The sequence below is a fragment of the Saonia flava genome, from assembly GCF_011927795.1.
Classification (GTDB): domain Bacteria; phylum Bacteroidota; class Bacteroidia; order Flavobacteriales; family Flavobacteriaceae; genus Saonia; species Saonia flava.
In genome coordinates, this window is sequence record NZ_JAATJJ010000001.1 from 173,015 (window position 1) to 288,357 (window position 115,343).

The 115,343-nt window shown below is 36.3% G+C and carries 116 protein-coding genes (2 of these 116 running past the window's edge); 49 read left to right on the forward strand and 67 right to left on the reverse strand.

Going from position 1 to position 115,343, the window contains the following annotated elements; all coding sequences use genetic code 11:
- Positions 1 to 778, reverse strand: the 5' portion of a protein-coding gene (locus tag GGR42_RS00810) for a TonB-dependent receptor (protein ID WP_167959888.1). The gene continues 674 nt to the left of window position 1, outside the view; 778 of the gene's 1,452 nt are visible here — the first part of the coding sequence; its start codon is at positions 776 to 778; its stop codon lies off the left edge, out of view.
- A gap of 89 nt (positions 779 to 867) precedes the next feature.
- On the opposite strand from GGR42_RS00810, the gene GGR42_RS00815 reads away from it, so the two are divergent.
- Together GGR42_RS00815 and GGR42_RS00820 are read left to right on the forward strand one after the other, a co-directional pair.
- Positions 868 to 1,632, forward strand: coding sequence for an MBL fold metallo-hydrolase (locus GGR42_RS00815; protein ID WP_167964273.1), 765 nt, complete (start codon positions 868 to 870; stop codon positions 1,630 to 1,632).
- A gap of 4 nt (positions 1,633 to 1,636) precedes the next feature.
- The gene (locus GGR42_RS00820; protein ID WP_167959890.1) at positions 1,637 to 2,131 is read left to right on the forward strand and encodes a hydrolase; all 495 of its coding nucleotides are present in this window, start codon (positions 1,637 to 1,639) and stop codon (positions 2,129 to 2,131) included.
- Here the strand turns inward: GGR42_RS00820 and GGR42_RS00825 are convergent.
- The 16 genes from GGR42_RS00825 to GGR42_RS00900 form a co-directional block, all read right to left on the reverse strand.
- Positions 2,128 to 3,594 (reverse strand): PQQ-dependent sugar dehydrogenase, encoded by a 1,467-nt coding sequence (locus tag GGR42_RS00825; RefSeq protein ID WP_245201366.1) that lies wholly within the window; start codon positions 3,592 to 3,594, stop codon positions 2,128 to 2,130. The genes GGR42_RS00820 and GGR42_RS00825 overlap by 4 nt on opposite strands.
- The gene (locus GGR42_RS00830) at positions 3,581 to 4,240 is read right to left on the reverse strand and encodes an alpha/beta hydrolase (RefSeq protein WP_167959892.1); all 660 of its coding nucleotides are present in this window, start codon (positions 4,238 to 4,240) and stop codon (positions 3,581 to 3,583) included. The genes GGR42_RS00825 and GGR42_RS00830 overlap by 14 nt, the downstream gene beginning before the upstream one ends.
- A gap of 6 nt (positions 4,241 to 4,246) precedes the next feature.
- Positions 4,247 to 4,570 (reverse strand): hypothetical protein, encoded by a 324-nt coding sequence (locus GGR42_RS00835; RefSeq protein ID WP_167959894.1) that lies wholly within the window; start codon positions 4,568 to 4,570, stop codon positions 4,247 to 4,249.
- A 9-nt stretch (positions 4,571 to 4,579) separates the two neighbouring features.
- Positions 4,580 to 5,839, reverse strand: a complete 1,260-nt coding sequence (locus GGR42_RS00840) for a dihydroorotase (protein ID WP_167959896.1) — start codon at positions 5,837 to 5,839, stop codon at positions 4,580 to 4,582.
- Positions 5,836 to 7,761, reverse strand: coding sequence for a BatA domain-containing protein (locus GGR42_RS00845; RefSeq protein ID WP_167959898.1), 1,926 nt, complete (start codon positions 7,759 to 7,761; stop codon positions 5,836 to 5,838). The genes GGR42_RS00840 and GGR42_RS00845 overlap by 4 nt, the downstream gene beginning before the upstream one ends.
- A gap of 53 nt (positions 7,762 to 7,814) precedes the next feature.
- A complete protein-coding gene (locus GGR42_RS00850; RefSeq protein WP_167959900.1) occupies positions 7,815 to 8,822 on the reverse strand; it encodes a glycosyltransferase in 1,008 nt (335 codons plus the stop codon).
- 202 nt (positions 8,823 to 9,024) lie between these two features.
- Positions 9,025 to 9,411: a hypothetical protein gene (locus GGR42_RS00855; protein ID WP_167959902.1), complete on the reverse strand. Its 387-nt coding sequence runs from the start codon at positions 9,409 to 9,411 to the stop codon at positions 9,025 to 9,027.
- Complete coding sequence (locus tag GGR42_RS00860; RefSeq protein WP_167959904.1) at positions 9,398 to 10,216, reverse strand: sterol desaturase family protein; 819 nt, start codon at positions 10,214 to 10,216, stop codon at positions 9,398 to 9,400. The genes GGR42_RS00855 and GGR42_RS00860 overlap by 14 nt, the downstream gene beginning before the upstream one ends.
- A gap of 108 nt (positions 10,217 to 10,324) precedes the next feature.
- The gene (locus tag GGR42_RS00865; RefSeq protein ID WP_167959906.1) at positions 10,325 to 12,106 is read right to left on the reverse strand and encodes a tetratricopeptide repeat protein; all 1,782 of its coding nucleotides are present in this window, start codon (positions 12,104 to 12,106) and stop codon (positions 10,325 to 10,327) included.
- A 257-nt stretch (positions 12,107 to 12,363) separates the two neighbouring features.
- The gene (locus GGR42_RS00870) at positions 12,364 to 12,717 is read right to left on the reverse strand and encodes a hypothetical protein (RefSeq protein WP_209023908.1); all 354 of its coding nucleotides are present in this window, start codon (positions 12,715 to 12,717) and stop codon (positions 12,364 to 12,366) included.
- Between the two features lie 11 nt (positions 12,718 to 12,728).
- On the reverse strand, positions 12,729 to 13,430 hold the full coding sequence (locus tag GGR42_RS00875) for an SGNH/GDSL hydrolase family protein (protein WP_167959910.1): 702 nt from the start codon (positions 13,428 to 13,430) through the stop codon (positions 12,729 to 12,731).
- 36 nt (positions 13,431 to 13,466) lie between these two features.
- Positions 13,467 to 15,101 carry a PQQ-dependent sugar dehydrogenase gene (locus tag GGR42_RS00880; protein ID WP_167959912.1) on the reverse strand — a complete coding sequence of 545 codons (1,635 nt, stop codon included), beginning with the start codon at positions 15,099 to 15,101 and terminating at the stop codon, positions 13,467 to 13,469.
- Positions 15,086 to 16,033, reverse strand: coding sequence for a sugar phosphate isomerase/epimerase family protein (locus tag GGR42_RS00885; protein ID WP_167959914.1), 948 nt, complete (start codon positions 16,031 to 16,033; stop codon positions 15,086 to 15,088). Before GGR42_RS00885 ends, GGR42_RS00880 begins: the two co-directional genes overlap by 16 nt.
- 131 nt (positions 16,034 to 16,164) lie before the next feature.
- A complete protein-coding gene (locus GGR42_RS00890) occupies positions 16,165 to 16,614 on the reverse strand; it encodes a hypothetical protein (protein WP_167959916.1) in 450 nt (149 codons plus the stop codon).
- A gap of 32 nt (positions 16,615 to 16,646) precedes the next feature.
- Positions 16,647 to 16,934 (reverse strand): hypothetical protein, encoded by a 288-nt coding sequence (locus GGR42_RS00895; RefSeq protein WP_167959918.1) that lies wholly within the window; start codon positions 16,932 to 16,934, stop codon positions 16,647 to 16,649.
- Between the two features lie 54 nt (positions 16,935 to 16,988).
- On the reverse strand, positions 16,989 to 17,690 hold the full coding sequence (locus GGR42_RS00900; RefSeq protein WP_167959920.1) for a carboxypeptidase-like regulatory domain-containing protein: 702 nt from the start codon (positions 17,688 to 17,690) through the stop codon (positions 16,989 to 16,991).
- A 149-nt stretch (positions 17,691 to 17,839) separates the two neighbouring features.
- Between GGR42_RS00900 and GGR42_RS00905 the strand changes: the two genes are divergently transcribed.
- Positions 17,840 to 18,124 (forward strand): DUF2188 domain-containing protein, encoded by a 285-nt coding sequence (locus GGR42_RS00905; RefSeq protein WP_167959922.1) that lies wholly within the window; start codon positions 17,840 to 17,842, stop codon positions 18,122 to 18,124.
- Positions 18,125 to 18,248: 124 nt separating this feature from the next.
- Here the strand turns inward: GGR42_RS00905 and GGR42_RS00910 are convergent, their stop codons facing one another.
- The 9 genes from GGR42_RS00910 to GGR42_RS00950 form a co-directional block, all read right to left on the reverse strand.
- On the reverse strand, positions 18,249 to 19,772 hold the full coding sequence (locus GGR42_RS00910; RefSeq protein WP_167959924.1) for a class I SAM-dependent DNA methyltransferase: 1,524 nt from the start codon (positions 19,770 to 19,772) through the stop codon (positions 18,249 to 18,251).
- The gene (locus GGR42_RS00915) at positions 19,769 to 21,523 is read right to left on the reverse strand and encodes a DUF262 domain-containing protein (protein ID WP_167959926.1); all 1,755 of its coding nucleotides are present in this window, start codon (positions 21,521 to 21,523) and stop codon (positions 19,769 to 19,771) included. Before GGR42_RS00915 ends, GGR42_RS00910 begins: the two co-directional genes overlap by 4 nt.
- A 14-nt stretch (positions 21,524 to 21,537) precedes the next feature.
- Positions 21,538 to 22,125, reverse strand: coding sequence for a hypothetical protein (locus GGR42_RS00920; RefSeq protein ID WP_167959928.1), 588 nt, complete (start codon positions 22,123 to 22,125; stop codon positions 21,538 to 21,540).
- Positions 22,118 to 23,503 (reverse strand): restriction endonuclease subunit S, encoded by a 1,386-nt coding sequence (locus GGR42_RS00925; RefSeq protein ID WP_167959930.1) that lies wholly within the window; start codon positions 23,501 to 23,503, stop codon positions 22,118 to 22,120. The genes GGR42_RS00920 and GGR42_RS00925 overlap by 8 nt, the downstream gene beginning before the upstream one ends.
- Positions 23,503 to 26,319, reverse strand: a complete 2,817-nt coding sequence (locus tag GGR42_RS00930; RefSeq protein WP_167959932.1) for a type I restriction endonuclease subunit R — start codon at positions 26,317 to 26,319, stop codon at positions 23,503 to 23,505. The genes GGR42_RS00925 and GGR42_RS00930 overlap by 1 nt, the downstream gene beginning before the upstream one ends.
- A gap of 190 nt (positions 26,320 to 26,509) precedes the next feature.
- Positions 26,510 to 27,097 carry a hypothetical protein gene (locus tag GGR42_RS00935; protein WP_245201367.1) on the reverse strand — a complete coding sequence of 196 codons (588 nt, stop codon included), beginning with the start codon at positions 27,095 to 27,097 and terminating at the stop codon, positions 26,510 to 26,512.
- Positions 27,098 to 27,544: 447 nt separating this feature from the next.
- On the reverse strand, positions 27,545 to 27,829 hold the full coding sequence (locus GGR42_RS00940) for a GIY-YIG nuclease family protein (protein WP_167959934.1): 285 nt from the start codon (positions 27,827 to 27,829) through the stop codon (positions 27,545 to 27,547).
- Positions 27,830 to 28,056: 227 nt separating this feature from the next.
- Positions 28,057 to 28,341 carry a GIY-YIG nuclease family protein gene (locus GGR42_RS00945; RefSeq protein WP_167959934.1) on the reverse strand — a complete coding sequence of 95 codons (285 nt, stop codon included), beginning with the start codon at positions 28,339 to 28,341 and terminating at the stop codon, positions 28,057 to 28,059.
- Positions 28,342 to 28,780: 439 nt separating this feature from the next.
- Entirely contained in the window at positions 28,781 to 30,274 is a 1,494-nt protein-coding gene (locus GGR42_RS00950; RefSeq protein ID WP_167959936.1) for a S10 family peptidase, read from the reverse strand.
- Positions 30,275 to 30,470: 196 nt separating this feature from the next.
- On the opposite strand from GGR42_RS00950, the gene GGR42_RS00955 reads away from it, so the two are divergent.
- The 3 genes from GGR42_RS00955 (at position 30,471) to GGR42_RS00965 (ending at position 35,277) form a co-directional block, all read left to right on the forward strand.
- Positions 30,471 to 31,607 (forward strand): Gfo/Idh/MocA family protein, encoded by a 1,137-nt coding sequence (locus GGR42_RS00955; RefSeq protein WP_167959938.1) that lies wholly within the window; start codon positions 30,471 to 30,473, stop codon positions 31,605 to 31,607.
- A gap of 152 nt (positions 31,608 to 31,759) precedes the next feature.
- A complete protein-coding gene (locus GGR42_RS00960; protein WP_167959940.1) occupies positions 31,760 to 33,376 on the forward strand; it encodes a PhoX family protein in 1,617 nt (538 codons plus the stop codon).
- Positions 33,377 to 33,453: 77 nt separating this feature from the next.
- The gene (locus tag GGR42_RS00965; RefSeq protein WP_167959942.1) at positions 33,454 to 35,277 is read left to right on the forward strand and encodes a cytochrome-c peroxidase; all 1,824 of its coding nucleotides are present in this window, start codon (positions 33,454 to 33,456) and stop codon (positions 35,275 to 35,277) included.
- On the opposite strand, the gene GGR42_RS00970 is transcribed toward GGR42_RS00965, so the two are convergent.
- The 3 genes from GGR42_RS00970 to GGR42_RS00980 are packed head-to-tail and all read right to left on the reverse strand — an operon-like array spanning position 35,274 to position 37,253.
- Complete coding sequence (locus tag GGR42_RS00970) at positions 35,274 to 36,038, reverse strand: TIGR02757 family protein (RefSeq protein ID WP_167959944.1); 765 nt, start codon at positions 36,036 to 36,038, stop codon at positions 35,274 to 35,276. The two genes, GGR42_RS00965 and GGR42_RS00970, sit on opposite strands and share 4 nt — an antisense overlap.
- Positions 36,035 to 36,589: a CPBP family intramembrane glutamic endopeptidase gene (locus GGR42_RS00975; protein WP_167959946.1), complete on the reverse strand. Its 555-nt coding sequence runs from the start codon at positions 36,587 to 36,589 to the stop codon at positions 36,035 to 36,037. Before GGR42_RS00975 ends, GGR42_RS00970 begins: the two co-directional genes overlap by 4 nt.
- 1 nt (position 36,590) lies before the next feature.
- Positions 36,591 to 37,253 (reverse strand): ABC transporter ATP-binding protein, encoded by a 663-nt coding sequence (locus tag GGR42_RS00980; protein WP_167959948.1) that lies wholly within the window; start codon positions 37,251 to 37,253, stop codon positions 36,591 to 36,593.
- A 121-nt stretch (positions 37,254 to 37,374) separates the two neighbouring features.
- On the opposite strand from GGR42_RS00980, the gene folE reads away from it, so the two are divergent.
- The gene (gene folE, locus GGR42_RS00985; protein WP_167959950.1) at positions 37,375 to 37,971 is read left to right on the forward strand and encodes a GTP cyclohydrolase I FolE; all 597 of its coding nucleotides are present in this window, start codon (positions 37,375 to 37,377) and stop codon (positions 37,969 to 37,971) included.
- Between the two features lie 55 nt (positions 37,972 to 38,026).
- Positions 38,027 to 38,335, forward strand: a complete 309-nt coding sequence (locus GGR42_RS00990; RefSeq protein ID WP_167959951.1) for a hypothetical protein — start codon at positions 38,027 to 38,029, stop codon at positions 38,333 to 38,335.
- A 45-nt stretch (positions 38,336 to 38,380) separates the two neighbouring features.
- Here GGR42_RS00990 and GGR42_RS00995 read toward each other — a convergent pair whose 3' ends face one another.
- The 8 genes from GGR42_RS00995 to GGR42_RS01030 all read right to left on the reverse strand — a co-directional run bounded on the left by GGR42_RS00995 (position 38,381) and on the right by GGR42_RS01030 (position 45,746).
- Positions 38,381 to 40,648 (reverse strand): TonB-dependent receptor, encoded by a 2,268-nt coding sequence (locus tag GGR42_RS00995; RefSeq protein ID WP_167959953.1) that lies wholly within the window; start codon positions 40,646 to 40,648, stop codon positions 38,381 to 38,383.
- A 41-nt stretch (positions 40,649 to 40,689) separates the two neighbouring features.
- Complete coding sequence (locus tag GGR42_RS01000; RefSeq protein WP_167959955.1) at positions 40,690 to 41,019, reverse strand: hypothetical protein; 330 nt, start codon at positions 41,017 to 41,019, stop codon at positions 40,690 to 40,692.
- A gap of 3 nt (positions 41,020 to 41,022) precedes the next feature.
- Positions 41,023 to 41,322, reverse strand: coding sequence for a DUF6787 family protein (locus tag GGR42_RS01005; RefSeq protein WP_167959957.1), 300 nt, complete (start codon positions 41,320 to 41,322; stop codon positions 41,023 to 41,025).
- A gap of 29 nt (positions 41,323 to 41,351) precedes the next feature.
- Positions 41,352 to 41,798: a DUF6146 family protein gene (locus GGR42_RS01010; RefSeq protein WP_167959959.1), complete on the reverse strand. Its 447-nt coding sequence runs from the start codon at positions 41,796 to 41,798 to the stop codon at positions 41,352 to 41,354.
- A 65-nt stretch (positions 41,799 to 41,863) separates the two neighbouring features.
- Positions 41,864 to 42,499: a DUF937 domain-containing protein gene (locus GGR42_RS01015; protein ID WP_167959961.1), complete on the reverse strand. Its 636-nt coding sequence runs from the start codon at positions 42,497 to 42,499 to the stop codon at positions 41,864 to 41,866.
- A 73-nt stretch (positions 42,500 to 42,572) separates the two neighbouring features.
- Positions 42,573 to 43,523, reverse strand: coding sequence for a D-2-hydroxyacid dehydrogenase (locus GGR42_RS01020; RefSeq protein WP_167959963.1), 951 nt, complete (start codon positions 43,521 to 43,523; stop codon positions 42,573 to 42,575).
- Positions 43,524 to 43,534: 11 nt separating this feature from the next.
- Positions 43,535 to 44,599 (reverse strand): 3-phosphoserine/phosphohydroxythreonine transaminase, encoded by a 1,065-nt coding sequence (gene serC / locus GGR42_RS01025; RefSeq protein WP_167959965.1) that lies wholly within the window; start codon positions 44,597 to 44,599, stop codon positions 43,535 to 43,537.
- Positions 44,600 to 44,684: 85 nt separating this feature from the next.
- On the reverse strand, positions 44,685 to 45,746 hold the full coding sequence (locus GGR42_RS01030; protein WP_167959967.1) for an acyl-CoA reductase: 1,062 nt from the start codon (positions 45,744 to 45,746) through the stop codon (positions 44,685 to 44,687).
- Between the two features lie 67 nt (positions 45,747 to 45,813).
- On the opposite strand from GGR42_RS01030, the gene GGR42_RS01035 reads away from it, so the two are divergent.
- Positions 45,814 to 46,164, forward strand: coding sequence for a 4Fe-4S dicluster domain-containing protein (locus tag GGR42_RS01035; RefSeq protein ID WP_167959969.1), 351 nt, complete (start codon positions 45,814 to 45,816; stop codon positions 46,162 to 46,164).
- Positions 46,165 to 46,235: 71 nt separating this feature from the next.
- Here the strand turns inward: GGR42_RS01035 and GGR42_RS01040 are convergent, their stop codons facing one another.
- Positions 46,236 to 49,013 (reverse strand): TonB-dependent receptor, encoded by a 2,778-nt coding sequence (locus GGR42_RS01040; protein ID WP_167959971.1) that lies wholly within the window; start codon positions 49,011 to 49,013, stop codon positions 46,236 to 46,238.
- 259 nt (positions 49,014 to 49,272) lie between these two features.
- Between GGR42_RS01040 and ychF the strand changes: the two genes are divergently transcribed.
- The 6 genes from ychF (at position 49,273) to GGR42_RS01070 (ending at position 58,471) form a co-directional block, all read left to right on the forward strand.
- Positions 49,273 to 50,367 (forward strand): redox-regulated ATPase YchF, encoded by a 1,095-nt coding sequence (gene ychF / locus GGR42_RS01045; protein ID WP_167959973.1) that lies wholly within the window; start codon positions 49,273 to 49,275, stop codon positions 50,365 to 50,367.
- A 90-nt stretch (positions 50,368 to 50,457) separates the two neighbouring features.
- Positions 50,458 to 51,807: a hypothetical protein gene (locus GGR42_RS01050; RefSeq protein WP_167959975.1), complete on the forward strand. Its 1,350-nt coding sequence runs from the start codon at positions 50,458 to 50,460 to the stop codon at positions 51,805 to 51,807.
- Positions 51,808 to 51,901: 94 nt separating this feature from the next.
- Complete coding sequence (locus tag GGR42_RS01055; protein ID WP_167959977.1) at positions 51,902 to 52,807, forward strand: DMT family transporter; 906 nt, start codon at positions 51,902 to 51,904, stop codon at positions 52,805 to 52,807.
- 107 nt (positions 52,808 to 52,914) lie between these two features.
- Complete coding sequence (locus GGR42_RS01060; protein WP_167959979.1) at positions 52,915 to 54,777, forward strand: DNA topoisomerase IV subunit B; 1,863 nt, start codon at positions 52,915 to 52,917, stop codon at positions 54,775 to 54,777.
- 23 nt (positions 54,778 to 54,800) lie between these two features.
- A complete protein-coding gene (locus tag GGR42_RS01065; RefSeq protein ID WP_167959981.1) occupies positions 54,801 to 57,434 on the forward strand; it encodes a DNA gyrase/topoisomerase IV subunit A in 2,634 nt (877 codons plus the stop codon).
- Between the two features lie 80 nt (positions 57,435 to 57,514).
- Entirely contained in the window at positions 57,515 to 58,471 is a 957-nt protein-coding gene (locus tag GGR42_RS01070) for a sterol desaturase family protein (RefSeq protein WP_167959983.1), read from the forward strand.
- Positions 58,472 to 58,532: 61 nt separating this feature from the next.
- On the opposite strand, the gene GGR42_RS01075 is transcribed toward GGR42_RS01070, so the two are convergent.
- The 3 genes from GGR42_RS01075 to GGR42_RS01085 all read right to left on the reverse strand — a co-directional run bounded on the left by GGR42_RS01075 (position 58,533) and on the right by GGR42_RS01085 (position 60,691).
- Positions 58,533 to 59,426 carry a tetratricopeptide repeat protein gene (locus tag GGR42_RS01075; protein WP_167959985.1) on the reverse strand — a complete coding sequence of 298 codons (894 nt, stop codon included), beginning with the start codon at positions 59,424 to 59,426 and terminating at the stop codon, positions 58,533 to 58,535.
- Between the two features lie 81 nt (positions 59,427 to 59,507).
- Positions 59,508 to 60,311 carry a TerC family protein gene (locus GGR42_RS01080; protein ID WP_167959987.1) on the reverse strand — a complete coding sequence of 268 codons (804 nt, stop codon included), beginning with the start codon at positions 60,309 to 60,311 and terminating at the stop codon, positions 59,508 to 59,510.
- 2 nt (positions 60,312 to 60,313) lie between these two features.
- Positions 60,314 to 60,691, reverse strand: a complete 378-nt coding sequence (locus tag GGR42_RS01085; RefSeq protein WP_167959989.1) for a DNA topoisomerase IV — start codon at positions 60,689 to 60,691, stop codon at positions 60,314 to 60,316.
- A gap of 94 nt (positions 60,692 to 60,785) precedes the next feature.
- Here GGR42_RS01085 and GGR42_RS01090 point away from each other — a divergent pair, with 94 nt between their 5' ends.
- The 3 genes from GGR42_RS01090 to GGR42_RS01100 all read left to right on the forward strand — a co-directional run bounded on the left by GGR42_RS01090 (position 60,786) and on the right by GGR42_RS01100 (position 63,062).
- Positions 60,786 to 61,883, forward strand: coding sequence for a M14 family metallopeptidase (locus GGR42_RS01090; protein WP_167959991.1), 1,098 nt, complete (start codon positions 60,786 to 60,788; stop codon positions 61,881 to 61,883).
- A 111-nt stretch (positions 61,884 to 61,994) separates the two neighbouring features.
- The gene (locus GGR42_RS01095) at positions 61,995 to 62,474 is read left to right on the forward strand and encodes an Lrp/AsnC family transcriptional regulator (protein ID WP_167959993.1); all 480 of its coding nucleotides are present in this window, start codon (positions 61,995 to 61,997) and stop codon (positions 62,472 to 62,474) included.
- 69 nt (positions 62,475 to 62,543) lie between these two features.
- Positions 62,544 to 63,062 carry a DinB family protein gene (locus tag GGR42_RS01100; protein WP_167959995.1) on the forward strand — a complete coding sequence of 173 codons (519 nt, stop codon included), beginning with the start codon at positions 62,544 to 62,546 and terminating at the stop codon, positions 63,060 to 63,062.
- Between the two features lie 4 nt (positions 63,063 to 63,066).
- Here GGR42_RS01100 and GGR42_RS01105 read toward each other — a convergent pair whose 3' ends face one another.
- Positions 63,067 to 63,399 (reverse strand): hypothetical protein, encoded by a 333-nt coding sequence (locus GGR42_RS01105; RefSeq protein ID WP_167959997.1) that lies wholly within the window; start codon positions 63,397 to 63,399, stop codon positions 63,067 to 63,069.
- A 96-nt stretch (positions 63,400 to 63,495) separates the two neighbouring features.
- The gene (aroB, locus tag GGR42_RS01110) at positions 63,496 to 64,557 is read right to left on the reverse strand and encodes a 3-dehydroquinate synthase (protein ID WP_167959999.1); all 1,062 of its coding nucleotides are present in this window, start codon (positions 64,555 to 64,557) and stop codon (positions 63,496 to 63,498) included.
- 93 nt (positions 64,558 to 64,650) lie between these two features.
- Here aroB and GGR42_RS01115 point away from each other — a divergent pair, with 93 nt between their 5' ends.
- Positions 64,651 to 65,817: a proline dehydrogenase family protein gene (locus GGR42_RS01115; RefSeq protein ID WP_167960001.1), complete on the forward strand. Its 1,167-nt coding sequence runs from the start codon at positions 64,651 to 64,653 to the stop codon at positions 65,815 to 65,817.
- A gap of 1 nt (position 65,818) precedes the next feature.
- Here the strand turns inward: GGR42_RS01115 and GGR42_RS01120 are convergent, their stop codons facing one another.
- From GGR42_RS01120 to porX, 6 genes are all read right to left on the reverse strand, one after another.
- Positions 65,819 to 66,202 carry a DUF4258 domain-containing protein gene (locus tag GGR42_RS01120; RefSeq protein ID WP_167960003.1) on the reverse strand — a complete coding sequence of 128 codons (384 nt, stop codon included), beginning with the start codon at positions 66,200 to 66,202 and terminating at the stop codon, positions 65,819 to 65,821.
- A 2-nt stretch (positions 66,203 to 66,204) separates the two neighbouring features.
- Positions 66,205 to 67,404: an alanine dehydrogenase gene (locus GGR42_RS01125; protein ID WP_167960005.1), complete on the reverse strand. Its 1,200-nt coding sequence runs from the start codon at positions 67,402 to 67,404 to the stop codon at positions 66,205 to 66,207.
- A gap of 61 nt (positions 67,405 to 67,465) precedes the next feature.
- Positions 67,466 to 67,993, reverse strand: coding sequence for a hypothetical protein (locus GGR42_RS01130; protein ID WP_167960007.1), 528 nt, complete (start codon positions 67,991 to 67,993; stop codon positions 67,466 to 67,468).
- A gap of 93 nt (positions 67,994 to 68,086) precedes the next feature.
- Positions 68,087 to 68,242 carry a hypothetical protein gene (locus GGR42_RS01135; protein WP_167960009.1) on the reverse strand — a complete coding sequence of 52 codons (156 nt, stop codon included), beginning with the start codon at positions 68,240 to 68,242 and terminating at the stop codon, positions 68,087 to 68,089.
- 190 nt (positions 68,243 to 68,432) lie between these two features.
- A complete protein-coding gene (gene tsaE / locus GGR42_RS01140) occupies positions 68,433 to 68,846 on the reverse strand; it encodes a tRNA (adenosine(37)-N6)-threonylcarbamoyltransferase complex ATPase subunit type 1 TsaE (RefSeq protein ID WP_167960011.1) in 414 nt (137 codons plus the stop codon).
- Between the two features lie 5 nt (positions 68,847 to 68,851).
- Entirely contained in the window at positions 68,852 to 70,396 is a 1,545-nt protein-coding gene (gene porX, locus GGR42_RS01145) for a T9SS response regulator signal transducer PorX (RefSeq protein ID WP_167960013.1), read from the reverse strand.
- Between the two features lie 36 nt (positions 70,397 to 70,432).
- Between porX and GGR42_RS01150 the strand changes: the two genes are divergently transcribed.
- From GGR42_RS01150 to hisIE, 21 genes are all read left to right on the forward strand, one after another.
- Positions 70,433 to 71,662, forward strand: coding sequence for an HD domain-containing protein (locus GGR42_RS01150; protein ID WP_167960015.1), 1,230 nt, complete (start codon positions 70,433 to 70,435; stop codon positions 71,660 to 71,662).
- A 45-nt stretch (positions 71,663 to 71,707) separates the two neighbouring features.
- On the forward strand, positions 71,708 to 72,733 hold the full coding sequence (gene lpxD / locus GGR42_RS01155; RefSeq protein ID WP_167960017.1) for a UDP-3-O-(3-hydroxymyristoyl)glucosamine N-acyltransferase: 1,026 nt from the start codon (positions 71,708 to 71,710) through the stop codon (positions 72,731 to 72,733).
- Entirely contained in the window at positions 72,723 to 74,126 is a 1,404-nt protein-coding gene (locus GGR42_RS01160) for a bifunctional UDP-3-O-[3-hydroxymyristoyl] N-acetylglucosamine deacetylase/3-hydroxyacyl-ACP dehydratase (protein WP_167960019.1), read from the forward strand. Before lpxD ends, GGR42_RS01160 begins: the two co-directional genes overlap by 11 nt.
- Before the next feature lie 5 nt (positions 74,127 to 74,131).
- Positions 74,132 to 74,917, forward strand: coding sequence for an acyl-ACP--UDP-N-acetylglucosamine O-acyltransferase (gene lpxA, locus GGR42_RS01165; protein ID WP_167960021.1), 786 nt, complete (start codon positions 74,132 to 74,134; stop codon positions 74,915 to 74,917).
- Positions 74,918 to 74,922: 5 nt separating this feature from the next.
- Positions 74,923 to 75,489, forward strand: coding sequence for an elongation factor P (efp, locus tag GGR42_RS01170; protein ID WP_167960023.1), 567 nt, complete (start codon positions 74,923 to 74,925; stop codon positions 75,487 to 75,489).
- 13 nt (positions 75,490 to 75,502) lie between these two features.
- Positions 75,503 to 76,435: a UDP-3-O-(3-hydroxymyristoyl)glucosamine N-acyltransferase gene (locus tag GGR42_RS01175; RefSeq protein WP_167960025.1), complete on the forward strand. Its 933-nt coding sequence runs from the start codon at positions 75,503 to 75,505 to the stop codon at positions 76,433 to 76,435.
- A gap of 71 nt (positions 76,436 to 76,506) precedes the next feature.
- On the forward strand, positions 76,507 to 77,379 hold the full coding sequence (gene sucD / locus GGR42_RS01180; protein WP_167960027.1) for a succinate--CoA ligase subunit alpha: 873 nt from the start codon (positions 76,507 to 76,509) through the stop codon (positions 77,377 to 77,379).
- 126 nt (positions 77,380 to 77,505) lie between these two features.
- Positions 77,506 to 78,252: a 3-oxoacyl-[acyl-carrier-protein] reductase gene (fabG, locus tag GGR42_RS01185; protein WP_167960029.1), complete on the forward strand. Its 747-nt coding sequence runs from the start codon at positions 77,506 to 77,508 to the stop codon at positions 78,250 to 78,252.
- A gap of 31 nt (positions 78,253 to 78,283) precedes the next feature.
- Positions 78,284 to 80,311, forward strand: a complete 2,028-nt coding sequence (locus GGR42_RS01190) for a vWA domain-containing protein (protein ID WP_167960031.1) — start codon at positions 78,284 to 78,286, stop codon at positions 80,309 to 80,311.
- A gap of 10 nt (positions 80,312 to 80,321) precedes the next feature.
- Positions 80,322 to 81,137: a prohibitin family protein gene (locus GGR42_RS01195; protein ID WP_167960033.1), complete on the forward strand. Its 816-nt coding sequence runs from the start codon at positions 80,322 to 80,324 to the stop codon at positions 81,135 to 81,137.
- A gap of 246 nt (positions 81,138 to 81,383) precedes the next feature.
- Positions 81,384 to 82,241, forward strand: coding sequence for an ATP phosphoribosyltransferase (hisG, locus tag GGR42_RS01200; RefSeq protein WP_167960035.1), 858 nt, complete (start codon positions 81,384 to 81,386; stop codon positions 82,239 to 82,241).
- Between the two features lie 12 nt (positions 82,242 to 82,253).
- Positions 82,254 to 82,691, forward strand: coding sequence for a GNAT family N-acetyltransferase (locus GGR42_RS01205; protein WP_167960037.1), 438 nt, complete (start codon positions 82,254 to 82,256; stop codon positions 82,689 to 82,691).
- 7 nt (positions 82,692 to 82,698) lie between these two features.
- Positions 82,699 to 83,988, forward strand: coding sequence for a histidinol dehydrogenase (hisD, locus tag GGR42_RS01210; RefSeq protein WP_167960039.1), 1,290 nt, complete (start codon positions 82,699 to 82,701; stop codon positions 83,986 to 83,988).
- Positions 83,978 to 85,033 (forward strand): histidinol-phosphate transaminase, encoded by a 1,056-nt coding sequence (gene hisC / locus GGR42_RS01215; protein WP_167960041.1) that lies wholly within the window; start codon positions 83,978 to 83,980, stop codon positions 85,031 to 85,033. Before hisD ends, hisC begins: the two co-directional genes overlap by 11 nt.
- Entirely contained in the window at positions 85,026 to 86,162 is a 1,137-nt protein-coding gene (gene hisB, locus GGR42_RS01220; protein ID WP_167960043.1) for a bifunctional histidinol-phosphatase/imidazoleglycerol-phosphate dehydratase HisB, read from the forward strand. The genes hisC and hisB overlap by 8 nt, the downstream gene beginning before the upstream one ends.
- A complete protein-coding gene (gene hisH / locus GGR42_RS01225) occupies positions 86,163 to 86,744 on the forward strand; it encodes an imidazole glycerol phosphate synthase subunit HisH (RefSeq protein ID WP_167960045.1) in 582 nt (193 codons plus the stop codon).
- Positions 86,744 to 87,160 (forward strand): GNAT family N-acetyltransferase, encoded by a 417-nt coding sequence (locus GGR42_RS01230; RefSeq protein ID WP_167960047.1) that lies wholly within the window; start codon positions 86,744 to 86,746, stop codon positions 87,158 to 87,160. Before hisH ends, GGR42_RS01230 begins: the two co-directional genes overlap by 1 nt.
- A gap of 1 nt (position 87,161) precedes the next feature.
- Positions 87,162 to 87,887: a 1-(5-phosphoribosyl)-5-[(5-phosphoribosylamino)methylideneamino]imidazole-4-carboxamide isomerase gene (gene hisA, locus GGR42_RS01235; protein ID WP_167960049.1), complete on the forward strand. Its 726-nt coding sequence runs from the start codon at positions 87,162 to 87,164 to the stop codon at positions 87,885 to 87,887.
- A 1-nt stretch (position 87,888) separates the two neighbouring features.
- The gene (locus GGR42_RS01240; RefSeq protein WP_167960051.1) at positions 87,889 to 88,392 is read left to right on the forward strand and encodes a DinB family protein; all 504 of its coding nucleotides are present in this window, start codon (positions 87,889 to 87,891) and stop codon (positions 88,390 to 88,392) included.
- A 10-nt stretch (positions 88,393 to 88,402) separates the two neighbouring features.
- On the forward strand, positions 88,403 to 89,158 hold the full coding sequence (gene hisF / locus GGR42_RS01245) for an imidazole glycerol phosphate synthase subunit HisF (protein ID WP_167960053.1): 756 nt from the start codon (positions 88,403 to 88,405) through the stop codon (positions 89,156 to 89,158).
- An 88-nt stretch (positions 89,159 to 89,246) separates the two neighbouring features.
- Positions 89,247 to 89,849 (forward strand): bifunctional phosphoribosyl-AMP cyclohydrolase/phosphoribosyl-ATP diphosphatase HisIE, encoded by a 603-nt coding sequence (gene hisIE, locus GGR42_RS01250; RefSeq protein WP_317169685.1) that lies wholly within the window; start codon positions 89,247 to 89,249, stop codon positions 89,847 to 89,849.
- On the opposite strand, the gene GGR42_RS01255 is transcribed toward hisIE, so the two are convergent.
- From GGR42_RS01255 to GGR42_RS01285, 8 genes are all read right to left on the reverse strand, one after another.
- A complete protein-coding gene (locus GGR42_RS01255; RefSeq protein WP_167960057.1) occupies positions 89,846 to 90,790 on the reverse strand; it encodes an NAD(P)-dependent alcohol dehydrogenase in 945 nt (314 codons plus the stop codon). The two genes, hisIE and GGR42_RS01255, sit on opposite strands and share 4 nt — an antisense overlap.
- Before the next feature lie 110 nt (positions 90,791 to 90,900).
- Positions 90,901 to 91,623, reverse strand: a complete 723-nt coding sequence (locus GGR42_RS01260; protein WP_167960059.1) for a head GIN domain-containing protein — start codon at positions 91,621 to 91,623, stop codon at positions 90,901 to 90,903.
- A 60-nt stretch (positions 91,624 to 91,683) separates the two neighbouring features.
- Positions 91,684 to 91,809 carry a hypothetical protein gene (locus GGR42_RS16945; RefSeq protein ID WP_262887086.1) on the reverse strand — a complete coding sequence of 42 codons (126 nt, stop codon included), beginning with the start codon at positions 91,807 to 91,809 and terminating at the stop codon, positions 91,684 to 91,686.
- The gene (locus GGR42_RS01265; protein WP_167960061.1) at positions 91,799 to 92,476 is read right to left on the reverse strand and encodes a hypothetical protein; all 678 of its coding nucleotides are present in this window, start codon (positions 92,474 to 92,476) and stop codon (positions 91,799 to 91,801) included. Before GGR42_RS01265 ends, GGR42_RS16945 begins: the two co-directional genes overlap by 11 nt.
- Before the next feature lie 25 nt (positions 92,477 to 92,501).
- The gene (locus GGR42_RS01270; protein ID WP_167960063.1) at positions 92,502 to 93,164 is read right to left on the reverse strand and encodes a hypothetical protein; all 663 of its coding nucleotides are present in this window, start codon (positions 93,162 to 93,164) and stop codon (positions 92,502 to 92,504) included.
- Positions 93,165 to 93,229: 65 nt separating this feature from the next.
- Positions 93,230 to 94,273: a hypothetical protein gene (locus GGR42_RS01275; protein ID WP_209023909.1), complete on the reverse strand. Its 1,044-nt coding sequence runs from the start codon at positions 94,271 to 94,273 to the stop codon at positions 93,230 to 93,232.
- A gap of 28 nt (positions 94,274 to 94,301) precedes the next feature.
- Positions 94,302 to 94,847, reverse strand: coding sequence for a hypothetical protein (locus GGR42_RS01280; RefSeq protein ID WP_167960067.1), 546 nt, complete (start codon positions 94,845 to 94,847; stop codon positions 94,302 to 94,304).
- Complete coding sequence (locus tag GGR42_RS01285) at positions 94,847 to 95,389, reverse strand: RNA polymerase sigma factor (RefSeq protein WP_245201368.1); 543 nt, start codon at positions 95,387 to 95,389, stop codon at positions 94,847 to 94,849. Before GGR42_RS01285 ends, GGR42_RS01280 begins: the two co-directional genes overlap by 1 nt.
- Positions 95,390 to 95,643: 254 nt before the next feature.
- Between GGR42_RS01285 and GGR42_RS01290 the strand changes: the two genes are divergently transcribed.
- On the forward strand, positions 95,644 to 96,789 hold the full coding sequence (locus tag GGR42_RS01290; RefSeq protein WP_167960069.1) for a vWA domain-containing protein: 1,146 nt from the start codon (positions 95,644 to 95,646) through the stop codon (positions 96,787 to 96,789).
- A 92-nt stretch (positions 96,790 to 96,881) separates the two neighbouring features.
- Entirely contained in the window at positions 96,882 to 98,348 is a 1,467-nt protein-coding gene (locus GGR42_RS01295) for an AAA family ATPase (protein ID WP_167960071.1), read from the forward strand.
- Between the two features lie 183 nt (positions 98,349 to 98,531).
- On the opposite strand, the gene GGR42_RS01300 is transcribed toward GGR42_RS01295, so the two are convergent.
- From GGR42_RS01300 to GGR42_RS01335, 8 genes are all read right to left on the reverse strand, one after another.
- The gene (locus GGR42_RS01300; RefSeq protein ID WP_167960073.1) at positions 98,532 to 99,242 is read right to left on the reverse strand and encodes a membrane or secreted protein; all 711 of its coding nucleotides are present in this window, start codon (positions 99,240 to 99,242) and stop codon (positions 98,532 to 98,534) included.
- Between the two features lie 695 nt (positions 99,243 to 99,937).
- A complete protein-coding gene (locus tag GGR42_RS01305; RefSeq protein ID WP_167960075.1) occupies positions 99,938 to 100,420 on the reverse strand; it encodes a hypothetical protein in 483 nt (160 codons plus the stop codon).
- A gap of 356 nt (positions 100,421 to 100,776) precedes the next feature.
- Complete coding sequence (locus tag GGR42_RS01310; protein WP_167960077.1) at positions 100,777 to 101,379, reverse strand: YkgJ family cysteine cluster protein; 603 nt, start codon at positions 101,377 to 101,379, stop codon at positions 100,777 to 100,779.
- 317 nt (positions 101,380 to 101,696) lie between these two features.
- Entirely contained in the window at positions 101,697 to 102,206 is a 510-nt protein-coding gene (locus tag GGR42_RS01315) for a DUF3124 domain-containing protein (protein ID WP_167960079.1), read from the reverse strand.
- Positions 102,207 to 102,299: 93 nt separating this feature from the next.
- A complete protein-coding gene (locus GGR42_RS01320) occupies positions 102,300 to 103,649 on the reverse strand; it encodes an amidohydrolase family protein (protein ID WP_167960081.1) in 1,350 nt (449 codons plus the stop codon).
- A gap of 291 nt (positions 103,650 to 103,940) precedes the next feature.
- Positions 103,941 to 106,016: a prolyl oligopeptidase family serine peptidase gene (locus GGR42_RS01325; RefSeq protein ID WP_167960083.1), complete on the reverse strand. Its 2,076-nt coding sequence runs from the start codon at positions 106,014 to 106,016 to the stop codon at positions 103,941 to 103,943.
- Positions 106,017 to 106,363: 347 nt separating this feature from the next.
- Positions 106,364 to 107,851, reverse strand: a complete 1,488-nt coding sequence (locus GGR42_RS01330; protein WP_167960085.1) for a sensor histidine kinase — start codon at positions 107,849 to 107,851, stop codon at positions 106,364 to 106,366.
- A complete protein-coding gene (locus GGR42_RS01335) occupies positions 107,848 to 108,546 on the reverse strand; it encodes a response regulator transcription factor (RefSeq protein WP_167960087.1) in 699 nt (232 codons plus the stop codon). Before GGR42_RS01335 ends, GGR42_RS01330 begins: the two co-directional genes overlap by 4 nt.
- Positions 108,547 to 108,790: 244 nt before the next feature.
- Here GGR42_RS01335 and GGR42_RS01340 point away from each other — a divergent pair, with 244 nt between their 5' ends.
- Entirely contained in the window at positions 108,791 to 109,660 is an 870-nt protein-coding gene (locus tag GGR42_RS01340; protein WP_167960089.1) for an anti-sigma factor domain-containing protein, read from the forward strand.
- Positions 109,661 to 109,744: 84 nt separating this feature from the next.
- Here GGR42_RS01340 and GGR42_RS01345 read toward each other — a convergent pair whose 3' ends face one another.
- Positions 109,745 to 110,224, reverse strand: a complete 480-nt coding sequence (locus GGR42_RS01345; protein WP_167960091.1) for a hypothetical protein — start codon at positions 110,222 to 110,224, stop codon at positions 109,745 to 109,747.
- Positions 110,225 to 110,441: 217 nt separating this feature from the next.
- Here GGR42_RS01345 and GGR42_RS01350 point away from each other — a divergent pair, with 217 nt between their 5' ends.
- From GGR42_RS01350 to GGR42_RS01375, 6 genes are all read left to right on the forward strand, one after another.
- A complete protein-coding gene (locus tag GGR42_RS01350; protein ID WP_317169666.1) occupies positions 110,442 to 111,188 on the forward strand; it encodes a tRNA pseudouridine synthase A in 747 nt (248 codons plus the stop codon).
- A 63-nt stretch (positions 111,189 to 111,251) separates the two neighbouring features.
- Positions 111,252 to 112,607: a glycoside hydrolase family 28 protein gene (locus GGR42_RS01355; protein WP_167960095.1), complete on the forward strand. Its 1,356-nt coding sequence runs from the start codon at positions 111,252 to 111,254 to the stop codon at positions 112,605 to 112,607.
- A 400-nt stretch (positions 112,608 to 113,007) separates the two neighbouring features.
- On the forward strand, positions 113,008 to 113,511 hold the full coding sequence (locus tag GGR42_RS01360) for a Dps family protein (protein WP_167960097.1): 504 nt from the start codon (positions 113,008 to 113,010) through the stop codon (positions 113,509 to 113,511).
- Between the two features lie 44 nt (positions 113,512 to 113,555).
- Positions 113,556 to 114,068: a hypothetical protein gene (locus tag GGR42_RS01365; RefSeq protein WP_167960099.1), complete on the forward strand. Its 513-nt coding sequence runs from the start codon at positions 113,556 to 113,558 to the stop codon at positions 114,066 to 114,068.
- Positions 114,069 to 114,134: 66 nt separating this feature from the next.
- Positions 114,135 to 114,296 carry a DUF1328 domain-containing protein gene (locus GGR42_RS01370; RefSeq protein WP_167960101.1) on the forward strand — a complete coding sequence of 54 codons (162 nt, stop codon included), beginning with the start codon at positions 114,135 to 114,137 and terminating at the stop codon, positions 114,294 to 114,296.
- A 26-nt stretch (positions 114,297 to 114,322) separates the two neighbouring features.
- Complete coding sequence (locus GGR42_RS01375) at positions 114,323 to 114,508, forward strand: hypothetical protein (protein ID WP_167960103.1); 186 nt, start codon at positions 114,323 to 114,325, stop codon at positions 114,506 to 114,508.
- 54 nt (positions 114,509 to 114,562) lie between these two features.
- Here the strand turns inward: GGR42_RS01375 and cysM are convergent, their stop codons facing one another.
- Positions 114,563 to 115,343: the 3' portion of a cysteine synthase CysM gene (gene cysM / locus GGR42_RS01380; protein WP_167960105.1), read on the reverse strand. The gene runs 104 nt beyond the window's last position; 781 of the gene's 885 nt are visible here — the last part of the coding sequence; its start codon lies off the right edge, out of view — the gene reads right to left on this strand; it ends in the stop codon at positions 114,563 to 114,565.

A 115,343-nucleotide genomic window follows, 5' to 3' on the forward strand; every position in this document is an offset into this window, starting at 1 on the left:
CTCGGAGGGCAAGAATGTTCTTCTTGTACAGCACTGATGCTGGCAATAAATTGTTCCCATCTGGACCAAACATAACAGCATCGGTCATATCATTTTTAATAAGCTGAAGACTTATTAACCTATTGTCCACATCTTTAAAATTTGGACCAGAGAAATTTACCATATCAATTTCTACAGTGTCCTTGTCGATATGGTCGTATAAATATTTTATTAATTTTCTTGGTTTGTCAAACTTGTAAAAAGCACCATAAATAAGGTTAACTCCCATTATACCCAGAGTTTCCTGTTGAAGTCTAGCTTCGTTCTGCTTAAAACGAACGTGCATTATAATTTCATCAAACTCCTTTTGGCTTTGATCTAATTGAAAACGGATACCTACCCAACCATGGCCTTTGTATCTTTTGGAGAAATCTATGGTTGCCACCGTGTTGGCATATGAGAAGAAAAGCCTGTCCGGTTGGTTCTCTCTACTAATTCGCTCTTCCATTAAATTCATTTCATGGGAAAGCATAGTTTTTAATCTCGCTTGGGAAACATATCTACCATCTTTTTCGACTCCATAGATAGCATCGCTAAAGTCCTTATCATAAGCGCTCATTGCCTTGGCAATGGTACCCGAAGCCCCTCCTGACCTAAAGAAATGCCTTGCAGTTTCCTGTCCAGCACCAATTTCTGCAAAAGTTCCATAAATATTTGGATTTAAATTTATTCTGAGAGTTTTTGCCTTGATTGACGGGACATTCTCAAATCCAACATCCTTTTTTAAAACTGAAGCCATTCCATAGATTTTCTTAGAAAACAAAGTTAATAAGATCGACCATTCTTTTAAATAAATTAGTTATAAATTTGGATAAAATGGAAATTGGCTTGAAAATCACTTTTTTGGGTACAGGTACATCACAGGGAATTCCGGTGATTGGAAGCAAGCACCCAGTATGTTTAAGTAAAAATCCAAAGGATAAAAGGCTTCGGGTTTCTGTTATGGTTTCATGGGAAAATAATAACTATGTTATTGATTGTGGACCCGATTTTAGGCAACAAATGCTTACCCATAAAGTAGATAAACTAGATGGTATTCTTTTTACCCATGAACATGCCGACCATACTGCAGGCATAGATGATATTCGCCCTTTTTTCTTTAGACAGGGAGATATTCCTATTTATGCGCATAAAAGGGTTGTTGACTCTTTAAAACACCGATTTGATTATATTTTTGCTGGTGAAAATAGATACCCTGGAGCACCGGGGGTACAGGTAAATTTCGTGAAGAACAATCATTCCTTTAATGTTGGTGGACTAGAAGTAGTTCCCATTGAGGCCTATCATAACCGATTACAGGTATTTGGATATAGAATAAAGGATTTTGCGTATTTCACAGATTTAAAAACTATTTCGGATACAGAAATTGAAAAGACCAAAGGTGTTAAGGTATTGGTAGTGAATGCACTAAGGGAAGAGCCTCATCATTCTCATTTTAATTTGGAAGAAGCACTGGAGTTTGCCGAAAAGATACAGCCGGAGAAAACGTATTTAACCCATATAAGCCATATGCTGGGATTTCATAATGAAGTTGAAAAGAAACTGCCAGACAATGTACATTTGGCGTATGATAATTTAATAGTAAACCTATAATTTAATGAAAAGTAAAATATTTTTATACCTCTTTATTTTTGCAGCTATGATTGCATTATACCAGTTTGTTAGTGCAAATAATATGATAAAGGATAAGGACAAAACTATTGAGAGCTTACAAACTAATGTTGCCAATTTAAAAGACTCTTTACAAGCGTCACAACTTAAGGCATTGGATTTACAATACTTCTCTTTAGAAAACAATGATGATGCTTTAGCATATTACGATCATTTGAACCTTAAAGATCCGTCGCTGTATGTATCTGATAAATTATTGGAAACCAATGAGAAAAAAGGGGACAACCCGTTGATTCCTTATGAAGGAATGGAAAGTGATTTTAAAATCAACAAAATTAAGTTGTTGAACCACAAATGGATTGTTGCCGATTTTTCTGATGGTAAGTATTGGGGGGAGCTTCTTTTACATTATGAATTAAAGGATGATCTAGGTGTGGATTTTACTGTAATCGACCATTTATTGTACACCAGGAGCAATTAAGGGTTCTTTAATAAATTGTCCAAGTTTTCATCTGGCGTTTTTATATAAGATCTAGATTTCCTTTTCTCCATTATATTAAGTTGGGAATCTTTGAAATTAGACTTTTCATCGGTATATAATACTCGCCATATTTTTCCTTGTCTGGATTCTGATATATATAGAGAGCCATCCGGCCCTTCCGCCAGTCCCATGGGTCTATATTTGGCATCTTTCATATCAACAATTGTATCAACGCCCGCGAAACCATCTGCAAAAACTTCCCATTTGCCGGTTGGCTTGCCATTTTTAAAGGGAACAAAGGCAACAACATATCCAGCTTGTGGATAAGGACTTCTATTGGTTGACCCATGGAATGCAATAAATGCTCCTTCTTTATATCTTTCGGGAAACATACTGCCTTTATAAAACAACATGTCGTTTGGTGCCCAATGTGCTGGCAATCCCATTAGGGGGTCGGTATATCCTGTGGTTGTTTGGATACCATCACCACCATATTCAGGAGCCAATACTCTTTTGTTTTTAAAATGGTCAAAATAACTATAGGGCCAACCATAATTATCCCCTTTTTTAATTAACATAAATTCTTCAGCGGGTAAAACTGCATTTTGCCATTGACTAAAATGCTTCGGATCATGGTTGTGCAAATAGTCCCTTCCGTGGTTTACGGCATATAGGTTATTGTCCTCATCGTTCCATGAAATTGCCACAATACTTCTTAGCCCTGTTGCAAAAATTTCACCATCGGATTGAAATTGTCCCAATTTGTTCTCATCAAACCTCCAAATGCTACCCAAAACATCTAATCCAGGACATGGATACATTCCTTTGGCGGTTTCTCCTCTATGGTTTGGATCTTCACAAGCATTGGTTGGGGCACTAAATGTAACAAACATACCTCCTTTATTGTCAAAGGCCAATGATTTGGCATTGTGCCACCGTATTGGGAATTGATCTGTTAATATGGTTTCGGGTGTACCATCGGGAATAAGTTTGCCAGGGGTTAACTTTTGTCTATAAACCACTAATTCTGAACTATAATACAAATAGCCATTATGAATTCGCATTTCTGTTGCAAAGGCACCATCATTTGGATATTCCCCAAAACGTTCCACAACATCTGCTTTGCCATCATTATTTGTATCCCTTAGGGCAACATTACCTTTATCGCCTGTAGTTATTCGTAGCTTAACATAAATGTCATTATTATCATTGACGGCAATGTGTCTAGATGGCCCAACACTATCTATAACAATGAGAGCTCCAAATCCATCTGGCAAAAACAGCTCACCATTGTCAGAATCAGGTTTTGGATGGAGTGATAGAGTAGAATCAGTCGCCATTTTTTCTTTGGGCAACTCCTTACTGTTTTCTAAAACATCGTCCCCCTCTGTTTTTTTATTGTCCTTGCAACCTATCACAAAAAGTAAGAACAATGTTAATACTAATGAACTAAATCTTGTCATTCAACCATTTTCTAAATGAGTAAAAATTTTGTGGAGATACCCCATGCCCGATTGGAAATTCTTCATAGATATGGGAAACCCCTAATACATCCAGCAACAATGGAGCTTTTTGTGCCCATTCCAGAGGAATTACTTGGTCTACCGTTCCATGTGAGGCATAAATATTAAGTTGAGAATGGTCTTTGTTTTTGTAACCATCCACAAGAATATTTTCATTGATATACCCACTTAAGGCTATTATGTTTTTAACTTTTTCAGGGAAAGACAATCCTATGGAGTAGCTTAAAATTGTGCCCTGGCTAAAACCCAACAAGGTTATATTATTTACATCTAAATGGTATGTTGTACAGGCTTCATCTACGAATGTCAAAATCTTACCCCTCGACTCAATTGCTTGTTCTTCATCACTCCATTTTCCATTTTCCGCGTCAAAATTAATGGCATACCAGGCATATCCATAGGGTTGTAAGGTATATGGGGCTCGTATAGAAATAATACATAGCTCCTCTGGCAATTCATTGGCAAATGAAAAAAGGTCGTCCTCATTACTGCCATAACCGTGCAACATAAACAGTACTGGTGGTTTTCCGGTTTTTAGTTTGGAAGGGCGGATAATATGTTCTAAAGATAGGGGAGCTGTAGTCATATTGTTTTACTGAATAAAGGTGAACCATTTTTGAAAGTAGGGTCCCAATACAGGCACTTCTTGTTCTTTACCGCTCAATGCTCCTACAAAACCATAAATCCATAAAACAATATAGAATATATATAGCCCGTACCAAGCATATTGATTAAACCACTGACTTAAAAACAAGGAACATCCAAGAAATATGATATGCAGCCCAAACGCTTGTCTTGTATGAAACCTTGCAAACTTATATTTGGGTTCTGAGTTCATACTAATTGCTATTACTGCCCCAACGATGGTTAGGTAAGCAACAACGGCACTGGTTTTTCCTTTTACTTCTTCTTCCATTCAATATAATTATTGTTGAATTTCAAATTTACCATTGGCAATTACACCATAGGCTTTTCCTTTTAATTTTTCACCTAAGAACATACTGTTCTTGGAAGTTGATAGTATGTTTTCCTTTGCAAATTCATATTCAATATCAGGGTTAAACAGAGTAATACATGCCTTTTCCCCTTCAGTTATTTTTGAGGTTGAAATGCCATATCGCTCCTTGTTTTTTGTTAGTAGCTCAATGGATTTTTCTATACCAAGCAATTGATTTAAAGCTCCAAACAAGCTTTCCAATCCTATAGTTCCATTTTCGGCATTATCAAACTCCACATTTTTTAATTCAATATTTAAAGGTATGTGGTCACTTGTCACATAATCAATAACACCGTCCTTTAATCCCTTGATCAATGCTTTGGCATCCGTCTTTGTTCTTAAGGGAGGCATTACTTTATAATTGGAACCAAACTCATCCAGGACTTCATCACTGAACCAAAGGTTATGGATGGCCACACTACAGCTAACATCCAATCCTTTCTTTTTAGCTTCTCTTATTAAGTTGACCGAATTCGCAGTTGATAGGGTTGGAATATGAAGGGCACCTCCAGTGTATTCCAGAATAAAAAGATCTCGCACAATTTGAAGCTCTTCTGCAAGGGCCGGTATTCCCTTTAGACCCAGTTTGGTAGACGTCTCTCCTTCATTAATAATTCCTTTTCCTGCAATTCCATGATCCAAAGGATAAGAGTGTACCAATCCACCAAAATTCTGTGCGTATAGCAAGGCTATTTTAAGGAGGTTGGAATTTGTAATTGCACTTTTAAAGTCATAGAAACCAACTGCTCCAGAATTTTTCATATCATATAATTCTGCAAGGTCAATACCTTCCCCTTTTGTGGTCAACATTCCTATAGGGTACAAACTTGTACTCTGTCCCTGAGCGGCATTTTTTAAAAATATGATGTCAGAACTACTATCTGGGACAGGATGGCTATTGGGATTAAGAACAATATCCGTAAAACCACTTTTGGATGCTACATTTAATCCCTTGGCTATGGTCTCTCTTTCCTCGTACCCCGGTTCACCAAAGCTAACACCAGTGTCCAGCCAACCATGAGAGATATGTAGGTTTTTATAATTAATTACTTTGGTATTACCACTCGCTTCTATTTTAGCGGCAATTTTTTCTATAACACCACTCTTTATTAAAATGTCTCGCTTTTTAAGATGTAAATTCTTGTTAGAGGCATCTACAATTGTGGCGGACTTTAGAAGTATGTTCATTTAAAAACTTTTTGAATAAGAATTTCAACCAGAATAAAAAGCAATGCTAAAATAACAAACCATTTCCAAAGGTCTGTAACTCTATTGTCATTTTCCAATTCACTAAAAAGGGAGATAATAGAACTTTGCTTGGATGTTGCATGCAATGTATTTATATCCAAGTACGATAAATCACTTTCATTTCTTGGATGGTTAAAACTGATATTTTTAAGATTTTCATTGCCATTTTTAATGGTATAAATCCCATTTCGCTCAAAATTATTGTCAAAAGTTAGGGTTACTTTGTTATCAAAGGACTGTTGTTGCGGAATGAATTCATATGTATCCTGGACAAGCTTTAATATATTGTCTTTTCCAAGACTTACGGCTACATCTGTACTAAAAAAATTTCCTAAAATTGTATACAGTTCCGGGGACTTTAAGCTATTGTCTCCCATACTATAAAATGTGGGAACTATTAAAGGGGATGCTTTAAAATTGGTGTTGTCTTTTGATAAAGAACTTGTAAAAACGTAAAATCCATTTTCACCGATCAAGAACGGATTTCCATTTTCAAAGGAAAGAATATTGGGCATTGTGGACTGACTCCTATAATATTTGGAAACTGTGGGGTATTGAAAGTTGGTCACTTTTTTTTCAAAAACATTGGTGTACAACGGATGTGAAAAGCTAATTTGGGTCATATTAAAAGTACCCTCCATAAGTTCGGAAAAAGTTGTAGAGTTAATACTTGATAAAAATTGATTGTATGATGTTAAGTCCGTAGTTTGGGATGGCACAACCACCAAATATCCTCCATTGTTTTTAAAGGACTTAAGAGCATTTTGGAGCGAGTTGGGAATCGAGTTCAATTCATTTAAAACAATCAAGTTTTGCGATTCCAATAAGCTATAGTCCAAGTTCTGAAGGGAATACGATGCATATAGAAATTCATCATCCCAAAAAATACGGTTTAAAAAGCCTGAATCCCCTTGGGTAATTGACAAAACCTTTATTTTTTCTTTCTCATTAATAGTAAAGAGGAGGGTATTGTCATAAGCCAAACCAGCATCAGAAACTTCAATTTTACCATGTATTACCTCATTTTTAGGCAAGGTAAAAACCATGGAGGCCTTTTTGGTGCCACCAAAATTGGCAGATGTTTTAGCTATGAGATTTTCACCATTGTAAAGAGAAACAGGAATATTCTCTATTGGCGACGTACTGGAAAGCTCAGTAGTAAGCTCTATAGTATTCGGTAAAGTTGTACTTACATAAGCCGAATCGATTACAACATTCTCTTTCTTTTCTGGTAAAAGTTGTACTAGATGTTTTTGTATACCTGTTTGGGTGGAATCTATACTACCAGAAAAGATGTGCTGTTGAAAATCTGAAACCATAATCAGATTTTTTATTGATTCCTTATTTTGGGGGAATAAAGTGCTGGCCTTTAATTCTACCTCTTTTAATTTTAGTTGTTTGTTCGAAAAATTTAACGACAACAAATCATTCTGAATATCTTTTAATTCAACATTCTTGAACGTCTTCTCATTAGTGAACAAAGAAAAGGTGTTTTCTTTGGGGATTGATTTTATGAGGTCTTGTACTGCATCTTCCAATAGAGATACACTATTGTTTTTTGCTTGCATGCTAAAGGAATCATCCAAATAGATAACGGTGTCTTTTTTGGCAAGAGCCGTTTCTTCCGCAAAAAAAGGTTGGGCAAAAGCAAGAACAAGAGCTGCTACAAGTAACAATCTAGTAATGAGTAGCAACCACTTTTTTAATGTATTGCTCTTGCGGGATTCCACCACAATTTTTTGTAATAATTTTACATTGGTAAATGGCGTTTTTTTAAATCTCCGAAGCTGAAAAAGATGAATGAATAGAGGGATGAGTAGTAAGAATAAGGCCCAAAGGAGTTCTGGATGTTTAAACTGCATTCCCTATTTTGATTTGGCAAATATAATAAAACCCCAAAGATTACCTAGAATGTTTAACAAAAGAAAAAGTAATCTTCACCATGGACCTGCTCTAAATTTTTAAAATATCTTTTTATAAAGGTTTGTGCTTCTTTATTGGCAACTGTAATTATGCTTTGGGCTGCACTAATGTTTTCAAGAGCTGTGTAATGTTTTAATACAACATCATAGATCTCTTTTCCTATTTTCTTTGGATTATCGCATAGCCATTGAAATTCTATGTTTTTTTCCAATAACCCTTTGGCGATGGCTTTTCCTTTAAAACCAGCTCCCCAGACTGTCAAGGTTTTTCTAGGGTCATGGTCCAACTTTAAAAAATAACTCAGTTTAATGTCCAAAAAGTAATTCTGGGCGTAGTGTTCACTGGTCCTACTGGTTCTGGAATCATAGTCACGCCAATGATGTAAAACCTCATTACAGGGAATACATAGTAACCCATTTTCATAAAACCGAAAAGTTAGGTCGTAATCTTCAGGATATCGGTTAGGGTCAAAAGCGCCACATGTATCCAAATCTTCTTTATACACCATCCAGCAAGGGGAGGGGATTACACATTCCTTATATATTTCTGTATAATTTGAGCCCTTTTTTGTGAGCCTGTTCAACCAGGCTTCATACCGTTCATACCCATTACTTATACCCTTTTTGGAAAAGTACTTTACTTGGCCTACTGCAAGATGGCCTTTGCCAGAACCCATCAGATTGCAAACTAAGACATCCAATTTATTTGGGGTCATAATATCATCAGAATCCATTCTAGTGATTAAATTCCCAGAAGAATGGGAATAGGCTGTTCTTAAAGCTTCAATAATGCCTTTTCCTTGGTTATTAAAAACCTTGATGCGAGAATCCATTTTAGCATACTCTTCAAGAATTAACATACTGTTGTCTTGGGAATGGTCATTTATAGCCAATACTTCCCAATTGGTATATGTTTGCTGAAGAATGGAATCCAAACATTCATTCAAAAAGAAGGAGGTATTTTTAAAGGGTATAAGAATGCTTACTAAAGAATTTTGCATGGCCTGCAAGTTAAAAAAATAAAGAGCCCCATGGGAATGGGACTCCTTAATTTAATTTTTCTCCAATGGACTTTCTAGTCCTTTGTTTTATTAGGATTTTCTTTATTTTTCGGTTGAAATTCTCCCCAACCAAACCACAAGAGGTTATTGATCCTCTTTTTTACTTTATTCATTGTACTCGTGTGTTTTATATTAAAAACCTTTATTTAGATAGGTGCAGCAACTCTTTTAAATTTGTTTTCAATTCTGGAAATTCCTTTATAAAACCTTCAAATGTTGTTGATGCAGATTTAGCCTTAAAATGGGAGACAGTTTTTACGGATGCTTCCGTAACACCTTTATTGAATTTGTTCCCATCTCCATGTATACGGTCAAAATTTAGAATTTGCTTACATATATTTTCTGCTGCTATTTCTTCACTGTATTTACCTAGATGTATCCAAGCCAATCTAATATGTGCTTCATGGGTAAAAAATGAAGGTTCTAATTTGCAGGACTCAAATTGTTTTTCAAATTCCTCATCCGTCAGTTGAAAGTGCTTCTCCAATTTTTCATGGTAATTTCTATGATATGGACTAGTGCATGACATTTTCTTGCAGATTAGGTTTCTTCTCTGTACTAACGTCTTCATTAGAAATATCCTTAAACTTTAGCATGTCCCACACCTTTTCTGATGCGCCGTGGTAAAACCCTGCTTCATGTTCATATTTGGAGGGATTATTAAAAGTTCCAAAAAGAATATCATAAAGAGAAATATCCGAATAATTATAGGCATGAATTCCTTTTGCATGATGAATGGCGTGTGCCTCTGGCCTTTGTATGAGATACCCAATCCATCTAGGTGTTTTTATATTGCTATGCTGAAAAATGGCCAAAAATGTGGTACCTAGAATAAAAAGGGTAGTGGCTTCCGGTGTAAAACCTGCTACGACCACCAAACACAAACTGCCTAAGAAAGTAAAACCGATCATATCCATTGGGCTAAAATAAAACGCACCATAACTGTCCATTCTTTCCGCACTATGGTGCATTTGATGGAACACCTTCCATAAGGTATCACTTTTGTGCATGCTCCAATGCCATCCATATAAGGCAAGTTCATAGAGCATAATGCTTGCAAAAGCACCCCAACCCGTACCTAAAGCGGTAAGGTCAAAGATTTGATAATCGGCTAAATAAACATCCCATATCATAGGAAGATAGGAAGAGAGATAAAAGAAGATAGCAAATGAAACCATCCCTCTTAGCTTCCAATTTTTTATTTTAGGTAGTTTACGGGCAGGGAAAATGGCCTCCCATGCCATTAAAGCTCCATAGATGCCCAATACTATTAAGGAAATGGGATCCAAGAGCAAGTCAATGGGGTTAGGTAAATTGTTTAAAATACTTTCCATTTTAATGATTTTTAATTGTTAAGTGATACAATCTGTTTTCACTTATATATGCGAAAGTTTTTTCCTCACAATGTAAGTTGGCCCTCTAAGGTTTTAAACGTACTTAATTTAAGTAACCCAATGTATCGGTATTTCAGGGCTATAGGAACAAAAAGTCCCGGTTTTAATACCCATTGAAAGATGCTTTCCCAGTTGTGGATGCGCTTTTTCAATTTTTTTAATGGCACTTCTTATTCGCCATGTAACGGCAGTTCTTGCTTTTTCAACAGACGAGCCTACTTTACGTGTTTTTCCTGCCAATCCCATAGCTTGCGACAAATGGTCGATTAAGGTTTCGTATTCTTCCCTGAGTACATCCAATTGAATGGTATTGCCCATTTCTTCTGCATCGGCTATTTCCATTTGGAGCTCTTGTATTCTTTTTTTATAATCCTTTTTGGCCGTATTGTCAATAACATCTTCACCACCGTTATCCTGCAAAATAGCCCCCATTAATTCTGAGCAATGAAACTCCTTATCCGGTTCTTTTAACAACTTGGAAATGTCATGGTAGCCCTTGGCATCTTTTAAGGCTATGGTTTCCCCCAAATAGCTAAGCTCCCATAGTTCCCCTTTGCATATAAATGAAGATTCTATAGGTTCTTGGACAGTATTGTTCTCAAAACTGGCTTTGGGTTTTTCTCCCCCCATATACTCCCAAAAAGGCTCTGCTTTGGACTTCACCTTATAGGGGTTTACCAAAATTTGCCAATTCACAGCCTCTTTGTCCGTGGCTTCCTTCCCTTTATTTATGTTTTGCTTAAAAAGTTCCTTATAATTGGCCCAATACGAATTCATTTTTTTCTTATCGCCCATTAAATAATAGACAGCGGCCATAAAAGCAGTGAAATCTGTCCAAATGGAAATGTCTTTCACTTTTTCACCCAGCTCGGCAGACTTCTTGTAATCACCCAATTCCAAATAAATTAATGAACCATGGGGAAAGTAAACATCTGCATGTAAAGGGTTAAGGGTTTGCGCCTTTAGGTAAATTTGTTCTGCTTCTTCAGCGTAGCCCAAATACACCAGACTAAATGCAATTTGCACCAAATTATCTGCATCATTAGGGTTCATGCGCAAGGATTTTCTAAAAAAATGTTCGGCCTTTTCATATTCTTCCAGATATAAATAGGTTCTCCCTAAAACTGAAAGGGAAACATAATCGTTCTCATCAAATTCAATGGCTTTTAAGGCATATTCATGCGCTCCTTTTTGACTAACGTCCCATCTGTCCCATAGTTGGCAACTCCATTCATTAAAGTAGGAAAGGGAAATTCCTGTATAGGCACGGGCAAATTTGGGATTTATGCTTAATGCGGCCTCAAAATGTTCTCTTGCTATCTTGTCACTTTCTAAGGATCCTTTTTTTAAATGGTTCATTCCTATGAGCCAGTTTTCGTAGGCCGGCAGTTCCACGGATTCCTTTTTATAGGAATAGGAAAGAAGGTCATAATCTATTTGCTGTTGCAATACACTTACAATCTGCTGTATAATGGTATCTTGGGTGCTTAATATGGATGCTATGGTCTCATCATGATTACCAGCAAAAATCACCTTTTGGTCCTTAAACCGAATAAGCTGTACATTAATTCTAATCTTGTCCAATAGCATTCTAAAACTACCACTGATCAAATAATCGGCACCCAATTGCTCAATGGGCTGGGTCTGGGACAGGTCCTGTATATTTTGGGTGGAATATTGGGAAATGACAGAAAGACCAATAAACTTCGAAAAATTTATAATAAGGTCTTCTGTAAAACCGGTGATAATAGGGCTTAACTTATCCGATTCGGTTAAAATCTGAAATGGTAACACCGCAACGGTGGTCTCTTTGTTGCTTACCAGTTCCATTGTAATTTACTTTTTGTTCTACATTAATCAATTGACTGGATTTCAGTCTTTTTCGTCTTGAAGCTTAAAGGTACATAAAATGATCAATAAGTTCCCTAAGTATTGTTCAATCCCAAAAGGTTTGAAACAAAACGATAAAACTAGAAAAAACTGAATGTTGCAATGCCGTACACTTTATGAACTACCCTAAATACAGTATAAGTTGTTCAATTCCTTGTATTTGTGGAAAATAGGAAGGAATTGCCCTTGCCATGTTCCTATTCTTTATCGCTGTCCATGGTTTTGGTCACCGGACTTGGCTCAACAGGATTATTGGAATCTTGTTTTTCCATAGTGAGAAATCTATAGGTAAAAATACCAAAGGCAATAGCGAGAACCAGTAAAAGCACCTTGTTCATTTTTACTATTAGTTTTTGGGCCAGATAATGGCCAGCAAAAAAAGAGGCCACCAAGGCTGCAAAGCCTATTACAATCCCATAGAACAATATGGTGGCACTACCTGCCAATCCTTGTCCGTCTGCCACACCACTTATTCCGGTTATCATAATTCCGAATAGGGTGAAAACCAAAAAAGCAAGTAGGTATAACAATAAACTGGCCGGTTTTAACATGTTAAGGTATTTTATTTATCTAAAGCTTCCTTTATGGCCGCTTCTGCCAAAGGGGCCATGATTTCATAACCCAATTTATTGGGGTGCACCCCGTCAGAGGTCAATTCACCTCTCATACCATTATTTCCATCTGTCATGGCAGAAAAATAATCCAGATATACAATGTCCTTTGCTTGGGCATACTTTTTAATCTCCTTATTTAACTCAGGAATTCTAATGTTGGGATTTAAGCCTGGTCTCCATCTATAATCAAAAGCAGGGTGAACGGAGGCCAGCACAACAGTAATCCCATTGGCCATGGCAATCTCGGCCATAGAAGTTAGATTGTCCATAATCATTTGGGTACTGGCATAACCAGTATTTTCTGCGATATCATTGGTCCCTGCGCAGATAACCACCACTTTAGGTTTTAAATTTATTACATCTTGCTTAAATCTTAGGAGCATTTGTGGCGTGGTCTGCCCACCGATTCCCCTGTTTACATAGGGTTTCCCTTCAAAAAATTCGGGTTGGTGGTGGCTCCAACCTATGGTAATGGAATTCCCCATAAAAACAACCCTGTCCTCACCCGCTTTAGGGTCACCCAGCGCTGCATTGTCTTCTTGGAATCTGCCCAAGTTGCACCAGTCCCTGGAAATATCTTGTGCAATAGTGTTGTTCATACTAAAAAGAGAAGCTATCATTGCGAACATGGCTATTTTAATTGTTTTCATGAGTTTATTTTTTTGGTTTGGTATGATATGATGGTTTTATTTAAGTCCCTTACGTTGGTGCAATACGTCCGCAGCAATAATATTGCCAGAGGTTTCCCCAAATTCTATTCTAATAAAATTCAAGATATCCCTTATTTCTTCATCTGGCAAATTTTGATAGGATGGCATTTCATCTTGGTATTCCACACCATTTACCGTAATAGGGGTATTTAACCCTTTTAGCATTACATCTATTAATCTGGAATTGTTCCCAGTGACCCATTCACTGTTTACCAAAGGCGGAATCTGTCCCACATTTCCTTTTCCATCGGGTCTATGGCACGCTGCACATTGCGCCATATACAATTTTTGACCACTTAACAATTCATCATCTGTAGCATTAAAATTCCAATCTTCAGAGGGTAGGGCATAAGGCTCTTTATCCTCTACAAGCTCCATTCGGTTTTCTAGGGTTGCCAATTGTTCCAACATATTGGAATTTACTTTTTCTATTTTAATAATGCGGTCGCCCCTTTCTTTTGGTAGAGAATCATACATCCAAGGTTGATGCCCGGGATGCCAATCTAGATTACTGGTGGCAATATAGATTTCACCATTTTTTCCCATAGCCACATCTCTAATTCTTCCCAACCTTTTTTGGAACAAGATGTGTTCGTTGATTACTTGGTCACCAGAATTATTTAAGTTTAATACCCTGAGCGATTGTCCTTTTAAAGTTGCTTGGATCAAGCTGTTCTTCCATTCAGGAATAAGTGTGTGGTTGTAGTACAAAAGCCCCGAAGTGGCCACAGTGGGTGTCCATGCCTGTAAGGGCTCCTTAATGTTGTGTTGGTCACAATATAGTTTTTCCCTTTCCAAATCACAGTATCCATGGACATCTGGCCAACCGTAATTGGATTTTTTGGTAATGATATTAATTTCGTCATCATTAAGTGGACCATGCTCGGATGCATAGAGTTTCCCATTTCCGTAGGCAATGCCCTGTACATTTCTATGTCCCATGCTCCAAACGGGAGAATTGGGATAGGGGTTGTTTGTTGGAATACTTCCGTCTAAGTTAATACGGAGTATTTTACCGTTCATAACTTTTGGGTTTTGGGTCAGTTCTGTGTCACCACCAGCATCTCCCAAACCTAAAAATAGGGTATGGTCATCCCCAATGAACATTCTAGAACCATTATGGAAGGTATTCCCAGGAATGGCATCTAGAATTGTGGTTTGCTCTATTAACTCATTATTCTTAAAGGTAAACCGGACCACTCTGGAAAAAATATGGTCCAATAGATTGGAATCTTTCTCTGCATAGGTATAATGCACATATACATAGGGATTATCGGAGAAATCTGGATGTAAGACCATACTGAACAGTCCCGATGATTTTCTATAAAACATATCATTAACAGTCACTAACTGTTGAAGTTCACCGGTTTCTACATGCACCCTGGTTATGGTTCCCTTTTGTTCCGTAAACCAAACCCAGTTATCTGGACCCACTTCCAAATCCCATGGAACTTCCAAATTATGGGCCACTTCCGTGGCAACCAATAGGCTAGATTCCAACTGCAGCTCTGCCACATACGTAGTCACATCCAATTTGGGAGTAGGGGATTGGCACCCATAAATGAACATGATTATCCCAAGAGCCATGAATAATTTTATGCCTCTGCCCATAGTTCCTGTACTTTTTTCAAATCCTTTTTCATTGCCTCAAAAACCACTTTTTTATCTACTGTAAGTGCTGTACGCCCATGTTCTGCTCCTCCCAAATTATATTCCATATGTAAGATTACAGGTGCTTGGATGTTATATTTCTTAAGAAGCCCAAAATAGGTTTTAAAATCTACCATTCCCCCACCAATGGGGGTGTTCACAGTGGTCCATTCACCGTCTACCAGCCCCCATTTAAAATCCTTTACCACTATCGTCTTTATATGTTCCTGTATTAATTTAAGGCCGTTTTCCCAGGATAGCCCTCCCTCGACCGTAGCATGTCTAATATCATATTGCACCCCAAAATGTGATGGATCCGCTGTTTCCAATAATTTTGCCACTTCCCATAAAGAGGCACCAACACGTGTGCCGGCATGGTTTTGATAGCAGCCTACCAGTCCCAACTCTTTATTAATTTTAGAGAGGTCACTTACCTCCTGTTGGTAGTTTAACAAAGCTTCCGGCATGGATGTTTCCCCATTATAGTTAAACCAATTGGAACGGTAGAATTTTATCCCCAAGGTAGCAGCTGTTTTTAGGACGGCCATATCCCTTTCATTGCGTACACTTTCTATTGCCGTCGTCATTAGGGAGCAAGATGAACCTCCCTTTTTAATATCTGTTATGGCTTTTGGCAGCACTTTCTCCACGTCTTTGGGCAGTACATGGCCATTTGGCCTTACCGTTAGGTCCAATCCTGCAAAACCTATTTTCGCCGCTATTTCTCCGGCCGACCTATAATCCAGAAATTGTAGGTGCTTGGAAAAAATATGAATGGGCAGCTTATTTTCTTGGGATGCCCATAGGATACTGGAAATGGGAGAAATAAAAGGTACGGCACTTGCGGAAAGAACCGACTTTTTAACAAATTCCCTTCTGTTTATGTTTTTCAATGTAAATGTATTTTGAAGTAAAAAAATAGGTAAGGAACCAAGTTCCTATATGTAATTATTTAATCGTTTTTATATACCGGTCTATTCTCTGGTTTTCTAACTAATTGATAATCTATGCTTTTCATGGGTAGTTATCTTAAATGCAAATGCTTTTTTATTTTATCTTCTGTAGGACGTTGTGTAAAAAAATACACGATTAAGCTAACCACAATGGTAAGGTATAGGGCATGGGAATCTTGTAAAAAGGCAAAGAGGGCCAAAAAGGCCGGAGCCTCCAAAATGGCATATTTAATGAGCGAGGCACTTTGGTAACGTGCCAATTTACTTTGTAAAGGTCGCTTTTGGGGAATGTTGCCCACCATTTTTTGAAACATAAACTGACTAAAGAAATAGCCAACAATGGCACCAATAGGCACTAGATAAAGAAAAACATCTCCATTGGGATAACTTTCTGTCTTTAAGGAATCTCCCGTGTAATAGGCAAAGCCTGTAAAAGCTACCAGGCCCGTAAAAAGGCCTAAATGTAACATGGACAAGGTTTGTAAAAAAGGTTTGGGAACAGTGTTTTCTTGGGTAGGCATTGGGTTGGTTTAAATCTACACCAAGATACCATTTATACCGTAAACCACCAATAGACAAGATAAATGAAAAGAGATACCAACCCCAAAGCAACAATGGAAATAAGTATTTCCTTCTTTTTGTCTTTCTTGGCTTTCTCAATAATTTTATTTCTAATAATGAGCAACTCTTCTGGGCTGACATTTTTAAAGTCTAATCTGGTTTTTCCAGAAAGATTTGCATAGTATTCTCTAATTTCTTTAAACGTACGCCTTTTCCTTAATAATGCTCTATTCTCTCTTAAACTTGTAATTGCATGTGACATGCTTCCTTCTCCTCCCATATCTTCCTGTTTTATATATGGGTAGGGAAAATGAAGGTTTTGTTACAAAAAGCCCTAGTCTCTTCTTCTAAAAAGGTTGCCAATTCTTTTGAAAATATTTTGTCTTTCAATGATAACCAATCCTCCCATATATTCTATTTCCTCATCTGCAAAAGTAATCTCAAGGAAGGGCGTATTTCTATCCACAGCTATTTCTTTGGTTATGTATCCTATATGGGATATAACCAATGTATTTAGTGATTGTATTTCCGAAGCGGGTAGGGTAAGACTAAAATTCCCATCAAAATCTGTTTGGGTACCCACTGTACTATTTTTTAAAACCACAGTAGCCCCGGGGAGAGGAAATTCTAAGTCTTTTACATTGCCATGGATGGTTATGTTTTCTTGCGCTATTGGGACAATGGCAATGTCTCCCAAGGTGACTATTTCCTCTTCTACCGTTTCCAGGGCAGGTTTTGTTTGCTGTGCCGCGACCGGACTTCCAATAGCCAATAAGGAGGTGAAACCCAACATAGCGGCATTGCGTTTCCATGTGTTTTGGGAAACAGAGGGAATGGGTGTATTTAACTGACTTGGTTTAAACCTACCACATAATTTAGTGCCGCTTTCTAATTTTTTGGAAAGCTCAAACCTACTGGTATGCGTAAAATCTACGACTTCTTTACTGCATTTGTCACAAAACGCCCCTTTTTGGGTGGGGGCCATGGTGTTCCAATTCTCGGTACATGGTTCTGGGATGGTAATTATATAGCTCATAATGGTTTTTATTTAGAGCTAAACTAGGAGTACTGGTATTCCTAAAAAACCAAGATTGAGGGAAAGGGTGGTTTGGCTTAGGGAAGTTACCAATCCCCATAGCTCTAAAAACAAAAAATAGTATCTTGTTAGGCACTAAGTAATACCCTATGTCTACTAGCAAAAATTCTTGGTTAGATATCTTACACCAACTTGTAGAGGTCTTTTTTAAGAGTGCTCGTACAAGTAATAGGCCACGAACATGGCACCAACACGTGGTCCCCAATGATAAAGGGTGGGCGGTACGCCGCGAGGGAAACAAACGCATTACGTCTAAACACAGACGCCAGGATACTGCCATTAGAAAAGCCAAAAGGATTGCAAAGAAGTATAAGGCCGATGTTATTATCCATAGAGCAGATGGTACGATACGGGACCGTATTAGTTATGATTAATGTTTATTAGAAAATGGGACTTTCCCCTTTTTATAGTTTTTACGATAGTTTAAGCAAACCCATAGTTTTATGGCTTACATTATGGGTAGAGAAAACAAATGCTCGTTCTTTTAATTCAATTAATTTATTCCGTTTCTCCGTTTATCGTTTCCATGATTTCTTTAAAACTGTTTAAGCCAGATTCTAAATTATCAATGATTTCACTTGCTAAAATGTCTGGGTCTGGTAGATTGTCTAAATCGGTTAAACTTTTGTCTTTCAACCAAAAAATATCCAAACTCGTTTTATCTCTTGCAATGATTTCATCATAGCTATACTTTCTCCACCTTCCTTCTTCATTTTCTTCGCTCCAAGTTGCTGCGCGTTTATTGATGTTACTGCCATTATATAGCTCAATAAACTCCGACAAGTGTTCTTGACGCATGGGGTTTTTCTTGGGCGTATGATGCACATTTGTTCTATAGTCATAAAACCAAATATCTTTTGTCCAAGCTTCTTTACTTGCGGGTTTGTTATTGAAAAACAACACATTTGCCTTTACACCCTGAGCATAAAAAATCCCCGTTGGTAATCTCAAAATTGTGTGTAATTCAGCAGTTTTCATGAGTTGTTTTCTCACTTCTTCACCCGCCCCACCTTCAAACAAAACATTGTCAGGAAGCACTACTGCAGCTTCTCCATTTATTTTAAGCTGTGTTTTTATATGCTGCAAAAAGTTTAATTGCTTGTTAGATGTAGTTTCCCAAAAATCTTGACGATTATAACTTAAATCTTCTTTTACAATCTCACCTTGTTCGTTGGTAAACGTCATACTGCTCTTTTTACCAAAAGGTGGATTTGCTAATACATAATCGTAGCGTTCTCCATCATCTGAAATTAATGCATCGTTTGGATTGATAAACGATTCTCCGTCTATTTCTCCAATGTTGTGCAAATACATATTCATTAAGCACATTCTACGTGTATTGGCAACAATTTCGTTTCCGTAAAAGGTTTTGTTCTTTAAAAACTCCTTTTCTTCACGGTCCAATTTGTTGTTATCTACAATCCAATCGTAAGCTGCTAAAAAGAAACCACCAGTTCCACAGGCTGGGTCAACAATGGTTTTTAGAGGTTTAGGCTGTACACAAGCTACCATTGTTTTTATCAATGCCCTTGGTGTAAAATATTGACCAGCTCCACTTTTGGTATCTTCTGCGTTTTTCTCTAAAAGACCTTCGTATATTTTACCCTTTATATCAGCACCCATCATAGACCAATCTTCTTTATCAATGAGATTGATGACTTTTAATAATTTGGCTGGGTCTTGTATTTTGTTTTGACTTTTGGTAAAAATTTGCCCAAGTGTTCCTTTTTCTGTGGAAAGTGTTCGCAGCAATTGACTGTAAAATGATTCTAATTCTGCACCACGTTTGCTAGATAAGGTTTCCCAGTTTGCTATTTCGGCCTCTGTAACCTCATTACCTTCTACATCTTTTAGTTTTGGAAACACCAAGCCTTTGTTGTAAGGTGGTTTATTTAGTTCATCTGCCATTTTTAGGAATAGCAAATAGGTTATTTGTTCTAAATAATCTCCATACCCTACACCATCATCACGTAGTACGTTGGCAAGGTTCCATATTTTTGATATTATTGAGCTGTCAGTCATCTAATGTTTTTTAAATCTATTTTTAGTATTTCCTCAAGTTCTTCTAGTAGTTCTGTTTTTCTTTTTAAAATGGTATCAATATCCCATCTTTCCAACTTCTTTTGATTGTAATCATCAAATATTTTTTGGGTAATCCTAAATGAAGTAATCTTATTATCAGAACTGCCGTGCTTTCCCTTGCCTTGGTATATGCTTATTTTATTCTCAAATGCATCATTACTCGCTTCAATATTTTTCTTCCCACTAAGTAGAGTCATATTACCAAAAGTATTCACATATTCAATACCGTCTCTATCATCTTCAATTACATGTTTCCAACCATAAACTTCATTAAAATTTTGAGGAAGAATATGTTCTGCATGAATATTCCTATCACCTAGCCAAATGTATTCTGGTTTATCAATTTGATTGTATTCAATTAAAGCCAAAAGTGGTTTACACCAAGGTTCTTGATATACATTACCACTTAAAGCACTTTCAACTCTTTCTTGAACTTTGTTTTCCTTAATACTTTTTTCCAGTTCATATTTAATTTCGTTAATCAGCTTTTTATCCTTTAACCATTTTATTAAATTAAATGACGTTTGCTTAATTCTTGATAAGGTAAAACCTGCAATCCAAAATAAGTAGAAAAACCTTCTCAAGGATTCTTTAAACTCTTTAATATCTGAATACCCAATATGAATAGCTGTACTTAAAATAGTTTTCCAATATATGGACCAACGTAAATAGAAGAACGAATAATCTAATGGACTTTTTGTGTCATAGACATGGTTTTGATAACCAGTAATAAATGCTTTAAAGTCACCAATAACATCTATTGGGTCTTCGTTCTCAAACTGACGTTCTAATTCATCGTATAATGATTTCTTGGGGTTTGATGCCAATAAAAAGTATTCGTACATAACGAACAACTCATTCATACTCTCCTCTATATCCAATGCAATTCCCTCGCAAGCTATCCAATCTTGTAGAAACTGGCTTTCCTTAATCTTTACTACCTCTTCATCATAGTTTGTATAAAGTTTACCAATTAAATAACTTTTAATTAAATCAGAATTTGTTAAATCTAATCCTCTGGCATTAAGTACTTGAAACAATTTGATTGCAAACCCTACATTTGTACAATCTATTCTAATAATTTTAATCTGATTAAAAATATAGTTTAATAAGCTACCTGCCTCTTTTTCCCCTAGCTCTTCTAATCTATACCTAAACTCTACTGACGTATTAATAAATTTAAATTCTGGTGCTTCATCTTTTCTTAAATCCTTTTTATATGGTTTTTTGAGTATTGATGTATTGCCCTTTATAATGTGTTTGTCAAAGTCTGTACTATGGTTAGAATGTGTTGCCAAACGCAAACGCCCAAACTTATCGCTAACCATAATTGCATTTTTTATTTGTTCAATACCAATTGCAAATGGGTCTTCTTCACATTGCTCTTCATTAATTTTTGGGTATAAATCACGAATGGTTGCCATTAATATAATAAGCGTAGTCAATCGTTGTTGTCCATCAACTACATCGAGATATTTCGTGCCTTGGCTAGATTTTGCTGTAATAATTGAACCTAAAAAATAATTCGGTTCTTGATTGCTATAGCTTTCTATTATATCATCCCAAAGTTTATCAATTTCATCATCTCCCCATTTATATGGACGTTGATAAACCGGAATCTGATACAATGCATCCGAATCAGTGAGTAATTTATTTATGGTTAAACTATTGGGTTTAAAACTTTCTTCCATTTAGTAATATTTTATTAATTGATTTTAAGTTCACTAAAATCATAAGTTTCTTCAGCACGCTCTACAAGCATTTCAATATGATTAAGGTTAAGGAATTGACGACCGCCTATATAACTTCTCATATAAAAACCTCTAGAAATGAAATTATTTACTGCAAGTGGATGTTTGATATCTTTTAAAAATAATTTTCGCATAATATATTCATCTGAATAGGGATAAGAGTATCTTTTATTTGGACCATCTTCTATTCGAAGACCAGGAGTATTTCTTACGTTTGAACAGTAAGTTAAAAGATCATTAGTTAATTTAAATACGCAATAATTATATAGAATGAATCGAACCGAATCATGGACCATAAACTCTTTATCATTAAGTTTAACTAAAGGTGCTTTGTAGTTCTCTATATATGGCTCTAATTGAGGATAGTGCTTTTTGAACAAAGAGAATACCTCAATGTCCTTATTATTTAAAAGGAAAGATTGTAAATGGTCGTTACTATTAATATAATCTATTGGGAATGTCCAATAGTAGTCATCTTCACTTTTAAAATGTCTCGCAAGTTCACTCGAACCATCAATCAATCTCTGAATTTTCTTATCCATTTTTCTCCTTTTTTATTTTCTCCAACAAAACAGATGCTGGCTCATAGGCTTTATCTGCTTTACATTTAGCAATTTCTTCTTCGCTTAATAATTTACCCTCAAATGCTTTTTTAAGAATGCTTTGGCGTAAGGCTTGGGCTTTTTCTAAACTGTCTGCAATGTCTGTTTCTACTTTATCACACACTGATAAACGACTTTCTATTTCTTGTACGATTTGGTATTGTTCTGAAACTAGTGGTAAAGAAATTGGTATTATTCTACAAGTTGTAACCTTTACATTATATTGACCAGCTGTGGCTTTTGAGGTTCCTTCTAACCAATTAATTGTTTCAGGATTTTGCAAAAAGAAGGATAAAAATTTCGACAATATTTTTTCATTTGGTCTAAAACGCACAATTGCTTGGTTAATATTAAATTCCTTTTTACAGTTTAAAGGTATCATAGAAGTTTTTCCTAAGGGTGGACCAACAATATTAATTAAGACATCTCCAGCCTTACTTATAGCTCTTTTATTTCGTGTATTATGAATTTCCTTTGTAGTATATGCTGGGTCTTTTTTATCATTCAAAGTTCCATCAAAATTTAAATTGTAAACCTTGAGGAATTGAATTTCACCATCTTTGGACAGAAATTCAGCTTTTGGTGTTGAACCAGAACTAATATCAGGCATTACTTCTCCAGTAGTTGTATTTTCCCAATCGAATTTAATTTCATTTTTATCTCTCCACTCTTTAGTCAACTCACCCTCAAAAGCCTTTTTTAAAACTGCTTGTCTATAAATAACCAATTGGTCTTGTGCTTTTTTAAGGTCTGCAATACCGCTATCTAAACTACTAAATAATTCTTCTATTTTTTTTACAATTGCTTTTTGTTCAGGGAGAGGAGCGATTCTAACAGGTAATTTTTTAAATCTCGCATGAGTTAAATTAAGACCACTATCACTACTTCCAGTTTTCATTTTATCAATGGCAAGCCAAGCTTCCTGTGTTTGCAAGAAAAAAGTCAAAAAATCAGTAGTCATTACACTTTCGTCTGGCCTGAATCGATACATCTTTCCAGAGAGAAGTAATTTTGGACGAGTTTTAATAACGGTACAAGCAATACCGCATCTATTACGAGGGCCGGCACAAGTAAGTAAAATATCGCCAGCTTTTACTTCTAAATGTGGACGAACTATTTTGTCCTCGGGAAGCTCTTTGTTTTCGTGAGCCCAGAATAAATTCTTTTGAATTGCAGTTGTTTTTAAAACCCCCCAAATGTTATCAGATGGAGATGGACTTTTTTTGCATTGTGGACTCCATCCTTGATTTATTCTTTTTCCATTTTCAAGTTTCTTGAAAATATTTTCTATATCCGTTTGAACCCAATCTTCTTTCATTATGCTGCTAGTACTTCATTGAGTTCTTTAATAATTTCATTCATTTGGTTGCCAAATAATTGGTGCATTTTTCCTTTACCGCCTTTGGCATCAAAAGGTGTATACTCTAAATCGTCTATTTCTATATGGTAACTGCTCACTACGTGGTCTTTTATCATTCGTAACCAATCTAATTGTTCTTGTGAAAAGCGATTGTGTTGTCCTGCGTTTTGCTTAAAAATCCACGTTTTAAAATTGTTTTCAATCGTTTTGTCGTAGGCTTTCAATTCGCTGTCAATACCACAAGCTCTTCTAATTAGAGAAACTAATACTGTTAATTGGTCTTTTGGTTTTTGAGACCCTTCGACTCCGCTCAGGGTGACATAGGCATCCCAAACGTAATCTGGTGCTAATAATGGTTTTTCTAATTGAAGTTTTTCCATCACGTCTTTTATCATTTTAAAGGTGATGTCTCTACGATTGTAAGGTTGATTGTAAAAAATGCTTAAGGCTTTAATTTCGTCTTTGTTTGCTTCTAAATATGCTGTGAAATCTTTTACAATTTCGGTTGCTTTATCTACAGAAGTGGATTCCCACTCACTTTTTGTAACTGTATCTATGTTTACGCTATCTATAATTTGTTCATGTTGTTTACGAACATTATCTAAATAACCATTTAACTCTCCATTAAATGTTTTGCTTGCCTCTAAAATCAACTGTTCTTGAGCTTTCTTCTTGGCTTCTTCAATTAAAGCAGGTGTTTGGTCATGCACAGGAATTTTGTCAATTTCAATTTGTGCTTTGGTTTCAATTTCATCTTGGTCGAAAGCTGTAATTAGTTCTTTGGTAATTTGTTTTAAGTTTTTACCACCAGAAAATTCTAATAATCTATCTTTTTCGGTTGACGTAATTTGTTTCTCTAAACGGATTAATCGGTTTGCTAAAGACAAAAACAAATCTTCGTCTGCAACTCCCATTGTTACTGCTCCCAATAAATCTTTCATTGGAACAGAAGGTTTACGTTCTAAAGGTCTGCTGTCTGTTTTTTTAGATTTTGTTGCACCAACTGCATCTACAATTACGAAATGCGTTTTTGTTTTCGCCGTTTTGGTTACTAATTGTAAAGAATCACTATTGATAGTTCGTGTACCACGACCTTTCATTTGTTCAAAATAGTTGATGCTTTTTACATCTCGCATAAACAATAAAACCTCTAATGGTTTTACGTCTGTTCCTGTTGCAATCATATCAACTGTAACTGCAATTCGAGGATAATAGGAATTTCTAAAACGGTTTAAAACCGATTTTGGGTCTTCCTCAATTTTGTAGGTTACTTTTTTACAAAAGTCGTTGCCTTCGTCAAATTCTTCTCGAATGATTTTTATGATATCGTCTGCGTGACTATCTGTTTTTGCAAATACTAAGGTTTTTGGAACTTCGTAATCGCCATTTTCGTCAATACGATTTGGATAAATAGTTGTTTTTAAAGCCTTTTTGTATTCACGAATGATGTTTCTAATTTGACTTGGATTGACAACTTTTTTATCTAAATCGTTGCGTTTATAGTCGGTATCTTCATCTTCTTGTTGCCAACGTTTTTTACGTGTTAGTTTATCTCGTCTATCTACAAACCAACCAGATTCAATCATTGCACCATTTTGTGAAATGTCAGTTTCAATCGTATACACATCATAAGGAACATTTACACCATCTGTTACTGATTCTTCGTAAGTATATTGGCTCACTACATTTTCATTGAAAAAACCGAAGGTTCTTTTATCTGGTGTTGCAGTTAAACCAATTAGAAAAGCATCAAAATAATCTAATACTTGTTTCCATAAATTATAAATAGAACGGTGAGCTTCATCAATGACTATAAAATCAAATTGTTCAATGGGTACTTTTGGTGTGTACTCAACAGGAACAGCTTTGTTTTTTGACATTTTGTTTTGTAGCCAAGAATTTTCATTCGGATTTTCCAATTCAGCACTTTCGTCTAATTCTTCTCCTTTTAAAATAGAGTAGAGGCGTTGTATAGTTGAAATACAAACTTGACTATCAGAAGCAATATAACTTGAAGATAAACGCTGAACATTGTACAATTCTGTAAATTTTCGGTTATCATCATTTGGCTGAAAAGTCATAAATTCCTGTTCTGCTTGTTCGCCAAGGTTTTTGGTGTCTACCAAAAACAAAATACGTTTTGCGTCTGCATGTTTTAATAATCGATACACAAAAGTTGCAGCTGTAAATGTTTTTCCAGCACCAGTTGCCATTTGAATTAATGCTTTTGGTCTGTTCTTTTTAAAAGAATGTTCTAGATTATTAACTGCTACTATTTGAGCAGGACGAAGTCCTGTAACATCTAGAGCAGGAATTGATAGCAGTCTTTTCCGTAGACTATCGCCTTTTTTTAACCAGTCTGCTATAGTTTCAGGTTTATGAAAGCTAAAAACATTTCGCCCTCTCGGTTTTGGGTCCCGATAATCTGTAAATCTTGTTATGGTTCCTGTGCTTTCATAAACGAAAGGCAAAGGGTCGTTATTTAAGTATTTTAATTTTGCGTTGGCATAGTTTGAAGATTGTTCCTCAACAACTGTAAGTCTGTGTCCTTCGTCCTCACGTTTTGCTTCTATAATTCCGACTGGTTTTCGGTTTACAAACAAAACATAGTCGGCAGGTCCAACATCCGTTTGGTATTCACGCACAGCAACTCCTTTTCCCGCAGATAAATCAACTTTCTTTTTTGACTGAACTAACCAACCAGATAATTTCAACATTTCGTCAATTTTATCACGAGCAATTTGTTCTGGATTTTGGTTTCTGATATTGGACATTCTAAAATTTAAGACTCCATTTTACACTATAAAAATAAGTTCTTGGTGTGGGGGTACTTTAATTTGAAATGCTTTATTTTAAACTTAACGCTTGGCATAACCAATTTAAGATGTTTTTCTGAGTTATGTAGGCCAAGGATTACTTTTTACCAAAAAACTTTTAAACCTTCTCTAAAATGTAAATACCTTGTCAATTCTCCTCCTTCGGTGGCGTAATCATAATATGCGCCCTATGGGTGCCCGGGTTCATTAACCACGCATGGCCAGGGGGTGTTGGAGTAGTAGGCAGACCCGTAGATTCCCCTGTGGCAAAGGGCATATAAAACACATAGCGTACATAAGGGTCTTTAATTTCCAAAGTTTCTGTATCCACAGTTCCAGAAAAGACACACAAAGTGGCTTTGTCCGGCATTTTTAGGGTCCCCGCTTTTACCTCTTCTTCCCGTTTGTCAAAAATTTCTTGGAACTCCATTCCGCTTGCTTTTAGTTCTCTTCCACGAGCCATAAATTCGTCCAAATCCTTATGGTAGGCCGCCGTGGAGAAGTTTTCATTCTTTGGGTCGTCTGCCAAACAGATATAGGTATTGTTACCTTCCCGAAGCGTTACAAAATTGCCACTTTCATCATAGCCATACACTTTGGCGCCTTCCCTATATTCCGCTGGGGCGGCCATCACAGCTGTTTTTATTTGCCACTCCTTGGATGGGATGTCCTGGGCAGTGAGGATCATACAGATAAATAGAAGGGGAAGGGTGGTGATTGTTCTTTGTACTATCATGTTTTTTGATTTGAACTTAAATGTAGGGATTTTAGATGAAAAATGTACTTGTTTTGAGGTTGTTCTCGACTCTGCTTGCCTGCAGGTATGGTTAGGCTCGAACGGACAACATGAATTTGGAAACAATTATTTTCTGTCCTTTTCTTCATTTTGGCTTGACCCAAAACGAAGCAAAAACTCAAGAAGGTTTCTGGGAAATTTTTATTCACTTCCTGAATAAAACTGCTGCTAAATCCATATTGCATACTCTTTTTCGCTTTGTGAAACGTACTTCCATTGGATTTACAGCGATTTCTTGAAAACCTTCCCTAAACCACTCAGATGGGCATAAAGTTATAAACGATGGGTTTAATGTTTGGGGTTCTTCTCTGAAGGATAGATGGCGAAAGCATAGAGGTGTCTGAGTGGTTGCAAAGCAACTGTATCGAAGGCACCTTCTCCAAACAGTTAATCGAAGATTTTTTTAGATAGTTTCGGTAATATATTCTGCTCATTAGTAATTAATGCCTCTTTTTTTCTTCTACTCCAACCCTGAATTTGTTTTTCCCTATAAAAAGCTTCATCTATTCTTTGATGTTCTTCTGCATAAACTAATTTCACAGGTAGCCTTTTCTTAGTATGATTTGCACCTTCTCCATTTTGATGTTGTTTTACTCTCAGTTCTAAATCTTTGGTGCTACCGGTATAGTAGCTACCATCAGAACATTCTAGAATGTAAACAAATCCTTTCATTATTATTTAATTCCTGTCATTTCGGTACAATTCTCTTCAAGAATCACTCAATGACCAATTGCATTTTGGTGTCTTAGTAGTTGCAAAGCAACTGTATCGAAGACACCTCTATTGTTGTTTCCGGTCATTTCGGTACGATTCTCTTCAAGAATCACTCAATGACCCGTTGTATTTGGGTGTCTGAGTGGTTGCAAAGCAACTGTATCGAAGACACCTTCTCCAAACAGTTAATCGAAGATTTTTTTAGATAGTTTCGGTAATATATTCTGCTCATTAGTAATTAATGCCTCTTTTTTTCTTCTACTCCAACCCTGAATTTGTTTTTCCCTATAAAAAGCTTCATCTATTCTTTGATGTTCTTCTGCATAAACTAATTTCACAGGTAGCCTTTTCTTAGTATGATTTGCACCTTCTCCATTTTGATGTTGTTTTACTCTCAGTTCTAAATCTTTGGTGCTACCGGTATAGTAGCTACCATCAGAACATTCTAGAATGTAAACAAATCCTTTCATTATTATTTAATTCCTGTCATTTCGCTACGATTCTCTTTGAGAATCACTCAATGACCAATTGCATTTTAGTGTCTGAGTGGTTGCAAAGCCACTGTATCGAAGACACCTCTGTTGTTGTTTCCGATCATTTCGGTACGATTCTCTTTGAGAATCACTCAATGACCAATTGCATTTTGGTGTCTGAGTGGTTGCAAAGCAACTGTATCGAAGACACCTCTGTTTTTGTTTCCGGTCATTTCGGTACAATTCTCTTTGAGAATCACTCAATGCCCCGTTTTATTTAGGTGTCCGAGTGGTTGCAAAGCAACTGTATCGAAGACACCTCTATTGTTGTTTCCGTCATTTCGGTACAATTCTCTTCAAGAATCACTCAATGACCAATTGCATTTTGGTGCCTGAGTGGTTGCAAAGCAATTGTATCGAAGACACCTCTGTTCAATCAATATTTAGCACTTTTTCCATTGGATAATGTGCGTTTTATAAAATCCCGTATGTCCTCATTGGCCGTTTTTAGGTCTTCTTTGCGCAAGTACATCATATGTCCGCTTCTATAGCCCTTAAAACTAAAACGGTCTTTCATTCTTCCACTTGGGTCTACTTGCCACATAAGGTATTTGGCATTGATATAGGTAGTTGCCCCATCATAATAACCCGATTGTACCAATACATTTAAATATGGGTTCTGGGCCATGGCCTGGCGCAAGTTCTCACGGGTATTTTCATCGGAATTGTCCCATGGATGCACAGGCCCAAACATATTATACTTTATATCTGTCTTAAAATTAAGTTCTTCCTGTAGATAATAATTAATGGCCGGGGTAAAGCTATGTAACCATGAGGTTAGTTCCGCACTATAATCTGGCCTCATCCCTGCCAATTGTTTGTCTATACCCAAGTACCTAGAGTCTAACCTACCCACATTGTATCCACCTTTGTCCTTAAGCAAGTTTTTCCAAAAGTACTGAGTGGGCACACTTAAGTTTTGGTCCAGAATTTCTTGTTTGGACAGGCCGGAGTAGTACGCCATTTTTTCGGCCACCGAATTTTTTTCGGTTTCCCCAATAAATCCACCTTTGGCCAAAGCAGGAATCAAGGTATTTATGGTATACTCTTCGGATTCTGGAAGAATTTCCAAAAGGTCCTTTTGTTGCAATGCGGACGGCAATGCTTTATGGTGCCAAGCAGCCGCAGTATAATAGGGAAGGTTAATGGCCTCTGCTACCGGACCTGTATTTCTAATGATTTTATAATCTGCCGGGGAAACCAGAATCACCCCATTGAGGTACATCCATTGATTGTTTTGCAAAGCTAGGGAGAGACCCATTACGCGAGGGCCACCATAACTTTCCCCAATGATATATTTTGGGGACCTCCAACGGTTGTTTCTGGTAACAAAAGTGTTGAGCCATTCCGCTAGGTATTTAATATCGGCATTGATACCAAAGAATTTTTTACGGTCCACTTCATCCCCAGTTTCTGGAATAGTACGGGAATAGCCCGTATTGGCAGGATTTACATAGACAATATCCGCAACGTCCAATACAGAGTAGGGATTTTCTTTTATACCATAGGGCTGTACAGGATAGCCCTCGTCATCAATCTTAAGAATTCTTGGTCCCGTGTAGGCCAAGTGCATCCATACACTCCCAGAACCGGGTCCGCCATTAAAAGAGATCAAAAGGGGTCTTGCGGCTCTGTCTTTTATGCTATTTCTTGTATAGTAGGTATAGTGAAGGGTAGCTATGGGTTTGCCCAACTCATCCCACACAGGTTGGGTGCCAGTGGCCGCAGTATAAGAAAAAGTGGTTCCATTAACGGTTACACTGTGCTGGGTGGTGACGGTAGTGTCTACCGGAATGGTTCTGCTCTGTGAGAAACCGGAGATACTGAAACCTAAAAAGAAAAGAATAGGTAGGTGTAGTTTTTTTGTCATAATTAGTCGGTTTTTGATTTAAACTTAAAAGTAGGAATTTAGAATGAGAGTAAACACCCAATACTTTTTCATTTTAGGGGAAAGATTTATATTAAGATATTCTTAACAGTAAACCCTGTTATTTAAAAAGTCTAGTTTCCTAATTTTATGTACTTTAGGAAGTAAATAGTAAAACCAACCTTGAAAAACTATAACCATGGAAAAAATCAATCGAAGAGATTTTAATTCAAAAATGACAAGGGGAGTGGCAGCGGCCTCCGTCTTGGGAAGTATGCCCTTGGCTTGTGCCATGGGAGCCTCAAGACAAAAAAAGAAATTGGGGTACGCCCTTGTGGGATTGGGTTCTTATAGTACCCACCAATTGGCCCCAGCATTACAGGACGCACAACATTGTTATTTAGCGGGTATTGTGACAGGAACCCCGGACAAAGAGAAAATTTGGATGGACAAATATGGCATTCCAAAAGAGAATGTCTATAACTATGATAATTTTGATGACATTGCCAAAAATCCAGATATTGATATCGTGTATGTGGTACTGCCAAACTCCATGCATGCAGAATTCTGCATTAGGGCCGCAAAAGCGGGCAAACATGTGGTCTGTGAAAAACCAATGGCCATAAATGCCGAGGAATGTAATGCCATTATTGATGCCTGTGATAAGGCTGGTGTAAAATTGGGAATGGGATATAGATTACAATCGGAGCCCTATACCCAAGAAATTCAGAAATACGTTAGAGAAAAAACGTTCGGGGATGTACGATATATTTCGGCTGAAGCAGGGTACCATTCTGCCAGTAATCCGGACCAATGGAGATTGAACAAAAAGCTATCCGGAAGCGGCGCCTTGGGAAATATGGGGGTGTATGCCATACAAGCCGTAATTTATGGTACGGGTGAAAATCCTATTTCGGTGACCGCACAGGAATTCAGTACCCGACCAGAATATTTTAAGGATACAGACGAGACCATAACGGCACAATTTGAATTCCCTAGCGGAGCCATTGGAAACATAATGACCTCCCATAACATTAGTAGTAATAAATTTCTTGCCAATTGTTCTGATGGGTGGTATGGACTTGATCCCGCAACGGGATATGGCCCTTTAAAAGGGGAAACATCCAAGGGAATCATAGAATTCCCACATGAAAGTCAGCAAAAATTACAAATGGATGATTTTGCCCAACATGTATTGACAGGAGCACCCCACAGAGCTCCAGGAGAAATGGGACTCAGGGATGTAATGATCATGGAAGCCATAGTAAAGTCCATAGCGGAGGGCAATAGAAAAGTGGCCTTGAATTTTGAGCCTGGTTTTGGATTTGGAGAATAGTTTTCTATTTATCACATTAGCCTAACATTTATTTTACATCTTAACACTGAGTTAATTCAAGATTAATTCAATCAATATATTCAGTTAATGAAATCATAAGGTTGTTCAGGTAGTTTTGGGATACTAATAAGAACCTAAAAACTATTTGAAAGATGATTTCTAAAAAATTATTATTGAGTGTACTGTGCTTTTCCGTTATGGGAACCATTTTTATAAGTTGTGATGCTGAGGACGGTGTAGATGGCCGTGACGGTATTGATGGAGTTGACGGAGTTGACGGTGTGGATGGGGTAGATGGCGAGGATGGTGCGGACCTAACCGTAGCTGAAATGGATCCACTTACTGGCTCCATTGTTTCTAATGATGTGTTTGAATTAAAAGGTGGTTTTTCCGGAACTGCGGAACTGCAAATGATTCTAACATCTGCAGACATTTTACCAACGGACACCACTTTTGTATACGGATCATATATGGATGGTGCAGCTCTATATCCATACAATGACGGTTCTGGTACGTTTGCTTTTATCAATAACCTAGAGGCAGATTATTCAATTGCCAGAATTAGAATGAATGCAGATCTACAACCGATGGAGGGTGATTATATTGTAAACTCTACCGCAACCGCTTTTACTGCAATGTGTTCAGGTTCTTCTATCAATGTTGAAGAACATGGTTTTGGACCTCTTTATCTTTCTGGAGGGGAATGGGGAGGAAATGCCAAAGGCGTTTTCAAAGTAAATCCTTTCCGTTCTTCTGATGATAGGGTAGAAGCTGATAGACTTCCCGCTCTTGGTGAGTGGTCAACGGAGAATGCTGTAGCTATTGGTAAAGATGCATTTCCAGGACAGACTGTCGTTTTCATGGGGGATGACCATAGTGATAATATATATCCACAAGCTCACTTCGGAATGTACGTTGGCACATTGGGTGATTTATACGGTGGTGATCTCTATGTACTTAGAGGTAAGAACCCAACCGAAACCGCTATTGGCGGTGGGGGTCAATTATTTGAAATGGGAATGGCCGAAGATATTGAATACGATGTAGAATGGGTAAAAGTGACAGAAAGAACAATTGACGAATTAAACCAAGAAGCAATCGATTCATTGGCTATTGGTTTCCAAAGAATTGAAGATATTGATTGGAGAAGAGGTTCTGCAGAAGCTAACCGTGAAGTATATTTTAATGCAACTGGTAGAATTCGTTCAGATAATCCTGATTTAAACAATAGGGGTACAGGTTTTGGCCGTGTTTACAAGTTGGTACTTGACCCAACTGATCCTACTGCTGATGCCAAATTAACAGTTGTTGTAGATGGCGATTTAGAAGGTGGAAAGGGTGATGGCATGCATTCTCCTGATAATATCTTGGTCACTTCGAATTATGCCTACATTCAAGAAGATCCCAATGGTTATGCTGATCTTAACCCAGAGATTACGGGTTATGCCAAGCTTTGGCAATTGGATTTAAACACAGGTACTTTTGTAGAGGTTCTGGAATGTAACCAAACTGTTGCATCAGGAATGGATATAGGTAATACTGACAGTATGTGGGAAATAACAGGTTTAATTGATGTTACTGATATCATTGGTGCTTCTGAGCCTACTTTTATAGGTGGCGCACAGGTTCATGGGTGGAGACCTGGCACTAACCCTGCTACAGCACAAAGGGCGGATGGAAAACTTTTTGTAGACCCCACAGCTATTGATGAAGGTTCTGCAACAATGGAAGGTTCCTTCTTGTTCAAACTCACTGGTCTTCCAAGATAGTTTTGTAAGTAAGTTTAACATTAAAAGGTTCCCATTTCTGGATGGGAGCCTTTTTGCTTAAAATTCCATCAACACATATGAATGCCTTAAAATATATTTCTCTCATCCTTCTTTTTTCATTGGTCATAGCCTCCTGTAGAGAGCACGAAAAACCAAAGACAATTAGTGCCAATACAGAATCCATGTTCAATGAGGACATTCGGCAGTATTATTTTAAAACCTTGGATAGTGCTGCATACTTCATTCAAAAACTGGACACAGCAAATACATTGGAAATAAACAAAAAGTATTTTCTAAAAAGTAGGGAGTGGTACAAACGTGCAGAACCCATGTTGATTGCATATGATTATGAAAATTACCTTTCTCTGAATGCTCCCAATTTATTAAAAGTGGAAATGGAGGATTTTACGGACATTAAAAAAATAAAGCCAAAAAGTTATCAGGTATTGGAAGAGCTTTTGTATTCCACGGAAGAAATATTCCAAAAAGATCTTCATTTGGTCTTGGAATATTTAAAGGTTAGAATCCCATATATTAGAAAAAATCACATTCTCTACACACAAAGGGACCGTCATCATTTAAAAATGATCAGGGATGCCATTGTAAATATAGCGACTAAGGGAATTACGGGCTTTGACTCCCCTATGTTGGCCAATTCCCTAATCGAAGCCATTTATAACTATGAATCCATTCAAGAAGTTTTAAGTTTTTATAAAAGTGAATTTAAAGACAAAACTCTATACGATGAGTGGACCAATGAAATCAATAAAACCATAAAAACATTCAAAAATCAGGAATTTGATAGCTTTGACAGGTACGGTTTCATAAAAGACCATACCAACACCCAATTAGCACTGGTAGATGCCACAGCTTCCGATTGGGGAATTGAGTTAAACAAATCCAGGGCACTAGATCCCAAAGCCATTAACTTATTTTCCAAAAATTTTTTCAATATGAAAATGTTCTCCTTGCAGGGTTCTCCATCAATTTCGGAAGAAAGGGTAGAGTTGGGGCGAACACTTTTTAATGATAAGGGACTTTCCCGCACGGGAACCATTAGCTGTGCCACTTGTCATATTCGTGAAAGGGCATTTACAGATGGTCGTAGAAAAGCAATGGGCAATGATGGGAAGGATTTGCAACGGAATACTCCAACACTTGCCTATGCCGTTTATCAAAAAACATTCTTCTATGATGGTAGGGGAGATGGCCTAGAGGGCCAAATTGTATCCGTTGTGAACAACGAAAACGAATTCCATATGGATTTAAAGGCCATAGAGGAAAAAATAAGGACGAATCCTGATTATATAGAACCATTTAACAAGTTGTATGATGGGGAAATAACCAATATGAATGTTAGAAACGCCATAGCGACCTACATAAGAAGTTTAACGCCTTTTGATTCTAAATTTGACCGTAATATGCAAGGCTTGGAAGAATCCTTGACCAAGGAAGAGATATTGGGCTTTAACCTATTTATGGGTAAAGCGGCTTGTGCTACTTGTCATTTTCCTCCTGCGTTTTTTGGAACCGTTCCTCCAAAATATGATGAAACGGAATTTGAAAATCTAGGTTTAACCAAAAACACTGATTTTGAACACCCTATTTTGGATGACGACCCAGGTCTTTACCATCCATATGAAGTGGAAGAGAAACGTCATTTTTTTAAGACATCTACCGTTAGAAATATTGAGGTAACAGGACCCTATATGCACAATGGGGCTTTTGGGACTTTAGAAGAGGTAATGGATTTTTACAACAAAGGTGGAGGTCAAGGAATGGGACTGGATGTTCCTTACCAAACACTGCCACCGGATTCATTGGAATTGAGCAAGAAAGAAATTAGATCTATTATTTCTTTTATGAAGACGTTAACGGATAAGGAATACGAGCAAATCTAAAATTTCTCGAACACTCCCAATCCGAATAGGGCAAAGTCATACTTAACAGGGTCGTTTGGGTCTAAAAGACGAAGGTTGGTGTCCAATTCCGCCAAGGCTTTGGCATCGTTCTGTTTGCGTTTTAGCAATCCCAATTTTCTGGCTACGTTTCCGGAGTGAACGTCCAATGGGCATGATAGTTGGCTTGGTTGGATTTTTTTCCATAAGCCAAAATCCACACCTGTTAAATTATCACGAACCATCCATCGTAAAAACATATTGATGCGTTTTGCGGCAGAGCCTTTGTTTGGGTCAGAAACATGCTTTGTGGTTCTTGTTGGGTGCGGAATTTCAAAAAAAGTCTTTTTGAATAGGGAAATGGCATTCTGCATGGATCTTGTTTCGCCATGGGATGCAAATACCTGTTCTAGTCCACCATGGCTTTCATAAATGTTCCTAAGGCTTTTGATGAAGTATTTTAAATCCTCAGCATTGAAGGTTCTATGGACAAAACCATTAAAAGATTCTAAATCATTTTTAGTATGCTTCAACACAAAATCATAGGGAGCATTGTCCAGTAGTTGCATTAAACTTTGTGCATTGTTAATGATGCTCTTTCTATTTCCCCAAGCAATGGTCGCCGTTAAAAAAGCACTGATTTCCACATCCTCCTTTTTTGTGAACAAATGGGGTATCTGTAATGGGTCACTTTCCAAAAATTTTGGATTGTTGTACTGGACCACTTTGGCATCCAAAAATTCTTTTAATTCAGTTTTGTTCATTCTATGGGAATGTCTAAAAGCCTTGCAAAAAGCATAGGAAGAAACAATACGGTATTATAGGCTGCATGCAGTAGAATGGACCAAAGAAGTCCTAGCTTAACACGTATATACCCTAAAAAAACACCAATTACAATTTGTGGGGCCACCAATAATGGAGCAAGCAACAGTACCTGCGGGTTAAATTCAAAATTAGAAATGTGAATCACCCCAAATAGGATGGCAGAAATATAAAAAGCATATTTAAAATAAGGAGAATTTTTAAAGAAAACCAAAGGGCCCCTAAACAAGGTTTCCTCAATAACGGGAGCCGCAATGCTTACCAAAATAAAGATTAGAAAAATGGATTTATCAAAAAGTTCTTCAGTGGCATGCTCTCCCAGTTCCATACTGAAAAAATGCGTTATTAAACCTGTACACATCGTTAAGACAATACCAATTGCCAGACACCAAAAAAGGGAAGAAAAAAATATTCTGTTCTTATACCTAGATGAACCTTTTGAATAATTAGCGTAAACAGGGTTTTTTACAAAACCCCAAATTTTTTTCAGCATATCAACTGGTTATAAGTCCGTCCACCATGGTTAGTTTCCTATCGGCCATATTGGCAAGCTCCCCATTATGGGTCACAATAACGAAAGTTTGTCCAAATTCATCCCTTAACTTAAAGAAAAGTTGGTGCAGGTTATCGGCACTTTCCGAATCTAAATTTCCACTTGGTTCATCGGCAAAAATAATGGAAGGGTTATTTATTAATGCTCTGGCAACGGCAACCCGTTGTTGTTCCCCTCCCGAAAGAGCATTCGGCTTATGGTCATATCTAGAGGACAATCCCAAAAAATCAAGAAGCTCCTTTGCTTTCTTCTCTGCTTCCGCACGTGGAGTTTTCTTAATAAAGGCAGGAATGCAAACATTCTCCAAAGCAGTAAATTCTGGTAACAATTGATGGAACTGAAAAATAAAGCCAATATGTTCATTTCTAAACTTGGCCAAAGCTTTATCAGATAAATTTACCACATCAATATCATTGATCATTAGTGTACTATCCTGCTTGTTGGATTGTACATCCAAAGTTCCCAAAATTTGCAACAAAGTGGTTTTGCCTGCTCCAGAAGCACCCACAATGGATACCACTTCTCCTTTTTTTATTTGTAAATCAACTCCCTTTAGTACTTGGAGCTCCCCATAATATTTTTGAATATTACTGGCCTGTATCATTAAATTATAATTTCTGGATGAAAGTAAACATAAGTACAGACATGGCAAAAATTAATGATATAAGTACTTTAATGTGTATTTTTGATTTCTTGTCATTTTTCAAGAACAAATACTACAATACATGTCATATAGAAATTTAGAAGAATATAATATTGAGGTGACCAATGAGGTAAAAGAGCGCTATTCTAAAATCATTGATGAAATAGGAGAGGACACTTCCAGGGAAGGCTTGGTAAAGACACCAGAGAGAGCGGCCAAAGCAATGCAATTTTTAACGCAAGGATATGACCAAGACCCTGTAGAAATATTAAAAGGAGCCATGTTTGCAGAAAGTTATGACGACATGGTCATTATTAAAGATATTGAACTGTATTCCCTTTGTGAGCACCATATGTTGCCTTTTTTTGGAAAGGCCCATGTTGCCTACATTCCCAATGGCCATATTGTTGGATTAAGCAAAATACCCCGTGTTGTTGATGTTTTTGCCAGAAGGTTGCAAGTGCAAGAACGATTGACACATGATATATTGGAATGCTTAAATGATACCCTTAAACCCAAAGGAGTAGCGGTAGTAATTGAGGCTTCCCACATGTGCATGATGATGCGAGGTGTACAAAAACAAAATTCAGTGACCACCACATCTGGATTTAGAGGACAATTTGAAAAAATTGAAACTAGAAACGAGTTTTTAAAATTGGTGAGTTCCAATTTATCGTAATCCTTATTTTGGCATCTTTATTGTTTCCTTGCAATAGAATATTTAAATTAGAAACATGTCTAAACTAAAAGATAAAAAAATACGGAACCTTTTTTTGGGGTTGCTTTTTGATGCCCTTGGAATGCTGTCCTTTGCAATACCGGGAATAGGAGAGTTTTCCGATATTATATGGGCACCTTTGGCTGCTTGGTTAATGACCAGAATGTACAAGGGAAAAATAGGACAAGCAGCTGGGCTTGTCACCTTTGTTGAGGAATTGATTCCCGGATTGGATATAATTCCTTCTTTTACAATTATGTGGTTGTACACCTATATTTTTAAAGGAAGTAAAAGCAAAAAAGGAAAAATCATTGATGTAGATTAAAAAATGAAACACCCATCGTATGGATGGATGTTTCATTTTACTAGTTTATAAAGGCACGCTTATACCAATATTGATGTTTCTACCAATATTGGATATTCCATCAGTTTTTAGTCTGGATAAGTGCGATATATAATTTGTATCAAAAATATTATTGCCACTAATACGGACATTCATTTTTTGATTGAAAAGAGTTAATTCACCGCCCAACCCTAAATTTAATAGATTGTAGCCCTCTGTTTCACTCTCAAAGGCACTTGTGTTGTTTTGATTGAAAACAGAGTTTAAGGCGATAAAAGCATATCCATTATTAAAACAACCTTCGTTTTTGGAGCTGAACTCAATTCTTAAGGTGTTGTTCAATTTATTTGCGGGAATCAAAGGCAGATATTCCTCATTGTCCAATTGTCCAATAACCATTTCATAACTACTTTGTACGTGCAACCAATCTAAAGGATGCGGGTGTAAGTGAAACCCAATTTCTCCACCATATAGTTTTGCATCTTGTTGATTGTATGCAAATACAGCGTCTTCATTAATAAATTCACCATTGGGTTCAATAAAAATAAAATCCTGTATGTTGTTATAGAAGCCATTAATAAAAAATTCTATGTGTTCCGCCTTATATTCCAGACCAATATCTGTTTGAACATTCTTTTCATTGTTAAGGTCAGGATTACCAACCTCATATCTATTGGTTCCTTCATGAGAGCCATTGGAGGTGAGTTCTGCTAAATTGGGAGCCCTAAATCCAGAAGCAAGGTTAATTCTTGTGATAAGGTTCTTGCCAAGGTTGAATTTATAACCAAGGGCCGCATTGAAACTTTTATACGTATTGCTTAGTTCAGGAATATAGCCTTCTTCTGTTTCCAAGCCCATTTCATCACCATCAATAGATCTATGGTCATACCGCAATCCAAATTGAACATCGCTATTGTTTAGATGTAAATGGGAGGTTACAAGAATACCCATGTCATTTGTAACGGCATCAGGGATTAATAGTTCCTCACCAAAATTTTTGTTTTTCTGGTGCATTCCCTGAACTCCAACAATGGTTTCCCAATTCCCAAACTTGGGCAAATGATAAAGTAGGTTATAGCTTAAAGTAGACAGTTCCATATGCAATGCTGGACCTTCTTCTTCATGGTGTACTTCACCTTCCTCTTCCTCTTCTTCATGGTGCTCTTCAAATTCTTTCCTATTATTAAAAGTATAGCCAATCGTGGCTTCCAAACTAGAATTGTTAAAGAACAAACTACTTTTAGAACTTAGAATATGATTCCCTATTTCTTGATAGGGCATGTCCGGAGTACGTTCTTTGGTTTGCTCGCCAACTTCCTCAGGAATACCCAAATCGGAATTATTAAAGTTATAGCGCAGTTCCGTTTTAAAATTGGAAACTTGGTACCCCACCCCTGTTTTAATGTCATATTCCTTAAACCTTGTATTGGTAACTCTGGAATCATCACCTGTATTGTAATCCACATGGGATGCTAAACTACCACGAACCAAAAACTTAAAAGAATCACTGGAAGTTTTAAAACCTGCATTTGTACTTACCCCTTCCGTGTTGGTATAATAATCCATACTTAAATCTCCTTCTGTGTTCTTGGGTGAGGTAAATTTCTCAGGATTTATATAAAGAACACCGCCCAATGCATCCGAACCATAGAGTAGGGAAGCTGGACCTTTTATGACTTCGATACTCTCAATTCCAGCATCATTTATACCTAGACCATGCTCATCTCCAAACTGTTGGTTTTCTAAACGAACCCCTTGACTGTACACCAATACCCTGTTGGAGCTTAAGCCTCGAATAACGGGCTTTCCTATACCCATACCTGTGGATACACTTTCCACACCTGGAATTGAGGTTATTCCTTGCGCCAAAGTTGTGGACCCCAAAGTTTTAAGGTCTGCAGCTTTTACAGTTTCTACCTTCATAACATTTTCGCTTTGGAGCTTGTGAAAGGGAGTGGATAAAATAACTTCTTCCATTTCAATGGCGCTTGGGTACAATTGAATATCCAAAACATTGGCGCCCGTATCAATTAAAATAGGTTTGGAATAGGTTTGATACCCCAAATAGGATATCACCAGATTGTACGTTCCAACAGGCAAATCGCCAAAGGAATATTTTCCTTCTTCGTTTGTGACCACTCCTTTTTCCAATTGTGGAAAATATACAGCAACTTGCTCTAGAGGCTCTTTACTATATGTATCTAAAATAGTACCGGTCAATGTATTTTGTGAATAACAAAAAATAATAGGTAAAAACATCATTGCAAAAAACAATGAATAAAATAGTTTACTCATAACTAAAATTTAAATTAAAAAAAGATTTTCTTTCTATATAGTTATGAAAGTGATGGAGGCCCTCTTAAGGAAAAATGTAGTTTTTGATATTTACTTAGAAAAGTATACTTATCGTTGATTTCCTCTTTTATTATTCTTGGAGGAAGGATTGAATATTCCTGTAATTCTGGATAAAATTCTGGGGTTAAATTGAATTTGTGAAAATCACAATCAAGCTCAGATTCATGCAAATGTATGGTGCCAAGATTTTTACATTCTATTTCCTGATGCTCAAAAAGAGCATGTGAAATTTTGATAACAGAGGGTAAGAATAAAGCCCCAGTCAAAAGGAGTACCAGTACAGAAGCTAAAATTTTCTTTACACGATTCATTCTCTATAAAAACCTTTTTAATCCGAGGCGAGCGAGCATTTTCTTTTCAAAATTCCAAAAAAATTGAAATTGCCCAAATAACCATCCAAAAGCAACCAATAAAACTTGGTAGATAGGAAAAATCAATAAAATACGAGCTATCCAATAAACCCATGCATTGGATGTCTCCCTTTCCAAACCAATGAATTCAGTCAATGGGGCCGCCAATTTTGCAGCTGTGGAACCAGTGACCGCGAAGACAATAAAAATAATAATAATTTGAAAATTTGATTTAATTCCCCAACGTTGCTTTAACTTCTCCATTAACTAGTTTGTCAACACAAATATACCGCTTAAATTCTAGGAATAAAAGGGCCGAGTCTCTGATTGTATTTGCGTTGAAAGTATATGAAATAATTATATAATTGGTAATTCACCTCGTATCCATAATCAATATTGGGTTCGTAATTTATTTGCAACTCATACAAGTTTGGATCAAACCTGCTGGGCTGTAAAACTCGTCTATTCCATTCCTGTACAAAAATAATATTTCTATTCTCAAGAAAAGATTGTGAGTAGTAACCTTCTGGCCTTGCTATGCTTTGCAACCACGTATAGAACCCAGGGTCTATTATGGTTATTTCATATTCAGTCTCCTCGTTCCCAATCGTTAAATCATCCCCTTCTTCCTGATCAAAAATTGCTTTTTCCTGGTCAGAGACAATTACAGATTTATTGGTGCTTTTACAGCTTAAAAAAGCCAATAAGAGCAAGAAAGATATTGATTTGATTGTTTTCATGATAAGAAGATACAAAAAAAGCCATTTGATTGTTCAAATGGCTTCTTAATATATGTTAAAAGAATTTATCTTCCTCCAAAAAGTCCTCCTAGAAGACCTCCAAGACCGCCTTTCTTTTTGTTTCCTCCGAGTACCATTCCGGCAACATCATCCAAAACACTTCCATCACCATCAGCATCAATCAATCTTTCAATAAGGCTTTGGTTTTCCTGAGGCTGTCCACCAAGAACACTTCCCAATAAAGTATTTAAACCATTGGCATCACTAACATTGCTCTGTGCTTTTTGTCTTCCCAAAAACCCCATTACTATAGGAGCAGCTATTTTAAGAATATTGGCAATTGAACCTGCATCCAAACCAGATTTTTGGCTTAATGCATTTTCCACATTTACCTGCTTGTTTCCAAATACATGACCCAAAATTCCGGCACCATCATCCATAACAGATTGATCTACACCACCTCCAAACAATCCACCTAGATTGTCCAAAATACTACCATCATGCTTAGAAGAAAGGGCATTCATTAAACCCTCAGCTCCCTGTGGAGACGAGGCATTTCTTTTCATTGCTCCCATTAAAAGGGGCATGGCCATGCTCAATACATCGGCCGTCTTATTTTCTGGTTGTCCAGTTTGACCTGCTACACCTTGAATTAATTGTTTGCCCATTGGGCTACTTAGTAAATCTAATAATCCTGACATTTTATATTTAATTAGTTAATGTTTCGTAATGTATTAAAAATAACTCATTGTAATATGTATTTAACCTAAATAATTACTTCAATAGAGTTATGATTTTATTAGCAAGTTCTATGCCAATTCTTTCTTGTGCTTCTTTTGTAGCGGCACCTATATGAGGGGTTAATGAAATTTGTGGATGCATTAAAATTTTTATTTCAGGATTTGGTTCAGATTCATATACATCCAGTGCCGCAAAGGATACCTTATTTTGATCTAGAGCATCTACCAAAGCTACTTCGTCCAATACACCTCCACGAGCGGCATTGATTATACCAACACCATCTTTCATAGATTCAAATTCCTTTTTTCCAATAACATACTCTTTCTGGGCGGGCACGTGTACGGTAATAAAATCTGACATCTTTAGAACTTCATCTTTTGATGAGCTTTCCAATGGAAAAGAAACTAACTGTCCATCAAAAAAGGGAACTTCTATAGTAGTTTCCTCCAAAAAGGGATCAAAGTAAATAACCTTCATTCCCACGCCAAGGGCAATTTTAGCCGTTGCCTGGCCGATGCGACCAAAACCAATTACCCCTAATGTTTTTCCTCTCAATTCTATACCTTTGGCATATGCCTTTTTTAACGCCTTAAATTTACTGTCACCATCCAAAGGCATAATTCTATTGGAATCATACAAATAACGGACTCCACCAAACAAATGGGCAAACACCAATTCTGCCACAGATTCAGATGAGGCTCCAGGGGTGTTAATGACTTGAAGCCCTTTTTCTATTGCATAGTCAACATCTATATTGTCCATGCCCACTCCTCCTCGGCCAATAAGCTTTAGGGTAGGGCAGTTGTCTATTATATCTTTTCTAACTTTTGTGGCACTACGGACAAGAAGAGCATCAATTTCATTTTTATTGATATAACTCACCAATTGTTCTTGGGCAACTTTGGTGGTGATAACACTAAACCCTCCATTTTCCAAAGCAGCTATACCAGATTGGGCTATTCCGTCGTTTGCTAATACTTTCATATAAGATTAAATTATGCTTTTCTTTCCAATTCGCTCATGACATCTACCAGTGTGCCAACACTCTCAAGAGATAAGGCATTGTACATAGAAGCTCTATATCCGCCAACAGAACGGTGGCCATTTACACCACTTATTCCGGCTTCTTTCCACATAGCATCAAATCTTTCTTTTAATGAATCATCTGTAAGATTAAAAGTTGCATTCATGTTGGAACGGTCTTCTTTGGCGGCAAAGCCCTTGAACAATGGATTCAATTCTATTTCAGAATAAATTAACCGTGCTTTTTTCTCATTTAGTTCCTCAATAGCAGCAATTCCTCCTAAGTCCTTAAGCCATTGTAAGGTTAACATAGAGACGTATACTGGAAAAACAGGTGGTGTATTAAACATGCTGTCCTTGCTTATATGTACTTTATAATCCAACATAGAAGGTATTTGGCGACTAACTTTTCCAAGGATGTCCTCTTTTACAACTACCAAGGTAGTCCCAGCCGGACCCATGTTTTTTTGTGCTCCGGCATAGATAAGATCAAACTGGGAAAAATCCATTTGTCTTGAGAAAATATCTGAGCTCATATCACAAACCACAGAAACATTGGTTTTTGGGAATTCCTTTATTTGAGTTCCAAATATGGTATTGTTGGATGTTAAATGTAAATAGTCCAAATCATCTGGAATAGTATATCCCTTAGGTATATAATTAAAATTTTTGTCTTCTGATGAGGCCAGTTCTATAACTTCTCCAAATAGCTTAGCCTCTTTGATTGCCTTTGCGCTCCATGCTCCTGTATTTACATATCCCGCCTTGGTTTCCAGTAAGTTATATGCGGCCATAAGGAATTCCATACTAGCGCCTCCTTGCAAAAAAAGAGCTTGGTATCCTTTGTTTTCTAATCCCATAAGTTCCAGCACCAACGATCTCGCCCTATCCATAATAGCAACAAACTCGGTACTTCTATGTGAGATTTCTATTAAGGAAAGCCCAATACCATCAAGTTCTATAACTGCCTCCGCAGCTTTTCTCATTACTTCTTGTGGCAGAATACATGGACCTGCACTAAAATTATGTTTTTTCATTTGATTCGTTTTAGTGGAATAAAATTAAGCAGCTAAAGGTCATAAAATAAGTTGAAATTTCATGGGCAAAACACAACAATTTCTGTTATGTTCTTAACAAGAATTCAACAGTGTCCACCCCATCGGCATAATCGTTTAGGGAAGGCGTTTGTGTTTGCCCAAAGGGAATTTCAGTTTTCAATATACCATTGCCTACAATGCATTGTAACTTTTCTTTATCCGATTCCAACAAATTCATTAAATTTTCCATAGAATCATATGGTTCATAAAACACAGTGCCAATCGGCGAAGCATAGCTCTTATTCTCTTTGAGCAATAGGAAGCCATTGTCCAATATTTTAAACTCGCTCATTAAATACACTGCTTTATTATAATCATAGTTATTGGAATACTTAACCCCTTCAATAATTGTTTTATAGGGGTAAATCGCCTTAAAAAAAGCATCAAAATTGTAACCAACAGGGACAAAAAGTTTTGAAACGCTGCGGCAACCAAGACCAAAGTACCTAAAAATATCTTCTCCCAAAGCATGTAATTGTTCGGCACTTTCCTTACCTGTTAAAATAGCAACAGAGTTTCTATTTCTTCTGATAATGTTTGGTTTACCACCAAAATAATGCTCAAAATAGCGTGCCGTATTGTTACTACCCGTTGCAATAACGCAGTCATAGTTTTGCAATTGACCTTCCACAAAAACTATTGCCTTTTTAAATGAGGGTTCTATGTGTACAAGATATTTTGCCAAAAAGGGTAGGAGCACATTGTCATTGGTTGATGCTTTGATCAATATGTTGTTACCTGTGATTAGTGTGGATAGAAAATCATGAAAGCCTACCAAAGGAATGTTTCCCGCCATAATAATGGCAACTTGTTTTGGGCTAATTGTGGTTAAATCATATTCTTTTAACCAATTATTTATGTTGCTTTCGGTTAACTGACGCCCCCAGTTTTCTAAGCTAAAAAGAACATTTTCTCTTGTGTGCCAACCATTTTTATGGCCAGAAAGGTCAATTTTAGCGTTAAACTCTGGGAACCAGTGTTCGTTAATTCCTACTAAATCTATAGGTTTTTTAGAATATTCACAAAATTCTCGTAGAAACGTTCCAAGTTTAACAAAAGCTTTTGATCTAAGAGCGACGTCGGTCATTATATTTGTACAAAATTTTTATTGAGATTACCTTTGTACAAAAGTACGCATTTAGAAAAAGAAGATTATGGCAATTATAATAACAGATGAATGTATTAATTGTGGGGCTTGTGAACCAGAATGTCCAAATACGGCAATCTATGAAGGAGCTGATGAATGGCGTTATGCTGATGGAACTTCGCTGGAAGGAGATGTGGTATTGCCTAATGGCAAGGAAGTAAATGCCGATGATGCGCAAGAACCTATTAGTGATGAGATTTATTATATTTCACCTGATAAGTGTACAGAATGCATGGGCTTCCATGAAGAACCCCAGTGTGCCGCAGTATGCCCTGTGGATTGTTGTGTTCCAGATGACGACCACGTAGAATCTGAAGAGGTGCTATTGGGGAAACAGCGTTTTATGCACCCAGAATAGAACTAATTAGTTTACTAATAAAAAATGCCACCTCAAAAGGTGGCATTTTTATTTACTCTATAGGTTTAATCTTAGAACTTATAGTTTAATGATAGATTAAACAAGGTGCCCAATTGACTAAAATGGTATCCATCATAAGTCATTTGAGAATAACGCTGATTGAACGTAATTAAATTTGACTGGTTTTTAATGGCAGCCGCATCATTAATAAGAGCTGTTCCAGCAGCATTCTCTGCAACAAAGCTCCACTCTGGCAACACGTTAAGCAAGTTGTTCACATTTAAGGAAAGGGTTAGCTTATCCGTTGCATTAAAATTAACGCCTAAATCAGTAACAATTTTTGGAGTGAACTCTGTTCTTAAGTCAGTGCTCATGCCTTGTTGCTTAAAAGTAGTTTTTCCAAAATAAGTATTGTTCAGTGAGAACCCAAACTTGTTTATGTCATAATTTGCTCCCAAAATCCATTTGGTTTTTGGCCTAGATGTAAAGAAAAGGGCCTCCTGTGTATCATTTACAACTGACTGGCCTGCTTGGGCAACCAAATCTGGATTTTTTACAGCTCCATCTCGCTCGTTTTGAATTGTATAGTTACCAGATAAGTTAAAACCAAGGTTACCTTCACCTAATTCAATGTTTTTATATCCAAGAACTACATCAATACCAGATGTTTTAGTGTCTATTGCATTTGAAAAGAAACTTACATCGCTCAGGTTATTATTGGCCAGAAGAATATCCAGTGGATTATTTACATCTCCACTAGGCCCTATTTCTGTTCCCAAAACTATACGATCTTTTACCGCAATATTATAGTAATCCAAAGTATAGCTGAAATTATCATCTATTTTTCCACCAATCCCTACGGTAAAGTTATTGGAGGTCTCAGCATCCAATTGAGGGATACCCAATAATTTTGCTTGAGTGGATACATTATTAATTAATCCACCCACCTGTATTCCCTGTCCAGGAACAAAACTATACTGTGCTTTTTGTGTATAAATTTGATGTAGGGTTGGGGCTCTAAAACCTGAAGAAATAGACCCTCTTAAGGTAACAGCATCGCTTACTTTATAACGAGAACTAAACTTGTATACAAATGCATTACCAAAATCAGAATAGTTTTCGGTTCTAATAGTACCGCTCAATAAAAACTCGTCGGACACATCATAATCCAAACTAAAATATCCACCAATATTGTATCTATTAAATTTCCCAGAGTTTTGGGGAGAAGCCCCTGCAAATGAATCTGCACCACCCCCATCATAAGAAGCTAATTCACCTTCTATGACTTCAAAGGTTTCTGTTCTAAACTCTGCACCAATACCAATGCTAATTTTATCAGAAAGTATTCTTGAAATATCGATGTTACCCACATTATGTGAAAATTTAGTTCCACCTGGATCAAATGATTGCTGACTATTTTCTCTATACAATTGAGAGCCTTCTGTTACTTCTCCGTCATCTATAACACCATTTGTATTGGCATCTACCCATGTGGATGGGGAATACACTACGTTTCGGTTATGGGAGTCGTTTACTTTGTATGTTTGCAGGTTTCCTCCTGTTGTGAAACTTGCATCAATATTCCAATCATTTATAGTTGATTTGAACCCAACCGTACCATTGTAATCACTTAACAAGCCTTCAAAAGTAGGAACATACCCATCATAAGAACCATTGGGTCCATTAGGGAAAAAATCCGCTAAATAAGGAAAATCAGCCTCAGTTCTCCAATATGGGGTTCTGTAATTTGCATAACTGTTAACCGCTTTATAAACGTAGGCTGCATTTGCATACAATGAGGTATTATCGCTTAAATCATGTCCAAAGTTTACCGAGAACTTGGCGGCAGCAGTTTCCGGGGAACCATTAATATTTCCAGCATCGGGCTTTCTTGATAAAAATTCTTGCACATCTGCAATATCAGCACCAAAATCTCCAGCTTCACCAGCTGCATCTACTGTACCTGGTCTGTTTGCCAAATTTACTTTGGACAAATCAACAGTATAGTTTACAAAGCCCTTGTCTTCTCCAATACTGGTACCATTGTTTATACTAATACCAAACATTTCACCATCGCCTTCTGAGGTAATACCCGTCCTAAGTGTTGCGGAGCCTTCGGAAGGACTGTCTTTTAAAATAATGTTCATTACCCCTGCAATGGCATCAGAACCGTATTGGGCAGATGCCCCATCCCTAAGTATTTCAACTCTTTTAATGGCATCTGTTGGGATAGCAGAAATATCTGCTCCCGTTTCTCCACGTCCGGGAGAGGTTTGAGTATATAATAAAGCACTTAAATTCTTCCTTTTTCCATTAATAAGAATTAATGTTCTACTGGGTCCCATATTTCTAATTTCGTAGGGGTCCAATAGAGAAGTGGCATCATTAACAGGTGTTTGTACTGTATTAAATGAAGGTATTCTATATTGTAGGGCCTTGTCAAAAGTAGTCTGACCTGTAGCCGTTAATTCCTTTGCAGGCAACACATCCACCGGTAATGGAGTATCGGCATTACTACGTGGCGCAGTACGCGATCCCACTACAATAAATTCCTCCAATTGAACGCCTTCGGCCAGTGTGGCATTAATTGTGGAACGGCCACCAACTACTTGCTCGCTAGAACTATAACCTATATAACTAAAAACCAAGGTAGCATTATCCCCTACATCTATAGTATAGTTACCGTCAAAATCCGTTGTTGTTCCATTGGAAGTTCCTTTTTCCACAATGTTGACACCAACAAGTGGAACCCCACTATCATCTTTAACAGTACCACTTACCGAGTTCTGGGCGAACATTGGGGAGACACTGAATAGTACAAGAAATAAAATAAGATAAGTTTTTTTCATAATGTGTAATTTTTGAGTTAAAAAAATCAATGATAGGTAATTATTTCAACAATTCCTTAAAGATTTAGTAAAACTTACACAATTTTATTGTTAATTTCCTATAGATTTACAACCATTTATACTACAATTTATATCATAATTTTACTGTTAAATTAACTGTAAATAACACCTCAATAGTCATTCTATAAATAATATTATCATCTTAATACACTACAAAATATCTACTTGGTTTATATTTGCACGTTCAAAATATTAAAACATGAAAGCTGGTATTGTAGGATTGCCAAATGTGGGGAAATCCACTCTTTTTAATTGCCTTTCCAATGCTAAGGCGCAAAGTGCAAATTTTCCGTTTTGTACGATAGAACCTAATATTGGAGTGGTAAATGTACCAGATGCCAGATTGGAAAAACTGGAAGAGCTGGTAGCCCCAGAAAGGGTAGTGCCCGCAACTGTTGAAATAGTGGATATAGCTGGTTTAGTAAAGGGAGCCAGTAAGGGGGAAGGTCTTGGAAATCAGTTTCTCGGAAATATTCGTGAAACAGATGCCATTTTACATGTACTACGTTGTTTTGACAATGATAATATTGTTCATGTGGATGGCTCTGTAGACCCAATTAGGGATAAAGAGACCATAGACATGGAATTACAGCTTAAGGACTTAGAAACGGTCGAAAAAAAGTTGGATAAAGTAAAACGTGCCGCTAAAACTGGGAATAAAGAAGCCCAAAAAGAGGAAGCAGTTCTTTTAAAATTGAAAGACGGACTTGAAGCTGGTGTTTCTGTGCGTGCTATTGAGATTGAAAAAGAAGATAGATTGGAGTATGTTAAGCCCCTACAGTTTATAACAGACAAGCCTGTTATGTATGTATGTAATGTAGATGAAGGTGCTGCGGTGGATGGTAATGAATATGTTGAAAAAGTAAAAGCAACTGTAGCCAATGAAAATGCGGAGGTCGTAGTTTTAGCAGTGGGTACAGAAGCAGATATTACTGAATTGGAAACCTATGACGAAAGACAAATGTTTTTGGAAGATTTGGGCCTGTCTGAGCCTGGATCTGCCAAGTTGATACGTGGCGCCTACAAGTTATTGAATTTAGAAACTTATTTTACAGCTGGAGTTAAGGAGGTTCGTGCTTGGACCATTCCTGTTGGGGCCACAGCTCCCCAAGCTGCGGGGGTAATCCATACAGATTTTGAAAAAGGATTTATTAGAGCAGAAGTCATTGCCTATGATGATTACGTAATTTATGGTACCGAGGCCAAAGTAAAGGAAGCTGGTAAAATGCGGGTGGAAGGAAAGGACTATGTAGTTAAGGATGGTGATGTTATGCATTTTAGGTTTAATGTGTAATCTCTCTATATAGCCTTAGTTTTATCGAAAACATTTTGTTGACCTTCTAGGTTAATCTATTTTAGCTGATGAACATCCAAACCAGCTCAAATGAGAAATGTCCTTTTTGCAACAATTATCCTTCTTCTATTTTATGGCTGCTCTACCTCAGATTCCCCAGAAGAAGTTGAGAAAATCACTGTCAACCTTCCTACTTTAACAACACTTGCTGTCACCGATATTGAAGAAACATCGGCAACTGTTGGCGGGAACATCTCCAACAACGGAGGGGCAAATGTTTCGGAAAGGGGTGTAGTATGGGCAACAACGCCTAATCCAACAGAAAATGATAATAAGCTATTGATTGGTACCGGAACAGGTAATTTCTCATCTACACTTTCTGACCTAGAGGAGAATACTGAATATTTTATAAAGGCATATGCTACTAACAGCAAGGGAACAACTTATGGTGAAGAGCAAAGTTTTACAACACTTCAGCCAGAACCTGTACAAAAGATCTATGAAGGAACAATTGACTTGAACAATCAAGATTTGGTGGAATCTTTTGGAGCAGAAGGATATACTGAAATCACTGGGGATTTAAGAATATTTGGAACAGTCACTGATTTATCCCCATTAAGTTCCATAGAACTCCTTGGAGGAGATTTAATTGTTTCAAATGCAAGCAATCTTGTATCTGTCAACGGATTGGAAAACTTGGTTTCAACTGGGAATGTAGTTCAGTTCATTAGTAATGATTTATTAACTGATATTTCGGCATTAGCTGATCTGAGTGTTACTACAGCAATTTTTTTTATTGGAAATGATGCCCTACAAACAATTTCAGGGTTTTCCCAAACAAAAAGTTTAAATTCCCTTCTTAGGATTGATAACAATGCTAGTCTTGAGACTATTTCAGGTTTTCACAATTTAGAAATGCTTGGAACCAATTTGCAAATCACAAACAATCCAGTGCTTACAGATTTAAGCGGATTTTCCAATTTAACGAGTCTTAGTGGTGGACAAGCGGAGCTATGGTTAAACAATAATGATTCTCTGACTGACATTACTCCCTTAAGTTCTCTTGAGATGGCTAACGGTATTGTTATAAGTGGAAATGCTATGCTAAAGGAGATTAATATATTTAATCTATTAAGCAGTTTGAAATTTGTTGAAATAACCAATAATAGAGAATTGACTTCAATTCAAGGATTTGATTCTTTAACCAATTTAGATTGGCAAATACAAATCGATTCTAATATTCTCTTGACATCAATCACTGCTTTTAGTAATTTGACCTCCGTGGGTGAAAGGTTTCAAATCAGGAATAATTCTGTTTTGGATGATTTTTGTATTTTCAATAATTTAATTATCAATGGCTTTTCTGAGTCTTTTATAGTTTCCTCTAATTTATACAATCCGACTTTACAAGATATGATTGATGGGAATTGTAAATTATAGTATGTTTTAGATTTAATGTTTAAACCTTTATTGAACATCGTAATTTAACTTCAATTGAAATAACCCTTACGTATTTCGCTACTACTTTAGTGGTATGATTAAGAATTCATCCGTCTCATTAGGAGTGATTTTTGCCATTCTTGGTGTGGTCTTGTTTTCTGCCAAGGCCATTATGGTGAAATTAGCCTATAGATATGGTATAGACACGGTAACATTACTTTTTTTTAGAATGATGTTTGCCCTTCCCTTTTATATTGCTATTGCTTTTTGGAAAAAACCACTGTACCCAAAGGAAATAAAGACCAAGGATTATCTCTGGATTGCTTTTTTTGGTTTTGTAGGGTATTACTTGGCCAGTTTGTTCGATTTTGAAGGCTTACAGTTTATAAAAGCAGGATTGGAACGTATTATTTTGTTCATCTATCCAACATTGGTAGTCCTTTTATCATGGTTATTTTTTAAAAAGAAAATTACCAAGATACAGGCCACTGCTATATGTATTACGTATTTTGGCGTCCTAGCGGTCTTCTGGAACGAAATTGGATTAACAGGAGATGCTGTTCTTTGGGGTGGTTTTTTAATTTTCCTTAGCGCTCTTACTTATGCTTTGTACCTAGTAGGTAGTGGATGGTTAATACCAAAGTTTGGGTCAGTTAGTTTTACGGCCTATGCCATGATTGCATCTACAATTTATGTAGCGATAAATTACTTTTTGAGTGCGGATTGCTCTATTTTGTTCACATACCCCACAGAAGTATATCTTTTGGGACTGGCCATGGCCATCTTTTCGACTTTAATACCCTCTTTTTTGGTGTCGGAAGCAATAGGTAGGTTAGGTGCTTCAACCTTTTCAATCTTTGGTAGTTTGGGTCCCATTTCCACAATTATCCTGGCTTATTTTTTCTTAGATGAGACAATTACCAGTGTGCAAGTTATAGGAATGCTCATTGTAATTTTGGGCGTTGCCTTGGTCACAAGGGTAAAACAGTCCCAAAAATAGCCTATCAACAAAAAATAGTCTTTGATTGTTAATTACTTTAAGGGTTAGGGGTTTTATCTTTTTATTACACTTCCTATATTAGCAGACCTACATAGCAAAACTATTTAATGGCAGAAAACACACAATATACCGAAGACAATATACGCTCGTTGGACTGGAAAGAGCATATACGCATGCGTCCTGGAATGTATATTGGAAAGTTGGGGGATGGTTCTTCGGCGGATGACGGTATCTATATTCTCTTAAAAGAGGTCATTGATAACTGTATAGATGAGTTTGTTATGGGTGCGGGTAAGACCATTGACATAAGCATCAAGGATAATGTTGTACATGTTAGGGATTATGGGCGTGGTATTCCTTTGGGAAAAGTAGTGGATGTTGTTTCAAAAATGAACACGGGTGGAAAGTATGATTCCCGTGCCTTTAAAAAATCGGTTGGTTTAAATGGAGTAGGGACAAAGGCCGTAAATGCACTTTCTACATTTTTTAAGGTTGAATCCAGTAGAGAGAACCAGATAAAGACTGCTGAATTTCATCAAGGTAACTTGGTAGTGGAAGAAGGTCCCATGGAATCCACTAAAAGAAAAGGAACTAAAGTTTCTTTTACTCCAGATGAAATAATCTTTAAAAAATACAAGTATAGAAATGAGTATGTAGAACGCATGCTTAAAAACTATGTGTACCTAAACCCTGGGTTGACAATTGTTTTTAATGGTGAAAAATTTCACTCAGAAAATGGTCTAAGGGATTTGTTGGAAGACAACAATAATATAGAGGATATGCTTTATCCTATAATTCACTTACGTGGAGATGATATTGAGGTAGCCCTTACACATAGCAAAACCCAGTATAGTGAAGAGTATCATTCTTTTGTGAATGGGCAGCATACTACGCAGGGAGGGACCCATTTAACCGCTTTTAGAGAAGCACTGGTTAGGACCATCCGCGATTTCTATGGAAAAAATTATGACCCATCAGACATAAGAAAATCAATTATTTCTGCCATATCCATTAAGGTGATGGAACCTGTTTTTGAAAGTCAGACCAAAACAAAGTTGGGCTCTACGGACATGGGAGGGGATTTACCTACGGTAAGAACCTATATCAATGATTTTGTTGGAAAATATCTGGATAATTTTCTTCATAAAAACCCTGAAACTGCTGAAAAAATCCAGCGTAAAATTGTCCAAGCGGAAAAAGAGCGCAAAGAATTATCAGGTATTAGAAAACTGGCAAGGGATAGGGCAAAAAAGGCCAGCTTGCACAATAAAAAGTTACGGGATTGTAGGGTACATCTTGGGGATTTAAAAAAGGACAGACGTTTGGAGAGTACCTTGTTTATTACAGAGGGAGATTCGGCATCGGGTTCTATTACCAAATCTAGGGATGTAAACACACAGGCAGTTTTTAGCCTTAGAGGAAAGCCTTTGAATTCTTATGGTATGTCCAAGAAGATTGTGTACGAGAATGAAGAGTTTAATCTGTTACAGGCAGCATTGAACATTGAAGAATCCATGGAGGATCTAAGGTATAACAATATTGTAATTGCCACGGATGCGGATGTAGATGGCATGCACATACGATTATTACTAATCACCTTTTTCTTACAATTTTTTCCAGAATTGATAAAGGAGAATCATTTGTATATTTTACAAACCCCCTTATTTAGGGTTCGTAATAAAAAGGAAACAATATATTGCTATAGTGATGAGGAACGGAGGGCAGCAATAGATAAATTGACGGGAAAACCTGAGATTACCCGATTTAAGGGGTTAGGAGAAATTTCTCCGGATGAATTTCAACATTTTATAGGGGATGATATTAGATTAGAGCCGGTGATGTTGGATAAGGCCATGTCCATTGAAGACCTCTTAGCATTTTATATGGGCAAGAATACGCCAGACCGCCAAAAGTTTATTATAAATAATCTTAAGGTGGAACTAGATTTAGTTGAAGAAAACCAATTGTAAACAAAATACCTGCATCTTTCTTTATGGAAGAAAATGAAGAGTTGAACGAAGCACATAATGATAATCAGATAGATTCTCAGGACACCCTTACAAAGGTAACTGGAATGTATAAAGATTGGTTTTTAGATTATGCTTCCTATGTTATTTTAGAAAGAGCTGTACCGGCCATTGAGGATGGCTTTAAACCAGTGCAAAGAAGAATAATGCACTCGCTTAAAGAGCTAGATGATGGTAGGTATAATAAAGTAGCCAATGTAGTTGGGCATACCATGCAATACCACCCCCATGGTGATGCCAGTATTGCCGATGCAATGGTCCAAATAGGCCAAAAAGATTTGTTAATAGATACCCAAGGAAACTGGGGAAATATATTAACGGGTGATAGGGCTGCAGCATCCAGATATATAGAAGCAAGGCTGTCTAAATTTGCTTTGGAAGTAATTTTTAGCCCAAAAATCACGGAATGGCAAATGTCCTATGATGGTAGGAAAAAGGAGCCCGTTAATCTCCCTGTGAAATTTCCACTTTTATTGGCCCAGGGAGCAGAAGGAATTGCCGTTGGTCTTTCTACCAAGATATTGCCGCATAATTTTAATGAACTTATTGATGCCTCTGTAAAACACTTAAAGGGACAGCGCTTTACCATATATCCAGATTTTCCAACTTCGGGAATTATTGATGTCAGTAATTATAATGATGGTCTCCGTGGGGGGAAAATAAGAGTGCGTGCCAAGATATCCCAAATGGATAAAAATACGTTGGTCATCAATGAAATTCCCTATGGTACCAATACATCCTCCCTTATAGATTCCATTCTTAAGGCAAATGACAAAGGAAAGATAAAAGTCAAGAAAATTGAGGACAATACAGCTGCCGAAGTAGAAATTTTGGTGCATATTCCTCCAGGCATATCTCCTGATAAAACAATTGACGCTCTATATGCCTTTACCGCCTGTGAGTCCTCCATATCTCCTTTGGGCTGTGTTATTGAAGATAACAAACCTTTGTTTATTGGAGTAACAGAAATGCTAAAGCGTTCTACGGACAATACGGTAGACCTTCTTAAAGCGGAGTTGGAAATTCAGCTTGGAGAATTAGAGGAACAATGGCATTTTGCATCTTTGGAGCGTATTTTTATAGAAAAGAGAATCTATCGTGATATTGAAGAAGAAGAAACTTGGGAAGGGGTTATCAGTGCAATAGATAAAGGTTTAAAACCCCACATAGAACATTTAAAAAGACCGGTTACGGAGGAGGATATTACTCGCTTAACGGAAATCAGAATAAAAAGAATTTCCAAATTTGATTTGGACAAAGCGCAGCAACATCTTGATAATCTGGAAGAAAGAATTGCAGAGACAAAACATCATTTGGCCAATTTGGTAGAGTTTGCTATCAATTATTTTAAAGAATTAAAGAAGAAATACGGAAAAGGAAGGGAGCGCAAGTCAGAGATTCGGATTTTTGATGATATAGAGGCAACAAAAGTGGTCATTAGAAATACAAAACTTTATGTAAATAGAGATGAAGGTTTTGTTGGAACATCATTGCGAAGGGATGAATATGTAACAGATTGCAGTGATATAGACGATATCATTGTCTTTACAAAGGAAGGCAAGATGATGGTTACCAAAGTGGATGCCAAGACATTTATTGGTAAGAACATTATCCATGTTGCCGTGTTTAAAAAGAAAGACAGCCGTACTGTATATAATATGGTCTATAAAGATGGTAGGGGAGGTCCCAGTTACATAAAAAGATTTACGGTTACCTCTGTTACAAGAGATAAATTATACGATTTAACTACTGGGAAAGCCAGCTCAGATATACTTTATTTCACCGCTAATCCCAATGGAGAAGCGGAAGTTATAACTGTTTTATTGCGACAGGCCGGCAGTATTAAAAAGTTAAAATGGGATTTGGATTTTTCTGATGTTCTCATAAAGGGCAGAGCCTCTAAGGGCAATATTGTCACTAAATACACTGTTAAACGAATTGAGTTCAAAGAACAAGGGGTATCAACCTTAAAACCACGTAAAATATGGTTCGATGATGTTGTTAGACGGTTAAATGTAGATGGTAGAGGAGAGCTTTTGGGTGAATTTAAAGGAGATGATCTGTTATTGATTGTTACCCAAAAAGGAGTGGTCAAGACCATTTTGCCCGATTTAACGACCCATTTTGATGAAGATATGATTGTTTTAGAAAAATGGAAGCCCAACAAACCACTTTCCGCTATCCACTATGATGGTGAAAAGGACAAATATTACGTAAAAAGATTCTTGGTTGAAAATGAGCAAAGAGAAGAACAGTTTATTTCTGATCATCCAAAATCATTTTTAGAACTTATTTCTACGGATTGGCGACCCGTTGCGGAAATAGAATTTGTAAAGCCAAGAGGAAAGGAAGCAAAACCAAATCAAACTGTGGATTTGGAAAATTTTATTTCTATAAAAGGAATAAAGGCATTGGGCAATCAATTAACAACAGACAAAGTGAGGAACATTAATGCATTGGAACCCTTGCCATATCAAGAGCCCAAAGAAAGTAGCCCAGAAGAAATGGAAGTGGTGGACGAAGAAGATGTAGAGCCTACAAAAAAAGATACCAAGGACAGTCAACAAAATGGGAGTTCCGATCAGCATACCTTATTTTAGTATAAACCTTGTCTATTTTAGTATTATTTATGGAAAAAGACCTTCTCTTTAGTAGTATCTTAGCAAAAATTAGATTTTAGATGGATTTTACCAACCCCCTGGTTTATGGAGTGCCTTGTTTTATAGCTTTTATTTTATTGGAGCTTACCTATAGTAAAACACATGGCGATGACGACTTATATAATTGGAAAGACTTGGCGGCAAGTGGATTTATGGGAATAGGTTCCGCTATTATTGCTCCGTTGATAAAAGTGATTTCTGCTATTGTGCTGTTTGAGTTTGTTTATGGAATATTTAATCCAGAAATCAATGGGGTAAGAACCAATATTATGGGGTACGAATCTTTTGGTTATGCTTGGTTTGTTTGGCTATTGTGTCAATTAGCGGATGATTTTACCTACTATTGGTTTCATAGGGCCAATCATGAAATAAGAATTCTGTGGGCAGCACATATTGTACACCATTCATCAGATAATTTTAATTTAGGTACAGCTGTGAGAAACGGGTGGTTTACCATCTTGTACAAACCTTTGTTTTATATGTGGATGCCAGCAATTGGTTTTCCTCCAGAAATGGTAGTGGTCTGTTTAGGAATAGAGGCCTTGTGGCAATTTCAATTGCACTCTGTTTATATTCCAAAAATGGGTTTTATCGAAAAATTTATGAACACCCACACCATGCACCAAGTGCACCATGCACAAAATGTGGAGTATTTGGATAAAAACCATGGTGGTTTCTTAAACATTTTTGACAAATTGTTTGGCACTTGGAAAGAATTGGATGATGATATTGATGTAAAATATGGTGTAATCCATGCACCTGAATCCTATAACCCTGTTGTAATATTAACCCATGAGTTCAAGGATATTTGGAACGACACCAAAAAATCCAAAAAACTTTCCCATAAGCTTATGTACATCTTTGGACCTCCTGGATGGAGCCATGATGGCAGTACCATGACGGTAAAGCAGCAGCAGCGTATGTTTAAGGAAGAAAAATCCAAAAACCCAGAAGTTGCTTTTAGTAGGCCTAATTAGAATTTAATGTTTTTCAGTTTATGCAGGCCAAGTTGAATTATAATCAGTGTGGAGCCAGTTTTTATTCTTTTAACTCCCTTATTTGCTGTCTGGCGTATTCCCTAGCTCTTTCATCTCCATATTTTGCCGTCTTTTCATAATACTCAATAGCTTTTTTCTTATCCCCTTTAAGTTTGTATCCTTGAGCAATATTTCCAAGTACTATAAAGTCTTTTGGATTAATTTTTTCAGCTCGTAGTAGAGGTTTAATTCCTTTGTCAAATTCTCCAGTTAACAAATATGTAATTGATAGGTTTGATAAACTCTCAATATGATTTGGGTAAAATTTCAAAACAGAACTAGCAATTTCTCGCATATTCTTAAGCAGGTTATCATTTCCCGTATCATATAATTGCAATTGATAGTTTTGAATATCTAAAAGAAATTCTTTTTCCCCTCCTGCATATTTTTCATTGTTTGTCCAGCTCCAACTATTTTGATTCTTAGACGAATGCTCAATTGTTTTAATTATTTCCGAAGTAAAACTTTTCCAGTCCGAAATTTGTCCAAAGACATATATTTTACCAAATCTCATATCAAGTCGATTAGGATATAGTATAATGCCTTCATCTATTTTGTCCAGTCCTTTTTTTAACTCACTTTGGTTATAATTAATTTGACTTCCAATGTAACCAGCCGTTTGGTTTGTGCTGTCTTTTAACATATAACTTTCTCCATTCGGAGGAGTGGTTGTTAAAGAGACTAATTCTTGTCTTGATTTGGTAAAATAATAATTAAAATAATTTGTAAAAAGTTCCGCATCTTTTGGGCTTTCGGATTGCCACTTTTTTAAAACCTTTAACTGGCCTAATGTATCGTTGGTTTCACAATATTGTTGAAATTCCGCTTGATAATCTTGACTAAGTACAATTTGTGATATTAAAACAAAAACTAAAGCTCCATATATTTTTATCATTCTTGCTTTATTAAATAGGCTCTAACGTAATTATATATAAGATACTATCTAGATTTACTTGTAACCTTCACCAAAATTTAATTAGGCATTGTCTTCTACCACATCATTTTTACGAATTCTCATATTAAAGAACTCTACCAGTAAAGAGAATGCTATGGCAAAGTATAAATATCCTTTTGGAATGGTGCCCACTTCATTTCCAAAAACAACCAAATGGGATATATGGGCTGCTTCTGCTATCAGCATAAAACCAATAAGAATTAGGAAAGAAAGTCCCAACACTTGTATAGAAGGGTGTTTGTTTACAAATTGCCCAACAGGATTGGCAAACAACATCATAATAATTACGGAAACTACTACAGCAATTACCATTAAGACCAAAGCATCATTGGGGTTGGGAGATATCCCATTGGTCATACCAATGGCAGTCAAAATGGAATCAAAAGAAAAAACAATGTTAATGACGGTTATTTGAACAATGGCATTCCTTAATGATGTGGACCTATGTTTTGTGACCTCCCGTTCGTCATGACCCTTATCCTCAATTTTTTCATGTATTTCTTTTGTGCTTTTGTACAATAGAAACAATCCCCCTAAAAACAATATTAAGGCTTGCCAGCTAATCCCACCATGTATCCACGATTTATCAAGTATCCAAAATGGTTTTTTCAAAGATGTCAGTAGCGAAATTCCAAATAATAAGAGTATTCTCATTACCATGGCCAATATCAAACCTATGTTGGTAGCTTTTTTCTGCTGGGCTTTTTCTAATTTGCCCGCAGCAATAGAGATAAAGATAATGTTATCTATACCCAAAACTATTTCCAAAAAAGTTAATGTCAATAGAGCTATCCAGGCATCTGGACTGGTGAAAATTTCGAACATGGTTAGTTAGTTTTAATGACTGTTCCTTTAGATTTTTTTGGGTCTCCCACAATGTTGTACTCAAAAATATAAGAATTTTTGGTTGTGGACAATATTTTCATGTGTATTGATTTTTCCTCAGCCATGTACTTTGGATTCAGTTTCTTTACAATGTATTCACAATCATTGATCCACCTTACAGAGGATGTATCTGCCTTGCCATTAAAATAATCAATTTCAATTTCATTGGTTCTCACAAAAGTCGTGGTTTGTTCCTCTCCATTGATTTCTGATGTAAATGTAAAAGTGCCCGTTTTAAAATCTTTACATTCCCTTTGGGGTTCGTAACATGAGGCTAATAGTAAGAGAATAAAAAGTAAGCTTGTTCTTATAACTGTCATGTAACAAAATAAGGCAATAACTTTTAAATTATACATCTTATGGCATTATAAAATATTTAGCAGTTATTTTTGTCTTTAAACAAAGGCTGTAAATATGTTGGATTATAATGCCATAAAAGAAGAATCGGTTACTGGGCGGTATATTACGCACCACAAGATTGCCCCTTTCTTAGATAACTTATCTTCAAATTTCATTGTAAAACAAATTGGAGAGTCGGTTAAAAACAATCCCATTTATTCTATTGAGTATGGTAATGGAGATATTAACATCTTAATGTGGTCCCAAATGCACGGCAATGAATCCACTACTACCCGTGCTCTTTTGGATTTTCTAAACTTCTTGGATACAGATCATGAAATCGCACTAACCATAAAGGCCAGTTGTAGTTTGACCATTGTTCCTATTTTAAATCCTGATGGGGCAGAGGCATATACTCGCGTAAATGCAAATTTGGTAGACTTAAATAGGGATGCACAAAACCTTACCCAACCAGAAAGTCTTGTATTAAGGAACCTATATAATGAAATTCAACCTCATTTTTGCTATAATTTGCATGGACAACGTACCATTTTTAATGTTGGTAAATCCCCCAAACCCGCTACAATTTCTTTTCTAACACCTTCCCAAGATGAAGAACGAAGTATTACCCCGAGTAGGATAAGAAGCATGCAGATAATAGCCACTATGAACAATGCTTTACAGAAGCATATTCCTCATCAAGTGGGTAGATATGATGATTCTTTTAATGCAAATTGTGTGGGTGATACCTTCCAAATGTTGAATACCCCCACTATTTTATTTGAAGCTGGGCATTACCACAATGACTATGGGCGAGAATTTACCAGAGAGTACATATTTTATGCTTTGGTATCTGGAACACATGCTATTGGCCTAAAAAATTATGACGGCTATTCCGATAAAGATTACTTTGAAATTCCTGAAAATGGAAAACTGTTTTTTGATGTATTAATAGCAAACCCGCATTTAATTGACGTTAAATTTGAAGGTAACGCCAGAATTGGAATATTGTATAAAGAAGTTTTAAAAGACAATACAGTATGTTTTGAACCATATATTGCCGAAATGGGAGAATTAGCCAATTATTATGGGCATAGCGTTTATGATTGTTCCAAAGAAACTGATCTTAAGGAACTAAAAAAGGAATCCGTATTGATGCAGATTTTGAAATAATTCGTTTTATTCAACCTATTCCTCGTTCTATTGCACTTTTTGTAAAAAAAAACAAGATTTGTTGAATTTAATTTTTCAATGTGTTATTTTCGCTTAAAATATCATTAAAATATGAGCAAAGTAAAACTAGACGAAATTGACCACCAAATTCTGGACATGTTAATTGACAATACCAGAACACCATTTACTGATATAGCTAAAAAATTATTGATATCTGCTGGAACCGTACATGTCAGGGTAAAAAAGATGGAAGAAGCAGATATTATAAAAGGTTCCTCATTAACATTGGATTATATTAAATTGGGATATGCTTTTATTGCTTACGTTGGTATATACTTGGAAAAAACACATCAGACCAAATTTGTACTGGAAAGATTAAATCAAATACCATATGTTACCGTTGCGCATATAACAACAGGTAAGTTTAATATCTTTTGTAAAATTAGGGCAAGGGATACAACACATGCAAAGAACATTATTTTCAAAATTGACGACATTGATGGCATAAGTAGAACGGAGACCATGATTTCTTTGGAAGAAAGCATTAATGACAAAAAGCGTTTGATGCACACAATATTTAATGAACTATAGCATATTATTTTAAAATAAATTCAATTAAATCCTATGCCTTTCTGTGTATAGGATTTTTTTATTCGTACTATGAAACTATCAGAATTACAACCCTATGAATTCGAAGCTTTTTATGGCACATATTTAGGCACATTAAATAAAGAGTCTGATTTACTTGATGAATTTAATAAGGGGAAGGATGATTTAATTCAATTTATGGATACGTTGCCCGCAGACAAATTTTTGCATAATTATGATGTAGGGAAATGGACCATTGCAGAAGTACTCCTTCATATTATTGATACAGAGCGTATATTTCTTTATAGGGCATTGCGTTTTGGAAGGGGAGATACAACACCATTAGCAGGGTTTGAGCAAGATGATTATGTTCTTGGGTCCAACGCTAATGAAAGGAGTATAGAGGATTTAAAAGATGAATATACCGCTGTTCGGGATTCTAGTATTGCCCTGTTTAAGCATTTTACAGAAGAGCAATTACGATTTTCTGGAACAGCTAGTAACCTTACATGGAGTGTAGCAGGTCTAGGCTTCGCCATCTCGGGCCACCAAAAGCACCATCTTACAATACTAAACGAAAGATATTTATAACTTTTTAATCCATTTCCTCATCCAGTTCCCGTTCTAGGTTAATTTCAAGAACAGAATCATCGGATAAAGAGCTTTCAGTTTCCTCAGTGGTTGGTTTTACCTCTAATTCTTTTTCAATTGCATCATCAAAGTTCGCAATGAAGTTAGAAAGGCTTTTACTTATTTTAACAAGATAAAGAACATCTTTAGTTTTTAATTCAACAGCCTCTACTATTTCGCCTTTAGAATTTTTAAAAGCAATAATGTCATCATCACCATATCCATGTGGATAGGTGTCTATCAATAAAGCCCCAATCTCATGGTTTAGCTTTTTGTAATCAATTAATACTCGCATCATAATTTAGTTGGTTTTGTTAATCCTTTCTAAACTATAAATTATTTCTCTTTAGTAGCGTAAAGAGTTGTAAAACAAGTATTTTAGTATATGTAGAACTTATTCTTGATAGTATTCAAATGATTCTTTGAACAATTCATGGGGAACTTGAACATCAATTGCAGTTTCTCCTATGGCTGTAAGCAATACAAAATTGATGTTTCCATGGCTATTTTTCTTATCGAACTTCAATAGTTCAAGAATACTTTTAATGTCTTCGGATGAGAAGTCAACTTTCTTGTATCTGGATGAGAACTCCTTTTTTATATCAACCAATTCTTTCTCACTAAGGTTGGTAAGTTTGTAAGATAAAAAAGCTTCCAATATCATTCCAATTGCAATAGCTTCTCCGTGTAACAATAGTTCATGCTCATCACTTTCCAGAAAATAAGATTCTATGGCATGGCCCAGTGTGTGTCCATAATTCAATATTTTTCTCAAGCTCTGCTCCGTTGGGTCTTGGAGTACAACCTCGTTTTTCATTACTACAGATTCATAAATTAATGCATCCAAATCGGTATAGGACGTAACATTTTTTAACTGTTCCCAATACTCCATACTCTTTAATAATCCGTGTTTCAACATTTCTGCAAAACCACTTTGTAATTGTCTTTCTTCCAAAGTTTCCAAGAAGTTAGAAACCACTAACACCATTATGGGCTGGTTAATGACTCCTACTTGATTTTTTAAAGGGCCAAGGTCCACTCCTGTCTTTCCACCTACGGATGCGTCTACCATGGACAATAGGGTAGTGGGCACATTAATGAAATCTATTCCTCTTTTAAAGGTAGATGCCACAAACCCCCCAAGATCGGTAATTACCCCACCTCCTAGATTTATCATTAGGCTTTTTCTATCGGCATCCAGTTCGGACAGGACTTCCCATACTTGGGAGCAGGTTTCAATGTTTTTATGAATTTCACCAGCTTCAATCTCTATGATTTCAAACTCACATGCAACCGAAATGTTGGACATAAATTTTGGGAGACAGTACTCATGGGTGTTTTCGTCAACTAAAATGAAAACTTTGGAATAATTTGCATTTTCCAAATGCTCATTAAGCATAGAATAAGCTACTGCATTAAAATGAACGGCATAGGAGGAAGAGGTAATAGAATCCATTTTCTAAAGATTAAGCCTACAAAATAAAGGTTATTTTTATTGATAAGAATACTATTTCTGTAATTATATTTGATTCCTAACAATTTTAAATAAATGCGAGAAATTTTTGAAAATACAAAAACAGCTTTTGCCCTAAAGACCGATTCTGAATTGGAACGTGCATATTTTTTATTTAAAATGATAGCCAATGAACCCTTGGTGAAAATTGGAACTATTGCCACTAATTTTGCAATAAAGGCCCATCTACCTGTTGAGGGATTAATACGAGCTACAGTTTTTGATCATTTCTGTGGTGGGGTAAATGAGGAAGATTGTTTGCCTCTTATAGATAAAGTGTATGAAAAAGGAGTGTGCTCGGTCCTGGATTATTCTGTTGAGGGAAAGGAAGAAGAAGCCCAATTTGATTTAGCATTAAACAAAATCCTGCATATTCTAAATTTTGTTAAGGAGAAAGATGCCATACCTTTTGCTGTTTTTAAGCCCACGGGTTTTGGAAGATTTAAACTTTTTGAAAAAGTAAGCGCAAATAAGGAACTTACCAGTATAGAAGAGGATGAATGGCAAAGAGTTGTCCATAGGTTTGATGTAGTATGTAAAAAGGCCTATGACATGGATGTGTGCCTTTTGGTAGACGGAGAAGAGAGTTGGATGCAGGATGCGGCAGACCAATTGATTGAAATAATGATGCAGAAATACAACAAAAAAAAGGCAATTGTTTTTAACACCTTGCAGATGTACAGATGGGATAGAATGGACTATTTAGAGAGTTTACGGGAAAAGGCCGTTAAAAACAATTTTAAAATAGGCATGAAAGTAGTACGTGGGGCCTATATGGAAAAGGAAAAGAAAAGGGCAGAAGAAATGAAATACCCCAACCCTATTTGTGCAACCAAAAAGGCTACAGATGATAATTTTAATAATGTAATTTCATATATAGTGGAACATTTGGATGTTATTTCAATTTTTGCCGGTACACATAATGAAGAGAGTTCATACAAATTAATGGAACTAATGGAATCCAAAAGCATTGACAACAATGATGAAAGGGTGTGGTTTGGACAGTTATTTGGTATGAGCGACCATATCTCTTTTAATCTGGCAAGCAAGGGATACAATGTTGCTAAATATTTGCCTTTTGGGCCTGTAAAGGATGTAATGCCCTATTTAATTAGAAGGGCCGAAGAAAATACATCCGTAGCTGGCCAGACTAACAGGGAATTGGAATTATTAAAAAAGGAGCGTTTAAGAAGGAAGATTTAGTTTAGTTATATTCCAAGCTCTTCACCAACAATTTAGCCGTACAATTGTCAACCTTTAAGAAAGCATCTTTCCCATTAACTTCTCCCTCTATTAAATAGCTTTTGCAGGGATTGGTTTTTGTGTTGCTTTTCCCAAAGTCAATATCCCCATTGGTGAAGAAGTTGGCTATTTCCAAGGAATCCAATTTCTTTTCTTGGAGCATTTTATTAATTTCATCTGAGTAGAACAACGGTTTGGAACGCATATCCTTTAATACCCTACAATTAGGAAAATAACAGAACTCAACTCCAGTTTCTTCAGATTTTTTCTTTAAGAAAAGTGTTAAGAAAACAATTCCTATAGATAGTCCCACGAGGTAAAATCCAATTCTTTTTAACAATGCCATTTTTAAAAAATAAGAAAGTTGATATCACTATAAGAAAGGTCAAACCATTCTCCTACAGATTTATTGGTAAGAATGCCGTGATACATATATAAACCGTTTCTTAGACCTTTATCAAAGCGTAAGGAATTTTCCAGTCCACCATCTTCCCCAATTTTCAACAAATAGGGTGTAAAAATATTACTGATGGAAATAGAAGACGTTTTAGGGTATCTAGATGGAATATTAGGAACTCCATAATGGACAACGCCCGATTTAATAATTGTGGGTTTTGCATGGGTTGTAACTTCACTGGTTTCAAAACAACCTCCCATATCAATACTCACATCAATAACAACGGCACCTTTTTTCATATGTTCCACCATGGTACTGGATACCACGACAGGCGATCGGTCTTTTCCTCGTGTTGCACCAATGGCAACATCACAACGTTTTAATGCTTTTAGTAAATTTTTAGGTTGAATAGTGGAAGTATAAACCGTCTGCTTTAAATTAGTTTGTATGTTTCGCAATTTGGTGATGGAATTGTCAAAGACTTTAACGTTGGCTCCCAGACCAATTGCCGAACGTGCTGCAAATTCCCCTACAGTTCCAGCGCCAATAATGACCACTTCAACAGGAGGAACTCCACTGATATTTCCAAACATTAGGCCATTTCCATTATTAGTAGTGGCCATAATTTCTGAGGCAATCAAAACAGAAGAAATACCGGCAATTTCACTTAAGGAACGTACGGCAGGATATTTACCCTCCTCATCCCTAATGTATTCAAAAGCAATGGCCGTAATCCTTTTTTTTGCCAATTCCTCAAAATATCCTTTGGACTGCGTTTTAATTTGTAATGCAGAAATCACAGTAGTCTGTGGGTTGATCAATTGAATTTCCGAAAGGGTAGGAGGCTCAACCTTTAAAAGTAGGGGGCAAGAAAAAACTTTTTTTCTATCCTTAGTTATTTCGGCACCCGCATTGGTATAATCAATATCCGTGTAATCTGCACCTTCACCAGCACCAGATTCTATCAACACTCTATGCCCATGTGCCGTAATGGCATTAATGGCATCTGGGGTTAGACAGATTCTTTTTTCCTGGTATTGGTTTTCCTTTGGAATACCAATAAATAGTTCTCCTTTTTGTTTTAAAACTTCTAGGGTTTCCTCTTGTGGGAGTAATTGTTGCTTGCTAAACGGTGAAGTGGGTTGATTCATATACGTAATCTATGACTTCTATAAATTAACAGAAATCAATATAGTCAAAATTACGATTTTTTTAATCATCTAAGCCTTCTTCTCTTAAACGCTCTCTTTCTTTAAGTTCTTTGAGTTCTGCATCCATGGCATCCAAATCTATACCATGAACATATTTATCATAAAGTTTTACCCTAATAAAGTAAACAAAGGGTATAATTACCATACATACCGGCAATAACCACAAAACATTTTCTGTATCAACAAATAAATCCTCCGAGTATACTACCTCAAAGATTTGAAAAGCATACATTGTAATAGGAATCAAAATAATGTGATACCACCAATGTTTACATGTGAAAAACCAAATTATGAACAAATAAAAAGGAACTAATTTACCTAACAAAAACCATACATAAGTACTAAGATCCAAAAAACCATTACGGTCTAAGGTAAACCATAAAATTTTCAAAGTAGCATTGGGATCCTCAGAAACATATTCATGCATCTTGAAAACAAAAGGGGAAATAATAATAAAGAATACTATAAATGAATCTATGATTATTTTCTTCCTTGCTCTACTACCTTGATCAGTAATTCTTCGTTTCATACTCACATTGAAATTCATTTCAACTAGAGAAACGAAAAAAAGGGCAATTTATTGATTGCCCTTTCAAAATATTTTATAAGAAACTAAAGTTGATTAGTTATTTTTGTTACTTTTTCTCACTTTACTTTTGTCAACACCTTGCTCATAGGTATTATCATCTGCAGTATTAGGAGTACAAGAAACTGCTGTTAAAGAAAGAACTGCGCATGTCATTAATCCAAATAAAATTCTTTTCGTGTTCATCATCATGAGGGTTTTTAGTTTAAAGATTTGATTCATTTTCATTACAAATATAGTTAAAAAACTTTTTTCTATTTGCATTTCACCTGTAAAAATAAACACTTTAACGTAAAAAAAAAGCATTTAATCGATTTTTTTACATTTCATCGAAAAATATACAATAAAACCAACGGTATTACGATGAATCTTTAATTTGAATTTAATCTAAAATAGTTAGTTTTCGGGTATTGGGACTTAGAATTTCTATGTAAACCTCTGTTTTATCGTTTGGGAGTAAGGATTTTACCATCTCTGGCCACTCAATCAATATCCAAGCATCAGCACTTAAATAATCTTCCAAACCTAAATCAAGGGCTTCCGTTTCATTATTTAATCTATAAAAATCAAAATGATAGGCCAATAAATCACCTGTCTTACCATTATACTCATTTACAATTCCATAAGTGGGGCTATTGGGATTGTCCATACTTCCCAATTCTTTTATGAATTCTTTTATCAAAGTGGTTTTGCCGGCCCCCATTTCACCATAAAAGCATATGGTTTTGGACTTAGCCTTTATGATTATTTGTTTTACAACTTCTTGTAGCTGGCCCTCTGTGTAAGTAATCTGCATTTAAATTATCTTGGATCTAAAACTATAAAGGGAATAATCATTTCTTCTAACGATACACCCCCATGCTGGTACGTATTTCTATAATAACCCACATAATGGTTGTAATTATTTGGGTAGGCAAAGAATAGGTCGTTCTTGGCAAAAATATAGGAACTACTCATATTAATGCTTGGCAAATGTATTTCTTTTGGATTTTTGGAAGCTAAAACATCTTTGTCATTATAACTTAAGCTACGTCCCGTTTTATAACGTAGATTAAGGCTGGTTTCTTTATCACCCACTACTTTGGAAGGCTGCTTTACATTAATAGTGCCATGATCTGTTGTGATAATTAATTTTAGTCCCATAGCCTGCGCTTGCTGAATAATTTCCAATAAAGGAGAGTTCTTAAACCAACTAAGCGTTAAGGACCTGTAGGCCTTATCATTGGACGCCAACTCTTTTATGACCTCCATTTCGGTTCTGGAATGCGAGAGCATATCCACAAAATTGTAAACAATTACTGTTAAATCGTTGTCTTTTTGTGACTTAAAATTCTGTGATAGGTTTTTACCTTGTTTAAGACTGCTTATTTTATGGTACTCCCATTTAAAATCCAGTCCAAGGCGTTTGATCTGTTCTCCCAAAAACTTGTCTTCAAAAAGATTTTTACCCCCTTCATCCGTATCATTTTTCCACCATTCTGGATACTTTTTTTCCATGTCAAGGGGAGTCAATCCAGAAAAAATGGCATTCCTGGCGTATTGGGTTGCTGTGGGCAAAATACTATAGTAGGGTTTTTCCTTACTCTTTTTATAATATGCATTTAAGCCTTCTTCAAAAGCAAACCATTGGTCATATCTTAAATTATCTATGACCACCAATAATGTTTTATTGTTCTTTATTTCTGGATAAATCCATTCCTTGAAAAGTGTGTGGGACATTACGGGGCCATCGTCAGAATTAAACCAATCCCTATAATTGTTGTCCACAAATTTTCCAAAATGATTATTGGCCTCTACTTTTTGCGATTCCAATATTTCGAACATACTGGAGTCCTCTATTTCTTCCAGTTGTAATTCCCAATAAATAAGTTTTTTATAGAGTTCTGCCCATTCTTCGTAGGTATTTACCATAGATAAATCCATAGCAATTTTCCTAAATTCCTGCTGATAATTGGAAGTGGTTTTCTCTGACACCAATCTGGAATTATCCAGGTTCTTTTTAAGGGACAACAATATTTGGTTTGGGTTTACCGGCTTAATAAGGTAGTCGGCTATTTTGGAGCCAATGGCCTCTTCCATAATATATTCTTCCTCACTTTTTGTAATCATTACAACTGGGAGCGTGGTATCTATAGTTTTAATTTCAGTAAGGGTTTCAAGCCCAGATATTCCAGGCATATTTTCATCCAAAAAAACAATATCAAATCTATTCTGAGCTATTTCTTCCAAGGCCTCCTGTCCACTTTTACACGTAGTCACTTGGTAATTTTTTCCTTCCAAAAAAAGGATGTGGGGCTTCATGTATTCTATTTCATCATCTACCCAAAGTATTGTGATCTTGCTCATATAGTACTTATATTTGTTCTGTAAAAGAAACCTGTTTTGATAGAATCAAACAAACTTAAATTTTTCAACGATCCAATTTACGGATTTATTAGAATACCCAACGCTTTAGTTTACAGCCTTATTGAAGAACCTTATTTTCAACGTCTTCGTAGAATTTCGCAAATGGGAATGTCCTATTTGGTCTATCCAGGTGCTCATCACACACGTTTTCACCATGCATTGGGAAGTATGCACCTCATGGAAAAAGCGGTGCAAGTACTTCGTTTGAAGGATGTTGAAATTACAACCGAGGAAGAAGATGGGTTGTTGGTTGCCATTCTTTTGCACGATATTGGCCATGGACCCTTTTCCCATGCCATGGAACATAGCATAGTTTCTGGAATTGCACATGAGGAAATTTCTCTCCATTTTATGGAAAAACTTAATATGAAGTTTAACGGAAGTTTAACCCTTGCTCTAGAGATATTCAAAGGAATCTATCCAAAAAAGTTTCTAAATCAGTTAGTCTCCAGTCAACTGGACATGGATAGATTGGATTATTTAAAGCGAGATAGCTTCTATACTGGGGTTGCCGAAGGCAATATTAATTCAGAACGTCTAATTACCATGCTAAATGTTCATAATGGGGAACTGGTTGTAGAAGAAAAAGGAATTTATTCGGTGGAAAAATTCTTAATGGCACGCCGTTTTATGTATTGGCAAGTTTATTTGCACAAAACTTCATTGGTAGCCGAGCAGCTGTTGTCAAAAATTTTTGATAGGGTTAAGGAATTAATGGAAAAAGAAAATACCATTCAATGTAGTGAGGCTTTATACTACTTTTTAAACAACAAGATATCCCAGCAAAATTTTGATGACAACGTACTTCAAAAATTTGCGCAATTGGATGATGTGGATATTCTAAGCGCTATTAAATCATGGCAAAGCCATCCCGATTTTGTGCTTTCTAAGTTGTGTAGAATGCTAATTGACCGGAAATTATTGGAAATAAAATTAAAAAATAAGCCTCTAAATAGACCTAAGTTCGATGAACGTTTTAAAACCATAAAAAAGCGACATAATTTAAGTGATGAAGATACCTCCTACTTTGTGTTTAAGGGAGAAATAAAAAACAGGGCCTATGACCAAGAGAAACAGAACATAAATATTTTAAAGCCCAATAAAAAATTAATAGATGTTGCCAAGGCATCCGACCACTTAAACTTAAAAGCCTTATCAAATACAGTTACAAAATATTATATGTGCTATCCCAAAGAATCTGTTTGACAATTTTTCTTACTTTTGTGTTCCATCACGATAAAAACATAAGAATTGAAATTCACTGCTAGCCAGATTGCGGGTATCTTAGAGGGAGAAGTAGAAGGAAACCCGGAAATATCCGTTGACAAACTAGCTAGAATAGAAGAGGGAGAAGCTGGTTCCTTAACTTTTCTTTCTAATCCAAAATATACTCCATATATATACACTACAGAGGCATCCATCACCATTGTTAGTAAAGATTTTGTGCCAGAGCACAACCTTAATACAACATTGATAAAAGTGGATGATGCTTATCAATCCTTTTCTAAATTGCTTGAGTATTATGATCAGGTTAAGAACTATAAAGACGGAATTGAAACACCTGTATTTATTTCTGAAACCGCTGTCTATGGTGAAGGCCATTATATAGGCGCGTTTGCATATATTGGGAATGATGTGGTATTGGGCAAAAACGTAAAAATATATCCAAACGTATATATAGGTGATAAGGTCACCCTGGGTGATAATGTGGTAGTTTTTGCTGGAGCTAAAATATACTCAGAAACGGTAATTGGTAATAATTGTGTTATTCATAGTGGGGCCATTATTGGTGCAGATGGTTTTGGTTTTGCTCCAAATTCAAATGGTGAGTACACCAAAATACCACAAACAGGAAATGTAATTCTAGAAGACAACGTAGATGTTGGCGCAGGTACAACTATAGATAGGGCCACAATGGGTTCTACAATATTAAGAAAAGGAGCTAAATTGGATAATCAAATACAGATTGCACATAATGTTGAAATTGGTGAAAATACTGTAATTGCGGCTCAGACGGGTGTGGCTGGATCCACTAAAATTGGAAAAAATTGCATGATTGGTGGCCAAGTGGGTATTGTGGGCCATATTGTAATAGGTGACCGTGTAAAAATCCAAGCGCAATCTGGGATAGGAAGAAATGTAAAAGATGATGAAATCCTTCAGGGGTCTCCAGCATTAAATTATGGCGATTATAATAAATCCTACGTGCATTTTAAAAACCTTCCCCAAACCATTAAAAAGGTAAACCAACTGGAAAAGAAGATAAATGATAATTAAGACGACCCAAAAACAGCAAACGATTGCCAAAGAAATAAGCCTTACAGGCGTAGGGCTGCACACTGGCAAAAATGTGACCATGAAAATTGTCCCAGCTCCAGAGAACCATGGATATGCTTTTAAAAGAGTGGATTTGGATGGAGAGCCTATTATCGAGGCGGATGCAAATTATGTAGTAAATACACAAAGGGGTACTAATCTTGAAAAAAGAGGAGTAAAGATTCAAACGTCCGAACATGTGCTTGCGGCCTTGGTAGGATTGGAAATAGACAATGTTATAATAGAATTGGATGAATCTGAACCTCCCATTATGGATGGTTCTTCAAAGTTCTTTGTTGAAGCGTTGGAGAAGGCCGGTATTGTTGAGCAAGATGCTGAAAGGGAAGTATATGTAGTTAAGGAAGTACTGTCCTATAAGGATGAGGAAACTGGCAGTGAAATCACTGTAATTCCTTCTGATACATACCAAGTTACCACTATGGTTGACTTTGGAACCAAAGTGTTGGGCACACAAAATGCTACATTGGAAAAGTTGTCTGATTTTAAGACAGAAATTGCAGATGCCCGTACTTTTAGTTTTTTACATGAACTGGAAACACTTTTGGAACATGGTCTTATTAAAGGAGGCGATTTAAATAATGCTATTGTTTATGTGGACAAAGAAATATCTGAAGCCACAATGAAAAAACTTGAAAAAGTTTTTAATAAAGAAAAGCTCTCTGTAAAACCAAATGGAATTTTGGATAATTTAACACTGCACCAACCCAACGAAGCAGCAAGGCACAAATTATTAGATGTAATTGGTGATTTGGCATTGGCGGGAACAAGGATTCAAGGTAAAGTAATTGCTAATAAACCAGGGCATTTTGTAAACACTCAATTTGCAAAAAAACTTTCTAAAATCATTAAGCTGGAAAAGAGGAACAACGTTCCTTCCTATGATATAAAACAACCTCCATTGATGGACGTGGTCCAGATTATGGAAAAGTTACCGCATAGACCTCCATTTTTACTGGTAGATAAAATTCTTGAACTTTCGGAAACCCATGTTGTTGGTTTAAAGAATGTTACTATGAACGAGCCATTTTTTGTTGGTCATTTTCCGGGAGCTCCTGTAATGCCGGGGGTTCTGCAACTAGAGGCTATGGCCCAAACAGGTGGAATATTGGTATTGAACACAGTACCTGATCCAGAAAACTATTTAACGTATTTGCTTAAAATTGATAAAGTTCGTTACAAACAACAAGTTGTCCCTGGGGATACACTTATATTTAAATTGGATTTAATGTCGCCTATAAGACGGGGTCTTTGTCAAATGCATGCAAGGGCATTTGCAAATGACAAACTTGTTTCAGAGGCAGAAATTATGGCCCAAATAATTAAAGTAAAATAATAGTTATGAATCAGCCACTGGCATATATTCATCCCGGAGCAAAAATTGCTAAAAACGTAGTAGTAGAGCCTTTTACCACTATACATAATAATGTTACCATAGGGCAGGGAACCTGGATAGGTTCCAACGTCACCATAATGGAAGGTGCAAGAATTGGAAAAAACTGTAATATTTTTCCTGGAGCCGTAATTTCCGCTCCACCACAGGATCTTAAATATGAAGGGGAAGAAACAACCGTTATTATTGGAGACAATACCACTATTCGTGAATGTGCTACCATAAATAAAGGTACTGCGGATAGAATGAAAACGATAATTGGAAAAAATTGTTTAATTATGGCATATTGCCATATAGCACACGATTGTTTTATAGGGGATAACTGTATTTTCTCCAATAATTCCACGCTGGCAGGCCATGTTACCATTGGTGATAATGTTATCTTGGCAGGATTGGTTGCTGTGCATCAATTCGTCTCCATTGGCAATCATGCATTTGTAACAGGGGGCTCTTTGGTACGTAAAGATGTTCCTCCTTATGTAAAAGGGGCAAGGGAACCTATGTCCTATGTTGGGATAAATTCTGTTGGCCTAAGGAGAAGAGGTTTTATATCAGAAAAAATAAGAGAAATTCAGAATATATATAGAATATTGTATCAAAAGAATTACAACAATTCCCAAGCTGTTCAGATTATTGAGGCAGAAATGGAAGCTACTCCAGAGCGAGACGAAATTTTACAATTTATTAGAGATTCCCAACGAGGAATTATGAAAGGTTATTTTAGCACAAATTAAAGTATATGGCATCAACATCAGATATTAGAAAAGGTCTTTGTATTAAATACAATCATGACATTTATAAAATAATAGAGTTTTTACATGTAAAGCCAGGAAAAGGTCCCGCTTTTGTTAGAACTAAGCTTAAAAGTGTTACTTCTGGAAAAGTAATTGACAATACATTCTCTGCAGGTCATAAAATTGATGATGTTCGTGTGGAGACGCGTTCTTATCAATATTTATATGCAGAAGGTGAGACTTATCATTTTATGAATACCGATGATTACAATCAAATTACCCTGCAAGAAAGTTCTTTGGATGCACCTGGGCTATTAAAAGAAGGAGAGGTTGTAACCATTCTTTTTAATACTGAGGATAGTATGCCCTTGTCTGTAGATATGCCAGCAAGTGTTGTTTTGGAAGTTACGTATACAGAACCGGGAGTAAAAGGAAATACTGCTACCAATGCTACCAAACCAGCGACTGTTGAAACAGGAGCTGAAGTAAATGTTCCTTTGTTCATAAATGAGGGAGATAAAATTAAGGTTGATACGGAGAAGGGAGTCTATATGGAAAGAGTAAAAGAATAATTTTTATAAATAGATGAAATTCCCAACTCGCCAAACCCTTAAACAAATTGCTACCCTTATAGCTTCCGATTATGTTGGTTCTGATGATTTTCCAGTGTTGGGAATGAATGAGATTCATGTTGTGGAACCTGGAGACATTGTTTTTGTGGACCATCCTAAATATTATTCTAAGGCCCTAGAATCAAAGGCTACTGTAGTTTTGATAAATAAACAGGTTGTGTGTCCCGAGGGAAAGGCTTTATTGATTTCTGATGACCCTTTTCGAGATTTTAATAAACTTACACAGGTTTTTAATCCCTTTAAAAGTTCTAATGAATCTATATCATCTTCCTCAAAAATTGGAAAGAATACGGTAATTCAGCCAAATGTATTCATTGGAAATAATGTAGAAATTGGCGATGACTGTATTATACATTCAAATGTCTCTATTTATGATAATTGTGTGATTGGCAATAATGTAACCATACATGCAGGCACTGTTCTTGGAGCAGATGCTTTTTATTATAAGAATAGACCAAACGGATTTGATAAGTTAATATCTGGGGGAAGAGTTGTTGTTCAAGATTATGTTGATATTGGGGCTTTGTGTACAATAGATCGTGGAGTTACTGGTGATACAACTATAAAAGAGGGTTCTAAGTTGGACAACCAAGTTCAAGTTGGTCATGATACGGTAATTGGGAAAAAGTGTTTAATTGCTTCCCAAACAGGAATAGCCGGCTGTGTTATAGTAGAGGACGAAGTTACCCTTTGGGGCCAAGTTGGGGTTACAAGCGGTATTACCATTGGAAAAAAAGCAGTTGTTCTTGCCCAAACAGGTATTGCCAAATCCCTTGAAGGAGGTAAAAGTTATTTTGGGAGCCCAGCAGAGGAAGCGAGAGAAAAATTGAAACAATTGGCCAATGTTAAAAAAATTCCTAACATAATTAAAAAATTAGAAAATTAAATAAGCAAACGAATACTTTAAAATTCATTTGTAAACCTATATTTTTGCACTGCTTAAAAAACCAATAAACAATGAGTGTTCTAGTAAATAAAGATTCCAAAATAATAGTACAAGGCTTTACGGGTAGTGAAGGAACATTTCACTCCGAGCAAATGATCGAATATGGCACCAACATCGTTGGAGGTGTAACTCCCGGTAAAGGAGGTCAAGAACACTTGGGAAAACCAGTATTTAATACGGTAGAAGAAGCTGTTGAAAAGGCAGGGGCAGATACTACTATAATTTTTGTTCCCCCAGCTTTTGCTGCGGATGCCATTATGGAAGCTGCCAATGCAGGAATCAAAGTAATTATTACAATTACCGAGGGTATTCCTGTTGCCGATATGGTGAAAGCAAACGATTATATAAAAGATAAAGATTGCCGTTTGGTAGGCCCTAACTGTCCGGGAGTGATAACCCCTGGAGAAGCAAAAGTTGGAATTATGCCTGGTTTTGTTTTCAAAAAAGGAAATGTAGGTATTGTTTCTAAATCCGGAACATTGACCTATGAAGCTTCTGATCAAGTGGTGCGACAAGGAATGGGGATTACTACTGCCATTGGTATTGGAGGGGACCCAATTATTGGTACTACAACTAAAGAAGCTGTTGAATTATTGATCAATGATGAAGAAACTCATTGTGTGGTTATGATTGGTGAGATTGGTGGTCAATTGGAGGCCGATGCTGCACAATGGTACAAAGAAAGCGGTAGCACAAAACCAATTGTAGGTTTTATCGCTGGTGAAACAGCTCCTGCAGGTAGAACTATGGGGCATGCTGGTGCAATTGTTGGAGGAAGTGATGATACAGCCCAGGCTAAGAAAAGAATAATGAGAGAATGCGGAATTCATGTAGTAGATTCTCCTGCAGAGATAGGATTAAAGGTTAAAGAGGTAATGGCATAATTACCTAAATAATAGTAATGGCCAAAGAAATGTCTTTGGGTTAAAAATCCCGACTCATTCGGGATTTTTTCGTCATTATCTTAAACATAGACTATATTTGAAATAACGAAACAAACTAAATACAATATGAAGTTTTTGGAAGGAAAGAATGTAATTATAACAGGAGCCAGTAGGGGAATAGGAAGAGGAATTGCTGAGGTATTTGCTGATAATGGTGCCAATGTGGCTTTTACATATAGTTCTAGCGAAGCTCCAGCATTGGAATTGGAAAAAGAGCTTACTGCAAAGGGAGTAAAAGCCAAAGCATATAAAAGTAACGCGGCCAGTTTTGAGGAATCAGAAAAGTTGGTAGCACAGGTATTGGAAGATTTTGGAGGTATAGATGTTTTAATAAACAACGCTGGTATAACAAAGGACAATCTCCTAATGAGAATGGGAGAAGATGATTTTGATTCTGTGATCGAAATCAATTTGAAGTCTGTTTTTAATATGACCAAGGCTGTACAACGTACATTTTTAAAACAACGAAAAGGTTCTATCATAAATATGAGTAGCGTTGTAGGTGTTAAAGGAAATGCCGGTCAAACCAATTATGCGGCTTCAAAAGCGGGAATGATAGGATTTACCAAATCGGTTGCCTTGGAGCTGGGATCAAGAAACATTCGTTGCAATGCAATTGCTCCCGGATTTATTGAAACTGAAATGACGGACAAGCTTGATGAAAAGGTGGTTCAAGGATGGAGAGATGGAATTCCTTTGAAACGTGGAGGTACTCCTGAAGATGTTGCCAATGCATGCCTGTTTTTGGCATCGGATCTGTCGGGGTATATTACTGGACAAGTATTGAATGTTGATGGAGGAATGCTGACATAAACCCAAAACAATTAATTCTAAAGCATTATAAATGCAGACCAAAACGCTGTTATTGATTATTTTATCTGCTATAGTTGCGTTAGTAATTGCTTGGTTTCAATACTATTACAAATCTAAAAAGAGAGGAAAACTTAAAGTTATTCTTTCTTTTTTGCGTTTTATGGTCATTTTTGGAAGCTTACTGCTCCTGATAAATCCAAAGTTTTCAAAAAATGAATACTCATTAGAGAAGGCAAATTTATTATTTTTAGTAGACAACTCATCCTCTATGAGTGCGTTTCTGGAAAAAGATGATGCTCTTTCCATTTTAAACGAATTAGATGGGAATAGTAGTGTTGCCGACAAGTTCAATATAGCGAAATATACTTTTGGAAGTTTTTTGAACACCAATGACAGTATCATGTTTCAAGATAGGAACACTAATATATCCAATGCTTTAAAAAGCTTAAATGAAGTTTACGATAAAGGCAACACAGCCATTGTTCTCATTACGGATGGGAATCAAACCATTGGCGAGGATTATGAATTTTATGGACAAACCCAAGACTTCCCCCTTTATCCAATTGTAGTGGGGGATACTACTACATATGAAGATTTAAGAATTGGTCAAGTCAATGTAAACAACTATGCTTTTTTAAAAAACAAATACCCTCTAGAAGCCTATGTCACCTATGATGGAACAAGGAATATATCATCAAAAGTAACCCTTGAGATAAATGGAAAAAATGTATATTCTGAAAATATAGAATTATCTCCAAAGGAAAACTCCAAAAAAATTAATGCACTACTGGATGCCAACACTGTTGGCTTTAAGAGGGTACTTATTTCACTTGCCCCAATATTAAATGAAAAAAATATACAGAACAATAGTAAGAATGTGGCATTAGAGGTCATTGACGAAAAAACAGAAGTTATAATTATCTCAAATTTGGTGCATCCTGATATTGGTGTTTTAAAGAAAGCTATAGAAAGTAATGAGCAGCGCTCGGTTCAAATCCGAAAACCAACCGAAGATATTTCAAATTTAGAGGATGCAGATTTAATTTTTTTATACCAACCCAATACTAGTTTTCAAAAAGTTTACGACTTCATAGAACAGAGAGGAATAAACAATTTGACGATTACCGGTCCAAAAACGGATTGGAATTTTCTAAATAAAGCTCAAAATAGTGTTAATAAGAATGATAACGGGGTTATTGAAGATATTTCCCCCATCCTAAATCCAGGTTTTTCCATTTTCAATATTTCAGATTTTAGCATACAAGGGTTTCCTCCTTTAGAATCTGAACTTGGAGAGCTGTTTATTAATAAACCATATGAAACTTTATTGGGCCAACAAATAAAGGGAGTAGATTTCAATGAACCTTTAATGGCAGTAATTCCGGGCACAGCTCAAAAAGAAGCTTTCTTATTTGGTGAAAATATATGGAAATGGCGCATGCAAGTCTATAGAAATGACCGTAGTTTCAAAAAATTTGATGATTTCATTGGGAAAATTGTTCTATATCTTGCAGCTGGAAATTCCAAGGACAGACTCAATATTGATTATGAAACTATTTACTCAGGTTCTGAAGATGCAAAAATAACAGCCAGTTATTTTGATGAAATACTAGTATTTGACCCAAATGCATCTTTGGTTTTAAATTTGAGAAATAATGATATTTCAACTGACGTTCCCATGCTACTTAAAGGAAATCATTATGAATCGGATTTAAGCAATTTGGAACCTGGCAAGTATGACTTCACAATAACGGTTCTAAATGAAAATATTTCAAAATCTGGCCATTTTGAAATAGTTAGTTTCGATGTGGAACAGCAGTTTTTATCCAGCAATTACAAAAAATTAAAAAGGTTGGCCGAAAATACAGGTGGAATACTATATTATCCTAACCAGGTCAATAGTCTTACTGAAAATTTGCTGCAGGACAAACAGTACACCCCTGTCCAAAAAAGCAAGCAAAATATAGTATCTTTGATAGATTTCAGATTTCTGTTGGGAATTATCATTCTAGCATTGGCTGCTGAATGGTTTATTAGAAAATATAACGGATTAACTTAAATAATAGAAAATGGACAAATTACCTAAAATTGCATTACCTGTAATTTTTATAGCAATTATATTGATTGTTTTAATATCAAAATCAGCGGTTACCATTGGTTCTGGTGAAGCTGGTGTATTATACAAAACCTTTGGGGACGGTGTGGTTACGGATAAGCCGCCTTTAGGGGAAGGTTTTCATATTGTAGCACCTTGGAACAAGGTCTTTGTTTATGAAGTAAGACAGCAAGAACTTTTTGAGAAAATGAAGGTATTATCATCCAACGGACTAGAAATCCAGATTGATGCATCTGCCTGGTACGAACCTGTATATGATGATTTAGGAAACTTGCACCAATCCCTTGGCGAGAATTATTTGGCAAGAGTAATACAACCGGCCATACGCAGTGCAGCAAGAAGTGTAGTGGGTAGGTATACCCCCGAGCAATTATATAGTAGTAAAAGGGATGCCATTCAAGATGAAATATTTGCAGAAACAAAAAAGATTTTGGATAAGCAATTTGTTCAATTAAATGAGGTGCTGGTTAGGGATGTAACCTTGCCAAATACAATTAAGGAGGCAATTGAGCGCAAGCTTAGACAGGAACAGGAATCACTGGAATATGAGTTCCGTTTGGTTACCGCCTCCAAAGAAGCTGAAAAAGTTAGAATTGAAGCACAAGGTAAAGCTGATGCCAATAAAATATTGAGCGCATCCTTGACAGATAAGATACTACAGGATAAAGGAATAGATGCTACATTAAAACTATCAGAATCACCCAATTCTAAAGTGGTCATTGTGGGAAGCGGAGATTCTGGATTGCCGTTAATTCTTGGAAATAACTAAGATTAAAATTTTAACTTTAAGAATACAAATTGAAATATTTTTTCTTTTAATTTTTTAAAATTGGAAATTAATTTTAATTTTATCATCATAATGAGAAATAATTCTACACATCATCATTTTTACACTTGCTATCAAGCGAGGTAAGGATGTATTGTGTTAATCAAAATATATCGAACCCGTTTGAGCAATCAAACGGGTTTTATTTTTTTAAAGCATGTTTGGTCGCCGAACTAAATAAATATCAAAATGACAAAAATTAGAATTGCTATTCAAAAAGCTGGTAGACTTAATGAAGACTCCTTGCTGCTATTAAAAAATTGTGGAATATCCATAGACAACGGTAAGGACCAACTTAAAGCAGAGTCAAGAAACTTCCCTTTAGAGGTGTTTTTTCTTAGGAATGGGGACATACCTCAATATCTTAGGGATGGTGTTGTGGACATTGCCATAATTGGTGAAAATGTACTTGTGGAAAAAGGAGAGGATATTATTGTAGCGGAAAAATTGGGGTTTTCAAAATGTAAAGTGTCACTTGCTGTTCCCAAGAATGTAGATTATAGTTCTGTTCAAGATTTTGAAGGAAAACGTATTGCCACTTCATATCCCAATACAGTTAAGAACTACTTGGCAGAAAAGGGCGTGAATGCCGAATTGCATATAATTAGTGGCTCTGTTGAAATTGCTCCAAATATTGGCTTGGCGGATGGAATATGTGATATTGTTTCCAGTGGTAGTACACTCTTTAAAAATAACCTAAAAGAAGTGGAAGTAATGCTTACAAGTGAAGCAGTTCTTGCTGTATCGCCTAAAATATCTGAAAAGGGTAAAGAAATTTTAACAAAATTGCAGTTTAGAATACAGTCGGTATTAAAAGCAAGGCAATCCAAGTATGTGCTGTTAAATGCCCCAAATGACAAATTGGATAAAATAATCAACATTTTGCCAGGAATGCGTAGTCCTACGGTACTACCATTGGCAGAAAAGGGTTGGAGCTCAGTTCATACCGTAATAGACAAGCATACTTTTTGGGATGTAATAGATGCTCTAAAATTAGCAGGAGCAGAAGGTATTTTAGTTTGTCCTATTGAGAAAATGGTGTTGTAAAAATGAATTGTTATGGAAAGCAATTTTAGAGTTGAACTGATTCCCCATAATCAAATGGAGAGTATTTTACCATTGGTAGTATTACTTAATGGCGGAAAGATACCTATGAATGTTCTTACAGAGCGACTTAAAAATATACTTGCCATGGAGGGCTATGAGTGTATTGGAGTTTATGACAAGGATAAGTTAATTGGTATTTGTGGAATTTGGGTTCTAAATAAATTATATGCAGGCAAACATGTTGAGCCAGATAATGTGTTTGTAATGCCTGAATACAGAAGTAAAGGTATTGGACAACTAATGATGGACTGGCTTTTTAAATATGCCAAGGAAATAGGTTGTGATGCTACGGAGGTCAATTGTTATGTTAAGAATGAAAAGGGCAAACGTTTTTGGGAGAGACAAGGATACGAACCAGTAGGATATCATTTGATTAAAAAATTTGAGTAAACTTAACATGAATACAATATACGAACCCAAAAGAAGCGAATGGAAGGTTTTATTACAAAGACCTACACAAACAGTAGCCGATATTGAAGCAACTGTCAATTCTATTTTTGAGGAAGTTAAAGCAGGTGGGGACAGTATTCTTAAAAAATACACCCAGAAGTTCGATGGTGTTGCTCTTGGTTCTTTCATAGTTACAGAAAAAGAGATACAAAATGCTGTTGATTTAGTTTCAAATGATTTAAAAGACGCTATTAAAAAGGCAAAGAAAAATATTGAAGTATTCCATAAAGCACAGAAAACAAACATTGTTGAAGTGGAAACTGCTGAAGGTGTTCTTTGCTGGCAAGAAAAAAGGCCTATTCAAAAAGTTGGATTATATATACCAGGTGGTACAGCACCCTTATTTTCAACTATACTAATGTTAGCAGTGCCTGCTATAATAGCTGGCTGTAAAGAAGTGATATTATGTTCTCCTCCAGATAAGCAAGGAGAGGTACATCCTGCAATTCTATATACTGCTAATCTATGTGGAATTAAAAACATTTATAAAGTGGGAGGTATACAGGCTATTGCAGGAATGACCTTTGGTACAGAAACCATCCCTGCTGTTTATAAAATATTTGGTCCAGGGAATCAGTTTGTTACGGTGGCCAAACAAATTGCAACCAAGCATGGAGTAGCAATAGATATGCCTGCTGGGCCTTCAGAGTTGTTGGTCATGGCGGACAATACGGCTAATGCAGCTTTTGTTGCCTCGGACTTATTGAGTCAGGCAGAACATGGAGTGGATAGTCAGGTTATCATGATTTCAACTTCTAAAAAAATGATTCAATTGGTAGAAAGCGAAATAACAAAGCAAATAAATGGTCTACCAAGAAAAGAAATAGCTAAAAAGGCCATAGCAAACAGTAAACTTATATACGTTGAAAGCAAGCGGGATGCAGTGGATATAATCAATGAATATGGTCCGGAACACTATATTTTGTGTGTTGCCGATGAAGATTTTTACTTGAATCAAATTGAAAATGCAGGATCTGTTTTTATTGGTAATTACACTCCTGAAAGTGCAGGTGATTATGCTTCTGGGACCAACCATACCTTACCAACCAATGGGTACGCAAAACAATATAGTGGAGTGAATTTAGACAGTTTTATGAAGAGTATTACGTTTCAGAAAATTTCTAAAAAAGGGATTCAAAATATTGGAAAAACCATTGAAATAATGGCGGAAGCCGAAGGTTTACAAGCACACAAAAATGCGGTTATATTACGATTAAAGAGTTTAAATGAGGAATAGTTTTAACATACAAAGTGTAGTAAGAGAAAACGTAAAATCTCTAAGTCCGTATTCCTCTGCAAGAGATGAATATGTTTCTGATGGTTCTAAAATGATATTTCTGGATGCCAATGAGAATCCATATGAAAATGGTGTAAATCGTTATCCAGATCCACATCAAAGAAGTTTAAAATCGGTTTTGGCAAAGCAGAGGGGTGTAGGTGTTGAAACCATTTTATTAGGTAATGGAAGTGATGAAGTTCTGGATTTAATTTTCAGGGCATTCTGTGAACCCAAAGAGGATAACATCATTACTTTGCCTCCTACATATGGAATGTATAAAGTGCTTTCCAATATAAATGTCATTGAAAACAGAGAAGTTTTATTGACCAATGATTTTGAACCCAATGTCGACGAAATTTTAAAAGCGATTGATGAAAACAGTAAAATTATTTTCTTGTGTTCTCCCAATAATCCTACTGGTAATAGTTTTTCAAATCAATTGATAGAAACATTATTGGAGAAGTTCAACGGAGTAGTTGTTATAGATGAAGCATATATTGACTTTTCAAGCGAAGAAAGTTGGATTGGCCGATTAATAAATTATCCAAACTTAATCATAACCCAAACCTTATCAAAAGCATATGGAATGGCCGGTATTCGTTTGGGATTATGCTTTGCATCAGAAGATATCATTTCAATTCTAAACAAGATTAAGCCTCCGTATAATGTAAATGAACTTACACAACGTAAGGCAATGGAGAGAGTTTTGGATACAGAGAGCGTACAAATTGAGATATCAGAAATACTAAAAAACCGTGATGAGTTAGTTGCAACTTTAGAGGGAATACAATTTGTTGAAAAGGTTTACAAAACTGATGCGAATTTTGTTCTAATTAAGGTCGATGATGCCAATAGAAGATACAATCAGTTGTTAGAAAATGGAATTGTTTCTAGAAATAGAACAACTCAACCCTTGTGCGAAAATACTTTGCGGTTAACAGTTGGAACAGAAAAAGAGAATGAGAAATTAATTAAAGTTTTAAAAGAAATAGGAAATGGCTAGAAGAGTCCTTTTTATAGATAGAGACGGCACCATCATTAAAGAAACTGCCGATGAACAAATAGATGCATTCGAGAAAATAGTTTTCTATCCCAAAGCATTTACTTTTTTAGGTAAAATTGCCAGGGAATTGGATTATGAACTGGTTATGATTACCAATCAAGATGGATTGGGAACAGATATTTTTCCCGAAGACACCTTTTGGCCGGTGCACAACTTTATTCTAAAATCATTTGAGAATGAAGGGGTTGTTTTTGATAACGTATTTCTGGACAGAACCTTTCCTCACGAAAATGCAAACACAAGAAAACCAGGAACAGGCCTTTTAACCGAGTATTTCTCAGAAGAATATGATTTGGCCAATTCCTTTGTAATAGGTGACCGCCTTACAGATATGGAACTTGCAAAAAACCTGGGCTCCAAGGGTATTTACATTAATGATGAAACCAATTTAGGGACGGGTGAAATAACTATAAAGCATGAGGAGTTAAATGAATTTATTGCCCTTGAGAGCAATGATTGGGGGAAAATATATGAGTTCTTAAGATTAGAAAAAAGAAAGGCTTCTATTCATAGAAAAACCAATGAAACAGATATTCAAATAGAGTTAAATCTTGATGGAACGGGAAAAGGTAAAATAGAAACAGGATTAGCCTTTTTTGACCACATGCTGGACCAACTGGCACGTCATGGTCAAATGGATATAGATATAAAAGTAAATGGAGATTTAGAAGTAGATGAGCATCATACCATAGAAGATACCGCCATTGCTTTAGGAGAAGTTTTTAATAAAGCTTTGGGCAACAAATTGGGAATAGAACGTTATGGATTTTGTCTGCCCATGGACGATTGTTTGGCACAGGTGGCTATTGATTTTGGTGGAAGAAATTGGTTGGTTTGGAATGCTGATTTCAAAAGAGAAAAAGTAGGAGACATGCCTACAGAAATGTTCTATCATTTCTTTAAATCTTTTACAGATGGGGCAAAGGCCAATTTAAATGTAAAAGTGGAGGGCACCAACGAGCACCATAAAATAGAGGCAATCTTTAAAGCCTTTGCAAAGGCAATAAAAATGTCGGTTAAAAGAGATGTGGAAAAGATGGTTTTACCCAGTACAAAAGGAATGCTGTAAATGAAGATAGTTATTATAAATTATGGCGCAGGAAATATTCAAAGCATCAAATTTGCCATTCAGCGTTTGGGGTACGAGGCTATTTTGAGTAATGACGTTGATGAAATAAAGAATGCCGACAAGGTTATTTTTCCAGGTGTAGGGGAAGCAAGCTCAGCAATGAAAAAGCTTAAAGAGTCAGGGTTGGATAGCTTAGTTCCCTTGTTAAAACAGCCTGTTTTTGGTATTTGCTTGGGTATGCAGTTAATGTGTAACTCTACGGAGGAAGGAAATACCATAGGCCTTGGAATTTTTAATGTTGATGTGGTTAGGTTTTCCAATAAGGTAAAAGTACCGCAGATAGGATGGAATCAAATTACAAACATAAAATCAGACTTATTTAAGGACATTTCTGAGGGTGAATATATTTATTTGGTACATAGTTTTTATGCTCCTTTGTGCAAAGAAACCATTGCAGAAACGGAGTATGGGATAACCTACTCTGCCGCATTGCAAAAAAATAATTTTTATGGAACCCAGTTTCATCCAGAAAAGAGCAGTGAAGTAGGGGAACAGATATTGAAGAATTTTTTAGAATTATAATGCAAAGTAATTTTTATATATCAAGGGACAAGACAAAATTGGATGTTAACTTCATCCATAATTACCTATCAGAACAATCATATTGGGCCAAGGGAAGAACCTTGGAAAAGGTAAAATTGTCAATAGAAAATTCCTTGTGCTTTGGTGTATATGATAATGACAACACGCAAGTTGGTTTCGCACGTATCGCAACGGATTTTGTTACTGTGGCTTGGCTTATGGATGTTTTTATTGATGAACAGTATCAAGGGAAAGGACTTGGAAAATTATTGATAGAATTTATTGTCAATCTTCCAGAAATGAAAGAAGTATCAGGGATTGGTTTAAAAACATTGGATGCCCAAAATCTATATAAACAATTTGGTTTTGATAATATTGATAATCCTGAAATATGGATGATGAAAAAGAATATATAGAATGAGAATAATACCGGCAATTGATATTATAGATGGTAAATGTGTACGACTCTCTAAAGGTGACTATAGCACTAAAAAAGTGTACAATGAAAATCCTCTGGAAGTAGCAAAAGAATTTGAAGCCCATGGGGTAGAATGTTTGCATTTAGTGGATTTAGATGGGGCTAAATCCAAACACATAGTAAACCATAAAATATTGGAAACTATCGCTTCTAAAACCCATTTAAAAATTGATTTTGGGGGCGGCCTAAAAACGGATAGTGATCTACATATTGCTTTTGAAAGTGGAGCCAGTCAGATTACGGGAGGGAGTATCGCCGTAAAAGACAGGGAAACCTTTTTGGGGTGGTTAAAACAATACGGTTCTGCTAAGATTATATTGGGAGCAGATGCTATGGATGAAAAAGTGGCGGTTTCTGGGTGGTTAGAGGAGTCTAAGGAGGAATTAATTCCTTTTATTCAGGCTTATCGGCAAGAAGGAATTGTATATGTTATTTGCACAGATATTAGCAAAGACGGAATGCTAGAAGGACCTTCATTTGATCTGTACAAAAAAATTCTAGCAAATGCTCAAGGAATAAATCTTATCGCCAGCGGAGGGATTTCAACTTTTGATGAACTACCAAAACTTGCAGAAATGGGTTGTGAGGGTACAATTATCGGCAAGGCCATCTATGAAGGAAGAATATCCATGAAACAATTAGAAAATTATATTTTAAGTAATTAAGATGGACGAGTTTATTACAGAATTTAAGCAGAATGCCCTGTATAGAATGGATCAAAATACTCGGATGGTTACCATTGCCCTTTCTAAAATAGATGAAAATGATGTTTGGAAACGTCCCAATGAAAGCTCCAATAGTATTGGCAATCAACTCTTACATTTATGTGGAAACATTACACAATATGGGATTTCATCGCTTGGCAATCTAAAAGATAAGAGAGAACGTGATGCTGAATTTGACGCAAGGGAAGGCTATACCAAGGAACAGTTATTGGACAAACTAATAGAGACTGTAGAAATTGCAAAAAATACCATACAGGAAATTTCAGATTCAGAATTGCAGAGAAAACGTAATGTCCAAGGCTATTATTTTTCAGGAATAGGAATCATTATCCATGTTGTAGAGCACTATTCTTATCATACAGGTCAAATTGCATTTTGGGTAAAACAACTTACAGATGGCGGATTGGGTTTTTACGATGGAGTAGATTTGAATGTAACAAATTAACAGGGGAAGTATGCTAACAAAAAGAATAATTCCTTGCTTGGATATTAAGAACGGTAGAACCGTAAAGGGAATCAATTTTGTTGATTTAAGGGATGCCGGAGACCCTGTGGAATTAGCTGAAATTTATGCCAAAAATGGAGCTGACGAGCTGGTTTTCTTGGACATTTCCGCTACCGAGGAACGTAGAAAAACCTTGGCGAACCTAGTATACCATGTAGCCGAAAAAGTTAATATTCCGTTTACTGTGGGAGGTGGTATTTCATCAATTGAGGATGTGGATATTCTTTTACATAATGGAGCCGATAAAGTTTCCATTAACTCATCTGCTGTTAGAAATCCAGATTTAATTAATGAATTGTCAGCAAAATTTGGTTCACAGTGCATTGTGGTTGCTATTGACGCAAAACAAATTGATGGGGATTGGATAGTTCATTTAATAGGAGGCAAAGTGCCAACAGAACTTAAGTTGTTTGAGTGGGCTAAAGAGGTGGAAGAACGTGGCGCAGGGGAGATTTTGTTTACCAGTATGGACCATGATGGCACTAAAGATGGTTTTGCCAATGAAGCCTTGGCCAAACTGTCCACAGAGTTAAATATCCCTATAATTGCTTCTGGTGGAGCAGGGAAAATGCAACATTTTACCGATACCTTTGTACAAGGAAAGTCTGATGCGGCATTGGCTGCAAGTGTTTTCCATTTTAAAGAAATAGAAATTAAAGATTTAAAAGAAGAATTGAGAAGGAACAATATTCCTGTTCGATTATAGGCTAACTGTTCCCTTGGGGCGAGGGAAAATGTAAAAAAGATTAATATTAAGATAAGACCTTTGGACTGTACTCAAGGTGACACAAGAAATAGATATGAAAGTAGACTTTAATAAAAACGCTGACGGATTGATCCCTGCCATTATCCAAGATGCTACAACAAAGAATGTTCTTATGTTGGGCTATATGAATGAGGAGGCCTTAAAAAAGACCCAAGAGACTAAAAAGGTTACTTTTTATAGTAGAACAAAAAAGCGGCTATGGACAAAAGGTGAGGAGAGTGGCAACTTCTTACACCTTGTTTCAGTTAAGAATGACTGTGATAATGACACTTTTTTAATAACCGTGAGCCCAGATGGACCCACTTGTCACAAAGGCACTGATACCTGTTGGGAAGAAGAGAACAAACAAAATTTTGGCTTCATCTCTGAGCTAGAAGATATCATAGCCGATAGAAAGGCCAATATGGATAATGAGAAAAGTTATGTCGCTTCTCTTTTCCGAAAAGGGATTAATAAAATTGCCCAAAAAGTAGGAGAGGAAGCTGTAGAGATTGTCATTGAAGCAAAAGATAACAGCGAGGAGCTTTTCTTAAATGAAGGCTCCGATTTATTGTTCCATTATTTGATTTTACTTCAGGCAAAAGGCTATACCCTAAATGACATAGTAGAAGTCCTAAAGAAAAGACATTAAACGGTTATAACAACATTTCCTGTTTTCTCTCCTTTTTCTACATAGGTATACGCTTCGGGAATATGTTCCAAGGAATATGTTCTATCAATAACGGGAGTATGCTTGCCTTCCGTCATTAACCTTTTAACAAGGGAAAGGCTGGCATTGATATCACTTGGCATAGGAAATTTTACATGTTTGTTAAAAATAGAATAAAAAATATTTTGCGACCAAGGACCCAATTCTGAAGAAATATACACCCCCTCAGGTTTTAAAATGGGCTTACATTTCCCAAAAGTGCTTTTGCCAACGGTATCAAAAACAAAGTCAAACTTTCCATTCATTTTTGTAAAATCCTCCTTGGTATAGTCAATTACTTCACTAGCTCCCAAAGATTTTACCAATTCCATATTTTTTGTATTGGTGACAGCCGTGATATCTGCACCAATGGATTTTAATATTTGTACCATAGCGGACCCTATAGCACCTGAGGCTCCATTTACCAGTATATTTTGTCCTTTCTTTATCGTTACTTTATTGATGAAGTTTCGGGCATAATGTTCACCTTCAATACTTGCAGCTGCATGTTCATAACTTATGTTCTCTGGGATAGTTGCGAAGAAACTATTCTCTTTGATTACCATATATTCAGCATAAGAACTTAGCACATTATCATTAAACCCAAAGATTCTATCTCCTATTTTGTGTGTAGTGACTCCGGAACCTAGTTGAACAATTTCGCCAGAAAATGTGGTGCCCGCAATTTTCCTTTTTGGCTTAAACAACCCAATAAAAAACTGATAAACAAAGGGAGCTCCCCTAAAGGCTGCGCAATCGGTTCTATTCACTGTGGTGGCATGTACCTTTACCAAAATTTCATTTTCTTTTGGTTGCGGTGTTTCTACTTCTTTATATTGAAGTACTTCTGGACCACCATATTTTGTATAGATAACAGCTTTCATTGTGAGTATAGTTGGTTACAATAAATAGACGGCAAGAAAATCAATTTGTTACACAACAAAGCCTTGTATCTCTACAAGGCTTTCAAAAAAATAATAAAACTACATCAAACCTAGTTCTTATCAATTATTTTTGAGTCTCCGGATAAGTTTACATGTGTAATTACCGCATTTCCTTTGTAACGTAGTACACTATCTCCCCTAGCATCTATGTCTATCGTATTTTTTACTGTAAGATATGCATCGCTATCGCCCCTTAAATCCATCAATAGGTCATCAACTTCCAAATCATAATCCTTTAATGTGCTGTCACCTGTTAGTTCTACATATAGTAACCCAACATCTCCATAAACATCAGCCTTGGAATCACCTTTGGCCACTAACTTTAAATCATTTAGAAAAAGCTCTCCTGTAAAATAACTATCTCCGGACAACTCTATTTTGGCACTTTGCGCATCCAACAGGTTTTCCAAAACAATTCTTGAATCTCCCTTTGCTTCAAAGTCGGTAATCTGTTTTGTAGTAATATAAATGTTCAAGGTTTCCTGACCTTTAATGTTAAGATTGTTCTCCATTTTTATATACAGTTTATCACCGTCCTTCCTGACGATAATACGGTCATGTAAATTCCGGCTTGCTTCAATTTCTATTTTTTCTTCTGTATCAGAAAAAGTGACATATGCGTTAAAGTCATCGGAAACACTCAAAGCAGTATAATCTAAATAGGATACTTCTTGAACAGTTACTGTGCTTGATGCCCGTATAGATTCATAGTCACAAGATTGGACTAAAAAACATACTAGTGTAATACTTAAAATTTTTGTGATTGATTTCATTTTGATTGATGATTTTTAGTGCAGAAACGAGTTCAGCATTGATTGATAATTAAATTCTTACTAGGTACCTACTGGCATCCAGTCTATTATTACAGGAATTTCTTCATTGTTTTTTATAAAGTAGACCTGTTCGTTTTTAATATAAACATACTGGGTATCAATAATCTGATTCTTGTTAGTTTTCATTGTCCAAGCTTTTTTTATAACGGTTTCTACCTAGGTTAAAAACACCTAGTTTAATGCCAAATCCTGCAGAAAAACCATTAATGTTTTTAATACTATCGGGGGTTAATTTTACTTCATTGGAGAATCTATACTTCGCTCCGAGTTCCAGTTGCACATATCTATTTATATTGTACAATAGGCTAACCCCTGGTTCTACGATAAAGGCAATATCCCAAGTGTCACTATCCTCGTCAAAATCAGGGTCGGGATTTTCTTCTATATCCTCTATATACCCTACAATTCCACTACCTAATAAGACCGGAAAAGATAGATTCACCTTTTTCTTACCAAAGAAAATGGGCTCCAAATGTAAACCGCCATAGGCTCCAAGTAAATCCCCATCTGTATCGGGAAACACATTGGGTAAATTCTGATCAGCGTAAAATGCCGTTGCCGCAAAACCAACTTCAAACTGTTGGTTGGCAACATAGGCTAATTTAATACCAAACAGACCAGAGTCATAGCCAGCTACCTTACCATAGCTGCCAGAAAAACCCAGATATACTCCATGCACAATGTTTCTACGATCATTAAACTCAATGTAATCTTCAGATTCGTCCTCTTGGGCATGAATGGAGCCAAAAGAGAGCACTACTAGGAATGCAATTATAAATTGTGATTGTTTCATTTTTTTGATTGATTTTAGTTCTCTATTATTCAGTTTCAATGTTCTTTTTATACCTATTTCTTCCAAGATTAAATACACCCAATCGTATTCCCAAACCAGCAGAAAATCCATTGATATTTTTAATGTAATGGGGTTCCAAGTCAATTTTATCTGAAATTCTATACCGAATCCCTGCTTCTAGTTGAACATAGCGAGAAATATTATAGAGAACATTAATTCCCGGTTCCACGACAAAAACCAGGTCATTATTGTTATTGATTAATAGCTCATTGGTACCATCTCTATCAAATACCTTATCCAAATATCCAACATACCCAAGACCAATTAAAACAGGCAAAGATAAATTGACCTTTTTTTCACTAAACAAAATAGGTTCTATATGGAAACCCCCGTATCCGCCGGCAAAATCTATATCATCCGAAAAGGTGAATTGTGTAAAATTTTGTTCGGAGTAAAAACTTGTCCATCCCAGTCCAAGAATTAGTTTGCGATCTACAACATATGCCACGTGGCTTTCAAAGGAGTATGTATTGGCATTGTCAATTTTTCCATAGAAGAAATTAACCCCAACATACACACCATGAACAACGGTTTTTCTATCATTAAATTCGAAATACGCATCTGTATCCTGTGAATTCATAGACTGCAAACAGCCTGCTAAGGCAAAAAGAAATAAAAGTCTTTTCATGGTTACTTAGGTTGTTCTTGTTATCATAGACAGTTTAAAATTGGAAAGGTTGCATATTTTAAAATTTAATTTTCTTTTAAAATGATAACACCTTTTAGACCCGTAAGAACAAACTCTCCATATGGACCTTTACCATAGGTGGCATTGATTTTTCTTATTTTTCTACTATTGTTTATAATATCTGTATGGATATCTGTAAAGCTTTTAGGAATGCGCAGTAGACCTTGTTCCAAAGTTGCATTAAAGATGAGGGATTGTCCTGAGATACTAATATTAAACTCAGAAGACTCTTGATCAATGTATATTTTAGAGTCTGGCTTAGTGATAGCCGATACCCAAAAATCAGCTACTTTGGTTTTAATATCTATTTCCTCTCCAAGGGTATTTATATGTATTTTGGTAAAGTCTAAGTCTCCATGGATGCTTTTTACTTCATCAATATTTATTTCATCCTTACTGGACTCAATTTCCAAAGATGAAATGGCGCCTATTTCCATGGTGGTGCCAGAACTGGTAAGCTGTAATTGTTTGGACCCTTCCAAATCCAATTCACCATTCTTTATGGTAATGTTTCCATAAGTGATCGTCTTGGCATTCAATTTTCCAAACGTTATATTTATGTGGGCATTTGTAAGGTCGTCATTGATCCAAAAATCACCATGTTCTATATTAGTCTTTAATTTCCCCTGCCAATCACTAATAATTACATCCCCAAACTTGTTCGTAATGTTCATTTCTGCATTATTGGGCAAATAAATTGTGTAATTAATTTTAATATTGCTCTTGTCCAAATCAAACGGATTTACCTTGCTAAAATACCTGGCAAAGAATCCAGAGCTGCCTTGGTGTATTTCTGTGGTTAAGTCCACTAAATCCTTTGTTACTTTGGTAGTAACATCTATCCGGTCCAAAAGGTCTTTTGCATTTTCCTTTTTTTTGTGTGTGACTTCTACATCTATGGTCAGTCTTACGGAACTTCTGTCCCAACCATTAATGATTACATCCCCATATTTATTGTTAAGGTGCAGTTCACCACTATTGGTTAATCCATAGCTCTTCTCAATTTTTTTAGATACCGTTTCCTGTCCAAATGATATCGACCTTATCATTATAAAAGCCAGTATTACCCATATTTTCCTATAAAATATATCCGTTCCCATCTTCAATATTTTTTGAATTATTTATTCTCTCCAGTAACTTCTCTATCAATTCTATCCTTTTTTTGTAGTTGTTTACAATAGCTGCCAAAACAAGTTCATTGTCCAGGTTCTCTTTCATTTCTATGCGTAGTTCCTTGTATTCCGTATCCAATTCATCCATAAAGGATAAAAATTCATCTTTGTCTTCTTGGGAAAGCTTTGTGTTTAATTTTACCAATTGTACCTGTTGTGTTACCATACTTGAGTAGTACATATCTATTTCCTCCAATTCTTGGTTCACTATATCATTTTGCCCAGGATTAATACCACCGTTCATAAAAAAGCTGATGACCGAAAATAGACCCAATACAATAAAAATACTTGCCGCCACTTTCATGATAGGGGATTTCCAAAGTTTAAAAACTTTAGGTGCTGGTTTTTTGTCCAGCTCTTGCTCTATGTTGGACCAAAGCTTTTTTCTATCTGCTTTGTGCTCATTAAAAGAGTCTTTGTTCTCTGCTATATATTTTTCAAAATTGTCCATTACAATTCTTTTATCATTTCAATCAATTTCTTCTTTGCCCTGTGGTATTGGGATTTTGATGTAGATACTGTAATATTCATAATATCAGAAATCTCCACATGGTCATACCCTTCAATCAAATACAGGTTTATTATCTGTTTATATCCCAAGGGCAATTGTTCTATCACTTTTTTAATTTTCTTAATGTCATAGTCCGTTTCCTTTTCCTCAACAGTTTCATCGTTTAAATGAAATTCATGGTCATCAATTGCCGTTATGGGCACTCGTTTCAATTTTAAATGATTAATGCTTTTATTGATTACTATCCGCTTTAACCAAGAGCCAAAAGTGCTTTCATATCTAAAAGAGGAGAGATTTTTAAAGGCTTCCACAAAGCTGTCCTGTACTACATCTTCTGCATCTTCCTTGGTGCGCAACATCCGCATGCTAACATTGTACATGGCATCTACATAGAGTTCGTACAGCTGGTACTGTGAACTTCTATCCCCGGACTTGCCTTTTTCAACAAGGTCTTTATGAGTAAATAGAATATTTGTTTCCAATTAATTTTTAGGTCGATGTTAGCGCTACGCTCCTATATTTTTGCTCCTCCTACTAGTAAGAGACAAGAAAAAAAATGAAGGGTTGCATACAGGCTGAATATTTTTTTATTTAACTGACGATCAATAGTCTCATTAGTTACAGTCTAAACGGTTTTATTGTAATTTAATTAGGAACTATTAAATAGAGGCGCCTGCTACGTTAAGTTTTAACTAAAACTGCTACGAATAAATGTAATTGTTTTAATTTTATGGGTATGTTGAAGCAAATTCGCAAAGGCTTTCGGTTTTTCAACTATGAGGCCCCGGACCAAACTCCTTTTGAAAAACTCTTTGAGATTTTTCAGGAACTCATTACACATACCTCTGGGGATGTGGATGAGGCTCTGGATTGGTTGCGAGAGCTGGACAAGGAATATGAACTGACCGATGATGACTATACCATAGATGATTTTATAGAAGATTTAAAATCCAAAGGGTATCTACGGGAAGAATTTGAAGATGGTGGGGGTGAAGGCGAAGGTGAAGAAGGGAAAGGCGGAAACCTTTCTATTACTGCCAAGATGGAGCGGCTCATTCGCCAACGTGCCTTGGAGAAGATTTTTGGAAAACTAAAGCGCAGTGGTGCTGGAAACCATAAAACAGGAAAATCGGGCAGGGGAGATGAGCACACCGGGGAGTTTAGGGAATACCGGTATGGAGATGCTTTAGAGCGAATCTCTATGACTGAAAGCCTTAAAAATGCCCAGATAAATCACGGATTGGGCAATTTTTCCCTGAGTGAAGAGGATTTGGTGGTGGAGGATACCCAATACAAGGCCCAAATGAGCACGGTGTTGATGATAGATATTAGCCATAGTATGATTCTTTATGGTGAAGACCGAATTACGCCCGCTAAAAAGGTGGCCATGGCCTTGGCGGAATTGATTACCACTCGTTATCCCAAGGATACCTTGGATATTTTGGTGTTTGGTAATGATGCTTGGCCTATTCCAATAAAAGATTTACCTTATTTAAAAGTGGGGCCGTACCACACCAATACGGTGGCAGGTCTACAATTGGCAATGGATATGCTCCGTAGAAAACGGAACACCAACAAGCAGATTTTTATGATTACCGATGGCAAGCCCAGTTGTTTGCGTTTACCCGACGGCACCTATTATAAAAATAGTGTAGGGCTGGATGAGCATATTGTTGAAAAATGTTATGCCATGGCGCAGCAGGCCAGGAAACTCCATATTCCCATTACTACTTTTATGATTGCCCAAGACCCCTATTTAATGCGGTTTGTAAAGGAATTTACCCAAGCCAATAAAGGAAAGGCGTTTTACACAGGCCTTAAAGGGTTGGGAGAAATGATTTTTGAGGATTACGAGACCAATAGAAGAAAAAGATTAAAATAAGTTAATGTCATGTTGAGCAGTCTATACCGAGCAGAGTCTAAGTAGAGTCGAGACGTAATTGACGATAAACTATTAGTAGATTTTAGTTATATATGAAAGAACACAACAATATAAAAACACTGGGCGACCTTAAAAAAGCCAATTACGAGAGTAAAAGTATAAAAGATGAATTGCGTTATAATCTCCGTAATAAAATCCAACAAAAGGAAGAAATTTTTAATGGAGTTTGGGGCTATGAAAACTCAGTAATTCCAGAGCTGGAAAGGGCCATTCTCTCTCGCCATAATATTAATTTGTTGGGATTGCGTGGTCAGGCAAAAACGCGTTTGGCAAGGCTTATGGTGAATTTATTGGATGAATACATTCCCGTCGTTGAGGGGTCAGAAATCAATGATGACCCATTAAAACCCATGTCCAGATATGCAGTGGAACTTATAAAAGAAAAAGGGGACAAAACCCCCATTAGTTGGCTGCACAGGGACGACCGTTTTTTTGAAAAATTGGCAACGCCAGATGTTACAGTGGCCGACTTAATTGGTGATGTGGACCCCATAAAAGCAGCTAATTTAAAATTGTCCTATGCAGATGACCGCGTCATCCATTTTGGAATGATACCCCGTGCCAACCGATGTATTTTTGTAATCAATGAATTGCCCGATCTACAGGCACGTATCCAGGTTTCCCTGTTTAATATTTTACAGGAAGGCGATATACAGATTCGCGGGTTTAAATTGCGTTTGCCCTTGGACCTACAATTTATATTTACTGCCAACCCAGAGGATTATACCAATAGGGGAAGTATTGTAACCCCTTTAAAAGATAGGATTGGTTCACAGATTTTGACCCATTACCCAGAAGATATAGAAACCGCTCGTAGAATTACCGAACAAGAGGCCCAATTGGACGAACGCCAAAGCTCTTTGGTCCATGTGCCCGATTTTGCCAAGGATTTGTTGGAACAAATTAGTTTTGAGGCCCGTACCAGTGAGTATGTAGATGCCAAAAGTGGTGTGAGTGCCCGTATGAGCATTACGGCTTTTGAAAATTTATTGAGCACGGCAGAACGCAGAGCCTTGTTGAGCGATGAAAAGGCAACAACCATTAGGTTGAGCGATTTTATGGGATTGGTGCCCTCTATTACGGGTAAAATAGAATTGGTCTATGAAGGAGAGCAGGAGGGAGCAGGGGCCGTTGCCGAAACTTTAATAGATGATGCCATTAAAACCTTGTTCCCAAAATACTTTCCTAGTATTGCAAAATTGGAACGTAAAGATGCGCCCAGCCCGTATGATGAATTGATTAGTTGGTTTTTTGAAAGCCAGGGGTTTGAGCTTTTGGATGATGCTACCGATGCCGAATACAAAAAGCTGTTGGACAGCATTCCTCCGCTAAACCAATTGATAAAAGAATACCAGCCCAACATTGGTAAAACAGATGTCTATTTTCTTAAAGAACTCTTGTTATGGGGCTTGGTCTCCCATAAAAAATTGAGTAAGCATAGGTTTACAAAGGGCTACCAGTTTAAAGATATGTATGGGAGTTTTATTAGTAAGCTGTAAATTAAGCATTGAAGAGGGAGGTTTCGTTATCGGTCTGGGCTGTGATTTCGTTATGGAATCATCCGCAGGATTATTCCGCCCAAATCCAGCCGTTTGATTTATACTTTTATTTTGGTGTGGCACAAAACCACAATGAATTATAGCCATTGTAAGCCTTTCATTATTTATTCAATGGACTTTTGATTATTTCCTCACACTCCATATTTCATGGATTGGTTCTCCTTTACTCGACAAACCTGAGTGTTCCCATTTACCATCAATAAGTTCATAATTGAATTTTAAGCTACGTCCTGCTTTGGAATCGTCTCTTGAAAAGAATTCGATGTTCTCGGTATATTTGCCATTTAAAGTGGTGTATGTGCCTCCTCCAGATCCCATAAATTGTTTTGTTGCCGTATTGTAAGCTATCCATTGAAATCGAGTTCCTGATAAAATTTTCATAGTTTTTCTTGGTCTACTTGTATCACGTAATTGGGTTTTCCCTTCTCTAATTCTGCCAGACATTAACCATGCTCCTTGTAATTTTCCAGGCGAACCGTTATCAATTCTTTTAAATTTCTTGTTACTTCCAACAATTTCAAGTACGTTATTATTAATAATCACTTTAAAACTTGTCTCAGTTCCCACGCGTCCAGGATTGTCTGTGTGAAACTCTACTTTTTCGGTCATAATATCTCCTTCTAAATTCCATGTGCCACCATTCGAGTGAATAAATTCCCCAGTAGTTGCATTATAGGTAGTTAACACTTGATAGCCATCTGCGAAAATAACCACACTTCTTAGTTTATCTCCATTTTCAGAAGTTGCAAAGGTTTCCCATGCACCAATTACACTTTGCGCTTTAATTCCAAATGAAAAGCAAGTACAAATAAGTAATAAAATTATTTTTTTCATGATTTCACATTTTATAATGGCTGCCATAATCAAGGCTAACGATGTAGGATATAAATCTGTTTTAATAGTTTATCTCAACCGATAACGAAGTTAGTCCTAAAAAAATTAAGAATCAATATAACCTAAGCCGTTGCTTTCCAATTGTTATCAACGGTGTGGATCTAATAATACCCTCTCATTTCGAAGGAAAGAATTGACTGAGAAATCATAATCAACAAAATTAGGTTTCTCACACTCGCTTTACTCGGTTCGAAATGACCTTTGATTAATAAGAAATTATATGCTTTCCGACGTACATTTCGTCATTTCGAAGGAGAAGATTGACTGAGAAATCTCAATCAACAAAATTAGATTTTTCACACTCGCTTTGCTCGGTTCGAAATGACTGGCAATAAGTCATTCCGACATGAGAAGTGGAACTTTGATTGAGGAATCTAAACTTAAAACATCAGATTTCTCGTATTCACTCGAAATGACCTTTGATTAATAAGAAACTATATGCTTTCCGACGTACATTTCGTCATTTCGAAGGAGAAGATTGACTGAGAAATCTCAATCAACAAAATTAGATTTTTCACACTCGCTTTGCTCGGTTCAAAATGACTGGCATCAATGGGGATTGTAGTATTTTGTTTAGGGTAGCCAAGATATTTATGGGTACACATTCATTATCTGGTTGGTAGCGTACAAAGCCCTTAGGAACGAACAAAGATGAAATGGGCAGAACACGATTCCATATCCCCGTCATTGTCAAAGTCGTATTCCCCGGTATCGGCGCCCCCATTCAAGGATAGGGTTGTTCCGTCAAAAGTTTCGCCGTAGGTATCCCATTCATCAGGGTCATCATCCCAGACAATTGCAAAGTAGAATGTTTTCTGCCATTCTTCCCAGAACATCTCTCCACTTACAGTATAAGCATTCCGATCTACCGGATCTATTGTAAGGGTAAAGCGGCCATTGGATTGTACGGACATACTGGCTGTTCCTCCGTTCTCGACCACATCTACGGAGAGGGTGTTTACACTAAATTGGGCTTTGGTGGCCTCCCAGTCCCCAGCAAGTTCGCTGATTGGGAACCTACCCTCTTTGGTTAGTACATATTGGCCATCATCATCCGAACTACAGGAAAAAGTCAAAGAAATCAACGAAATCAAAAAGACATATGTGAACGTTTTCATGATAATAGATTATGGAAGAAGGGAGCATATTCCTTTCTAATTACGCCAATAAATGTATAGAGATTTTCTACTGTGGACTATGATATTAATCAGTTTACGGGGATTATGGTGTGCTCAAAGCCTGAAAAGAAGTTGATTTTGCATTCAATATCAATCATTTGGTCTCTATAACATTCTGTCATTCCGACATGGGGAGAAAATCGACGATTGAGGAATCTAACCTAATAAACTCACTTTATCATTTCGCTGGAGTATCGACTAAGAAATCTCAACATACACTATTGGATTTCTCACACTCCCCACCTTTGGTTCTAAATGGTTATAAGCACAAAAGCCATTGTTTTGCGGCTTTTGTTTTAAAGACATATTTTTTCTAAATCTGGGAAAGGTCTGTACGCATAATAGTGTAAAACTTCCTCCAAAGCCAGTTTAAGTGCTTTGTTTACAGGTACTATTAGGTTCCCCAAGTGAAAATCTATTTGATTTAATTGCATGTAATAATGGGTAAATATAGGAACAGGCAGCCCTTTTGTAATTGCTTGGGAAGTGGAATTATAGTTGTACGTCTGGTTTTCTTTTATGATTTTACAAGTAGCCAATCTTAATTTTCCGTATTTATCCGTATTGGCGGCAAAACCAAATAACCTACATATTAAACCCCTGTACTTATAACTACCACAGCGACCCTGATTAATTATGGATAAGGGTTTGTAGATCAAACAGGCTGGGCTGTTGGTTTTATTAAGGGTACTGAGCATTTTTTCTGCCCCCCCGTTTAAAAACAAGTGAAAGGCCCATGGTAAAAATTCTAAGGGAGACGCTTCTATATTCGGGGATGCACAACATTTTCCACAACCCGAAACACAACCCATTCCCGATGATTTTTGAAACTGAGCGCTTTCTTGCTCCAATTGATAAAAAAGTTTTTCTACCAATTGCACTCTTTGCTCTATGGACATTATTTTTTACCGAAGGTAGACTTATTAAAGTTCTGTGCTTTAATTTATTACCAAAAAGAAATAATTATTTAATTTGTGAGCTAACTCTGGAAATCTTTCCGTAGCAATTCAGCCATTTCAAAGGATTCTTTCGACCCCGATCAAGACTGGAAAATCTCAACCTACAACATTAGATTTCTCATATTCGCTTCCCTTCATTCGAAAGCACCATCAATAAGTAATTCCGACATGAGAAGTGAAATTGCGATTGAGGAATCCCAATAAAAAGTAATGGATTTCCCAAACTCCCTGCACTCGGTTCGCAATGATTTATGTTATTACTTAATTCGTTTCCCTTGTGTTGCAAAAGACAACCCTTGTTGTCCCATAGTGGAATTCATGATTCCTTCAAACAAAGGCTCTGGACAGTCTTTTGGAGTTTTCCACTCGAATATAAAGTTAGATCCCGTTCCACCAGATATATCAATTTCATCAATAACAATTTCTGTTGTTTCCATTGGTGCCAAAAAAATAGGGTGGTCAAAATAATTGGTAACAGACTTACCATGGGTGTCGTAATATTCTGCCTTTACAATATAAATAGTATCCAAATCGCTCGTATTCCTTAGACTTACCATTACCGTTAAGTTATGGGTCTTATGCTCGGAAAGACTATATATCTGTGAGTAAATGGAAAGGTACGATTTTCCATATACCAATGAATCCTTGGTGCTAATATCTGCAATCCTTTTTGACCAGTTTTCGAGATTTATGGAACTGGCTTCCGTTTTATCCTCGCAGCTCAAAATAAGAAGTGTAACTAGTAGAAGTAAATAGGCCTTTTTCATCTTAATACCAAGTTTTTGAATGTGCATAACGAAGTTAACCACAAAAAAAATAAGAACCAATGTCTCTAAAGAAGTAGTTATGTTTATTTCCGGCTATTTTATAATCCGTTCTTGGACCAGTCCATTTTTAATTACGGTGTTCACAGTAAGAGTGTTAGCGATGGATTCCAATGGGTTTTTATCCAATAACACCATATTGGCCACTTTCCCAACTTCAATTGAGCCAAATTGATCTTCTACTCCCATCATTTTTGCAGCATTCAACGTCCCCATTTTAATAATATCCAAAGGAGATATTCCACCCATTTCCAAAAGCTGCATTTCTTCATGTAAACTATACCCAGGAAAGTTAAAATCGTTTCCCGTATCCGTTCCCAAGACCATATTGATGCCCATTTCATGTAGAAATTGAATATCCTCTGCCTGAGGGGAAATAAAACTGGACAAACTAGTTCCCCCTAGTCCATATTCCTCTTGGAGAGCTTTAAGGTACATATTAGACCTTTCGATAAACTTTGGGGTTAATTCATTAACAAACTGTTGGTACTCGGGAAGCATATCTTCTGCTTTGAACCATTCTGGATGTAAGGGATATAGAAAAGACTTATCTATCATTAAGGTAGTCACCCAAAAAGGATCCCCTTCCTTAATTTTATTTATTAGGTGCAATTGATCAGTATCTTGTAGGTTAAGTTTTACTCCCGTATAATGGAGAAAGTTTTGAACTCCAGCGTTGATTGCCATTTCCAATTCTATATTGTCACTCACATGGGCAAAAACCTCCAAACCATGTTTAGAAGCTTCCTTTACTGTTTTATCTATAAAATGTTGGGGCATTCGCTCTACAAAGGGTGGGCCTGGTCCATCCTCAATAGTCAGTTTTATTCCAGCTATAGGATATTGTACTACCTGCTGTACAAGTCTTTCAATTTGAAGTGTATCCCTTAGATAATGAATAGTTTCTCCATCTCGCCAATTACTATTTGTATAGGTTTTGGAAGGATGGCGACCTTCCATTGTAAAATGTTGACTGGTATGAAACACATAGGGAGCCGGAACAGTATCTTGTTCACCACGTTCCCGCATGGCCGAATAATATTCATTTGTACAGGTGGATCCTCCCGGAACTAAAATAGATGTAACACCATAGTGGATGAATCTTGGAAAATCCCTATTAAAATCATTGGTATGCGCATGACAATCAAACAACCCGGGAATCATGAATTTACCGGTACCATCTATTTTTTTGAGGAACTTAATTTTCGATATTGAATCAACAACCGCTATTTTACCGTCTTTTATACCAATGGTAACAGCCTTTTTCATTGGGGTTCCTGTACCATCAATAAGGTTAACATTGGATACCACTATGTCATAGGTATTGGAGGGGTCCTTACACCCAGATAAATAGAATATTGTTATAAAAAGAAAAATGTATTTCATATCCTTATTTATAACAACCACGACCCAAAAAAGGTTCCTAAACTACATTTCAGTGGTTGAAACTTTTGTCTTATACAACAAAAATAATCATAAATATTAAAAAGCTACGAATCAATTAATTACATTATTACTAAGTTATTAACTCTTACAAACATATTTCTTATATCAGCTTAAATTGGTAGGAAATAACTGGTAATATAAAAATCCCATGAGAGGTATGAAAAAACAATAGAGCAATATCCATCCAAAATTAAATCTCACACACCCTTACTTATTTCAAAATGGTTTTTTCTAATCAGCTAATTTCAATAATAAATATGAAAACATCAATGCATTGGCTTTAGCACTTTGCTCATTGGTAGAAGAACCCGCATGACCACCTTCTATATTCTCATAATAATAAATTGGATTGCCCATTTCAATCATTTTGGCAACCATTTTTCTTGCATGCCCGGGATGAACACGGTCATCGCGGGTAGAAGTATAGAAGAAAACTTCTGGGTACGATACTCCTTCTTTCAAATTATGGTAAGGAGAATATTTTTTTAAGTATTCCCATTCTTCAGGAACATCAGGATTACCAAATTCTCCCATCCAACTAGCACCGGCAAGCAGTTTGTTATAACGCTGCATATCCAAGAGGGGAACCTGGCAAACCACGGCATTATACAATTCTGGCTTTTGCGTAAAGGCAGTTCCTACCAATAGTCCACCATTGCTACCACCCATAATCCCTAAATGTTTTGGAGATGTTACTTTTTTAGCAATAAGATCTTCAGCAACCGCATGAAAATCATCAAAAACGTTTTGTCTTTTTTCCTTTAATCCTGCTTGGTGCCATTTTGGACCATATTCACCGCCACCACGAATATTGGCTAAAATAAAAACTCCGCCATTTTCCAGCCATACTGAACCAAATGTGCCAGAGTAAAAAGGATTAGAAGATATTTCAAACCCACCATAGGCATAGAGCAAAGTTGGATTGGTACCATCATATTTCATGTCCTTGGAAGTAACCAAGAAATAGGGTACTAGCGTTCCATCTTTTGATTTTACTTTAATTTGGTCAACTTTATACTTGGTACCATCAAAATAGGCTTTGAGAGATTTTAATGATTGGAAAGTTCCATCATCTGCGTTTGCTAAAAATAGGGTTGATGGAGTTAAAAAGTTTTCGAATTCAAAAAAGTATTGGTCAGATAATTCATCTGTATCAATAATTGAAATAGTCCCGAACTCTGGAGCATTCACTTTGGTATTTTTCCATTTTTCATCATCAAAAGAATAGATATATAATTCTCCTTTTACATTATTCAATAAATTAATCAGCAATTTACTTTTGGTCACGGAGATACTGGATACACTGGAAAATTCATCTGGTTCCAATATCAATTGTATGTTTTTCTTTCCTACCAATAAATCAGTGAAATTTAGGCTGATGACAGAACCTTGCTTATACTTTTTTCCTTCAACTGTCCAATCCGATTTTAATTCAGTAATAAGTTGATTCTTAAGAATTCCACTATTTACAGCATCATCAGGAATTTCCAAAACAATAGGCTTATTATTAATTAAAACAATTGTTTCATTAGAAAACATTGTTTTATAACGATTGACTATTTGATAGCTTATTGGACCATCTCTCAAAATACCACTGAAACTTCCTACGTCTGTAGTTGATCCTTCATAAACAAGTTCAGCGTCTTTTAATGAAGTACCTCGTTTCAAAAGCTTAACTTGTCTTGGATAACCAGAAGTGGTCATCGTATTTTCTCCAAAATCAGAAGTTACGATGAGTGTATTTCCATCCAGATAGGTTGCCCCGCCTTTGGATTCTGGGATATAAAAACCGTTTTCAACAAACGATTTTGTTTCTACATCAAACTCCCTAGTTACTGTTGCATCTGCACCTCCGTTTGATAAACTAATTAGAAACCTATTATAGTTGGGGTATAGGCCTTGGGCCCCTTTATAAACCCATTTAATATTACCTTCAGCAGACATTTCATCCAAATCCAATAGGGTGTCCCAAGTAGGATTACCATCTATATAGGCGTCTTTTGCAGATCGTCTCCATATACCTCTAATGTGGTCTTTGTCCTTCCAAAAATTATAAACATAGGTACCATAAACTTTGGGATAGGCAATTTTATCCGTGGAATTGGATATTTCCAGAGATTTATCATATATGTTTTGATATTCTTTTACTTTACTTAATTTATCTAAAGTAATATTGTTTTGTTCTGTTACAAACTCAAGAGACCTTGGACTCTCTATTTCTTCCAACCATAAATAAGGATCTTCTTGGGCAGTTATGGATAAACATGAAATAAAGATTCCTAAAGAAGCTAAAAATATGTTTTTCATGGTTTATGGCTATTTTGGTTAGTACTTTTTTCTTTAAGAATTGTTACTAAAATTACATGAGCATGATTAAAATAGAAACCCTACCGTAACATTGGAAAAGCTAATATAGTAAAGCTGGTTATTAATAGGTTAAAAACTTTACTGTTAAAAGTAGTTGTTTTTGACATACTATCAATTAACTCAATTCATTAAACACAAAAACCCCTCAAAAGAGGGGCTTTTGCTTTCATAGCAATCTTTCCCATTTACGGGTTTTTGTCATTTCGAAGAAGCCTTTTGACTATGCGCAAGACCGAGAAATCTTTAGATATCCCATGTACATTCGATATGACAAAGCGTTTAATTTTTTAATAGGCAGGCAGGTTAAAAATAAAGGAACTGCCCTCTTTGGGTTTGCTCAATACCGTTATTGTGGTTTCATGTAGATCCATTATTTTTTTAACAATGGCCAACCCAAGTCCATAACCTTGTTTTTTGGAATTCTTGTTCACTTGTTTGTATCTATCAAAAATATAAGGTTGTTCACTCAATGGAATTCCAGTACCTGTATCTGCAATACAGATTTCAATATTCTTATTTTTTTTATTTAAGGACATGGTTACCTTGCCTTTAGGAGCTGTATATTTTAATGCGTTTTCAATTAAGTTTTGCAATGCACGCTCTACTAAGCTAACATCGGCATATACCATGCAGTTTTCCTCTGGATTGTTAAGTTCTAAAGTAATTTCTTTCTTATCTGCAATGACCTTGAATTTTGCAATAAGATCATGGGACAGCTCTGTAATGGAAAAAGGCTCTTTTACTGGAGTTACCTGTTCTGCTTCTAATTTGGAATATTCAAACAACTGATTGATCTGGCCAGAAAGCTTGTCCACATTGTCATTGGTAATCTGTAAATATTCTTGTTTTTCTGCTTCTGTAAGAGTATCCTTTTTAATCTGCAAGGTTTCTATATACCCTTTCATGATTGCCAACGGTGTTCGCAAGTCATGGGATACATTGGCAATAAGCTCCCTACGTAGCGTGTCCACAGATTGCATTTTATCTATGTTCCCCGTAATTGTGTCCGCCATTTCATTAAAAGATTTGGCAAATACTTCTATATCCGATTTTTCAGGATTTTCAATTCGGGCTGTTAAATCTCCCTCTTGGAACTTACGCACTGTTTTGGTCATAAGTCTTAAGTTTTTGGTCAAGAACCAAATACTTAAAATTCCTAATAAGGCAGCAAAAAACATGGTGAGCAATGTGGCACCAATACCCAATTTCACAAAGTACTGGGCCAGCATGTTTTGGCTTATCATTTGAAATTCTTCCCCCGCTAAAATAATATAGATGAACCCCTTTTTACCATTAATATCAAAAGGTGCCGCAGAAAATATTCGTTGTTCTCCGGGATTTCTTGGGTCATCCCCTAAAATATAATTCTCGCCTTCATCCGCTATAAAAGATTGTATAGGAGTTAGGGAAACTTTTTCTGCCGCTTCATTTTCACTGGGACTAAGTACTACAGAATATTGTATTTCCCCATCATTTCCCAATAGATACACCTCAATACCACGGTTTACGGCCATCATATCGTGCATTAAATCCCCAAACAACTCTTTATTTATACTACCATCTTCTAAAAAAGGAGATGCATTTTGGAATTTTTCTTCAATTAAATGATTGGCTACCTTGGCATTAAGTTTTTGAGTCGTTGCCTGATTATATTTATTGGCAAAATAGCCGGTAATAAATATATACGATGCCCCCATTAAAACAATGATCAATATAAAAACCAGCCATAGTTTCTTTGTAAGGCTAGGGGTGAGGGTTCTTTCTGTTTTGCTCATGCTACCATATCTTCATTAAACTTATAGCCAACTCCCCAAGTGGTCAATACATAATTTGGGTTGGCCATATCCGATTCTATTTTGGCACGTAACCTATTGATATGAGAGTTTACCGTATGTTCATACCCTTCAAAATTATAGCCCCAAATCATGTTCAACAATTCTGTTCTGGAATAATTTCTACCAGGATTACTTGCCATAAGAACCAAAAGCTCAAACTCTTTGGGAGAAAGCTCTATTTTTTTATTGTTCACTAAAACTTTACGTTTTTCTACATCAATCAAAAGATTCTCAAAAGTGAGAGCGGAAGAATTGCCTTCATCTATTTGCTGTTTACCAGTTCTACGCATTACTGCCTTTATTCTTGCCAACAGTTCCCGTATGCTAAAAGGTTTGGTAATGTAATCATCCGCACCAATTTCTAGGCCAAGTACCCTGTCTATTTCTTCTGACTTGGCCGTTAGCATAATTACGGGTGTATTTTTCTTAGTACGCAATTGTTTACAGACTTCCACTCCGTCCATAATGGGCAAGGTTAAATCCAGTATAATTAGGTCATACTCCTTTTCCAAAGCCATATTAAGACCAGTTTCACCATCAGTTGCGACGGAAGTGGTATAAATATGGCCTGTTAAATGAATTTCCAAGAGTTTAATAATTTCCTGGTCGTCCTCTATAATCAATATTTGCTTCATAACTAATCTGTATACAAAGAGAATTAAAAAGTATCACATAACTATCACATAGGAATATAACGATGGTTAACCGTCTTTTTCTAGCTATAGAACCGCAATTTTCCTGTCATTGCTCCTAAAATAAGAAATGTAATACCAAAGAAGTCACAGAAAAGTCATGAAACTTACGTAAGAGTTTATGTTTCTGTGATATCACTGTTATGTTGTTGGGGTTAGTTTGCAGTATTAACTTTAAAAAATCATTATGAAAAATCTATTATTATTTGCAGGAGTACTTGCTCTATTAAGTAGTTGTCATAGAGGCAACGTGGACGATGAACCAGCCATGTCCAATTTAACCCTAAACCTTAATGGTTTGGAGGACTTAGGTGGCGATTTTTTATACGAAGGATGGATAATTGTTGACGGAGCTCCTGTTTCAACGGGAACTTTTTCGGTGAATGCCAGCGGAGAACTTTCCGAAAGTACCTTTTCCTTGGATACCGAAATGTTGGAAAGTGCCACTAACTTTGTTCTCTCTATTGAACCAGTTCCAGACCCATCCCCAGACCCTGCTCCAACAAAATTGTTAATTGGAGAATTTAATGGGGATATGGCAGCTGTTTCCACAGGTACTGTTGCCGCAAGTTTTGATACCGTTGCAGGGGAGTACATTTTGGCTACACCAACAGGAACGGGTGCGGAAAATGAAAAATATAGTGGATTGTGGTTCTTGAACAATAGCTCAGGAAGTCCAATGGTCGGTTTGGAACTACCTACTCTAAATGATGGTTGGAAGTATGAAGGATGGGCTGTAATTGACGGTGTCCCTGTAACAACAGGTACCTTTACCGCAGTGGACGATTTTGATGAAGCCGATCCATTTAGTGGCTCCAATCCTGGTCCTCCATTTCCAGGAGAGGATTTCTTGCACAATGCTCCAAGTGGATTAACATTTCCAACAGATTTAAGGGGTGGAGTTGCCGTAATCTCCATAGAACCTTACCCAGACAATAGCCCAATGCCATTTACATTAAAGCCACTTGTGGGTATGATTCCCGCAGACGCTATGGGTGTACAAGCATTGGGAGACAATGTAAGTGCCAGTTTCCCAACGGGAACGGTAAGCCGATAATAATATAGGTGTTAGTTATTAATTAGTAAGAAGGCCCAGCGGAATTCCGCTGGGCCTTCTTGTATATATAGTTAGATTGGTATTTTATTCCCAGGAGTCTATTCCGTCCTTATCGTCAAAAACATAATTCCCCACTAAATCCTTTCGGTGTTTAAATGTTAGAAAGGTTAAAAAAAGCAATAAGATATATAGGTATAAAATAAGCATTGACATTGGTTTAAAAGAATCTGGCAATAAATGGTCTTTAAAATCAGTATAGCTCAACAACTTGTTAACCGATTCATATAGTTTAAATAGATATACAAATAGGATAATATATAGGGAGTACTCAAGATTTCTCATTTGTATGTCCGGCCTTTCCATCTCCCTGATTTTAAACTGAATAACATAAATATAAACAAAATGTACAATGGTAAGTATGGGAAATATATAATTGTCCGGCCTTAAAAAGTAGAACTTATTGGTGTATACTCCATAGAAATTGAGCACTATTAAAATACATAGTACACAAATTGAAAGCAACATGCTTCGTTTCCATGAAAAAATACGCAAAAGGTGATTCATATATTTTGAGGGATCTTTAGTTTCCTTTCGGTTTTAAAAACGTGGGGCATTATCTATTATTTGAAATAATCGATGAAAGGATAGGAATGTTGGGTATCTTAAAAAATCTGTGGTCAAATTCTTGGTTAAATGTTAAAATCATACCTTAGGGCTACTCTTTATATAGAGCACTTTTATGGTTAAAAAGCGATATTTCTACTTAATACAACTTCAATTTTTGGGTTTTAGATACAGTGGTTGGCAAAAACAACCTGGTCAAAAAACTATTGAAAGTATGTTGGTAAAAACCTTGAAATTTGTCCTCCCCAATACAAAATTTAAAGTTTTGGGGGCTGGTAGAACAGATTCTAAAGTCTCTGCATTGGATGCCAAATTTGAATTGTTTATTGAAGAAAAAACAATAAATGATTTTAAAAAGTTTCTAGACGAGTTCAACAAAAACCTACCACCTGATATAAAGGCCCTTGATATCATAGAAGTTGATGCACGTTTCAATATTATTCAAAGTAGTAAATCCAAGGAATATGTATACCTGTTCGCCCATGGACAGAAGAACCATCCTTTTTGCGCTCCCTTTTTAGCCAATATAATAGAAGAGTTGGATATTGAACTTATGAAAAAAGGAGCCAAGTTATTTATTGGCAACCATAATTTTAGGGCCTACACCGCAAGACCGCAAGAGAATACCACTTTTGATAGGATTGTTACCAATTGTGAAATAACAGAAAACACCCTTTTAAAAGCCAATTTTTTTCCAGAAAAAAGCTATGCGCTATACGTGGAAGGTGAGGGATTTATACGCTACCAAGTACGAATGATCATGGGGGCCTTGATTCTTTTGGGCAAAGGTGAACTTACCTTAGAGGCTATTAAAGAATCTTTACAAGAAGGATACAACGACCAAATTTCCTATGTAGCCCCTGGTTCCGGGCTATTATTAAATAAGTTGGAGTTTAAAAAATGAGTGTTTAGAAATAAGTATGCTAGATTGGGAATAGTATGCTAACCAATGAAATAACTAAAAGACATGAAAAAGTATATTCTATTATGTATAGTTCCAATTTTGTTCCAATGCTCCAGTTCAGATAAAAAGAAAGCTGTATTTAATGTTTACGATTATGGGTCTGTTGGTGATGGCATTACCAATGACCAGAAAGCCATCCAAAAAGCAATTGATGCATGTAAAGGAACGGGTGGCACAGTATTATTTCCTAAAGGAACCTTTTTGACCGGTCAATTAATGCTGGGAAGCAACATGACTATAAAAATTGATTCAATGGCCACTATTTTAGGAATTCAATCTGATTCTGAAGAAGCTTATCCCCACCATAAAATTGAGACAAAATTTCCAAACAGAATGCTAGAAGATTGCCAACGTAGATTAATTTATGGGAACCATGTAAAAAATGTAACCATAACGGGCAAAGGAAAAATAAATGGGCAGGGTGATTATGAACCATGGATGAATGTAAAATCACTGGGAACGGAAAAAGATAGGCCCTCTATTTTGGCCTTTGTTGGGTCCGAAAATATTGTTGTTTCTGGTATTACCATGGTAAAACCAGCATGTTGGACACAAGTGTACATAGAATCTGATAATGTTGTTATCCGAAATATAAAAGTAAATACTGGTAATTTAACACCTAATAGGGATGGTATTGATATTGTCGATTGCCATAATGTCTTAATAGAAGATTGTGATATTAAATCCGAGGACGATGGAATATGTTTTAAGAGCGGTAGTGAATATGGGTGCAAAGATGTAATAGTACGCAATTGTATTATTGATAAACTAAATGTAAATGCAGGTAATTGTTTTAAATTGGGGACAGATGGTTTGGGGAGCTTTATGAATTTTGATGTTTCTGGATTAACCCTTAAAAATGCAAATCAAAATTCAGCTTTGGTAATAGAATCTATGGATGGTGCGGTAATAGACAATATAAATGTTAGCAATTGTGAAATTTTAAACTCTGGTCAGGCCATTTTTATATTATTGGCAGATAGAAAACGTACGGTTCCAGAAAGAGAACCAAGGATAGGGAGTATTTCCAATATTCATTTTAAAAATATTAGTGGAGAAGGGTTTACAAGACAATACCCTTCTATAATTACTGGAATAAGGGGGCATAATATTCAGAATGTAACCTTTAACAATTTAAATTTTAATTTAAAGGGAGGTATAAAAACTACTGATCAGACTGTCATGGAATACGATGGCGCATATCCTGAAGGAAGCAAATTTGGAAATACAAATGCCTATGGGTTTTATATTAGGCATACAGATAATGTGGAATTTGAAAATTGCAATATATCATCAGAATTACCAGATGCCCGCGAATGGCTGGTAACAGAAAATGTAAAAAACATAAGCATTAGGTAATAAATGAGAAGAGAATTGGTCTTAAAAGCCAATTAAACCCATTTTCAAAAACCTGCTTGCTAAATTTCTTTTGAAGTTATTTCTTTAATAGAATTATGATATTTAATATTGAAAACACTGTAATAGTGCTAGTTTTATAAAACTAATTCTGTCGTCATGAATGTTAACTTCATCTAAAAAGACATCTTTCTTTTAACAGTTATTATGTTAATTTTTCTTAACAAAGGTTAAACGTCGTTAAAGGACTTGACAAAATTGTCTCTACCCTTATATTAAGAGCGTTGAGTTATTAATCACAATCTTTTACAGAACAGGACATTCGTCCACTTGCTAGTTTCATAGCATAACAAAGACTTTTCCCGCTCAACATTTACATATTGTTTAATTAAAAAATTTATTCATGAAATATTTAAATATTAATGAAGAAAAATTAATTCCTGTAGTTATGGGCTTAAATACACTTTTGGCCGATTACCACATTTATTATCAAAAACTAAGAAACTTTCACTGGAATATTCTGGGTAAGAATTTTTTTGATCTACATGAAAAATTCGAAGAGCTATATACAGAAGCCAGAATTAAAATTGATGAAATTGCTGAAAGGATTTTAACCTTGAGGTACCATCCCATGAGTAATTACAGTGAATATCTAAAGACATCATCCATTAATGAAAACAACGATTCTCCATCTGACAGGCAAATGGTCATGGAAATACTAAAAGCGCATCAAATATTGCTCAAGCAAATGAGCATTGTTATTGGAAAGGCCAATGAAGTAGGGGATGAGGGAACCATAGATCTCATTGGTGGATATATAAGGGAATTGGAAAAAGCGAGTTGGATATTGGATGCATGGCATAAAAATAACTCCGATAACTTAAAATCAACCTCCTCCATACTATAAATAAAGACGAAGAGACAACTAATATTAACCCTAAAAATCAGAAAATGAAATATTTAAAATTAATTACAATCGCAACATTTATACTGGGAACAACTGTAATAAGTGCCCAAGAAAAATCTAAAGAAACAGTTCAGGAAACCACTAAGAAGACGTATAAATTATATAAGGACGGAAAGTTGATAAAGAATTCTGTTTTAGTGAATACCAAAATTTCACAACCTATTTTGACAGATGATGCAGATAAAAAGAAAGTCAATCAAACCAGGGTTTTTCCAAATAAGAAAAAGGTGACCAAGACTGTACGCATAGATAATGACAAGGACGATAAATATGATGAAAAAATTGTATTCAGCTACATGACAGATAGCATTTCTGATTTTGTTTTGGTAAGCGATATAGATGAAATAATAGTTGCTGTCGAAGACGGAAGTAACCTAGAAATATTGGAAAATATAACCTTAAAATCCAAGGCAAACAATAAAAAAGTATATGTGTTTACTGATGGAAAAGGTAAAGAAGTAGAGCTTTTTGTAGAAAGTCATACCTCCATAAAATAAGAGGAACACCAAATAAATAACACGAATACCATTATAAATAGAATATTAATCTTAAAAACTAAAATTATGTTACGTTGGACAATCACATTTGTAATTATCGCCATTATAGCCGGAATCTTGGGATTTGGGGGAATCGCTGGAGCATCAGCAGGAATCGCTAAAATATTATTCTTCATATTCATAGTACTGTTTGTACTATCCCTTGTAAAAGGCTTACTATCTAAATAATTTATTAACCATAAAAACACATTAAAATGAAAAAGTTATTATTAAGTATCATAACCATATTTGCCTTATCCACTGTAATTATGGGGTGTAGAGACCCCAAAACTACCGAGGAGAAAGTAGAAGATGGAATTGAAGAAGTTGGAGACGACTTAGAAGAAGGTGTAGAAGAAATTGAAGATGAAATTGATGATGCAACAGACGACAATTCTTAAGAAGCTGCACACATAATAAAAAAGGGCGCATACTAATGCGTCCTTTTTTAGTTTCTAACCAAACAGATTAGATGATAAATATCTATCGCCTTTGTCGCAGACGATGGACACAATGACCCCACTATCCAAAGTTTTGGCCAACCTAAGTGCTGCGGTGGCGGCACCACCACTACTAACACCACAGAAGATTCCTTCTTCCCTAGCCATTTTAACTGCCATTTCATTGGCATCGGTCTCATTTACATCCAAAATCTTATCTACTTTGCTGGGATTAAAAATTTTTGGCAAATATTCTTCTGGCCATCTTCTTATGCCAGGAATTCTAGAACCATCTTCTGGTTGTACGCCAACAATTTGAATATTTGGATTCACTTCCTTTAAATAAGTAGACGTTCCCATAATGGTACCCGTAGTTCCCATAGCAGAAACAAAATGGGTTATTTCCCCTTCTGTATCCTTCCAGATTTCTGGACCGGTGGATTTATAATGTGCTTGCCAATTGTCATTGTTCGCAAATTGGTTGAGCATGATGTATCCATCATTATTAACCTTGGATTCGGCATAATCCCTCGCTCCTTCAATACCTATATCAGAAGGAGTCAAAGTAACTTTAGCCCCGTAGGCCCTCATGGTCTGTACTCGTTCTTTAGTTGAGTTTTCGGGCATTACCAATTCCATATCCAAACCGTATATACCTGCAATCATGGCCAATGCAATTCCCGTATTGCCACTGGTAGCTTCTATTAGTTTGGAATTGGTGTCAAAATCACCTCTTTCCAAACCAGCCCTTATCATATTTAGAGCAGGCCTATCCTTTACGCTTCCACCAGGATTA

Excerpts from the sequence above, each read along its gene's own strand:
- GGR42_RS00820 (WP_167959890.1), top strand. The coding sequence starts at position 1,637 with ATGAAAAGTAAAATATTTTTATACCTCTTTATTTTTGCAGCTATGATT.
- GGR42_RS00825 (WP_245201366.1), bottom strand. The coding sequence starts at position 3,594 with ATGACAAGATTTAGTTCATTAGTATTAACATTGTTCTTACTTTTTGTG.
- GGR42_RS00830 (WP_167959892.1), bottom strand. The coding sequence starts at position 4,240 with ATGACTACAGCTCCCCTATCTTTAGAACATATTATCCGCCCTTCCAAA.
- GGR42_RS00835 (WP_167959894.1), bottom strand. The coding sequence starts at position 4,570 with ATGGAAGAAGAAGTAAAAGGAAAAACCAGTGCCGTTGTTGCTTACCTA.
- GGR42_RS00840 (WP_167959896.1), bottom strand. The coding sequence starts at position 5,839 with ATGAACATACTTCTAAAGTCCGCCACAATTGTAGATGCCTCTAACAAG.
- GGR42_RS00845 (WP_167959898.1), bottom strand. The coding sequence starts at position 7,761 with ATGCAGTTTAAACATCCAGAACTCCTTTGGGCCTTATTCTTACTACTC.
- GGR42_RS00850 (WP_167959900.1), bottom strand. The coding sequence starts at position 8,822 with ATGCAAAATTCTTTAGTAAGCATTCTTATACCCTTTAAAAATACCTCC.
- GGR42_RS00855 (WP_167959902.1), bottom strand. The coding sequence starts at position 9,411 with ATGTCATGCACTAGTCCATATCATAGAAATTACCATGAAAAATTGGAG.
- GGR42_RS00860 (WP_167959904.1), bottom strand. The coding sequence starts at position 10,216 with ATGGAAAGTATTTTAAACAATTTACCTAACCCCATTGACTTGCTCTTG.
- GGR42_RS00865 (WP_167959906.1), bottom strand. The coding sequence starts at position 12,106 with ATGGAACTGGTAAGCAACAAAGAGACCACCGTTGCGGTGTTACCATTT.
- GGR42_RS00870 (WP_209023908.1), bottom strand. The coding sequence starts at position 12,717 with ATGTTAAAACCGGCCAGTTTATTGTTATACCTACTTGCTTTTTTGGTT.
- GGR42_RS00875 (WP_167959910.1), bottom strand. The coding sequence starts at position 13,430 with ATGAAAACAATTAAAATAGCCATGTTCGCAATGATAGCTTCTCTTTTT.
- GGR42_RS00880 (WP_167959912.1), bottom strand. The coding sequence starts at position 15,101 with ATGGGCAGAGGCATAAAATTATTCATGGCTCTTGGGATAATCATGTTC.
- GGR42_RS00890 (WP_167959916.1), bottom strand. The coding sequence starts at position 16,614 with ATGCCTACCCAAGAAAACACTGTTCCCAAACCTTTTTTACAAACCTTG.
- GGR42_RS00895 (WP_167959918.1), bottom strand. The coding sequence starts at position 16,934 with ATGGGAGGAGAAGGAAGCATGTCACATGCAATTACAAGTTTAAGAGAG.
- GGR42_RS00900 (WP_167959920.1), bottom strand. The coding sequence starts at position 17,690 with ATGAGCTATATAATTACCATCCCAGAACCATGTACCGAGAATTGGAAC.
- GGR42_RS00905 (WP_167959922.1), top strand. The coding sequence starts at position 17,840 with ATGTCTACTAGCAAAAATTCTTGGTTAGATATCTTACACCAACTTGTA.
- GGR42_RS00910 (WP_167959924.1), bottom strand. The coding sequence starts at position 19,772 with ATGACTGACAGCTCAATAATATCAAAAATATGGAACCTTGCCAACGTA.
- GGR42_RS00915 (WP_167959926.1), bottom strand. The coding sequence starts at position 21,523 with ATGGAAGAAAGTTTTAAACCCAATAGTTTAACCATAAATAAATTACTC.
- GGR42_RS00920 (WP_167959928.1), bottom strand. The coding sequence starts at position 22,125 with ATGGATAAGAAAATTCAGAGATTGATTGATGGTTCGAGTGAACTTGCG.
- GGR42_RS00925 (WP_167959930.1), bottom strand. The coding sequence starts at position 23,503 with ATGAAAGAAGATTGGGTTCAAACGGATATAGAAAATATTTTCAAGAAA.
- GGR42_RS00930 (WP_167959932.1), bottom strand. The coding sequence starts at position 26,319 with ATGTCCAATATCAGAAACCAAAATCCAGAACAAATTGCTCGTGATAAA.
- GGR42_RS00935 (WP_245201367.1), bottom strand. The coding sequence starts at position 27,097 with ATGATAGTACAAAGAACAATCACCACCCTTCCCCTTCTATTTATCTGT.
- GGR42_RS00940 (WP_167959934.1), bottom strand. The coding sequence starts at position 27,829 with ATGAAAGGATTTGTTTACATTCTAGAATGTTCTGATGGTAGCTACTAT.
- GGR42_RS00945 (WP_167959934.1), bottom strand. The coding sequence starts at position 28,341 with ATGAAAGGATTTGTTTACATTCTAGAATGTTCTGATGGTAGCTACTAT.
- GGR42_RS00950 (WP_167959936.1), bottom strand. The coding sequence starts at position 30,274 with ATGACAAAAAAACTACACCTACCTATTCTTTTCTTTTTAGGTTTCAGT.
- GGR42_RS00955 (WP_167959938.1), top strand. The coding sequence starts at position 30,471 with ATGGAAAAAATCAATCGAAGAGATTTTAATTCAAAAATGACAAGGGGA.
- GGR42_RS00960 (WP_167959940.1), top strand. The coding sequence starts at position 31,760 with ATGATTTCTAAAAAATTATTATTGAGTGTACTGTGCTTTTCCGTTATG.
- GGR42_RS00965 (WP_167959942.1), top strand. The coding sequence starts at position 33,454 with ATGAATGCCTTAAAATATATTTCTCTCATCCTTCTTTTTTCATTGGTC.
- GGR42_RS00970 (WP_167959944.1), bottom strand. The coding sequence starts at position 36,038 with ATGAACAAAACTGAATTAAAAGAATTTTTGGATGCCAAAGTGGTCCAG.
- GGR42_RS00975 (WP_167959946.1), bottom strand. The coding sequence starts at position 36,589 with ATGCTGAAAAAAATTTGGGGTTTTGTAAAAAACCCTGTTTACGCTAAT.
- GGR42_RS00980 (WP_167959948.1), bottom strand. The coding sequence starts at position 37,253 with ATGATACAGGCCAGTAATATTCAAAAATATTATGGGGAGCTCCAAGTA.
- folE (WP_167959950.1), top strand. The coding sequence starts at position 37,375 with ATGTCATATAGAAATTTAGAAGAATATAATATTGAGGTGACCAATGAG.
- GGR42_RS00990 (WP_167959951.1), top strand. The coding sequence starts at position 38,027 with ATGTCTAAACTAAAAGATAAAAAAATACGGAACCTTTTTTTGGGGTTG.
- GGR42_RS00995 (WP_167959953.1), bottom strand. The coding sequence starts at position 40,648 with ATGAGTAAACTATTTTATTCATTGTTTTTTGCAATGATGTTTTTACCT.
- GGR42_RS01000 (WP_167959955.1), bottom strand. The coding sequence starts at position 41,019 with ATGAATCGTGTAAAGAAAATTTTAGCTTCTGTACTGGTACTCCTTTTG.
- GGR42_RS01005 (WP_167959957.1), bottom strand. The coding sequence starts at position 41,322 with ATGGAGAAGTTAAAGCAACGTTGGGGAATTAAATCAAATTTTCAAATT.
- GGR42_RS01010 (WP_167959959.1), bottom strand. The coding sequence starts at position 41,798 with ATGAAAACAATCAAATCAATATCTTTCTTGCTCTTATTGGCTTTTTTA.
- GGR42_RS01015 (WP_167959961.1), bottom strand. The coding sequence starts at position 42,499 with ATGTCAGGATTATTAGATTTACTAAGTAGCCCAATGGGCAAACAATTA.
- GGR42_RS01020 (WP_167959963.1), bottom strand. The coding sequence starts at position 43,523 with ATGAAAGTATTAGCAAACGACGGAATAGCCCAATCTGGTATAGCTGCT.
- serC (WP_167959965.1), bottom strand. The coding sequence starts at position 44,599 with ATGAAAAAACATAATTTTAGTGCAGGTCCATGTATTCTGCCACAAGAA.
- GGR42_RS01030 (WP_167959967.1), bottom strand. The coding sequence starts at position 45,746 with ATGACCGACGTCGCTCTTAGATCAAAAGCTTTTGTTAAACTTGGAACG.
- GGR42_RS01035 (WP_167959969.1), top strand. The coding sequence starts at position 45,814 with ATGGCAATTATAATAACAGATGAATGTATTAATTGTGGGGCTTGTGAA.
- GGR42_RS01040 (WP_167959971.1), bottom strand. The coding sequence starts at position 49,013 with ATGAAAAAAACTTATCTTATTTTATTTCTTGTACTATTCAGTGTCTCC.
- ychF (WP_167959973.1), top strand. The coding sequence starts at position 49,273 with ATGAAAGCTGGTATTGTAGGATTGCCAAATGTGGGGAAATCCACTCTT.
- GGR42_RS01050 (WP_167959975.1), top strand. The coding sequence starts at position 50,458 with ATGAGAAATGTCCTTTTTGCAACAATTATCCTTCTTCTATTTTATGGC.
- GGR42_RS01055 (WP_167959977.1), top strand. The coding sequence starts at position 51,902 with ATGATTAAGAATTCATCCGTCTCATTAGGAGTGATTTTTGCCATTCTT.
- GGR42_RS01060 (WP_167959979.1), top strand. The coding sequence starts at position 52,915 with ATGGCAGAAAACACACAATATACCGAAGACAATATACGCTCGTTGGAC.
- GGR42_RS01065 (WP_167959981.1), top strand. The coding sequence starts at position 54,801 with ATGGAAGAAAATGAAGAGTTGAACGAAGCACATAATGATAATCAGATA.
- GGR42_RS01070 (WP_167959983.1), top strand. The coding sequence starts at position 57,515 with ATGGATTTTACCAACCCCCTGGTTTATGGAGTGCCTTGTTTTATAGCT.
- GGR42_RS01075 (WP_167959985.1), bottom strand. The coding sequence starts at position 59,426 with ATGATAAAAATATATGGAGCTTTAGTTTTTGTTTTAATATCACAAATT.
- GGR42_RS01080 (WP_167959987.1), bottom strand. The coding sequence starts at position 60,311 with ATGTTCGAAATTTTCACCAGTCCAGATGCCTGGATAGCTCTATTGACA.
- GGR42_RS01085 (WP_167959989.1), bottom strand. The coding sequence starts at position 60,691 with ATGACAGTTATAAGAACAAGCTTACTTTTTATTCTCTTACTATTAGCC.
- GGR42_RS01090 (WP_167959991.1), top strand. The coding sequence starts at position 60,786 with ATGTTGGATTATAATGCCATAAAAGAAGAATCGGTTACTGGGCGGTAT.
- GGR42_RS01095 (WP_167959993.1), top strand. The coding sequence starts at position 61,995 with ATGAGCAAAGTAAAACTAGACGAAATTGACCACCAAATTCTGGACATG.
- GGR42_RS01100 (WP_167959995.1), top strand. The coding sequence starts at position 62,544 with ATGAAACTATCAGAATTACAACCCTATGAATTCGAAGCTTTTTATGGC.
- GGR42_RS01105 (WP_167959997.1), bottom strand. The coding sequence starts at position 63,399 with ATGATGCGAGTATTAATTGATTACAAAAAGCTAAACCATGAGATTGGG.
- aroB (WP_167959999.1), bottom strand. The coding sequence starts at position 64,557 with ATGGATTCTATTACCTCTTCCTCCTATGCCGTTCATTTTAATGCAGTA.
- GGR42_RS01115 (WP_167960001.1), top strand. The coding sequence starts at position 64,651 with ATGCGAGAAATTTTTGAAAATACAAAAACAGCTTTTGCCCTAAAGACC.
- GGR42_RS01120 (WP_167960003.1), bottom strand. The coding sequence starts at position 66,202 with ATGGCATTGTTAAAAAGAATTGGATTTTACCTCGTGGGACTATCTATA.
- GGR42_RS01125 (WP_167960005.1), bottom strand. The coding sequence starts at position 67,404 with ATGAATCAACCCACTTCACCGTTTAGCAAGCAACAATTACTCCCACAA.
- GGR42_RS01130 (WP_167960007.1), bottom strand. The coding sequence starts at position 67,993 with ATGAAACGAAGAATTACTGATCAAGGTAGTAGAGCAAGGAAGAAAATA.
- GGR42_RS01135 (WP_167960009.1), bottom strand. The coding sequence starts at position 68,242 with ATGATGATGAACACGAAAAGAATTTTATTTGGATTAATGACATGCGCA.
- tsaE (WP_167960011.1), bottom strand. The coding sequence starts at position 68,846 with ATGCAGATTACTTACACAGAGGGCCAGCTACAAGAAGTTGTAAAACAA.
- porX (WP_167960013.1), bottom strand. The coding sequence starts at position 70,396 with ATGAGCAAGATCACAATACTTTGGGTAGATGATGAAATAGAATACATG.
- GGR42_RS01160 (WP_167960019.1), top strand. The coding sequence starts at position 72,723 with ATGATAATTAAGACGACCCAAAAACAGCAAACGATTGCCAAAGAAATA.
- lpxA (WP_167960021.1), top strand. The coding sequence starts at position 74,132 with ATGAATCAGCCACTGGCATATATTCATCCCGGAGCAAAAATTGCTAAA.
- efp (WP_167960023.1), top strand. The coding sequence starts at position 74,923 with ATGGCATCAACATCAGATATTAGAAAAGGTCTTTGTATTAAATACAAT.
- GGR42_RS01175 (WP_167960025.1), top strand. The coding sequence starts at position 75,503 with ATGAAATTCCCAACTCGCCAAACCCTTAAACAAATTGCTACCCTTATA.
- sucD (WP_167960027.1), top strand. The coding sequence starts at position 76,507 with ATGAGTGTTCTAGTAAATAAAGATTCCAAAATAATAGTACAAGGCTTT.
- fabG (WP_167960029.1), top strand. The coding sequence starts at position 77,506 with ATGAAGTTTTTGGAAGGAAAGAATGTAATTATAACAGGAGCCAGTAGG.
- GGR42_RS01190 (WP_167960031.1), top strand. The coding sequence starts at position 78,284 with ATGCAGACCAAAACGCTGTTATTGATTATTTTATCTGCTATAGTTGCG.
- GGR42_RS01195 (WP_167960033.1), top strand. The coding sequence starts at position 80,322 with ATGGACAAATTACCTAAAATTGCATTACCTGTAATTTTTATAGCAATT.
- hisG (WP_167960035.1), top strand. The coding sequence starts at position 81,384 with ATGACAAAAATTAGAATTGCTATTCAAAAAGCTGGTAGACTTAATGAA.
- GGR42_RS01205 (WP_167960037.1), top strand. The coding sequence starts at position 82,254 with ATGGAAAGCAATTTTAGAGTTGAACTGATTCCCCATAATCAAATGGAG.
- hisD (WP_167960039.1), top strand. The coding sequence starts at position 82,699 with ATGAATACAATATACGAACCCAAAAGAAGCGAATGGAAGGTTTTATTA.
- hisC (WP_167960041.1), top strand. The coding sequence starts at position 83,978 with ATGAGGAATAGTTTTAACATACAAAGTGTAGTAAGAGAAAACGTAAAA.
- hisB (WP_167960043.1), top strand. The coding sequence starts at position 85,026 with ATGGCTAGAAGAGTCCTTTTTATAGATAGAGACGGCACCATCATTAAA.
- hisH (WP_167960045.1), top strand. The coding sequence starts at position 86,163 with ATGAAGATAGTTATTATAAATTATGGCGCAGGAAATATTCAAAGCATC.
- GGR42_RS01230 (WP_167960047.1), top strand. The coding sequence starts at position 86,744 with ATGCAAAGTAATTTTTATATATCAAGGGACAAGACAAAATTGGATGTT.
- hisA (WP_167960049.1), top strand. The coding sequence starts at position 87,162 with ATGAGAATAATACCGGCAATTGATATTATAGATGGTAAATGTGTACGA.
- GGR42_RS01240 (WP_167960051.1), top strand. The coding sequence starts at position 87,889 with ATGGACGAGTTTATTACAGAATTTAAGCAGAATGCCCTGTATAGAATG.
- hisF (WP_167960053.1), top strand. The coding sequence starts at position 88,403 with ATGCTAACAAAAAGAATAATTCCTTGCTTGGATATTAAGAACGGTAGA.
- GGR42_RS01255 (WP_167960057.1), bottom strand. The coding sequence starts at position 90,790 with ATGAAAGCTGTTATCTATACAAAATATGGTGGTCCAGAAGTACTTCAA.
- GGR42_RS01260 (WP_167960059.1), bottom strand. The coding sequence starts at position 91,623 with ATGAAATCAATCACAAAAATTTTAAGTATTACACTAGTATGTTTTTTA.
- GGR42_RS16945 (WP_262887086.1), bottom strand. The coding sequence starts at position 91,809 with ATGAAAACTAACAAGAATCAGATTATTGATACCCAGTATGTTTATATT.
- GGR42_RS01265 (WP_167960061.1), bottom strand. The coding sequence starts at position 92,476 with ATGAAACAATCACAATTTATAATTGCATTCCTAGTAGTGCTCTCTTTT.
- GGR42_RS01270 (WP_167960063.1), bottom strand. The coding sequence starts at position 93,164 with ATGAAAAGACTTTTATTTCTTTTTGCCTTAGCAGGCTGTTTGCAGTCT.
- GGR42_RS01275 (WP_209023909.1), bottom strand. The coding sequence starts at position 94,273 with ATGATAAGGTCGATATCATTTGGACAGGAAACGGTATCTAAAAAAATT.
- GGR42_RS01280 (WP_167960067.1), bottom strand. The coding sequence starts at position 94,847 with ATGGACAATTTTGAAAAATATATAGCAGAGAACAAAGACTCTTTTAAT.
- GGR42_RS01290 (WP_167960069.1), top strand. The coding sequence starts at position 95,644 with ATGTTGAAGCAAATTCGCAAAGGCTTTCGGTTTTTCAACTATGAGGCC.
- GGR42_RS01295 (WP_167960071.1), top strand. The coding sequence starts at position 96,882 with ATGAAAGAACACAACAATATAAAAACACTGGGCGACCTTAAAAAAGCC.
- GGR42_RS01300 (WP_167960073.1), bottom strand. The coding sequence starts at position 99,242 with ATGAAAAAAATAATTTTATTACTTATTTGTACTTGCTTTTCATTTGGA.
- GGR42_RS01305 (WP_167960075.1), bottom strand. The coding sequence starts at position 100,420 with ATGAAAACGTTCACATATGTCTTTTTGATTTCGTTGATTTCTTTGACT.
- GGR42_RS01310 (WP_167960077.1), bottom strand. The coding sequence starts at position 101,379 with ATGTCCATAGAGCAAAGAGTGCAATTGGTAGAAAAACTTTTTTATCAA.
- GGR42_RS01315 (WP_167960079.1), bottom strand. The coding sequence starts at position 102,206 with ATGAAAAAGGCCTATTTACTTCTACTAGTTACACTTCTTATTTTGAGC.
- GGR42_RS01320 (WP_167960081.1), bottom strand. The coding sequence starts at position 103,649 with ATGAAATACATTTTTCTTTTTATAACAATATTCTATTTATCTGGGTGT.
- GGR42_RS01325 (WP_167960083.1), bottom strand. The coding sequence starts at position 106,016 with ATGAAAAACATATTTTTAGCTTCTTTAGGAATCTTTATTTCATGTTTA.
- GGR42_RS01330 (WP_167960085.1), bottom strand. The coding sequence starts at position 107,851 with ATGAGCAAAACAGAAAGAACCCTCACCCCTAGCCTTACAAAGAAACTA.
- GGR42_RS01335 (WP_167960087.1), bottom strand. The coding sequence starts at position 108,546 with ATGAAGCAAATATTGATTATAGAGGACGACCAGGAAATTATTAAACTC.
- GGR42_RS01340 (WP_167960089.1), top strand. The coding sequence starts at position 108,791 with ATGAAAAATCTATTATTATTTGCAGGAGTACTTGCTCTATTAAGTAGT.
- GGR42_RS01345 (WP_167960091.1), bottom strand. The coding sequence starts at position 110,224 with ATGAATCACCTTTTGCGTATTTTTTCATGGAAACGAAGCATGTTGCTT.
- GGR42_RS01355 (WP_167960095.1), top strand. The coding sequence starts at position 111,252 with ATGAAAAAGTATATTCTATTATGTATAGTTCCAATTTTGTTCCAATGC.
- GGR42_RS01360 (WP_167960097.1), top strand. The coding sequence starts at position 113,008 with ATGAAATATTTAAATATTAATGAAGAAAAATTAATTCCTGTAGTTATG.
- GGR42_RS01365 (WP_167960099.1), top strand. The coding sequence starts at position 113,556 with ATGAAATATTTAAAATTAATTACAATCGCAACATTTATACTGGGAACA.
- GGR42_RS01370 (WP_167960101.1), top strand. The coding sequence starts at position 114,135 with ATGTTACGTTGGACAATCACATTTGTAATTATCGCCATTATAGCCGGA.
- GGR42_RS01375 (WP_167960103.1), top strand. The coding sequence starts at position 114,323 with ATGAAAAAGTTATTATTAAGTATCATAACCATATTTGCCTTATCCACT.